Below are 113782 nucleotides of genomic sequence, written 5' to 3' on the forward strand. Positions count from 1 at the left end.
CGCAGCCGCAGCGGATCGAAGTCCTCGGGCACCAGGCCGCGCGCCTGGAGGAGTTTGGCGATGACGGTGAGGATGCCCAGGGCGGTGGGCAGCAGCATCGCAACAGTGGCGGTGTTGGAGACGAACGCCGACAGCAGCGCGGTGATGACGCCGAAGGCGCACACCACCCGCGTGGTCGTCGCCCCGACGCCGGGAAGCGACAGGATGCGGAAGGCGAACCGCCTGGTCAACCCGTGTTTCATCATCGCCTGCGCGAGGATGAAGGCGCCGATGAAGGTGAACACGGTGGAGGAGCCGAAGGGGGCGAGGACGTCGTCGGCGGGGAGGACCCCGGCGATCACCACACAGGCCACGCCGATGAGCCCGCCGATGGGGATCGGCACCGGTTCGGTCACCCACAGCACGATGACGCCGAGCAGGACCGCTCCGAGGGTCTGTTGGGCGTCGGGCAGGTCCAGGGGCAGCAGCCAGAACCCGATGGCCAGGAGCGGGGCGAGAACGAGGCCGAGGGTGCGCCGGGCCTTCTCGAACCGCTCCTCGGCCGGGGTGAGGCGCTGCTCTCCCAGGCTGCGGTAGGTGGCGTGGCCGAGGAGGGCCGCCTCGACGTCGGTGCGTCCCCGGGGCGCGCTTTGCCCCACGGCGTCGTCTCCCATGGCGCGCCTCCTCCGGCTCGTCGGCATCCTCGGGCTCACCCTGCACTGCTGTCCGCGCCGCGGTCCAAGACCACTTTTCTACCGCGTTGATAGGTTCGCCCTATCGGTTCCGTCGCCCGGGAGGCGTGGCCATGGACGCCCGTCAGCTCGCCTACTTCCTCGCGATCGTCGACGAGGGCGGGTTCAACCGCGCGGCAAGGGCGCTGCACCTGGCCCAACCCTCGCTGTCGCAGGCCGTTCGGGCGCTGGAGCGCGACCTGGGCACCCCACTGTTCCACCGGGTGGGCCGCCGGGTGGTGTTGACCGAGGCCGGTCACGCCATGGTCGAACCGGCGCGCGAGGTGCTGCGCGGCCTCGCGGCGACCCGGGCGGTGGTCGAGTCGGTGCGCCGCCTGCGATCGGGGCGGGTGGAGGTGGTCTCGATGCCCTCGCCGGCGGTCGCGCCGCTCAGTTCGGCGGTCGCCGCGTTCGCGCGCCTCCACCCGGGGGTCGAGGTCGTGATTCGGGCCGCGGACCTGCCCGGGGAGGTGGTGGAGGCGGTCCGCACCGGCGCCGCCGAGCTGGGCCTGCTCGGTGATGACGGTCCGCCCGGGGACCCGGGGTTGGCCGTACACGAGCTGGGGGCCCAGGAGTTCGTCCTCGTCGTCCCGGCCACGCACCCGCTCGCCGGCCGCGGCCGGGTCCGCCCGGCCGATCTGGCGGGCCTGTCCGTGGTCGCCGGACCTCCGGGCAGCCGCATGCGCGCGCTCGTCGACGGTTACCGCGACGCGGGAGTGGAGGTGCGGATCTCCGTCGAGGCCCACCACCGCGAGGCGATCATCCCGTTGGTCGTGGAGGGCGCGGGCGTGGCGCTGCTGGCCGAGGCGTGGGCACGGCCGGCCCGCATGGCGGGGCTCGCCGTGGTCGGCCTGGATCCACCGGCTCACCTGGGCATCTGGCTGGTGACCCGACGGGGCCGGCTCTCGCCCGGGGCCGCGGCGTTTCGCGGGGTCCTGCTCGGTGCCGCCGAGGATCGATAGGCGGCGGCTATCCCCTGGATGGCGGCGGCGTGAGGGGCGCGCGTGGTGGCCGTCAGTGGTCTTCCACGCGCCTCCTGGGTCACCCCAGTCGCGAATCAGGTGATTTCACCCCGCGGGAAAGGGCCTCTCGCCTACGATCGGTGATGGAGGGGGAGGGGCCGGACGGGGGGTGAGGAGGAGTTGCGGTGTGTTCGGAAGAGACCAGGAGCGCTTTCCGTGTGGTGACGCGGTGGTGGTCGAGGTCCACGGCGAGATCGACCTCGCCACCGCAGGTGACCTGGGCGAGCGCCTTCTCGCCGCGGCCTCCCGCGAGGGATGCGCCTGCCTGGTCGTCGACCTGTCCCGGGTGCGTTTCTTCGACGCCAGCGGCGTGCGCACGCTGATGGCGGTCTATCGCATCCTGACCCGGGCCGGCCGTCACATGGTGCTGGCGGAACCCTCGGGACCGGCCCGGCGCACGCTGGACGCGCTGGCCATGGAGCAGGTGTTCGACATCTATCCCATCGTCGAGGCGGCGCTCACCCACGGCCACGACCGTCTGGGAGGTGGGTCCGGCCGGTTGGACCCGCGCCGCTGACCGGCCGGACCCGGCCGCGCTCCAGATCATGGGGGCTGCTCACCCGCGTTCCAGGAACGGGGTGAGCAGCCCCGGAACGGCGGCATCGGCGAATCCGAGCCCCTCGGTCAGGTCGACATCCGGCGCCCGGTACACCCCCTTGCCCGCGGCCGTGGTCGCGCCGATGGTGGCCAATCCCGCGGTCCGCTGCAACGGTGAGCGGGTGATCCGCCAGCCGATCACCCCGTCACGGCGCAGCGCCACCGCGCGGTGACGCAACCAGCCCGATCGCACCAGCAGGTAGGGGCCGTGCAGCGCGTGTCCGAGCCGGCGGTACAGGCCGGCCGCGTACAACAGGGCCGGTGGGAGGGCGAGCAGCACCACGGTCCAGGCGAGGTCGGGGAGCGCGGCCACAAGGGCACTGACGGCGGCGGCCACGACGGCCACCACGGCGCACGCCAGCAGCGCCCTGGACAGGCGGCGGCGCAGCGCCGCCCGGGGGTGGGCGGTCCACCGGGCCGCGGCGAGCGGTGAGCGCTCCTCCCGCAACACCGCGGCGGCCACGCGCTGGGCCTCGGCCAGGGGCAGGTCGGGGGTGAGCTGGCTCGGATCGCCCTTGTCCTGGGAACCGCTGCGGGCCAGACCGGTCGCCACCGCACGGACCCGCGCCGCGCCGGTCCAGCGCGCGGGCACGGTCGCGACCAGCTCGACGCCGCGCAGCCGCTCCTCCTCCAACGAGATCGACGTGGTGGTGAGCAGCCCGCGCCGCATCCGCAGGGTCCGGCCCCCCTCCCGGTCCAGCCGGTAACCCCACCAGCGCTCCACCGAGACGGCCAGGCCGGTGAGAACGCCGGTGGCCAGCACCGAGCCCAGGGCCACGACGGCCCCGAGCGCGGGGGCGCCGCGCAGCTCCGCCCACACCCACAGGGCGACCCCGTTCGCCACGTCGTCGCCGAACCAGCCCAGCACCGAGTACAGGCCGCCGAACACGCCCAGGCCCAACGCGGGCGTCCACGCGGCGAACGGGACGTAGCCGAACCAGCGCGGGTCCAACCGGGTGATCGCGTCGTTCGGCTCCTCGCGTCCCTCCGCGGGGTCCACACCGCGTGCCAGCAGCTCCCTGCGCAGCACCGCGGCCTCGGCCGTGGTGACCGACGCCAGACACAGCGTCTCGCCGTCCCCCTGCCCGGTGCCCACGGTCACCCGGGCCAGGCCGAGCAGCCGCGCCACCACGTCGGCGCTGACGTCGACGCTGCGGATCCGGTCGCGGGGGATCGAGCGGTGTGTCTCGCCGAACAGGCGCACCCGCCGTTCCACCCGTTCGTCGGTGACCCGGTAGCGGGTGGCGGCCACCCTCAGCCATTCGACGGTGGCGACGCCGGCGACGGTCAGGACTCCGCAGCCCGCCACGATCGCGGCGGCCACGAGCGTCCCGGTCACGGCGAGGACGGCACCGGTCACCAGGCAGGGCAGTCCGGCGAAGACCGCCAGGGCGACGGTGGTGACGGCGGCGCTGCGTGGACTGAGCCGTCGCCAGCCGGAGGCGGCGACGGCGGTGGGGACGGCGGACCGGGGGATTTCGGGGATTGGGGTGTTCACGTGGCGTCTCCGGGAGTGGTGAGGGCGGACTCGGTGAGCCGGGTGACCAGCGCGCGCGCCCGCTCGTGGTCCAGCCCGGTGATGACGAGAGGGCCCGCCGCCGAGGCCGTCGTCACGGTCACACCGGCCAGGCCGAAGAGGCGCTGCAACGGGCCCCGCGTGGTGTCCACGGTCTGGACGCGTGACATCGGCGCGACCCGCGATTCCTGCCACAGCCAGCCCGCGCGGGTGTAGACGGCGTCGTCGGTGGTCTCCCAGCGGTGCACCCGGTACCGCCACAGGGGGACGACGAGCAGGTGGGCCAGGGCGAGCGCGGCGATCAATCCCACGGCCGGCCACAGCCAGGGCCGTACCGGTCCGGTGAGGGGGCCGGCCAGCAGCACCGTGGCGACCGCGAGGGCGGTGACGGATCCGCCCCCCAGCAGGGAGCGCAGCGCCCACCAGCCGATCGCGCGGTGCTCGACCCGGTGGCGGGGCGGGCGCAGACGCAGGGGCGCGGTGGGCGGGGGAAGCGGGGAAGTCAGGGGCGTCATGGTGCCTCCGGGTGGTCGTCGCGGCCGTTGCCGCGGGGCGACGAAGGGGCGGGTCACCTCCGTCCGTTTTAAAAAGTGATATCACAATGCTAGTCTGAAGACATCCGATACGGACGATGAGGGAGACGACGATGAACACCGACCCCACCGCGATGGCGGTGCAGATGCCCACCCCCCAAGTACGCGAACGGGCCGCGCTCAACCTGCCCGGCATCCCGATGGTGCTGGTCGCCCTGGTGCTGGTGGTGGGAGGCGCGGCAGTGGGGGTGTGGGGGCTGACGGGCCCGGCGGTGGCCGTCGTCGTCGGCGTGGTCCTGATCCTGGCCGGCCTGCTCCTCGCCTGCGGGTTGACGATCGTCAGCCCCAACGAGGCCCGCGTGATCCAGTTCCTCGGCCGCTACACCGGGACCGTGCGCACCGACGGACTGCGCTGGGTCAACCCCGTGACCACGCGCCAGCGGGTCTCCACCCGCATCCGCAACCACGAGACCAGCGTCATGAAGGTCAACGACCTCGACGGCAGCCCGATCGAGATCGCCGCGGTCGTGGTCTGGCAGGTCGACGACACCGCCCGCGCCGTGTTCGAGGTGGACGACTTCGTCGAGTTCGTCAGCATCCAGGCCGAGACGGCCGTGCGGCACATCGCCAACAACTATCCCTACGACGCCCACGAGCCCGGCAAGCTCTCGCTGCGCGACAACGCCGACGAGATCACCGAACGGCTGTCCCGCGAGATCTCCGAGCGGGTGGAGTCGGCCGGCGTCCGCATCATCGAGTCGCGTTTCACCCACCTGGCCTACGCGTCGGAGATCGCCCAGGCCATGCTCCAGCGTCAGCAGGCCAACGCGGTCGTCGCCGCCCGCCAGCGCATCGTCGAGGGCGCGGTGGGCATGGTGGACCTGGCCTTGCAGCGGCTGGCGGAGGAGTCCGTGGTGGAATTGGACGAGGAGCGCAAGGCCGCCATGGTCAGCAACCTGCTCGTCGTCCTGTGCTCGGACCGGCCCACCAACCCGGTCGTCAACACAGGGTCGCTGTACCAGTAAACAGGCGGTTCGATCACCTTGGCCGAGCGGAAGAAGATCCTGTTACGGCTCGATCCCGCGGTCCACGACGCACTGGCGCGCTGGGCCGGCGACGAGCTGCGCAGCACCAACGCCCAGATCGAGTTCCTGCTCCGCCGCGCCCTGTCCGACGCGGGCCGGCTGCCCCGGGACGCGGGGGCGATCCCGCGCCGGGGCCGCCCGCGCACGAGGAAGGACGACGGGACAGCGCAGGACCACGGTGAAGAGGAGAAGTGACGCCGCGGCCCCTTCCCATCGAGGGGGAAGGGGCCGCGGCGTCGAGCGTGCGGCCGTCTCAGCCGCGCGCGGGCAGGATACGGCCGGTGACCTCGCCGAACCCGATCACGCTCCCCTGGGGGCCGGGCGCCGTCGCGGTGATGCTCACCCTGTCGCCGTCGGCCAGGAACGAGCGCTCGCCCCCATCGGGGAGCCGCAACGGCTCCTCGCCGTTCCAGGCCAGCTCCAGCAGGGAGCCGCGCTGGTCGCGCTCGGGTCCGCTCACCGTCCCCGAGGCGTAGATATCGCCGGTGCGCAGCCGCGCTCCGTTGACGGTCAGGTGGGCGAGCTGCTGGGCGGGGGTCCAATACATCTGCGCGAACGGGGGGCGCGCCACGAGGTGCCCGTTGAGGCGCACCTCCAGGCGCAGGTCCAGCCCCCAGGGGTCGTCCTCGACGTCACGCAGGTAGGGCAGGGGCTCGGGGTCGCGGGCCGGCGGGGCCACGCGGGCCTCCGCCAGGGCCGCCAGCGGGACCACCCACGGCGAGACCGAGGTGGCGAACGACTTGCCCAGGAACGGGCCGAGCGGCACGTACTCCCACGCCTGTAGATCACGCGCCGACCAGTCGTTGAGCAGGAACGCCCCGAAGACGTGGTCGGCGAAGTCCGCCACCCGCACCCGCGTTCCCGGCTCGGTGGGGACCCCCACGACGAAACCCACCTCGGCCTCGATGTCCAGACGCGTCGACGGCCCGAACACCGGCGACTGGTCGTGTGGCCCCTTACGCTGCCCCGAGGGGCGCACCACGTCGGTCCCGGAGACGACCACGGTGCCGGCCCGGCCGTGGTAGCCGATCGGCAGGTGCCTCCAGTTCGGTGTCAGCGGCGGCTGGCCCGGCCGGAAGATCCGGCCGACGTTGGCGGCGTGGTGTTCGCACGAGTAGAAGTCGACGTAGTCGGCGACCTCGAAGGGCAGGTACAGCCGCGCCGACGCCCGGTCGTGCAGGTGCGGCCGGACCCGGTCGGCCAGCGTGGCGTCGGTCAACCACGTGGTGACGGCGTCGCGCACGTCACGCCAGGCCGCGGGCCCGGCCGCGAGGAGCGGGTTGAGCGTGGGACCCGTCAGCAGACCCTCCAGGGAGGACCCGAGGGCCCGGGCGGTCGCGGCGACGTCGAGCACGTGGTCGCCGATCGCCACGCCGACACGTGGCGCGGGCGTGCTCTCGGTGCCGAAGACCCCGTAGGGCAGGGTGGCGATGCCGAACGGGGAATCGGGGGCGATGTCGAGCCAACTGGCGGGCAAGGAATCCTCTCTTCCAATCCGTGGAACACGGCCCGGGACGGCCCCGGGCTCAGACGCGGGAGAAACGGGGGAGAAGGCCCAGGTCGGCCAGGTCCGACAGGGGCTCGGTGACGCTGCACGTGCCGTAGGAGACGAATCCGGCGCGTATCGCGCGCGCCGCGGACGTCCCCAGCGCGCCGGCCTCGGCGGCCAGGCGCCGCCCGTCGCGCACGGCCAGCACGCCGGCGATCCGCTCGGGCGAGGCGCCGTTGAGGGCGGCGTGGACGGCCAGCAGCACGTTGAGGAATCCGTGGTGCTGGAACCCCGTGTCGGCCGCGGTGTGGCGCACCGCGTGGTGCAGGCCGGCCGTGCACTTGAACGGGACGGCGAGGTCCACGGCGGCGCGCACGAACACCGCCAGCTCCTCTTCGGCGGGAAAGGCGTCGGCGCGTACGCCGCCGGTGCGGTACTTGGCCCGCAGCCCGGCCTCGGCGACGACGGCCAGTGACGCACGGGCATCACCCGCGCGTGGAACCTCGACGTAACCGGTGACACCGTCGGGCAGGTGACGCGCCAGCGCCTCGACCGTGCGCCGTGTCCCGGCCACCGGGGGGTCGCCGGGCGCCACGGCCGCCTCCACGGCCACCAGCCTGACGCCGGCCAGCGCGACGGCGGAGGAGACCGCGGGCCCGACCGCGTCGGCACCGCCGGGCACGGTCACCCCGATGCGCAACGGCTCGGCGTCGTCCTCGCCGGCCAGGACGGGCGCCAGCCGGGGCAGCGCGGTGTCGGCCACCAGGAACGGTCCCACGAACGGGGCCAGCGGTCCGTGGCGGTACCCGCGGTGGGCGGGTACCGCCACCTCCATGGGCGCCAGGCCGGGCGGGAACAGCGCGGCGTCGTCGAACAGCGCGCCCACCAGCTCCGCGACGGCGCTCACGGCCGCGGTCCCCGCCCCGACCAGGTCCAGGCGTAGCCCGGGTCCTCGGCGGTCAGCCCGCCCTCGCCCAGGTCCAGTGGGCGGAAGGTGTCCACCATGACGGCCAGTTCGTCGAAGGCCTCCACGCCGACGCTGCGCTCATAGGCGCCGGGCTGGGGCCCGTGGGAGTGCCCGCCCGGATGCAGCGAGACCGAGCCCTGGCCGATCCCCGAGCCCTTGCGCGCCTCGTAGTCGCCGCCGCAGTAGAACATGACCTCGTCGGAGTCGACGTTGGAGTGGTAGTAGGGCACCGGAATCGACAGCGGGTGGTAATCCACCTTGCGCGGCACGAAGTTGCAGATGACGAAGTTGGGGCCTTCGAACACCTGGTGGACCGGCGGCGGCTGGTGCACCCGTCCGGTGATGGGCTGGTAGTCGGCGATGTTGAAGGCGTAGGGGTACAGGCACCCGTCCCAGCCGACCACGTCGAAGGGGTGACGGGGGTAGGTGTAGCGGGTGCCGGCGATCCCGCCGGGACCGGGGCCGCGGTGCTTGACGAGCACGTCGACGTCCTCGCCCTCGGCCACCAAGGGACCGGCGGGACCCCGGAGGTCGCGCTCGCAGTAGGGGGCGTGTTCCAGGAACTGGCCGTAGCGCGATAGGTAGCGCCGGGGCGGGGCGATGTGCCCGGACGCCTCGATCGCGTAGGCGCGCAGCGGCTCGTCGCCGGAGGGGATCCAGCGGTGGGTGGTGGCGCGGGGGATGACGGCGTAGTCGCCCCGGCCCACCTCCAGCGCGCCGAACACGGTCTCCAGGGTCGCCGCCCCCGACTCGATGTAGACGCACTCGTCGCCGATCGCGTTGCGGTACAGCTCCGAGGCCGTCCCCGCGGCGACATAGGAGATGCGCACGTCGTCGTTGCCCAGCACCAGTCGGCGGCCGGTGACGGGGTCGGTGTCCTTCCAGTCGTCACCGAACAGGGTGTGCAGGCGCAGGTGGCGCGGGATCAGCGGCGAGTTGGGGGTGCGGGACTGGTCCGGGGGCTCCCAGACCCGGGCGTCGACGATCGCGGAGGGGATGTGGCGGTGGTAGAGCAGGGAGGAGTCGGAGGAGAACCCCTCCTCGCCCATCAGCTCCTCGTAGTACAGGCCCCCCTCGGGGGTGCGGTGCTGGGTGTGCCGGGTCCGCGGCACCTCGCCCACGCTGCGGTAGTAGGCCATGACGTTCTCCTCGGGTCGGCGTGTTCGTCGCTGTGCGGGCCCGGCCGGAGCCGGTTCTCATCCGGCGGTGGGGGCGGCCTCCTCCCCGCCGGCGATCCGGTGTCCGAAGGGCTCGGGGGAACGCGGCGGGACGACTCCGGGCCCGCCGCGTCCCAGCGCGGTGCGCACGGCGGTGGCGACCGCGGCCGGATCGGTGGCCTCGACCACGGCGGCGACGTGGGCGTCGGGACGCAACAGCCAGGCCTCGCCCGGCCGGGCCTCCAGCGCCCTGGTCAGCGCGCCGGTGTGGTCGATCTCGGGCAGCACCAGCGCCGACACGGGAGCCCTGGTGACCGCCCGCGCCGCGGTCAGGGCCGCGGTGGCGCCGGCGGCGTCGGTGGTCAGCAGGGTCAGTCCGAAGCGGGCCAGCGGGCGCAGCCGGGCGGGACGGTCCTGGCCGGCCAGGCGCACGGGAGCGTCGGGTACCAGGACCCCGGGGCAGGGGAGGGGGGCCTGCCCGCGCGGGGGGCGGCCGGGGAAGGGGCGTTCCGGATGCGCGGTGGTCAAGGGGGAGGCGGTGTACCAGAAGGGCTCGGACAACCGTCCCGAGTCGACCTGCTCCCGGGCCGAGGGCTCGGTCAGCGCGCGTTCCAGGACGCTCTCGCGCCATCTGCGCTCCCGTTCGCCATGGGGCACCAGGAAGCGCATCGTCGCGCTGGTGATCTCGACGTTCTCGCGCGCGGCGGCGTGACGTTCCAGGTGGTAGCTTTCCAGCAGCTCCGCACCGCCCCAGCCGTTGACGGCGAAGGCCAGTTTCCAGGCGGCGTTCTCGGCGTCGTGGACGCCGGAGTTGAGGCCGCGCGCCCCGAACGGGGCGACCAGGTGGGCGCAGTCGCCGGCCAGCAGCACCCGGCCCACCCGCATCCGGTCGGCCAGGCGCGTGTGGAAGCGGTACAACGAGCGCCACACGACCTCGTAGGGCCGCTCGCCGATGATCTGGCGGATGCGGCGGTCCAATCCTCCCGACCTCTCCTCCGCGTCCAGGTCGAAGTCGGGAGGGACCTGCCAGTCGATCCGGTAGACCGAGTCGGGGCAGGGATGGATGAGCACCTGCCGGCCGGGGTTCCAGTCGGGGTCGAAGTGGAAGCGCCGTTCCCGCTCCCAGCCGGGCAGGTCGGCGCGGATGTCGCAGATGAGGAAGCGGTCGGCGAAGCTGTGCCCGGCGAAGTCCACCCCCAGCGCCTCGCGCGCGACCCGCCCCCGGGCGCCCAGGCAGGCGATCGCGTGGGAGCCGCGCAGCCGTACCGGCCCCGCGTCGGTGTCGCACTCCACCACGACGCCGTGCTCGTCCTGGTCGATGCCGGTGACCTCGTGACCCCAGCGCACGGCGATCCCGGCGGCCGACAGCCGCTCGTCGAGGATCTCCTCGGTGCGGGCCTGGGAGATGTTGACGAATGGGGGCAAGGGGCTGGCGCCCCGGTCGCGCAGCCGGATGCCGAACAGCTCGACGTCGCGGTAGAAGGTGCGTGCCGTGTCCCAGGTCAGCCCCTCCTCGACGATGGCGCCCGCGCCCAGGGTGTCCCAGACGTCCAGGACGTCACGTTGCTGGCAGATGGCCTTGGAGCCGACGGGATCGCGGGCGGGACGGCCGTCCACGATCACCACGGGCAGGCCCCAGCGGGCCAGGAGCAGCGCGGCGGTCTGCCCCACGGGGCCGGCGCCCAGCACCAGGACCGGTTCGCGATCGTCGGGGACGTGGCTTCTACGGTCGGCCATGGCCGGCATCCCTCTCAGTCCTGGAGCAGGTCCCAGATCTCGCGGTCGCGTTCGGCCGTCCAGATGACGGGCCGTTCGATCCCCGAGAGTTCGTCCCACAGGCGTGAGACGTCGAAGGGCAGGCAGTGTTCGAAGATCGGCCAGTGGCCGTAGCGGTCGGCGAGCGCGGCGTGGGCGGCCTCGAACGCCTCCTTCAGCGTTCCCCCGCGCGCGTGCACCGCGCCGACCTCCTGGAGCATGACCCGCAGGAAGTGGCGGGTCTGCTCGATGGCGGCGTCCACCGCGGCGCGTCCGCGGGTCACCGGGCCGCGCCCGCCCACGAGCATGTCGGCGCCCAGCGCGGCGACCCGGTCCAGGGTGGGACCGGCCCAGTCGCGGTGGAAGGCGTCGCCGGTGTAGAGCGCGGCCTCGGCTTCGACGAGGTCGCCGGCGAAGAGGATCCGCTGCCGGGGCAGCCAGGCCACGATGTCGCCTTCGGTGTGGCCGCGGCCGAGGTGTTCCAGGACGAGTTCGCCACGGTCGCCGCCGAGGTCGATGGTGACCCGGTCGGCGAAGGTCTGGGTGGGCCAGGTCAGTCCCGGGACGGAGGAGGCGTCCTTGGCCAGGCGCGGCATGCGCTCGAACTCGCTCTTCCAGTCCTGTTCGCCGCGTTCGGCGATGAGGGCGCGGGTCTTCTCGTGGGCGATGACGATGTCGGCGTCGAAGGCGCTGGCGCCCAGGACGCGCACGGCGTGGTAGTGGGAGAGCACCAGGTAGCGGATGGGCTTGTCGGTGTGCTCGCGCAGCCGGGCGAGCCAGGCGCGGGCGGCGGTGGGGGTGGCCAGCGCCTCGAAGCAGATGAGGAAGTCCTCCGCCTCGATGGCGCCGATGTTGGGGTCCCCCTCGGCGGTCAGCGCGTAGACGCCGTCGGCGAGGACCTCCAGGGTCTGTTTCTTCTCGTCGAGGTCGGCGGACGAGGCGAAGGGCTTCTTGGCCATGGTCGGGCCTCCGGAGCAATGATCAAACCTTTGATTAATCGGACGCTACGTGCTCCAGGTCACGCGACCAAGGGTATCGCGCCACTTGCTTATGTGAAGTGAGTCACATGATTTGTCCGGCCTGAAAGGGCGGGCGCAACGGCCGCGTGGCAGGGCCGCCGCCAAAGAGGCGCGGTGGACTAGGGTGGGGCGGCGTGAGCCACGGAACCGACATCCCCGACGGGCTGACCTTCTGGTCCTTCGTGGACTACGCCGTGGAGCGGGTCGGGCGCGCGATGCCCTCGGTGGACCTCGACGCCATGCGACTGGTCCTCACCCTGCACCGGGTGACCAGCATGGTCGTCTACGACCTGGAGTCATCGGTGCACCGCCCCAGCGGATGGACGTGGCCGGGGTTTCGGGTCCTGTTCGTCCTCTGGCTGGCCGGCCCGATGGAGGCCAAGACCGCGGCCGAACTGTCGGGTATGAGCCGGGCGGCGGTCTCCTCCCTGGTCAACACGTTACACCGGGACGGGCTGGTGACCCGTGAGCGCGCCGACTACGACCGTCGCGCGGTGCGCATCGGCCTGACCGGGGCCGGGCGCGACGCCATCGAACGGGGGTTCGTCGCGCACAACAGGCGCGAGAGCGCCTGGGCCATGGCGCTCACGGGCGAGGAGCGCGCCACCCTGGTCGCGCTGCTGGGCAAGCTCATGGAAGGGTCGTCCGCCGCCGAGGCCAAACGGCGGAGCTGAGGGCCGGGCCGCCCGGCCCCTCCGGCTCAGGGGCGGGCGAAGGGGGACAGGGCGGCCGCGCCGGTGGCCTCCAGGATGCCCCGCGTCTCCATCAGCGCCTCCAGCACGCGCTCGCGCAGATCGGGGGTGCAGCGCGCGGTCGGGATGGAGCAGCTCAGCGCGTCCATGGCGGGGGTGTCGTAGCGCAGCGCCACGCCCAGGCAGGTCAGCCCGACGACGTTCTCACCGTTGTCGACCGCGTACCCACGCCCGCGTATCGCGGCCAGCTCGGCGAACAGGCCCGCCCTGTCGGTCACGGTGGTCTCGGTCAGGGCCGCCAGTTCGGCGGGCAGGAGCGCGTCGACCTCCTCGTCGGAGCGCTCGGCCAGCAGGGCCTTGCCCAGGGAGGTGCTGTGCGCGGGGAGACGGCGTCCCACGCGGCTGAAGGGGCGCAGGTAGTGACGGGACTCGCGGGTGGCCAGGTAGACGACGTCGGGGCCGTCGAGCCGGGCGAAGTGCAGGGTCTCGCCCAACCGCTCGGACAGCGCGTCCAGGTGGGGACGCACGAGCGCGAGCCGGGGATCGGCGTCGATGTAGGCCGTGCCGGCGAGGAGCGCCCGGATGCCGATGGAGTAGAGCGACCCGGTGGGGTCGGTGCGCACCCATCCGCGGTGCACCAGGGTCTGGAGCAGCGCGTACAGGCTGCTGCGCGGCACCGACATGCGTTCGGACAGCTCTCGCAGGGTCGCGGGCTCCCGCAGGCCGCCGAGAAGTTCGAGGAGTTCGACGGTGCGGGCCGCGGACTTGACCTCGCGCACGCCCGATGACTCGGTCACGGGACTCCTTCCGGGATGGCCGGCGCATGGACGCGGTCGCGGACGCGAAGTCCGGCGACCGGAGTCGTGTCGATGTCTGTCTAGATCCGGAGATTGTATCCAAGGGGGTGGACAGCGCCGGTCGGCGTCGGCGGAAACGCGGGACGGGGCGCCTCTGGGGGCGGGGTGACCTGCCCGGACGTGCCGGTGGCCATGCTCTCCCGCGTCATCGGGGCCGCCGGGGTGGCGCCGGCCGGGCCGAAGGCAGCGTGTCGTGGGCGCGGCGTGGCCGCGGGATCCGCTGGGGACGCGGGAGCGGCGCGCCTCGCCTGAGGTGCGGAGCGGGCGTCCGATGCCCGGTTTCCACCCTCCTGGCAGCGTTGCTCACATGTTGACGTGATGTGTCTCGCAGATTAATGTTCGTTTCCATACGAAAAAGCTGTCTACATATGGAGACAAATTGAGTGATGTGACCACGCCCCGGGATCCGGTCGATCGTCCCGCGGGCGTCCGCGAGACCGCCGAGCGGCTCGCCGAGGGCATGCGCCGTTCCGTCCTCGCCTTCCCGCTGACCGCATTCGGCCCCGACGGGGAGTTCGCCCCCGCCGAGTTCGACGCCTACCTCGACCACCAGCTCGCCGCCGACCCCGGGGCGCTCTTCGTCGCCTGCGGGACGGGGGAGTTCTTCAACCTGGGCGTCGAGGAGTACGAGCGGATCGTCACCGCCGCGGTCCGCCGCGCAGCGGGCCGCCTGCCCGTTGTCGCCGGCACCGGCTACGGCACGCCACTGGCGGTGGAGTTCGCCCGCGCCGCCCAGCGCGCCGGCGCCGACGCGCTGCTGCTCCTGCCCCCCTACCTGATCCGCTCCCCCCAAGAGGGACTGCGCGCCCACGTCGAGGCGGTCGCCGCGGCCACCGGGCTGCCGCTCATCGTCTACCAGCGCGACAACGTCACCTTCGCCCCCGAGACGCTGGCCGAGCTGGCGCGCGTGCCCACCGTCATCGGTCTCAAGGACGGGCACAGCGACCTCGACCGGGTCCAGCGCCTCGTCCGCGCCGCGCCCGAGGGGTTCCTGTTCTTCAACGGCGCGCCGACCGCCGAACTCCAGGCCCGCGCCTACGCCGCCACCGGTGTGCCCGCCTACTCCTCGGCCGTGCACGCCTTCGCCCCCGAGATCGCCGGCGCCTTCTTCCGCGCGCTCGGTGAGGGGGACGACGCGACGGTCGACGGCCTCCTCGACGGCTTCTACATCCCCTGGGTGCGGCTGCGCGACAAGGGGACGGGATACCCGGTGTCGCTGGTCAAGGCCGCGGCGCGGATCCGCGCGAAGGAGATCGGGGCCGACGTCGGCCCGGTCCGTTCCCCGCTGGCCGAACCCGCCCCCGAGCACCTCGAGGAGGCGCGCGAGCTCATCCGCACCGGTCTGAGCCTCGTCGCCCGCTGACCCCCCAGGAGACCCCATGACCACACCGACGACCGGCGCGCGCGTTTCCGAGGTGCGCGTCACCCCGATCCTCATCACCGACCCGCCGTTGCTCAACCTCCAGGGGGTTCACCAGCCCCTCACCCCCCGCACCATCATCGAGGTGCACACCGCCTCCGGCCACGTCGGCCTGGGGGAGACCTACGGCGACACCGAATACCTCGACGCGATCCGCAAGGTCGCCCCCCATCTCGACGGGGTGGAGGTCGCGCGCCCGACCGCGCTGAAGGCCCTCATCGACCAGATCCTCGGGGAGGAGACCGGGGAGGCCGCCACCGCGGACGTCCCCGCCTCGGGCCTGCGCGGCAAGCGCGACCTGGCCAAGCTCAAGGCCAGCGTGTTCGCGGCCTTCGAGGTCGCGTTCCTCGACGCCTGGGGGAAGGTCCTCGGTGTCCCCGTCCACGCGCTGCTCGGCGGCAAGGTGCGCGACCGCGTGGACTACAGCGCCTACCTGTTCTACAAGTGGGCCGCCCATCCCGGGCAGGACCCCGACGCCTGGGGCGCCGCGCTGGATCCCGCCGGCGTGGTCGAGCAGGCCCGGATCTTCGTCGAACGCTACGGCTTCACCTCGATCAAGCTCAAGGGCGGGGTCTTCGAGCCCGACGCCGAGATCGCCGCGGTGCGCGCGCTGCGCGAGGCGTTCCCGGACATGCCGCTGCGCCTGGACCCCAACAGCGCCTGGTCGGTGGAGACGAGCCTGTACGTGGCCCGCGAGCTCACCGGGGTCCTGGAGTACCTGGAGGACCCCACCGCGGGCGTCGAGGGTATGGCGCGGGTCCACGCCGAGACCGGCATGCCCCTGGCCACCAACATGTGCGTCACCGGCTTCGACGAGGTGCCCGAGGCGTTCGCCCGCCGCGCCGTCCAGGTGGTGCTCAGCGACCACCACTACTGGGGCGGGCTGCGCGCCACCCTCGACCTCGCGGCGATGTGCCGCTGCTACGGGGTGGGGGTCTCCATGCACTCCAACACCCATCTGGGTATCAGCCTCGCCGCGATGACCCAGGTCGCCGCGGCCGTCCCCAACCTCCACCACGCCTGCGACACCCATCGCCCCTGGCAGGAGGAGGACGTCATCACCCGCCCGCACACCTTCACCGGGGGCGCGGTCGAGGTCGGCGACGAACCCGGCCTGGGCGTCGAGCTGGACCGGGAGGCGCTGGCCGACCTGCACCGTCGCTGGGCCGACAGCGAGGTACGCGACCGCGACGACGTCGCCGCGATGCGGGTCGTCGAACCGGAGTGGAACGCTCCGCGGCTGCCCCGCTGGTAGCGGATCTCCCTGCCGGCCCCACGGACCGTGCCGCGCGGGCGCGGTCACGGCTTCCGGGTGGTGGCCGCCACCCGGAAGCCCCTCCTCGGCGTCGCCCCGCCCTCGCGGGACGGCGCCGCAACGGGCGCAGCCGGATCGAGCCGGATGCGCCCCGGATCCTGCGGAAGGCATCCACATGACCCCTCTCAACCACCCTATCCAGCCGCGGCCACTGGCCGCCGAGACGGTCGAGCTGGCCTGGTCGCTGCCGGAATGGGCGCTCATCGCGACCGTCGTCGGCGGCGTGGCGCTGCTGCTCGTGCTCGTCATGGCGGCGAAGATGCACGCCTTCATCGCGCTGCTCATCGTCAGCATCGCCGTGGGGGCCGTCTCGGGCCTGCGTTTCGTCGACATCCCCGGTGTGCTCCAGGAAGGCATGGGGGCGACACTCGGCGACATCGCCATCATCGTGGCCCTCGGCGCGATGCTCGGCCGGATGATGGAGGAGTCGGGCGCGGCCCGCGTCCTCTCCGAGTACCTGCTCAAACGCTTCGGGGAACGGCGTTCCCCGCTGGCCGTCGGTGTGACCGCGCTGATCTTCGGCATCCCGGTCTTCTTCGATGTCGGCTTCATCATCATGCTGCCGCTCATCTACGCCGTCGCCAAACGGTCGGGACGTTCGCTGATCAGCATCGCCCTGCCGGCCGCGGGCGGACTGGCGATCATGCACGCGGTGCTGCCGCCGCATCCCGGCCCGGTGGCCGCGGCGGGACTGCTCGGCGCGAGCCTGGGGTGGGTCACGATCATGGGTCTCATCTGCGGCCTGCCCGCCTGGTATCTCGGCGCCTACCTGTTCGGCTCGCGCCTGGGCGACCGCGTCTTCGTCCCGGTTCCCGCCGGCCTCTCCGCCGAGGCCGAACGCCAGGCCAAGGGGGAGGACGGCGACGAGGAGGCGCGCGCCCCGGGGTTGGGCCTCACCCTGGCCATCATCACGCTGCCGGTCCTGCTCATCCTGCTCAACACCTTCTCCTCGGTGTTCCTGCCCGAGAGCGGCCTGCGCGACGCGCTGATGTTCATCGGCGACCCGATCACGGCGCTGATCATCGCGACGCTGCTGTCGTTCTGGCTGCTGGGGCTGCGCGGCGGGTTCAGCCTGGAGCGCGTCGAGAAGGCGGCGACCGCCGCGCTCGGCCCGGTCGCGCTGGTCCTGCTCGTCACCGGGGCCGGCGGGGTCTTCGGCGAGGTGCTGGAACGCACGGGAGCCGGGGAGGCGCTGGCCGACGTGCTGGGTGAGACCTCCCTGCCCGTGATCGTGCTGGCCTTCATCATCGCCACGGCGCTGCGCGTGGCCCTGGGCTCCAAGACGGTCGCCATCGTCACGACCGCCCCGATCGTGGCACCGCTCATCGCCCAGGCCGGGATGGGCCAACCGGAGATCGCGCTCGTCGTCATCGCGATCGCGGCGGGCGGGACCGTGCTGTCCCACGTCAACGACTCCGGGTTCTGGCTGATGAACCGCTACCTCGACATCGACATCAAGACCACGTTGAAGAGCTGGACGATGATGGAGACGCTCATGGGGGGCATCGCGTTCCTCATCGCCGCCGCCATCAGCGCCGGCCTCGCGTTCACCACCTGACCCGTGGGGCGGGCCGCCCCGCGCTCCGTCCCACCCACGACAAGGAGAGGAAGGTTCACCATGGCCGATCAGGCCGAGGTCCTCAGCATCGATCCGCGCACGGGGAAGGTGGCGGAGGTGGTCGCCACCGAGAGCTCGCCGGAGGAGGTGGCCGCGCTGTGCGCCGCCGCCGCCCAGGCGGCACCCGAGCTGGAACGACTCGGGCGCGCCGCGCGGGTCCGCATGCTGCGGGCGATGGCGGCCGCCCTGGAGGCCGACCGCGAGACGATCGTGGGGGTGGCCGACCGGGAGACCGCGTTGGGCGCCCAGCGGCTCAACGGCGAGCTGACGCGCACCCGTTACCAGTTCGAGCTGTTCGCCGACGCGGTGGAGGAGGGCTCCTACCTCGAAGCCGTGATCGACCACCCGATGGACACGCCGATGGGTCCCCGGCCGGACCTGCGGCGGATGCTGATGCCGTTGGGGCCGGTGGCGGTCTTCGGGGCGGGCAACTTCCCGCTGGCCTTCTCGGTGCCCGGGGGCGACACGGTGGCGGCGTTGGCTGCGGGCTGTCCGGTGGTGGTCAAGGCCCATCCGGGCCACCCGGCCACGTCGCAGCGCTGCTTCGAGGTGATGGCCGCCGCCGCGCTGGAGGCCGGGGCGCCGCGTGGCGTGCTGGGGCTCGTCCACGGACAGGAGGCGGGGGCCCTGCTGGTCACCGACCCCCGGATCAAGGCGGTGGGGTTCACGGGGTCGCTGCGCGGCGGCCGGGCCCTGTTCGATCTGGCGGCCGGGCGACCGGACCCGATCCCCTTCTACGGCGAGCTGGGCAGTGTCAACCCCCTGGTCGTGACCCCGCGGGCCGCCGACCAGCGCGCGGGCGAGATCGCCGAGGGGATCGTCGGCTCCTTCACCATGGGCCAGGGGCAGTTCTGCACCAAGCCCGGCCTGGTGTTCCTGCCCGAGGGCGAGTCGGGGGAGGCGGTCGCCACGGCGATGGCCGAGGCGGTCTCCGGCCGTGCGGCCGGAACGCTGCTGAGTCAGGGCATCCGCGAGGGCTACCTGTCGCGTTCGGCGGTGCTGTCCGAGGCGACCCGCGTGTTGGCGGAGGGCGCGGCCCCCGGCGAGGACGGCTGGCAGGCGCCGGTGCTGCTCTTGGCGACCGAAGCGCGACGCCTGGACGCCGAGGTCGCCGAGGAGTGCTTCGGTCCTTTGACCCTGGTGGTCACCTACCGGGACGAGGAGGAGCTGATGCGGGCGCTGTCCGCCCTGCCGGGTTCGCTCACCGGCACCGTTCTCTCGGCGCGGGAGACGCAGGACGCGACGGCGCAGCGCGCGGCCGCGCGGTTGCGCGACTTCTGCGGCCGGGTCGTGTTCAACGGTTTCCCGACCGGGGTCGCGGTGAGCGCGGCGATGACGCACGGTGGGCCGTGGCCGGCGACCACCGATCCGCTGCACACCTCGGTCGGCCTCACCTCGATCCGCCGTTTCCTGCGCCCGATCACCTGGCAGAACGCGCCGCAGGAGGTGTTGCCGGAGGAGCTGCGGGACGGTTTCACCGGGGTTCCGCGGCGTGTGGACGGTCGGCTCCAGTCGTGACGACCCGCGGTCGAGGACCAGGTGAGGTGAAAATCTGCGCCTGAGCGGGAAAACCTGAAGGAAAGAAACGGGGCGGGCGGGCACGCCCTTCCCGGCGCGGCGCAGGCCGGGGGAGGAGGGGCGAGCGGGCCGAGGACGGCGGCCCGCTCGCCCTTCGCCTTGCTCTCCCCGCACCAGCGGTGGTTCGTCGGGCGGTCCGACGGGAGCAGTCCACCCCTGAAGGGTCAAAGCATCGCCAGACGCTTTGAAAAGGACATTCGATACGTCCCTGGGGCGTAGTGCTAATTTCTCCCTATGACCGAACTGTCAGCAGGTGACCGGCTGTGCCGCTGGTCTCCCGGGGATTCCCGGCCACCCCTCGCGGACGTTCCGTCCGGCGTGGCCCGAAGTCCCGGCTGACGGCAGGGCGCGAGTCGCGCCCGATCCGGGATCCCCGACCCCGAAACCCCCACGTCGTCTTGTCCTCGTCCCCGCCCCGGCCCGGGGCGGGGTTCACGCCCGGTAACCGGAGGATGCGGATGGACAGTGGCAGGGAGTACCCGAACCCGTTCAGTCGGTGCCCCGAATGCGGACTGGTGACCGAACCGCGCAGGCTCGACTACGTGGCCGCGGCGCACGGTCGCATCGACTGGGGGCACCCGGTCGTCGTGACGTGCCTGGCCTGCGACCGCCCTCATGAACTGACGCCCCTGGACGTCCTCGAACTGGACGGATTCCACGAGTGCGACCAGTGCGGCCAGATGACGCCGTGCCCCGAGGAGGCCGCGCGGCTGCACTGTCTGCGCTGCGGTGCGCTGGCCTGCCGCCCGGTCCTGCACGACCCGGTGGCCCGGCCGGAAACGGTGGTCTGAAGCAGGGCAGCCTCCCCGCGCGTGCCCTCGTCCGTCGGAACCGGGCGAGGGCACGGTCGCGTCCGGGGCCGGCCGGCGACGGGAAGGGCGCCACCATGCCTGCGCGGAAACGGGGCGCCCTGCCCGCGGGGCGTTCACGAGTCGGCCAGGGCCGCGCGGGACTCCTCGGTGTGGGGATGGTCGGGGCCCAGCACCCGCTCGCGGCCGGCCAGCGCGAGCTCGAACTCGCTTCGCGCCTCCTCGCGCCGCCCCTGGCCCCGCAGGCACAGGGCCAGTCCGTGCCGCCTCGGGGGGATGACCGTCCACCGGATCCCTTCCCTGCCGGGCCGTCGTGGGGAGGAGCGGCCCGTGGGGTCCAGCGCACCGGATCGTCCGCGAGGCGGTCAAGGGGATGGCCGCAGGCGGCCGGACCGTCCGCGCCCCGCCCTCAGTCGCGCGGGCGGCGCCGGGCGAAGTCCGCGGCGATCTCCTCGAAGGTGGCCCAACGCACCCCTTCGTGCCCGTTGACGTGCTCGATCAGCCGTTCGTGCATCGACAGCACGTGGGGACGGCCCGACACGTCGGGGTGAATCGTCATCGCGAAGACCGCGTAGTCGTATTCGCGGTACACCCAGTCGAACTGATCCCGCCACATCTGCTCGATGTCGCGCGGGTTGACGAAGCCGTGGCTGTTCGGACTGGACTTGATGAACATCATCGGTGGCAGGTCGTCGAGGTGCCACGACGCGGGGATCTCGATCAGGTCGGTCTCCTCGCCGCGCTCCAACGGGCGCATCCACTCCTGGGCGGGCCTGTCGTAGTCGATCGGGGTCCACGAGTCGCCCACCCGCACGTAATAGGGCTGGAAGTCGTGGTGCATCAGGGAGTGGTCGTAGCGGAACCCCCGTTCCAGCAGGAGCTCGTTGGTGATGGGGGAGAACTCCCACCACGGGGCGACGTAGCCGACGGGACGCCGCCCGGCACGCTCCTCGATGAGTTCGATGCACCGGTCCAGGACCGCGATCTCCTGGTCGCGCGACATCGCGATCGGGTTCTCGTGGCTGTAGCCGTGCACGCCGATCTCATGACCGGCCTGGGAGCAGGCCGTGAACTGTTCGGGGAACGTCTCGATGGAGTGGCCGGGCCAGAACCACGTCGTGGGGATGGCGGCGCGCCGGAACAGCTCCAGCAGGCGGGGCACCCCCACCTCGCCCGCGAACATGCCACGGGAGATGTCGCAGGGCGAGCCCGCGCCCCCGTAGGAGCCGAGCCAGCCTCCCACCGCGTCCACGTCGACGCCGTAGGCCACCAGGATCTCCTTCGCCATGACAGTCGGCTCCCTTCGTCGTGCCACTCGCAAGATCTCCCGCGGGACGTCGCAGCCCGTGGGCGGTCAGTCCTCCGCCGCGATCGCGCCCGCCGCGCGCAGCCAGGTGCGGCACCGCCAGGCGACCGCCTCGACGTCGGGGGTCTCGGGCTCGGGGGCCAGGGCCACGGCCAGCAACAGTCGGGCCTGCCAGGGGGAGAGATCACCCGCGAAGATCGCGCCGGCCTCGGCGAGGTCGGCGCCCCCGCCGGCGTACAGGCCGGTGACCGCTCCGGCCCCGGTCCGGCCGGCCACGATCACGGGCGTGCCCGTCTCCAGCGCCTGCAGGCAGGCGCGCACCGTTCCCGGGGTGGCGTTGCCCGCCCCGAACGCCGCGACGACGAGACCGCGGGCGCCGGCCTGCACCGCCCGTCCGACCTGCGAGCCGTCACAGCCCAGATACTGCGCGACCACCTCGACCCGGGGAAGGTCGACGAGGTCGGAGGTGAGCAGAGGGCCGGGCGGGGAGGCGAAATGGTGGTGGCGCACCCCCGCCTCGTCGACGTGCCCCGAGGGTCCTCGATCCGGTGCCGAGAAGGCGTCGAGCGCCAGCGCGTGGGTCTTGCGTACGCCGATCGCGGGCAGGATCGCGTCGGCGAAGGCGATCATCACCCCCGAACCAGCGGACGCGGGGGAGGCCGCCCAGCGCAGCGCGGCGGAGAGGTTGCGGGGACCGTCCGGCGCGGGGTCGTCGAAAGGGCGCTGGGCGCCGGTCACGACGACGGGGGCACGTCCCGCGTGCGCCAACGCGAGCAGGAACGCCACCTCCTCCAACGTGTCCGTGCCGTGGGTGACCACCACGCCGTCCGCCTCGTTGACGGCCGCGCGCACGGTGCGCACCAGGGCCAGCGCCCCGGGCACGTCCACGGCGAAGCCCGCGGTGGCGGAGACGTCACGGGTCTCCACCACGGTGGCGCCGAGCCCGTCCACCTCCAGGGCGCTCCGCAGCAGTTCCGCCGCCCCGGCGCTGACCCGCCGGCCCTGCGCCGATGCGCGGGACGCGATGGTCCCACCGGTGGCCAGGAGAACGATGCGGCCCACGTGACCTCCGGAAACGTTCGATCGATCGGTCCCGGAGCATTCTGCGGTCCGGCAGTGGGCGAGGCAAGCGGGAAACGCGGGGAGCCCGGGAGGAATCGCCCGAGGCCGCAAGAGGGAGGCGGGACGGGCGCCGTGCGCGTCGAGCCGATCCGGTCCCACAGGAAGGCGGGTACCGGGTGTGTGCTTTGGAGCGCGATGGGTAGCTGGGCACTCCGACGCGAACCGTTTCGTCCGAGTCGAAAAGGGGTGAAGGCGTGTACCAACTCCATCCCGATGACGCGCTGGCCGCCGCCAGAGAGGAGTTTCCGGCCTATCTGATCTGCGAATTCCACGACGGTCGAGGCGCTCCCGACTACACCGCCATCCTCCGCGAGGGCTACCGCAGTGGAATGCAGGCCCAGATGCTGCACGCGCCGAGCTTGGACGACCTGCTCGCCGAGTTACGCGCCCAGCCCCGTCCCCAGCCGGCCCGGCACGACCGTGCCGGGCACCTCGGCCCGTCCGGCGGCGACTGACCGGCGGACGACCCCGAGAGCGCGGAAAGGAGACGTCCGGGTGTCCGGGCACCGGCTCATCCGCGCAGAGGCCGAGGACACGGTGTGCGCCCGTCCGAGGAAGGGCGGGCGCACACCGTACAACAGCTCCCCGCCCTCCGCCCGGCCGGGTGACACGGGATCCGAACGGGCGGAGGACACCTTCTCCCCGGATGACAATGGGCCGCCCCGATTCGACGCCGCCCTCCCACCGGCGCCCCGGCCCACCCCCGCCGTCCGAGGTCGAACGGTCGTCACCGCTCCGTGGAGCGGGCCCCGAGGACGCGTCAGGCGGGAACGAGCGGAGGCTCGGGCTCGCCGGCCTCGGGGTCGTCGCTTCGGGCGCGCCCCGCCGCGGCGCGGGAGGCGGCCTCGGCCACGGCGGCCTTGGCGTCGACGCGGCCGTACCCGTAGCGTTTGCTGTGGCCCCGCTCGTCGTACTCGCCGGGAGTGTCGTCGATGCGCCGGGCCGAGACGCGGATGACGTCCTTGACCTCGCTCCAGGTGAGTTCGGGCGCGGTCGCCAGAATCAGCGCGGCGACGCCGGCGGCGCCCGGGCAGGCGCTCGACGTGCCACCGAAGGAGTTGGTGTAGTCCCCTCGTTCGTCCCCCAGCGAGCTGTCCCCCGGGTTGTAGCCGTCCCGCCCCCGGCGATCGGTGGTCCAGATGCCGGGGGTGAGGGATTCGTGGCCGTCGCTGCTGGGGAAGCAGCACCAGATCGCCTCGCCGTGGTCGCTGTAGGCGCTCTGCTCCCCGCGATCGTTGCAGGCCGCCACCGCGATGACCTGTTCGTTGCTGGCGTAGCCGTCGTTGTCGACGCTCTCGGCGCCGTTGCCCGCGGCCCAGACGACGACGCAGCCGCGCCCGCCACGGCCGTTGCGCACCGCGTGGTCGATGGCCAGCCGGGTGCTGTCGGGCAGGGGCACCACCTGGTCGTGCAGCGGGTCGGAGGGATCCCACCAGCGGCCGTCCCGGGGACCCCAACTGCACGAGATGATGTCGGCACCGTGGTCGGCGGCCCACACGAAGGCGTCGGCCTCGTCCTGGGAGCCCAGGCCGGAGACGAGCCGGATGGGCATCAGCCGCGCGGCGGGCGCCACCCCGGACGCCTCGCCGACGCCGTCGGCGCAGGCGACGCCGGCGCAGGCCGTCCCGTGGTGGTTGCCGTGCCCGGGACGGGGGTCACCGGAACGGGGAGGGCTGGCGGAACGGGGGGCGACGATCTTGCCGTCCGAGGAGAACTCCCGGTGGTCGATGTCGAAGCCGTCGTCGATGACGCAGATGGTCGTTCCCTCACCGCGGGTGGTCTGCCAGGCGGCCACCACGTTGGCGTGGGCGTCGACGCTCCGGCCGTCGACGGTGACCGGTCCCAGGTGCCATTGGTGGGGGAAGGCGGCCCGGTGGCTCGGCTCGCGGATCAGCTCGGGGTGGCACAGGTCGACGTCGTCGCGGTCCAGCAGCTCCTCGGCCAGATCGAACACGGCGGGGCCGGTGCCCTCCGGAGCGGCGACGAAGTAGGCCCCGCGGGCGTAGCCGAGCGTCCGTTTGACGGTGAGCCCGGCCCCCGTCAGGACGCGTTCGCAGTGATCGGCCGACGCGTCGTCGGCGAATTTGACGAAGACGTTCTCGGTGTAGACGACGGGCGCGCCCGAGGGGTCGCGCAGTCCACGACCGGCGAAGCGCACCTCGGGATCGGTGTGGATGATGTCGGCCAGTTCGCGCGCCGCACCGGTCGGGGCCGCGTACACGTCCACGCCGACGTCGGGCAGGCCGAACAGCGCGGACAGCCGCCCACCCGCCTCGCGACTGCGGCGTCCCAAAGGCGCGGTCTCGTGGCGGGTGCCGCGCCGTCGGGTGCGCACGACGACCAGGTCGTCGTGGTCGAGCAGCTCCAGCCGGAAGCCGTCGGTCCCCCCGAACCTGCAGGTGACCATGGTGTTCCCCCCTCGTCGTACCATGCTGTTCGCTTTGAGTATGTGATCACTCACGCATGGTGATCAAGGGGGGGTGACGTGCGAAACTGGGGATGTGGAAGCACCGGAACCGCCCGTTGGGGCTCCCGAGGAGGTCCCCTCCTCCACCGCCGTGGCCGGCCCCCGCTACCGGCTGGACCGTGAATCCGTCGCCGTGCACTCCGCGGGGGAGACGGTGTCCGTCGTCCAGGGCCCTCCCCTCCGGCTGCCCCCGGGCAGCCGTGTGGGACCGGTGTACCGCCGGACGCCCGGGGGAGAGGTCGTCGTGCCGACCGGGCGCCTGCACGTCCGCTTCGCCGAGGGGGAACGGGCCGAGGAGCAGCGCGCCGAGTTGGCCGGCATCGGAGTGGTCATCGACCGGGTACCCGCATACGCCCCGCACACCGCCTGGGTGCGCGGGGCGCGCGGGGAGATCGCCGAGTCGCTGCGGCTGGTCGAACGTCTCGCCGCCCTCGACGGCGTCCGCAACGTCGAGCCGGAGATGCTGGGCGAACGGGCGTGGCGCTAGCCGCCCGCCTTTTCGGCCTCCGGGACGGCGCCTCAGCGCTTCGGGAGTGTCCGTGCCGCCCGCTGTTCCGCGGTGGAGGGTGCCGAACGCCGCTGCGCGGGGACGGGGGTCTCGGTGAGCGCCCGGAGCGCCTCCTCGCGGGTCCGGTACACCGTCAGCGACCGGGTGAGTCCGGCCCGGGCGAGCACGCGTTCGGCCGGAGAGTCCGGCGTGGTGATGAGCGAGACCCGGATACCGCGGGCCGTGGCCCGGGTGCGTACCCGCTCCACGATCCCCGCGAGCGCCTCGTCGCACATGAGCGCCGCGCCGACGTCGATGACGAGTTCCCCGATCCGCTGGTTGGCCAGCCAGAGCAACTGCTCGCGTAGTCCGTGGCGGTGCCGGGCCTCGATGCTGTGCGGGAAGGCCGCGATGGCCCCGCGGCCCGCGTAGGAGACGTCGGCCGTCATCTGTGTCATCTGGTGCATGATCCGCCTGTCCAAGGTGTGAAGGAAACGTGTGTTCAACGACTGTGGGAGGTGGCGTCCGGCCGGTCGGAGGAGGAGACCTGGGACGCATCGGTGCCGGAGCCGGTGACCGAGTCGCTCATGAGCTCCTCGCGCAGCGTCCGCAACGTCCGCGCCAGCAGACGTGACACCTGCATCTGGGAGACGCCGATCATCGCGGCGATCTCGGTCTGGGTGTGGTCGGCGAAGAAACGGAGGTAGAGCACCCGCCGCTCCCGGGGAGGAACCCGTCGAAGGGCGACCTTGAGCGCCTCGCGGTCCACCACGTTCTCCAGCGCCCGGTCGAGGCCGCCGAGCGTCTCCCCCAGGGAGGTGTCCTCGTCCTCCTCGGCGCTCTTGCACGGGGCGTCCAGGGAGAGGGCGCTGTAGGCGGAGGAGGCGTTGATGAGTTCGACGGCGCCGTCCAGGTCGAGGTCCATCGCGGCGGCGATCTCGGAGATCGTGGGACTGCGCCCCAGGGCCTGGGTGCGTTCCAGGACCACCCGGTTGAGCTCGTTGCGCCGCTCCTGGTGACGGCGGGGGACGCGCACGGCCCAGGTGTTGTCCCGGAAGTGCCGTTTCAGCTCGCCGCTGACGACCGGGACCAGGTAGGACGGGAACGGTCTGCCGTAGTCGGGGTCGAAGCCGTCGATGGCCTTCATCAGGCCGACCATCGCGACCTGGCGCAGGTCCTCGGTGGGTTCGCCCCGGTTGCGGTAGCGGTCGGCGAGCCGCTGGACCCGTCCCGCGTACATCCGCGCGATCCTGCGGCGCACCTCGTCGCGGACGGGGGACGAGGGAGGAAGCCCGGGCAGGAGCCGGAGGAGGTGTTCGGCGTCGGCGTCGCGGGGGAGGGGCGGGCAGGACGCGCCGTCGCCACCCCCGAGCGGTTTCGAAGCTGATCGGGAGGGTGGGGCGAGTGCGCCGGTCATGACCATGTGACCCCCTGGGCGGTGATGGGTGGTGGGAGATGGGCGGGTCCGTTCTCGTCCTGGCGCGATCGGGACCGGAAGCCTCTCCGGAGCGGGGGGTCGGGTCGACATCGTCGACTATCTGCTATCCGCCGGCGGGGCGGCCGGACCGCTGAATCACGTTTTCAGACCCTTTAAAGGACTTTCCGGGCTGATTGTCATTGAAACGAGATCAAAGATGTTTTTTGTAGCTGTTTGCCCTTTTTGGGGGTGGGTTTGCCCTGGTGAGCGACATGTTCCGTCAACGGGCGGCGAGCGGCGCGCATGGCCTTCCACGGGCCGCTCCAAGGCACCTCGGAACGGAATACGGACAGCTATATGCCCAGGTCAGATGTTTATGGCCACCCGATGGCGGCTAGCGGTCGCCCCGCGGGGGACGCTCGCGCGGGTGCGCGCCGGAGCTCCGTGGTCGGCTTTGAAGGAAAGGCCGCCCCGCAGGGGACCGTCCGGCGCACGGCCGGAGGGGATCCTGCCCGCATCACACGCCGGCGCGGGCGGGGACCGGAGGTGATATCCGGCCGTCACCCGGCCGGGTCGCCCCGGCACGGACGGCCCACCGCGCCGGCGTCTCCCCGACACGCCGGCCCCAGGGGCACCACACCGGAGGGCGCAACCGTACGGGAAGCCGGGAAGCCCGCCACCGTGCCCCCGCAGCCTCCACCGGACGGGGCGGACGACGGGGTACGGTCGCGCCATGACCATGGAGGACGGCAGGACCGCGAGGCCCGAACCCGCGGTCGACAAGCACCTCGCGGGCAGCTTCGCCTGGGACGTGCGTGCCGACATGCTGTGGTGGTCGCCCGGACTCGTGCGGATCTTCGGCTACCCGCCCGGCCGGATGCGCCCCAGCATCGACGCGATCCTGGAACACGTCCACGCCGACGACCTCGGTGACGTCCACGGCCTGCTCGCCCGGATCAAGCGCGACGGCGGTCTCTTCTCCATCCAATACCGCATCATCGACGCGCAGGGGCGCGAGCGCAGTGTCTTGACGATGGGCGCGGCCGAACAGGACGAGACGGCGACCACCGTGTGGGTGGGCGGCCACGCCAGTCTCGCCCCACCGCCCTCCACGCACCCGAGCGCGGGACCGCGCGTGCGCGAACTGGAGGCGGAGAACGCCCAGCTGCGCACCGAGCTGGCCAACGCCTGGGCGGCGCACGCCTCCCTGGCCGACATCGAACAGGCCAAGGGCATGCTCATGCTCGCCTGCGACTGCGACGCGGCCCAGGCCACCGCCGCGCTCAAGCGGATCTCCCAGCACACCAACGTCAAGGTGCGCCACCTCGCCGCGGGCGTCATCGCCGCGATCACCGGTCGGCGCGACGAACTGCCCGCCTCGGTCCGTGACGCGATCCTGCGCGAACTGGGCCGGCTGCGCGCGGGGAACCACCACCCGGAGTGAACGGCGGAGCGGGGTCAGCCCCGGTCCGGTGGGGCGGCCGGCCGGGACGCCCCACCGGCCTCCTCCACGGGACCGCCGCGCTCGGAAGGGGCCCGGACCTTCCCGCCCCCTCCGGCGCCGACCTTCGGCGCGGCGGACTCCTCCTCGGCCGGCGAGCGCCGCAACAGCGCCGCGACCACGGCCGCGATCGGGGTCGACAGGAACGCTCCGGCGATCCCGCCCAGCAGCGAACCGATCGTGATGACGAGCAGGACCACGGGGGAGGGCAGGTCCAACGACCGCCCATAGACCCGGGGCGCGAAGAGGTTGCTCTCCAACTGCTGGACCAGGATGGTCACGCCCACCACGACCAGGGCGATCACCCACCCCTCGGTGACCAGCGCGGCCAGGGCCGACAGGAGACCGGCCAAAAACGCCCCGATCACCGGCAGGAACGCCCCGATGAAGGTGAGGACGATCAGCGGGATCGCGAGCTGGATGTCGATCAGGAAGATCAGGAAGATCCCGATCCCGACCGCGTCGATGAGGCCGACGATCGCGACCCCTCGCACATAGCGTCCCAGCACCTCATAGGCGGTCGTGCCGCCGGAGTAGAGGGAGGAACGGCTCGCGGCGGGGAACAGGCTGAGCAGCCACTGGACCAGCCGGTCGCCGGAGTGCAGGAAGTAGACCGTGAGGACGGCGACCAGGACGATACCGATGACCACCTGACCGGCCGCGACGGCGCTGGACCAGGCGCCGCTGACCAGCCGGCCGGAACTCTGCTGGAGCTCCTGCTGGGCACGCGACCACAGTTGTTCGAACATCGCCTGGTCGACCCCCACCCGGGCGAGCGCCGAGGGCACGCGGGCCAGCCCCTGTTGGACGCTGGCGATCAGGTCGCCCGAGCCGGCGAGGGCGGGTTGGATCATCAACGTGATCGCGCCCCCCAGCACGACCAGCGATCCGAGGACGACGATGGTGGTCGCGGGACCGCGCCCCAGCCCCTTACGGCGCAGCCACGCCGTCGGCGGGCCGAGCAGGGCGGTCAGCGCGACCGCGAGGATGATCGGGATGACGACCGTGCGCAGGCGGATCGCGATCCACACCAGGATCGCGATCGCCGCACCGACGACGAGCAGCCGCCAGGCGACTCCGGCGGCCGCCCGCAACCGTTCGTCGGCGCCGTCCCGTTGCCCTGCCCTGTCCGGGGTCATCCTGCCTCCAACTCTCCGGCCTTCGGTGGGATCGGCCGGAACCACCGGCCAGGCGGATCCGCCCGCCACGCCGCCTCCGCACCACACCTACCCTCTGAGCGAGGGTCGAACGTCCCTTTCGGCCACGACGTGGGGTGACCCGGCATACAATCCCCCTTCCAGGGCCGACAGGCTGACAAGAGCGGAAAGGCCGCATGGGCGAGAAAGACACGCGACCGGGACGGGAGACGGAGTCCGGCACGTCGCCGGAGGAGGCCGACAGCGCCCTCTTCCTGCGGGAGATCGAGCGGCACCTGCTCGTCTGCAAGTTCGCCGTGGACGAGCTGATGACGAAGCTGCGCATCCTGAGCGAGGAGTTCGACTTCGTCCGGGAACACGACCCCATCGAACACATCAGCCACCGCATCAAGCAGCCGGAGTCGATCCTGCGCAAACTCCGCCGCCGAGGGCTGTCCCCCGACGTCGTCTCGGTCCGCGAGCACCTCGACGACGTGGCCGGGGTGCGTGTGGTCTGCCCCTTCGTCTCCGACGTCTACACGGTGGCCCGGCTGCTCGGCCGGCAGAACGACGTGACGGTGATCCAGACGAAGGACTACATCGCCCAGCCCAAACCCAACGGTTACCGCAGCCTGCACCTGATCGTCGAGATTCCGGTCTTCCTCTCCGACGGGGTGGAACAGGTCAGGGCCGAGGTCCAGCTGCGCACGATCGGGATGGACTTCTGGGCCGCGCTCGAACACCAGATCTTCTACAAGTACGACCACAGCGCGCCCGAAGGGCTCCTGGAGGAGCTGACCGCCGTCGCGGAGGAGTCGGCCCGGCTCGACCTGCGGATGGAGGCGCTGCACCAGCGCATGCGCGAGGGCAGCGCGCCCGCCTGAGAGATACAGGGACGGTGCCCGGCACGGACTCCCTGACCGGTCTCAGGGCCGGGGCCCGGCCGAGGCCAGGAGGGCCGCCGTGGCCGAGTAGGCCCGCCGGGCCGCGATCCGGGCGCCAAGTCCGTCCAGGTCGTCGGAGGCCACCTCGACCCCCACCGGCGCCGTCACCCCGTGCCCGCGCAACAGCCGCAGGAAGCCGCGCACATCGGCCACGCCGTCACCGGGGAGGAGCCGGTGGTGCCGCGCCTCCTCGGCCAGATCCCCGCAGGGACGGGCGCGGCAGTCGCAGACCTGTACCGCCACGATCCGCTCGGGAGGGATGGGAGCCAGGTCCGCGGCGGTGCCGGCGGCGCGGTGCCAGTGCCAGGCGTCGACCAGCAGACCCGAATGTCGCGGGTCGCCGCCGCGGGCGAGCTCCCAGGCGCGCGGCAGCGACGGGACCGCCCCGTAGGGCATGAACTCCAGGGCCAGCCGCACCCCACGGGCCGCGGCGCGCTCGCACAGCCGGGCGTAGGCGGCCACGAGGTCGACCCCGGGGGAGAGCGGATCGGGCAGGCCCGTGTGCACTCGTTCGGCGCCGAACGTCAGGGCCATGGCGAACAGAGCGGCTTCGCGTTCGCCGGGCTCCCCGCCCGCCCAGTCCGACAGCAGCTCGACCTCGGTGACCCGCAACCCCAGTTCGTCCAGTAACGCCAGAACGTCGCGGTCGTCGTGCCCGCTGCGGCGGGCCCGGCGCAGGTCGTCGAGGCTCAGGCCCACCCCGGTGAAACCGGCCTCGGCCGCAGCCTCCAGCCGTTCCCGCAGGTCCCTCGCCCCGCGCAGGGTCAAGGAGCTGACCGTGAGGTCGTCGCCGGGTGCCGTCACGCGCATGTCCGTCCCCTCGGATACGGAAGGGGCGGGTGTCCGCCCATCGCCGCGTGGCCCCCTACCCGACGCGGTCCGTCCCACCCCGCGCGTCCTCCTCCCCGAACACGGTGTCCCACCGGCGATAACCTCGGCGGGATCACTATCGGCGCCGCCGCGCGACCGGGCCGCCTCGGCCCGGGGGTCCCGCGGCGGCCTGTCCCGACAGGAGAGGACCCGACCGTGTCCGGTTCCCCAGCCGCTCCCGCCCGCCCCAGCGTGCTGCTGCTCAACGGCCCCAACCTCAACCTGCTGGGGGAGCGCGACCCCGCCCAGTACGGGACCACCACCCTCGCCGACGTCGAGCGCAGGGTCACCGCGCTCGGTGAGGAGCTGGGGGTGACGGTGACCTGCGCCCAGAGCAACTCCGAGGGCGCCCTGGTCGACCACGTGCACGCGGCCCGCGCCCACCAGGCCATCGTCTTCAACCCGGGCGCCTACGCCCACTACAGCATCGCGCTGCGCGACGCGATCGACGCGATCCCCACGCCCTGCTTCGAGGTGCACATCTCCAACGTCCACGCCCGTGAGGAGTTCCGCCACACCTCCGTCATCGCGCCGGTCGCGGCCGGCTGCATCATCGGCTGCGGGGTCCTCGGCTACGAACTGGCGCTGCGCGCCGCCGTCGGGCACATCGGCGGCCGGGCCACCGCGTGACCACGGCGCACGCCGGCCGGCCGCGCGCCGGCCGCCGTGCGCTCTTTCCCCGTGGCGAGGGGCGTTTCCGGTGTTGGCGGGATCGCCCCGTCATGACTGACCGTATGCGGCTCTTGACGTGATACGTCCGCGCGCCCAATGATCAGCCTTCAAACGACGGAGCGCGCTCCGTCCCCGACTCGCGGTGCCCACGAAGCTCCGGAGCCTCACTGGAGGTCACGCGTTGAACCCACGACGACGTCTTGCGACGTCATCCCGCACCACCACGGTCTCCCTGCTCGCCGCCGCGGCGTTGCTGCTCCCGGCCCTCCCCGCCGCCGCGCAGGAGCCCGACGGTGACATCCTCGACCGGCTGGAGGACATCCCCGGCCTCACCGTGGTCGAGGAACAGCCCACCGAGGAGGGGTTCCGCTACTTCGTCCTCGGCTACGAGCAGCCGGTGGACCACACCAATCCGGCCAAGGGCACCTTCCAGCAGAGGCTCACCCTCCTGCACCGCGGTTTCGACCGGCCCACGGTGCTGCACACCAGCGGCTACAACGTCTCCACGCGGCCCTCGCGTTCGGAGCCCACCCGGCTGATCGACGGCAACCAGATCTCCACCGAGCAGCGGTTCTTCTCGCCCTCGCGCCCGGAACCGGCCGACTGGGACGACCTCAACATCCGCCAGGCCGCGGCCGACCACCACCGCATCGTCACCGCGCTCGACGACATCTACGCCGAGGAGTGGATCTCGACGGGAGCCTCCAAGGGCGGTATGACCTCGGTCTACCATCGTCGGTTCTACCCCGGCGACGTGGACGGCACCGTCGCCTATGTCGCCCCCAACGACGTCCGCGACCGCGAGGACAGCGCCTACCTGGAGTTCTTCGAGACGGTCGGCGACGACCCCTCCTGCCAGCGCTCGCTGGAGGGGGTGCAGCGCGAGGCGCTGGAGCGCCGCGACGAGCTGGTCGCCCACTACGAGGAGCTGGCCGCGGCCAACGGCTGGACCTTCCACCGCGCGATCGGCAGCGCCGACGCGGCCTTCGAGATGCTGGTGCTGGACACGCCCTGGGCGTTCTGGCAGTACCAGACGACGTCACGGTGCGCCGACGTGCCCGGCACCGACGCCACCACCGATGAGATCGCGGCCTTCCTCGACGAGATCGCCGGGTTCGAGTTCTACAGCGACCAGGGCACCGAGCCCTACATCCCCTACTACTACCAGGCCGCCACCCAGCTCGGCACCCCGAGCGTGCCCACCGACCACATCGACGACCTGCTGGAATACCCGGGACAGTTCACCGCGTCGACCTACCTGCCCGACGAGATGGACCTGCCCCGCTATGACCACCGCGCGATGCCCGACATCGACCGCTGGGTCCGCAACCACGGCAGCCAACTGCTGTTCGTCAACGGCGAGTACGACCCGTGGAGCGCCGAACCGTTCGAGGTCCGGCGCGGACACCGGCGGGAGGCCTTCTCCTTCACCGCGCCCGGCGCCAACCACGGCGCCAACATCGCGGCACTGACCGAGGCCGACCGCGCCGCCGCCACCTCGGCGCTGCGCCGTTGGGCGGGCGTGGCCGACGAGGTCGCTACCCTGCGCGGCGGTGACCGCATCCCCGGGCTGGACGACGTCGGCGACACCGAGCGCCGTCCGATCTGACCGGTCGATCAGGTGCCGTGGCCCCGGTGGGCGTCCCGCCCGCCGGGGCCACGGTGCTCCAGCCCCGTCTCCCCAGGGGCGCGCCCCGGCGGGAAAAGCTCATTCCCGTGGTTCGGCGTACCAGCGCCAGGAGCTCCGGCGAGGACGTCCGGGCAGCTCACCGCGTCCCGTGGCCCAGAGCAGGGTGGGCCAGGGCTCCGCCTCCGCCGGCACGTCGGGAAAGAGACGGGCCAGCACCCGCGCGCACAGGCCCGCGGGCGGTCGCCAGGCCAGGCCGAGCCCCAACGCCATGTCGTGCGTGTGCACCAGGGTCTCGACGATCCCCATCGCGGCGAACCCCGCCGGATCCGACACCCCGTGGCAGTGGTAGGCGCGCGTTTCGGCCGGGCGGACGCGCACCATCGCCGTCAGCAACGCGCCGCTCGCCTCCACCACCTGCAACAGGCCCGCCGGACCCGCGCCCCGATCGGCGTGGACGCTGTTGGCCGGACCACCGGGGCGACGGCTCTCCCACACGAAGGGCACCTCGCGCTCCAGCGGCGGGGTGCGCGGACCCAGCTGCGCCGCGTAGGCGAACAGGTCGTCGGCGAGGTGCTCGGCGGTCTCCCAGCAGCTCCAGTCCAGGCGACCGGCCGGGCCGTCCCAGGCCGCCTCGGGGGCCTGGCGGAGGGTGTCCACGGCGAGGCGCACGGCGAGGTCGACATCGTCGGCGGTGACGGGGGAGCACGCTGTCTCCACGGGTTCGGACATGGGGCGACCGTAGCGCACGCGGAAAGCGCCCGGCGCGGCCCGGCCGCCCCCAGGCAGCGGGCTCACACGCGCTCGGGCACCTCGTTGCCCGCGGCGCGGATGGCCGCGGGGATGTTCACGGCCAGCAGCGCGGCGAAACCGATGACGAAGAACAACGCCAGCGAGAGGATGGCCGTGCGGTAGTCCCCGCCTGTCACGTCCAGGGCGATCCCCAGGGTGAGCGAGCCGAGGAAGGCCGAGCCCTTGTCGCTGATCTCGTACAGGCCGAAGTACTCGGCCTCCTTGCCGCGCGGGATGAGGTGGGAGAACAGGGAACGCGACAGCGCCTGGGTGCCGCCCAGCACGATCGCGATGAAGAAGGCCAACACCACGAACTGCGGCACCGAACCCGCCTGAAGGAGCGGCGCCGCCGACACCACCACCAGCCAGACCACCAGGCTGGCCAGGATGGTGCGCTTGGTCCCCAGCCGGCGCGCGATCGCGCCGAGCAGCAGGGCTCCCCCGAACGCGACGAACTGCACCATCAGGATGGTCCCGATCTGGACCTCCTGGCCCAGCCCCAGGGCCTGATCGGCGAAGACCGCTGCGAAACCGATGACGGTCTGGATCCCGTCGTTGAAGGCGATGTAGGCCAGCAGGAAAAGGAGCGTCCGGGGGTAGGCGCGCAGGCCCTTCAGGGTCTGCCACAACTGGGCGAAACCGCCTGCCAGCACCCCGGCGCCCCGCGGGCGCGCGGCGCCGCTTTCCTCGGTCGCGGGGGGCCGGGCCGGGTTGCGCAGCCGGGCCAGCGGGATCAGGGCGAACAGCGCCCACCAGACACCGGCCGACACCATGCAGATCCGCACCGCGTGCTCGGCCGTCACCCCGAACGCGCCGTGGAACAGGTACAGCACCAGGTTCAGCGTCAGCAGCAGCGCACCGCCCAGATAGCCCATGGCCCAGCCGCGCGAGGACACCGCATCGCGCTCGGCCGGCCCGGCGATGTCGGGCAGGAAGGAGTTGTAGACGACGAAGGAGCCGCCGAAGGCGGTGTTGGCCAGCACGAACAGCGCGGCGCACACCAGGGGGCCGTCGGCGAAGTACAGGCCCATCGTCGCGAACGCGCCCAGGTAGGCGAAGACGCCCATCAGCTCGCGCTTGCGCCCGGTGTAGTCGGCCAGCGCGCCCACGACGGGCAGCAGCACGAGCTGGAGCAGGACCGACAGCGACGTCGCGTAGGGATACACCGACGTCGGGTCCACCGACCAACCGGCGAACAGCTCGATCCGTCCCTCGGGCCCCGCGGCGGCCTCGGCCATGGTGGTGAGGTAGGGGCCGAGGAAGACGGTGATGACGGTGGTGGAGAAGACCGAACCGGCCCAGTCGTACATGTACCAGGCCCGCCACTCCCGGCGTCGGGAGGGGGAGCGGGCTGGGTCACCGGAGGGGGAGGGGGGTGCCGACGCACCGGGGGGAAGGGACACGGGGCTCTCCAACGGACGGACCGGTCGGTCGGGACAGGGGGTCAGGCGGACGCGCGCGCCTCGGTGGTGGTCGGCCAGGCGCCGCGTTCGGCCAGCACACGGCGCAGGCCCACCACGTCGTCGCTGACGATGCCGTCGACGCCGGCGTCGAGGAGGCGGCCCATCACGACGGGATCGTTGATCGTCCACACGTGCACCTGCATACCGAGCCGGTGTGCCGCGGCGATGAAGTCGCGGCTGACCACGGGGAAATTTCCGGCGCGCAGCGGCACCTGGGCGCAGGAGACGCCGCGTCGGGCCAGGCCGCGCAGCAGGGGGGAGAGGCAGGACAGGCGCAGCCGCGCGACATCCCAGGGCGCCGCGGACATCGCGACCGGACGGTCCAGCGTCCGGCGGACCCGCTCCAGCCGCCGTTGGTCGAAGGAGCCCACGCACACCCGGTCCCAGGCGCGGGTCCGGCGCAACACCCGGGCCAGCGGCTCCACGGCGGAGTCGGCCTTGACGTCGATGTTGAACCGGGCCTCGGGCCAGGTCCCCAGCAGGTCTTCCAGCAGGGGGACCGATTCGACGCCGCCGACCCGGGCGCGCGCCACCCGCGCGTGGGGGAGGTCCGCGATGGCCCCCGAACCGTCGGTGGCGCGGTCCAGGGTCGCGTCGTGGAAGGCCACGAGCACGCCGTCGCGGGTGGCGTGCACGTCGGTCTCCAGGTAGCGATACCCCAGGTCGATCGCGTTCTGGAACGCGGGGACGGTGTTCTCCAGTTCGGTGCGCACCCGCCCGGAGGCGTCGGTCAGCCACCCGCCACGGTGGGCCAGCCCGATCGGCGTGGGCGTGTCGAGGTAGGTGAGGGTCACCCGAGCAGTATGGCCGCTCCTGCGTCCCGCAGGGGAGGGCAAGCGCTTTCAAAAGTGTGGCGGGAAGGCGGTCCTGGTCGGCGGTCGGAAACGGACACTGGCGTTCCCGATGGGTTTGAAGTAGCTTGGAAAGCGCTTTCTCACGAAGGTCGAGAGGTAGGGCACATGGGCATTCAGCTGCTCGGCGTCGCCATGAACGGCGTCACCGGCCGCATGGGATACCGCCAGCACCTGACACGGTCGGTTCTCGCCATCCGGGAGGCCGGTGGCGTGCCACTGCCGGACGGCGACCGGATCATCCCCGAACCGATCCTGGTGGGCCGCTCCGAAACGAAGCTGCGCGACATCGCGCGGCAGCACGGCATCGAACGCTGGAGCACCGATCTCGATACCGTTCTCTCCGACGACACCGTCCAGATCTACTTCGACGCCCAGATCACCAGCGCCCGCGAGGACGCGGTGCGCGCGGCCATCAGCGCGGGCAAGCACGTCTACACCGAAAAGCCCGTCGCCGCGACCCTGGACGCGGCCCTGGAACTGGCCAAGCTCGCCCGCGACGCGGGCGTGCGCAACGGGGTCGTGCAGGACAAGGTTTTCCTGCCGGGTCTGCTCAAGCTACGCCGGCTCGTCGACAGCGGCTTCTTCGGGCGGATCCTGTCCATCCGCGGCGAGTTCGGTTACTGGGTCTTCGAAGGGGACTGGCAGCAGGCGCAGCGCCCCAGCTGGAACTACCGGGCCGAGGACGGGGGCGGCATCGTCCTCGACATGTTCCCGCACTGGCACTACGTCCTGGAACACCTCTTCGGCCCGGTGCGGGCCGTCACCGCGCGCGCCGTCACCCACGTGCCGCGCCGCTGGGACGAGCGGGGCCGCCCCTACGCCGCCACCGCCGACGACGCGGCCTACGCGATCTTCGAACTCGACGGCGGGGTCATCGCCCAGATCAACTCCTCCTGGTCGGTCCGCGTCGACCGGGAGGAACTCGTGGAGTTTCAGGTGGACGGTACCGAGGGCAGCGCCGTCGCCGGCCTGACCGGCTGCCGCATCCAGCACCGGGCGCTCACCCCCAGGGCGGTGTGGGACCCCGACACCGCCACGTCCGACGACCACCGGGGGCGCTGGCAGCAGGTCCCCGACAACGGCGAGTTCATCAACGGTTTCCGGGCCCAGTGGGAACGGTTCCTGCGCCATGTCCACACCGGGGAGCCCTTCCCGCACGACCTCCTCTCCGGAGCGCGGGGCCTGCAACTGGCCGAGGCCGCGTTGCAGTCCTCACGCTCGGGGCGGCGGGTGGAGCTGGAGGAGGTCGAACTGGCGTGAGCTCTCCCACCGTGACGCTGCCCCGCCCCGACGGCACCCTGGCCGTCCACACCCTGCGCGACCCGATCGCCCTCCCCCCGGCCACCGGGCCGATCCGGTCCCGGACCGCCTACGCCGCGGCCCACGTGGTCGCAGACCCCCTCGCCGACAACACCCCCGGAGCGCCCGCGCGGCTCGACTGGGACGCCACCCTGGCCTTCCGCCACCACCTGTGGGATCTGGGGCTGGGCGTCGCCGACGCGATGGACACCGCCCAGCGCGGCATGGGCCTGGACTGGCCGGCCACCGCCGAGCTGATCCGCCGTTCGGGGGCCGAGGCGGCCTCCCGCGGCGCGATGTCGGCCTGCGGCGTCGGCACCGACCAGCTCCACAGCGTCCCCGCGCGTTCGGCGGAGATCGTCGCGGCCTACACCGAGCAGCTCGCCGTCGCCGAGGAGGCCGGGGTCACGCCCGTGCTCATGGCCAGCCGGCACCTGGCCGCCCTGGCCCGCAGCCCCGAGGACTACGCCGAGGTCTACGGGGAGCTGCTGCGGCAGGTCCGCCGCCCGGTGATCCTACACTGGCTCGGCACGGCCTTCGATCCGGCGCTCGCCGGATACTGGGGGAAGGACGACCCGGCCGACGCGGTACCCGTGGTCGCCGAGCTGATCGCGACCCACGCCCCGGCCGTCGAGGGGATCAAGGTATCCCTGCTCGACGCCGAACTGGAGACACGGCTGCGGGCGTTGCTGCCCGAGGGCGTACGCCTGTACACCGGGGACGACTTCAACTACCCGTCGCTGATCCGGGGGGACGGCAGCCGCCACTCCCACGCGCTGCTCGGCGCGTTCGCCGCGATCGCGCCCGTCGCAGCCGCCGCCCTGCGCGCCCTCGACGACGGCGACGACGCGCGCTATGACGCCCTGTTCGCCCCCACCCTGCCCCTGGCCCGCCACCTGTTCGCCCCGCCCACCTACTACTACAAGACCGGCGTGGCCTTCCTGGCCTGGCTCAACGGCCACCAGCCGGGGTTCACCATGGTGGCCGGATTGCAGGCCGCGCGCTCCCCGCTGCACCTGGCCGAGGCGTTGCGACTCGCCGACGCCGCGGGGGCGCTCACCGACCCGGACCTGGCCGCCCGGCGCATGCGATGGTTCCTCGACGTGGCGGGGGTGGCCCGATGACCATGGCCCCCACCGCTGTCGACGTCCCTTCCGGCCTGCCCGCCGCCATCTCCACGCCCGCCCCCGGCGACCCGCGGCTGTCCCGGCTCTCGCTCAACCAGAAGACCGTCGACCGCTGGGGGGTGCGCGAGGTCGTCCACGGATGCCTGCGGGCCGGCATCCCCGCGGTGGGACTGTGGCGCGAGCCCGTCGCCGCGTTCGGGACGGCGCGCACCGCCCGGCTGGTGCGTGACGCCGGCCTGCGCGTCTCCTCCTACTGCCGCGCGGGTTTCCTGACGGGCCACGACTCGACCGCCGCCCTCGACGACAACCGCCGGGCCATCGACGAGGCAGCCGAGATCGGTGCCGCCTGCCTGGTGATGGTCCTGGGCGGGCTCCCCGAGGGCAGCCGGGACCTGGCCGGCGCGCGCGCACGCGCCGCCGAGGCACTGGCGCTGCTGGTGCCCCACGCGCAGGAGCGCGGTGTCCGCCTCGCCCTGGAACCCCTCCACCCCATGTTCTGCGCCGATCGCGCCGTGCTGTCCACGCTCGGTCAGGCTCTCGACCTCGCCGAACGGTTCCCGGTCGAGACCGTCGGGGTGGTCCTCGACGCCTACCACATCTGGTGGGACCCGCAGGTCGACGCGCAGATCCGCCGGGCGGGGCCACGCATCGCGCTGTTCCAGGCCTGCGACTGGGTCCTGCCCCTGCCCGCCGACGCCCTGCTGGGCCGCGGCATGGTCGGCGACGGCCACATCAACGTGCGCGCGCTGCGGGAACAGGCCGACGCCGCCGGCTACGCCGGCGACATCGAGGTGGAGGTCTTCAACGCCGACGTCTGGGCGGCCGACGGCGACGCGACCGTCGCGACCCTCCTGCGCCGCCACGTCCAGCACGTCGTCTAGCCGCCGCGTTCCCATCTCAAGGAGGCATCCATGGAGTTCGACGGCATCCTCTTCTTCCCCGTCACCCCCTTCGACGCGCGAGGCCGGCTCGACGAGGCGGCCCTGGAACGCCACCTGCGGTCCGGCCTGGAACACCGGCCCGGCGGCGTGTTCGCCGCCTGTGGCACCGGTGAGATCCACGCCCTGTCCACGGCCGAGCACGCGCGCGTGGTGCGCGCGGCCGTCACCGCCGCGGGAGGCGGGGTCCCGGTGGTCGCCGGCGCCGCGGGCGGCCTGCGCACCGCGATCGACCAGGCCGTGGCAGCGCGCGACCTCGGCGCTGACGCGGTCCTGCTCTTTCCGCCCTACCTGGTCGGCGCGCCCCAGCGCGGCCTGGTCGACTACGTCCACGCGGTCGCCGCCGAGGCGAAGACGCCCGTCATCGTCTACCAGCGCGGCACGATGGCGCTCACCCCCGAGTGCGCCGCCGAGATCGCCGGGATCCCCGGCGTCATCGGCATCAAGGACGGACTGGGCGACCTGGACCGGATGGCCCGCATCGTCATGGCGGTGCGGGAACGGCGCGGCAGCGACTTCACCTTCTTCAACGGCCTGCCGACCGCAGAACTGACCGTGCGCGCCTACACCGGTATCGGCGTCCCCCTGTACTCGTCGGCGGCCTTCGCCTTCGTGCCGGAGGTCGCCACGGCGTTCCAGTGGGCGGTGCGTGTCGGCGACCCGCTCGCCGACACCCTGCTCGAGGTGTTCTACCGTCCGCTCGGCCGGTTGCGCGACCGCACCCCCGGCTACGCCGTCGCACTGGTCAAGGCCGGCCTGGAGCTGCGCGGCGGGGCGGCCGGAGGGGTGCGTCCGCCCTTCACCGACCCCACACCCGCCGAGCTCGTTGAGCTCGGCGCGATCATCGACGCCGGGCTCGCCGCGGTCAAGGAGTCCGCCGCCCCGGGGGCCTCGGAGTGCTGATCGAGGGGATCTCGGCCACGGCCCGTCGGCTGCCCCTCGCCCGTGCCTGGGACGGCGGGGTGGACGCCAACCACATCGTCGTCGTGCGCGTCGACGCCCAGGGCGGGGCACGGGGTACCGGCTTCGCCTGGACCCCCAGCGTCGGGGCCGGGGCCGTGCTGGCCCTGGTGCGCGAGGACTGCCCGGCCGCGCTTTTGGGCCGGCCCGCCGACCCGGGGCCTCGCTGGGCCGACCTGATCCGCCATCTGCGCGACGCGGGCACCGGCGGGCTGACCGCCATGGCCGTCGCGGCGATCGACATCGCCCTGTGGGACCTCCAGGCCCGCGCCGCGGGGGTCGCGCTGACCGACCTGATCGGCCGCCGCCGTGACCACGTGGCGGCCTACGGCAGCGGCGTCAACCTCGACCTCCCCCTCCCGGAGCTGGCCGAACAGGTGCGTGGCTGGCTGGACCGCGGCCACACGGCGATCAAGATCAAGGTCGGCTCACCCGATCCCGGCCGCGACGACGAGCGCGTCGCCGAGGTCCGCCACATCATCGGCCCCGACCGGCGGCTCATGCTCGACGCCAACCAACGCTGGGACCTGCCCGGCGCGGTCCGCGCGATGCGCCGTCTGCAACGGCACGACCCCTACTGGATCGAGGAGCCGCTGCCCGCCGACGACCTCGCCGCGCACGTCCGGCTGCGCTCGGCCACCGACGTGCCGTTCGCGCTCGGCGAGAACCTGCGTACCGTGCGGGAGTTCCGCGCCGCGCTGGAGGCCGGGATCTGCGACGTGGCCCAGCCCAACGTCGTGCGCGTCGGCGGCATCACCCCCTTCCTGCGTGTCGCCGAGCTCGCCGCCGACCACAGCGTGCCGGTCGCTCCCCACCTGCTGCCGGAACTGTCCGCCCAGCTCGCGCTGTGCGTGCCGATGGTCTCCATGGTGGAGGACATCGACCAGGCCTCCTTCGCCGCGCTCGGGGCGCTCACCCGGCCCAGCGGGGTGGAGGTACGCGAAGGCCGGGCCTACGTCGAGGGCGGCGCGGGGCACGGCCTGGAGTTCGCCGTCGACACGCCCGCGCCCCAGGTCCCCTGACACCACCGGTGCCGCCCGGGGCGCGCGGCACCGCGACCCACACCCCACCGGTCCGCGCAGCGACGGACCGGGCGAAGGAGGAACGGATGCGCATAGCCACCCCCGTGGCGCTCGTCACCGCCGCGGCCCTGTTGCCGTTGACCGCTCCGGCCGCGCACGCCGCCGGCCCCCTCTCCCCGCGCGTCGAGCGCGTGGCCCGCCAGACGCTCGCCCCGGACGACGGTTGGGCCGCCCACGAGGGCGGGACCACCGGAGGGTCCGCCGCGAAACCCGCCGACGTCCACGTGGTGCGCGACTGGGCGCAGCTGCGCGCCGCCCTGTCCGACCCCGATTCCACCCCCAGGATCGTCGCGGTCGACGGCACGATCCACGCCGCGGAGGGCCCCGACGGACAGGCCCCCACCTGCGCCGACTACGCCGACCCCGCCTACGACAAGGAGGCCTACCTGGCCACCTACGATCCCGCCCACTACACGGAGGCCGAGATCACCGGCCCCCTGGAGGAGGCGCGCCAGCGCTCGGCGCGCAACCAGGCCGAGAGCATCTCGGTCGACATCGGCTCCAACACCACCCTCATCGGGCTGGGCGACGACGCGCGTATCGTCGGCGCCTCCATCACCATCCGCGACGCCGACAACGTCATCGTGCGCAACCTCGCCTTCGAGAGCCCCCGCGACTGCTTCCCGCACTGGGAGCCGGGGGAGTGGAACGCCGAATACGACGGGCTGACCGTACGCAACTCCACCCACGTGTGGGTGGACCACAACGAGTTCTCCGACGGTGCCCACCCCGACAGCGCCAACGAGGAGCACTGGGGGTATGAGTACCAGGTCCACGACGGCCTCCTCGACGTCGTGGACGGCTCCGACCTGGTCACCCTCTCCTACAACGTCTTCGCCGACCACGACAAGACCATGCTCATCGGCAACACCGACCGGCCCGATCGCGACCGCGGCCGGCTTCGGGTGACACTGCACCACAACCGGTTCGACAACATCCTGCAACGGGCCCCGCGGGTCCGTTACGGCCAGGTCCACGTCTACAACAACCACTACGTCGTCCCGGCCGCCCCCGAGGGGGAGAAGGAGTACGTCTACTCCTGGGGGGTCGGAGTCGAGTCGATGATCTACGCCCGCAACAACCGCTTCGACCTGGGAGAAGGCATCGAGCCCGCACAGGTCGTCCGGGCCTGGGGCGGCACCGCGATCGACGAGTCCAACACCCTGGTCAACGGCGTCTCGCGATGGCACCGGGTCGACCTGCTCGCGGCCCACAACGCCGCCCACGACCCCGACCTGGGCTCCGACGTCGGCTGGCGGCCCGAGCGGAGCGGGCGCGTCGACCCGGCCTCCAGCGTCGCCGCCAAGGTCGGCGCGCGCGCCGGGACCGGACGCATCCTGTGAGCGACGTCCGCCGCGGCACCGGGCCGTGCCGCGGCGGACGCCGGGGTCAGGCGGTCGCCGGCGGGGCGGTGCTCTCGCGCAGGACCACCTCGCCGCTGACCGCGACGGTGCGCGGGTGCGCGGGGGCTTCGTCCTCCAGCGCCAGGCGCGCGGCCTCCCGGCCCATCCACTCCAGCGGCAGGCGCACCGTCGTCAGGGCCGGCGTCAGGTCGCGCAGGGTGGGGATGTCGTCGAACCCGGCGACGGACAGGTCCTCGGGCACCCGTATCCCCGCCTCGCGCAGCGCGGCCATGGCGCCGGTGGCCATGACGTCGTTGACGACGAACAGGCAGGTCGCGTCGGTCCCCCCGGCCAGCAGCCGGCGCGTCGACTCATATCCCCCATCGCGCGTGAACGCCCCGTGGACCACGTTGTGGGGGGCCAGTTCGGCACCGGCCTGCGACAGCGCCGCGTGGAAGCCGTCCAGGCGGTCGCGCGCGGTACGCAGGTCGGTGGGGCCGGCCAGGATCGCGAACCTCCGGTGTCCCTGTTGGGTGAGCCGGCGGGCCAGCTCCGCCGCGCCGGCCCGGTTGTCCGGGACGATCGTGTCGGCGGGCAGCCCCTCCTGGGACACGCAGGCCACCCGGCCGCCCTGCGCGGTGAACCTGTCCACCTCCTCGGCCAGCTGACGGGTGCTGGCCTCGTCGATCGTGCGGCTGCCGACCAGCACGACGGCGCGCGCCCGGTGCGAGCGCAGGGTGGCCAGGAGCTGGGCCTCGCGGCGTGCCGCCCGTCCGGTGGTGCCCAAGACGACGACGAGTCCCTGCTCCTCGGCGACCTCCGTCATGCCCGCCGCGATACTGGAGAAGTAGGGGTCGGCGATGTCGTGGACCACCAGGCCGACGAGCGTGCTGGTGTTGCGGGCCAGCGTCTGGGCGGAGGCGTTGGCGAGGTAGCCCAGTTCGTGGGCGCTCGCGGTGACGCGCTCCCGTAGTTTCTCCCCGACCTGTCGGGTACTGCCGTTGAGGACCCGGGAGGCCGTCGCCAGGGAGACTCCGGCGTGCCGGGCCACCTGCTCCAACGTCACATAACCGTTGCTCACGGACACCTCTCACGGGCGGGGGACGCACGGGCGGGCGCGCCTTCGGGAAAGCTCTTTCCTACCTGATCATAGGAGGCCGCGCGCCACCGGGCGAGCCGGGACGACGCTTATCTTCACGACGGCCCCCGACAGCGGCGTCGGCCATGGCACCGGTCCGGCCGTCGGCGGCCACGGGCGACCGTCCTGGGCCCGAACCGCCCGAGGTCGCCCGTGGCCGCCCGCCTGCTCCGCCGTCCCGCGCACGGGCACGGCGCAGCGATGGCACCGGGCCGCGCCCTCGCGCGTCGCGGCCGGCTCACCGTCCCCGGTCCGCGGCGCCCAGCTCCGCGCGCCAAAGCCGCCGGGGCCGCCACCCCAGCGCCCGCGCCCGCGCGCTGGAGAAGGCCGGGGCCGTTCCGGTCAGTCGGGCGGCCAGGCCGGCCGTCCCCGGATGGAACCGCGGCAACAGCTCGGCCAGCGGCTCGGTGGCCAGCGCGTCGTCGGCCACGGCGTGCAGGACCTGCCCGGGCGCGACGGCCCCGGGCCGCTCCAGGACCAGGGCGAACAGCTCGGCCGCGTCGCGCGCGTCGACGTAGTTGAACAACGACGCGGCGGCCAGCTCGGGGCGCTCCAGCCGTTCGGCGACGGTGTGCCCCTGCTGGGTCGGGGCCCCCGCCCACTCCTCGGGCGCGATGACGTATCCGGGCCGGATCGAGGCGAACGCGCAGGCGCCCGGGTGGGCGCGCGCCAGCGTGCGCACCGCCTCCTCCACGATCACCTTGGACAGGCCGTAGGCGTGCCACGGCAGTACGGGGTGCTCCTCGGTCAGCGGCAGGTGGGCCGGCCGCCAGCCGTCGGCCCCGTATCCCAGGACGGTCGGGCTGGAGGCCGCCACGGCCGAGCGGGCGCCGTGGTCCACCGCGGCCTTCAGCACGGCCCAGGCCAGCCGGGTGTTGACGTCGAGGATGACGGTGTCCGGCCTGCTGAAGGGCACCGCGATCCCCGCGAGGTGGACCACGCCCTCGGGACGGGTCCGGGCGAACGCCTCCGCGCGGGCGTCCTCGTCGAGCAGGTCGGCGCGCAGATGCCGTACGCCGGGGACCGGCGGGCCCTCGGGGGAGAGGTCCACCGAGGTGACGTCGTGGCCGCGCTCGGCCAGGACGGCCACGACACTGCGGCCGAGCCGTCCCGCGCCGCCGGTGACAAGGACACGCATGGTCGGGTTTCCCTTCTCGTCGAGACCGCGCCGGTGGGGCGGGCGGGGTCAGGCGCCGTGGCGCTCGCGGTACTCGGCCTCGGCCTCGTCGAGCTGCCGCGCGGCGGTGTCCAGGAACTCCTGCGCGCTCATCTCGCCGAGGAGGACCTGCTGGTACAGCGGCTCCAGGTCGGTCTTGACGATGGAGTTGAACTGCGGCAGGTAGTAGGGGAGCTGGACGAGGACCGTGGCGTCGTCGTTCATGATCTCCGAGGCCCGGGCGAGCGCCTGGTTGGCGTTGACCCACTCCTCGTTCTGGACGTCGAGGTTGGCGGGGATCTGGCCGACCTGTTCGTTCCAGTAGGAGTTCATCTCGCTGGAGGCGACGAACTCGACGAACCTCCACGCCTCCTCCTGGTGCTCGCTGCTGCGAAAGACGCCCACCCCGTCGGTCGGGTTCGACACGATCGTGTGCCGCCCGGTCTCCTCGCTGGGCCACAGGGGGGTGCCGACGACCCCCTCCTCGCCCAGCGCCTCGACGTGGTTGGCGTAGGAGCCCAGGTTGTGGTGGAGCATGGCCACGTCACCGCCGGTGAACTGGGCGACCATCTTGGGGTAGTCGTTGTTGATGTCGGCGCTGGGCGTCTGCTCGTCGTACATCGCGGCGATCCGCTCCAGCGCCTCGACGTTGGCCGGGTCGTTCACGGTGGTCGTGCCGTCCTCGCGGAAGAAGGACGTGATCCCGGAGATGGCGTAGATCTCCTCCAGGACCTGGGGGATGGAGCCGGCGCCCCCGCGGATGGTGAAGCCGTAGCGGTTCTCCGCGGGGTCGGTGAGCTCCTCGGCCGCGGTGAAGAACTCCTCCCACGTCTCGGGCTCCTCGACGCCGGCCTCGGCGAACCAGTCCGGCCGGTACCAGATGATGCCGATGTTGGCGCTGGTGGGCAGGGCGTAGAGGTTGCCGTCGGCCGCCGCCGCGCGCACGTTCTCGACGAACCCGCTGTTGAGCCGGTCGGCGAGGTCGCTTTCGGCGAGCCGGTCGTCCAGTGCGACCAGGGCCTCGCGGCCGCTGAGGTTGGACAGGTAGGCGGTGGAGACGCCGCCCACGTCCGGCAGTGCCTCGCCGGCGATCGCGGTGTCGTACTTCTGCTGGACCTGGGCCGAGGGGATGCCCACGTACTCGACCTCGATACCGGGGTTGGCCTGCTCGAACTCGGCGATGATGTGCTCCCACAGCGGGGTGCGGTCGGGACCGGCGTTGTTGTCCCAGAAGGTGAGCCGGACCGTGCCGTCATCGGATCCCGAACCACAGGCGGACAACAGGAGTGCTGCCGCGGTGGCGAGCGCGGCGGCCTGGAGGGGGCGCCGGGAGCGGCGGAGGCGGTGCGAACGGGGCATGGTGGTTTCCCTTCGTGAGCCTGGTGCTGCGTGACCCCCGTGGCCGGTCGCGTGGGGCGGGCCCACGCGCTGGGTTGGAAAGCGCTTACATGGAAGAGTGGCACGGGGAGAGGGGGGAGTCAACGGTTCGGTCGGCGGCCTTGGGATGTCACGGGTAGGGGGCGGCCGATGCCGCCTCCACCCGGAAGAAGCGGAAGACGGCGTGTCCGGTGGCCCGCTCCGCGCCCGCCGGACCGAGGGCGAACAACCCCAACGTCGCCCCCACCCAACGCCCGGGGGAGGCGGTGAAGGCCGGGCCCAGCCCGGACCAGCCCGTCCCGTCGTCGACGAGGAAGCGGCACCGGGCGTCGGCGTCGATGTCGACGCGCAGCCCGACCTCGCTTTCCCCGGGCAGCGGACGCGCGACCTCCGCCGGCCCTCCAGCGGAGCCCGGTCCTTCGCCCCGCACCACCTCCGGGCCCGACGGCCCACGGCGCAGGCCCACCCACCCGAAGGTGTCGCCGAGCACGGTCAGCCCGGCCACGGCCCCCAAGGCGTCCGACTCCAGGCGGAGCCGGGTGGTGACGGTGCACGGGAAGGCGGGCAGCCGCTGACCCAGCACGTGCGGGACCGCGGTGAGATCCCCGCCGCCGACGTCGGGAACACAGCCCAGCCCCAGCCCGTCGCACTCCACCAGCCACCCCGCCCGGGGGTTGGCCTGCCAGGTCCACCGCGGCCCCGGGCCGCCGCGGAAGTCGTCGTGGACGGTGAGGAGCGGCGCGGCCGGGGCGGGGGAGAGGGGACGAGGGTGGACCTCCACGGGTGTCCCGCACCCCGACCCGTCGTCGAAGCCGATGACCGGCCACCCGTCGGCGCGCCATGCCATCGGCTGTAGGTGGACGACCCTGCCGAACGGGCCCCGGTCCTGGAAGTGCACGAACCAGTCGTCACCGGCCGGGGTGCTCACCCACGCGCCCTGGTGGGGGCCGTTGATCGGCCCGCCGTTGCGCGCCATGACCACACGGTGCTCGTAGGGGCCGTCGATGGAGCGGGAGCGGAAGGCCGACTGCCAGCCGTCCGTCACACCGCCCGCCGGCGCGAGGATCCAGTACCAGCCGTCGCGCCGGTAGAGCTTGGGGCCTTCCAGGGTGTGACAGCCGGGGATGAGGTCACCGTCGACGACCACGCGCCCCCGGTCCAACAACCGGGTGCCGTCCGGGCTCATCCGGTGCAGGGTCAGCCGGTTGGCCACCCCGCTGCGGCTGCGCGCCCAGGCGTGGACCAGGTAGGCGTCCTCGCCGTCCCACAGCGGGCACGGGTCGATGTAGCCGGCGCCCTCCTTGAGCGGGATCGGGCGGCTCCACGGCCCCCGTGGATCGGGGGCGGTGACGACGAACAGGCCGTGGTCGGGGTCGGGATAGAAGATCCGGAACAGCCCCGCGTGGTAGCGGATCGCCGGGGCCCACACCCCACCGCCCCAACGGGGCAGCGCGTAGTGCTCCTCCGGTTCCAGGCGCGCCAGCGCGTGGCCGAGGAAGGACCAGTCGACGAGGTCGCGCGAGTGCAGGACGGGCAGCCCGGGAACGCGGTGGAAGCTGGAGGCGACGAGGTAGTAGTCGGCGCCCACCCGGACCACGTCGGGGTCGGAGAAGTCCGCGGCCAGCACCGGGTTGCGGTAGCTCGCGGCGGTCGCGGGCGCCGCCCTCACCCCGCCTCCCCGGGGTCGGCCGCGCGCTCGCGCGCGGTCGCCGCGAGCCGTTCCAGCTCGGCCGGGGAGGGATGGCCGTCGGCCACGACCGTGACGACGCGCCTGCGCAGGACCTCCCCCGCCCCTATCGAGCGTGGCCGATCCCAGGCCAGCGCGGTCCCCACGCCGGGATACTCGCCGGCCCGCAGGAACCAGGGGTCGCGCTCCTCTCCCGGCATGGTGAACACCAGGGTCCACCGGGCGCCGTCGTCCCGGGCCCCCAGCAGCGCCAGCCACGCGGCGGTCGAGCCGTGCAGCGCCGACTCGCCCTCGACCCCGGGGCCCAGGCAGCGCGGGGGCAGGGCGGCGCGCGGCGCGCGCCAGAAGAAACCGCCGTAGCCGGCTCCGGGGCGTCCCTTCACGGCCGGGCTGGCGAGGCGCAGCTCCCCTCCGCAGACGTTGCGCAGGCCGACGTCCAGGACCAGCGTCCAGGCGCGCTCGTCCAGCGCCAGCGCCCGCGTCCGGCGCTCCTCGGCGATCACCTCCTCGCCGTCGCGGCTTTGCCAGGAGATCAGCTCGGTGTGCTCCTCCGCGTGGCGCCGTGACCAGGCGCGGTGGAGTTGCGCGCCGTGGTCGTCCAGCCAGGTGGGTCCCTGGTCGCGGACGAAGGTCCGCCCGCCCCAGAAGTTGGTCCCGCCCGCGTCGGGAACGGCGACGCCCACGCCCAGGTGGTGGGGGTGGTCGGCGGGCCGCGTCTCGGTGACGACCGTTCCCGCGAGGGTGGACACCGGGTGCAGGTGCGGTCGCGGCGCCAGCCGCGGCTCCAGTCCCGTTCCGTCGTGGTGTTCGGCCACCACCCGGCCGGCCACGCGCAGCAGCGTCGGGGTCTGCCGGCCCGTGGAGGTGGGGGAGGTCGGAATCGGTCGGGTCATCGTCGCGCTCCCGTCGTCGAGGCGGCCCAGGGGACTCCCAGCTCGGAGAACAGTCGGCCGGTGTAGGCGCTGCGCGCGACCAGCCCCTCCACCCCGGTCACCACGCGCCCCACCCCGTCGGGTCCGGTGGCGACCTCCTGGGCCGTGGCCGGGATGGGGCGCGGGTCGGGGGCGGTGCGCACGGCCTCCAGCACCGTCATGAACCCCTCGGTGCGTTCGAGCGGCACCAGGAGCGGTGTTCCGTCCGCGAGATGGTCGAGGAGGTTCTCCAGCAGGTCGGTGCGGGGGTGGGTGCTCACCCGTGGTCCGGCGCCGGGGATCTCCAGGTGGACCTCGTCGAGCGTGTAGTAGAGCCGGACGCGTCCTCGGGTGCCGTTGATGCTGACGTAGGGGTCGTGGCGGGACCGCGCGCACAGGGTCACCGCGACCGTCACCGGATATCCACCGGGAGCGCGCAGGCGCAGACAGGAGGTGTCGTCGGCGTCGATCTCGTGGGCGTGGAACAGTTCCAGTTCCACCCCGCCGGCCACCGACCGCTCGGCGCCGGCCAGGGCCAGCGCGGTCGCCACGGCGTGCGCGAACGGGTTGGTCAGCGCGCCGTCCACGACGTCCACCCCGTCCATGCGCCGTCGGCCGGCCCAGGGGGCCCGCGCGTAGTAGGCCGAGGTGCGCACCCACGCGCCGGCGGCACCCACCCCGAGTATGTCGCCGACCGCGCCGGAGGCGGCGAGCGCGCGGGCCGCCTCCGGCGCGTCGGAGCCCAGGCTCTGGAAGCCCACCTGACAGGCCAGCCCGCTTCGGGCGACCTCCGCGCGCAACAGCCGGTACTCCGCCAGGGTCGCGGTGGGGGGCTTCTCCAACAGGACGTGGGAGCCCGCGGCGAGGGCGGTGCGGGCCAGGTCCAGGTGGGTGTGGATCGGGGTGACCAGGACGGTGACGGCCGCGCCGGTACGCCGTACCAGTTCGCCCAGGTCCGTCGACTGCTCCGGCTCGCCCAGCCCGGCCAGGTCCGCCCGGGTCACCGGCACCGGGTCGCACACCCCCACGAGCCGGATCCGTCCGGCGGCGGCGAGCCTGCGGAGGTTGTCCAGGTGCCAGCGGCCGTGCCCGTGCGCGCCGGCCAGCACGACCGGGACCGGCCCGCTCATCCCTTCACCGCCCCGGCGCTCATGCCCTGCACCAGGAAGCGCTGGATGAAGGCGAACACGATCACCACCGGTACCGCGGCGACCACGCCCCCGGCGGCCAGCGCCCCGAAGTCGACGCTGAACTCGCCGATGGTGTAGCTCAGCCCGACCGGGATCGTGTACTTGTCCTGGGAGCTGATGAACATCAAGGCGAACAGGAAGTTGTTCCACGAGTCGATGAAGGCGAAGGAGCCGACGGCGATCAGGCCGGGACGCAGCATCGGCAGCACGACGGCGAAGAAGGCGCGGATCCGCGAGCAGCCGTCGACCCAGGCCGCCTCCTCCAGTTCCACCGGGATGTTGCGGACGAAGCCGCTGAGCAGGATCAGCGACAAGGGGAGCTGGAAGACGGTGTTGGCGATCACCAGGGACCACAGGCTGTCGGTCAGGTTGAGCATGCTGAACAGCTCGAACAGCGGGATCAGCATCATCGCGCCGGGGATGAACTGGGTGCCCAGCATCGCGACCATGAACAACCGCTTTCCCCGGAAGGAGAACCGCGCCAGCGCGTACCCGCCCGACAGGGCCACCACGCACGTCGCGACCAGCGCGGCGACGCCGACCTTCATGCTGTTGGCGAAGTAGGCCCCGAAGCCGATGCCGTTCCACACCGTGTCGAAGTGCTCCAGGGTGAGCGGCCAGGGCACGATGCCCGTGGTGCCGGCGGGGCGGATGGCGTAGAGCACCATCCAGTAGAACGGGATCAGGGTGAACAGCAGGTAGAGCGTGAGCGGGACGGCGATCTCCCAGCGCGGCAGCCGGGGGCGTCGCCGCGGCGGGGCGGGGGCGGGGGGACGGGTCCCGCTGGGAGCGCTCCCCTGGCCGGGGGGCTGGACGGGGGCGTGGACGGCGCGGTCGACGGTCACGCGCGGTCACCTCCGAACCTGCTCAGACGCAGGTAGACGAGGGAACAGATGAGGAGCAGCCCGAAGGACGCGGTGGTCAGCGCCGCCCCGTAGCCGAATTCGTAGGAGTCCACGGCCTGCTGGGCGACGTAGAGCGGCAGGGTGGTCGTCGCGTTCGCGGGGCCGCCGCCGGTCAGGGTGTACAGCAGGTCGACGTTGTTGAACTCCCAGATCGCGCGGAGCAGGGTGGACAGGATGATCGCGTTCTTCAGGTGCGGCAGCGTGATGTGCAGGAAGCGGCGCCGCCGGCCGGCGCCGTCCACCGACGCCGCCTCGTAGAGGTCCTTGGAGATGGTCTGGAGGTCGGCCAGCAACAGGATGGCGAAGAAGGGGACGCCCCGCCACAGTTCGGCGAGCACCGCGGCGCCGAAGACGGTGTCGGGATCGGCCAGGACCGCGGTCCCCGGCGAGCCGATGCCGAGGTCGGAGAGGAACCGCAGGAAACCGGTGGTGGGGCTGTAGAGCAGCGTCCACAGCACGGTGGTGAGGACGCCGGAGACCACCCAGGGGGCGAAGACGGTGGCCCGGGCCAGGCCGCGCCACCGGAAGGTCTCGTTGACGATCAGCGCCAGGAGCAGCCCGAACAGCAGCTGGAGGATGACCTCCCAACCGACCCATTGCGCGGTGAACCCCAGACTGCGCCAGAACAGGGGGTCCTCGAACAGCATGGTCCGGTAGTTCTCCAGCCCGGCGAAACCGTTGTTCCACGGCTCGGTCACGTTGTAGTGCTGGAGGCTGTAGTAGAACACGCTGAGGATCGGGTACAGCAGGAAGACGATCATCAGCAGCACCGAGGGTGCGATGAGCAGGTACGGAGTCCATCTGTGACGGAGGCCGCGGCGCGGAGCGGCTTGCGCGCGACGCCCTTCGGTGACGGTTGCCACGCCACCAGCTCCTTTGCTTGGTCCATTGCGGAAAGCGCTTGCCGAGAAATGTAGACAGCGCGGAAATCAATGTCAACGGCCCTGGAAACGCTCCCGTCATCGGATCGAAAAGCGACGGCGGGCCGTCCGCGGGAAAACGCGCACGTCCTTTCCGGGGATCGCCGATCCCCCGGTTCCGCGGTAAAGCCGGTATTCCACCTGGCACGGGAAGCACCGTCGTCCCTCTGAAACCATGGCGGCCCGTCCGGACCGCCGTCCCCGGCGGAGCGTTCCGGTGTCCCAGGGCCGGAACGCCGCCGCCCCTCCATGAAGAGGAGACGACGGATGTTCACCCCCGTCCCCCACGCGCACCGTCAGCCCCAGTCCCGTCCCGCCGTCCGCGCCGCCGCGTGCCCGGGTGGCGGCGCCGAACCCGGACGGGAGCGCCGGGCCAGGGAACTGTCCCAGTTCGCGTTGTGCGTCGCCGAGGTCCTCGCCGGCCACCGTGATCCGGTCCATCTGCGCGACCGCATGACCGGCCGGGCCTACCAGGCGCTGCGGCGCAGGGCGGGAGGGTATGCGACCCCGGTCCGGCCCCGGCTGGGACGGGCCCACCTCCGCTGTCCGGCGCCCGGGATCACCGAGGTGAGCGCGGTCGTGGTGTGCGGCGGCCGGCATCGCGCACTCGCGCTTCGCGTGGACTGGATGTCACGGGCGTGGTTGTGCACCCGTCTGGAGACCGACCTCGGCCGCTGACCCCGGAGACGTCGTGGTGCCGAAGCCTTCCCATGTCGCTCCCCGTGCCCGGCCTCGCCGGACGCGGGGGTCCGAGCGGGGGCGTGGGCACGCGGTGGCCTCCGCCCCGCCCGGCCTCGTCCCGCCCGGTCCACGTGGGGCGGGCGCCGCCCTTTCCGGCGACTCCGATCCTCGACCGGCCTCAGCGGGGAGTCCGCGCCGCCGGCGAGAAGCGCGGTCGGCCACGCGCGGGCGCGCCGTTCCCGTGCCGAGGCGGTCCATGGAGCACGCCGGCACCGGCCGGACGGGCCGGCGGCGAGCGCCGCCGCAGGCCGGGACCGCGGAGACGGCCGGGGACGCGGTGAACCGGTGGGACGGCGCCTGGGGGCGAGGACCGAGCGGGCACGGTGGCGGGACCGGCCCCGCCACGGACCCTCCGAGCGGAACCACGTGGGCGCCCCGGGCCGTCTCCGGGACGCCTCCCGTCCCTCCGTCGCGCCATCGCCCACCGTCGACCCTGATGGCCTCCGCCGTTCGCCCACCCCGCACCACCCCCGGGCGGCGTCCGCAGGTCGAGGGCGTGCCGCTCCGCCCACGCGCGTCGCCGGTCCGACGACGGACCTCCCTCGTCGAGCACCGGTGGGGCGGGGTCGCCTCCCCGCCCCACCGCGTTCACAACCCGCAGTCGCAGCACTCGCAGCAGCGGCAGACCTCGCAGCACTGGCAGCACTCGCAGGCGTTGCACCAGCTGTCCCGCGCTTTGCCCGACCACGGTCCCGGATGGGGGTCGCGGCAGCAGAACTGGCAGGTGCAGCACATCCACGTGAAGATCGCGCACCCGGTGATCGGTCCCCGCTGCTTGGGCGGCGAGTGCAGCTTCGGGGTTTCGCAGGTGCACCCCTCGCAGCAGCGGTCGCACCACGACCCGCGCCCCTGCGCGGGCCGCCATCCGCCGCGGCCGGCGTCCGTGGGGCCGTGCGACCCGCCGTGTCCGTGGTATCCGTCGCCGTGCGGGCGGCCGGGAGGGGGCGTGGGGTGTCCGGGATGCCCGTGGGGGTGGTGCGGGCCCCCGTAGGAGTGGCCGGCGTGCCCGAAGGTGCGCCGCACCGCCTTGGCCAGCTCGTCCTCCAGCAGCGCCCGGACGAGGCGGTCGTCGTCGAACGCCGTCTCGGCCAGCGCCAGGCGCACCCCCAGCACCGCGTCGTCGCACAGCCGGCGGATCTCGTCGATCGGCGTCTGCGTCGCGGAGATGGGGTTCCAGGCTCCGGTCGCGTCGTCGCGTTCGCGGTCCTCGACCGCGTCGAGCAGGTGGGCGATGCGTCCGAACAGCCGGCCGGCCTCGCGCAGGGGGTCGGCGTTGTGCGGCCGGCCGGCCAGCACGGCCGTGTGGGCGAAGGCCTGGCCGGTGGCCTCCTCGGTGGGGGCGGTCACCGACAGCACGTCACCACCGGGGCCGGCCGCCTCCTCGGCCTCGCGCTGGCGCTCCACGACGGTCAGGAGGGCGCCCCCGTCGAACCCGAGTTCGCCGCCGCTGCGCCGGGCGGCGCGCGCCCAGTGGCCGGCCAGCCGCCGCGCTGCGCCGCGCACCGCGCGCCGCCCGTAGAGCCCGTCGGCGTCGAGCACGTGGTCGTCGACCTTGGCCGAGGCCAGGACGAGCGACACCGCCGCCGCGAGCCTGGCCCCCTCGCCGCGGGCGACCTCGGCCCGTCGCATCCCGCGCAGCGGGCAGGGTCCCGCGGTGCGTGTCGGGGTGCCGCCCGGCGTTTGAGCCGCCACCAGCACCGAGATCACCAGGCCGTCGTAGTTGGTGGCCACCCGCGCGGCCTGGCCGTGGTCGTCGCGTAGGGCGAGGCACATGCCGCACAGGTGTCCCGTCCATTCGTCGGCCAGTCCGTCCGGCAGGGCATGCCGACATGGGCGCAAAATCCCGAACATCCCTTGAGACCTACTTATCTGTTCTGTTGTCCCGTGGACGTGATCTTCGACGTTCTGGGACGCGGCCGGGATCCCGGGAGGACAGTCGGTTTTCGGGCTTTTCCGGCGGATTTCAGTTCAGCCGCACACCGATCAGGCACGTGTCGTCGTCGGTGTCGGCGTTGCCGTGGGTGAGCAGGTGGTCGAGCTGCTCCTCCAGCCCTCCCTCCACCGGTCTGCGGGCCAGCGTGAGCAACCGGTCCAGGGAGTGCTGCAGGGAGCGGTCCCGCCGCTCGATCAGGCCGTCGGTGTACATCAACAGGGTGTCGCCGGGGCGCAGTTCCAGCTCCTCCTCGTCGTAGGAGGCGTCCGGGACCGCGCCCAGCAGGATGCCGCCGGGCAGCGGCAGGGGTTCGGCCGACTCCTCCCGGAGCAGCACCGGCGGCAGGTGCCCGGCACGTGACCAGCGCAGTACACCGGTCGGGGGATCGTAGACCCCGCACACCGCGGTCGCGGTCACCTGCTCGGTCAGGTGGAAGGCGACGGTGTTGAGCCAGCCCAGCAGCTGGGCCGGCCCGGCCCCGGTCGCGGCGAGACCGCGCAGGGCGTTGCGCAGCACGACCATGCCGGTGGCCGCCTCGATGCCGTGTCCGGCCACGTCCCCCACGGCCAGCAGCACCTGCCCGGTGGGCAGGGCGACGGCGTCGTACCAGTCGCCGCCGACCAGGTGCTCCTTCTCGGCGGGGCGGTAGCGGACCGCGACCCGCAGGCCCGACACGTCCATCGGCGGCGGCGCGGGCGGCATGATGGCCTGCTGGAGCTGCAACGCCAGCCGGTTGCGCTCGGCCGCGCGCTGTTCGGTGTCGGCCAGCCGGTCGCGGGTGGCGGCCAACGCCACCTCGGTCCAGTGCTGGGCCGAGACGTCCTGGTAGGCGCCGCGCACGGCGACCAGGTGGCCTCCCGCGTCGGTGACCGGCTCGGCGACGACGCGGATGTGGCGCACCACCCCGTCGGGACGTTGGAGCCGGAACGCGGTGGAGGCCGGGCGCCGATGGTGCAGGACGGTGCGCAGGAAGCGTCCGATGGCCACCGCGTCGTCGGGGTGGGAGTGGGACCGCAACTGCTCCAACGGGATCGGCGCCGCGGTGGGCGGCAGCCCGTACAGGGCGAACAGCTGGCTGTTCCAGGTGATCTCGCCGGTCGCGGTGTTCTCCTCGAAACCGCCGATGCGGCCCAGCCGCTGCGCGTGTTGCAACAGCGCCGCCAGCCGGGCGGCCTCGTCCTGGACCCGCCACGTCAGGAGGACGGCGTCGCCGTAGCGGCCGATGCCGACCGCGGCCACCGAGGAGATGGGGACCTGGTCGACGAGCGAGGACAAGATCATGCGCTCGCTGTGGAAGGGCTCTCCGGTGGCGTGGACGTGCTCGACCTTGTCGAACAGGCCCCCCTCCAGCGCGGCCAGGGGGTAGACCTCCAGGAGCAGGCGGCCGGTGACGTCGGCTCGGGGACGGCCGGCCAGGTCCGCGAAGTGCTCGTTGGTGTAGGCGATGAGGAAGTCGGTCACCCGCCCCTCCCCGTCCCGCCACGGGTGCAGGACGAGCGCGGGGTCCAGCAGGCTGTCGGCCAGGTCGGTGAGCGGGGAGACGGGTTCGATCTCGCCGGTCCCGACGGTCTCGCCGGCGTTGTCGTCCAGGGTGCGCGCGCACAGCTCGGCCAGCGCCTCCAGCTGGCGTTGCACCGCGGGGGGCAACGGCTCCAAGGGGCCGGGCCAGCAGATCTCCAGCACCCCCAGCAGCCGCCCGTTGGTCTCGGCGGGCAGCACGACGCGATCGCCGGTCAGGTCGCGCCCCCCGATGGAGGGTGCCGAGGACTCCACCGAGGAGGGGTCCCACAAGGGGCGGCGCAGCCGCAGCACCCGTTGGGCGAGGGTGCCCACCCCCGGCGGGACGTAGCGCCAGCGGACGGCCTCGGCCGAGGTGAACCCGGCGTGCCCGGCCAGGGTCAGCGACCCGTCGGGGGCGCACGCCCAGACGGCCAGCGCGCTCGCGCCGAGCGGCGCCAGCGCGTGGTCGAGCAGGGACGCGGCCGCGGCCTGGGTCTCACCGGCGGCGAGGATGCCCGATTCCGCGGTGCGCAGCCGGACGGCCGGCGACGGGGAGGAGGATCCCCGGGGAGGCGGAGGAGCATCACCGGAGATGGCGAAGGCGAGGGGGTCGCCCGCCGTCTGGTTGACGATGTCGGCGGCCAGCTCCAACAGCGGCAGCTGCGCCGTCGTGGCCAGCTCCCTGAGCTGCCGGGCCGCCTGGGCCGGACCGCACTGGAGGCGTTCCATCACGATGCCCTTGGCGAGCTCGATCAGGGACCTGGCGTCGGCCGCGGTCTCGGCGTCGCGGAGCTGGCGGCGCAGCCGTTCGACGGTGGCGGCCAGCCGGCCGGCCAGGGTCTCATCGTCCCGTAGGACGTCCGGCGTGTCGTCCACGCCGGGGGAGGTGGTCCTGGCCAGTTCACCGGCGTCGTTGCTCGTGGGCAGATGGGGGGACTCCACGGTCCGCCACTCCTCGATACTCTGCGGGGCCGGGCGGGCGGGACACGCCCGGATTCACGGGGTCAGCGGTTCACAGACCGAGTCGTCGTCGGATGCTCGAGATCAGCTCCTGGGCGTCGACGGGCTTGGTGATGTAGTCGTCGGCTCCGGAGGCCAGGCTCTTCTCCCGATCCCCCTGCATGGCCTTGGCGGTCACCGCGATGATCGGCAGGTGCGCGTGTTCGGGCATGGCCCGGATCGCCGCGGTCGCGGCATAACCGTCCATCTCGGGCATCATCACGTCCATCAGGATCAGGTCGATGCCCGGCGTGGCGGTCAGGGTCTCGATGCCCTTCCGCCCGTTCTCGGCGTGCAGCACCCGCATGCCGTGCAGTTCGAGGATCCCGGTGAGCGCGAAGACGTTGCGGGCGTCGTCGTCGACCACGAGCACCGTGCGCCCGGCCAGCGGCGCGTCCGCCTCCTCGGCCGGGGCGGGGGCGTCGGCCTCACCACCGTGGCGCACCAGGGGGAGCACGGCGTCGGGGCGCTCGGCGGTCAGGTGCAGGGCGATGCGTTCCCGCAGCTCGTCGAGGCTGGGAAGCAGCTCCAGCGGACGGACCTGCGCGTGCTCCTGCAACAGCTCCTCCAGGCCGGAGTCCAGGCGCCGGTTGTGGTGGGCCAGCACCGGCACCCCGCGCAGCGCGGGGTCGCCGTCCAGCGCCTTGAGGAAGCGCGGCGCGGCGCCGTCGGCCATGTCGAGTTCCAGCACGACGCAGTGGAAGGCGCCCGTGGCCAACGCGGTCGCCGCCTCCTCGGCGCCCACGGCGGTGGTGACCTGCACGGGGCCGCGCGGATCGGCCGGGCCGCGGTCGTCGGCGAGGTCGGCGACCGCGCTCTCGGCGACCAGGGACAGCAGTCCACGGGGGCGGTCCTCGATGACCAGCAGACGTCGCTGCTGCGGGGGGTCGGCCGCAGCCGTGAGGGCGGGAGCCGTCCGGGCCTCCTCGACGTCGAGGGTCCCGGCCAGGACCTCGACCTGCTCCTCGGAGTCGGGGCGGGCGATGGGCAGGTACAGGGTGAAGGTGCTGCCCTCGCCGACCCGGCTCGTCGCGTGGACGGCACCGCCGAGCAGGTAGGCGATCTCGCGGCTGATGGACAGACCCAGCCCGGTGCCGCCGTACTTGCGGCTGGTCGTGCCGTCGGCCTGCTGGAACGCGCCGAAGATCACCTCCAGCTGGTCCTCGGCGATGCCGATACCGGTGTCGGTGACGCGGAAGGCCAGCGCCGGTCCGTGGGCGCGGACCGCCGCGGGGAGCTCGGCCTCCTCGGCCGGCGAGATCCGCAGTTCGACCAGGCCGGTCTCGGTGAACTTGACCGCGTTGGACAGCAGGTTGCGCAGGACCTGGCGCAACCGGGAGTCGTCGGTGAACAGCTCGGCGGGCACCCCGGGGTCGGTGCTGATCCGAAACTCCAGTCCCTTCTGCCCGGTGAGGGGGCGGAAGGTCGCGTCGACGTAGTCGAGCAGTCGGCGCAGCGAGACCCGCTCGGGGTTGAGGTCCATCTTGCCGGCCTCGACCTTGGACAGGTCGAGGATGTCGTTGATCAGCTGGAGCAGGTCCGATCCGGCGGAGTGGATGACCCCCGCGTACTCCACCTGCTTGGGGGTGAGGTTGCGGGTGGGGTTCTGGGCCAGCAGCTGCGCCAGGATCAGCAGGCTGTTGAGGGGCGTGCGCAGCTCGTGGCTCATGTTGGCCAGGAACTCCGACTTGTACTTCGAGGCCAGCGCGAGCTCCTGCGCCCGGATCTCCAGCTCCTGGCGGGCCTGCTCGATCTCCAGGTTCTTGGTCTCGATGTCGCGGTTCTGGCTGGCCAGCAGCGCGGCCTTCTCCTCCAGCTCCGCGTTGGAGCGCTGCAACTCCTCCTGGCGGATCTGAAGCTCCTCGGAACGGGCCTGGAGTTCGGCGGCCAGCCGCTGCGACTCGTCCAGCAGCTCGTCGGTGCGGGCGTTGGCGAGGATGCTGTTGACGTTGACCCCCACCATCTCCATGAGCTGTTCGAGGAAATCACGGTGGATCTGGGTGAAGGGACGCACCGAGGCCAGCTCCAGGGCTCCCAGCACCTGTTCCTCGACCACGATCGGCAGCACGATCAGCGTGTTGGGTGGGGCCTCGCCCAGGCCGGAGGAGACCGCGACGTAGCCGGGCGGCAGGTCCTCGACCACGATGGTGCGGCGGCTGCGCGCGGCCTGGCCGACCAGGGACTCGCCGAGGCGGAAGCGCACCGGGGCCTCGCCGCGGGGACGGCCGTAGGAGCCGACCAGCCGCAGTTCGACGCCGCGCGGGGTCTCCTCGGCCAGGTAGAACGCTCCGTACTGGGCGGAGACCAACGGGGTCAGCTCGTCCATGACGAGGTCGGCGACGACGGCGAGGTCGCGGTGGCCCTGCATCAGCCCGGTGACGCGCGCCAGGTTGGACTTGAGCCAGTCCTGCTCCTGGTTGGCGCGGGTGGTCTCGCGCAGCGACCGGACCATCCAGTTGATGTTGTCCTTGAGGTCGGCGACCTCGCCCGAGGCCTCGACCGTGATGGAACGTGTCAGGTCCCCCTCGGCCACCGCGCTGGTGACCTCGGCGATCGCGCGGACCTGGCGGGTGAGGTTGCCGGCGAGCTCGTTGACGTTCTCGGTCAGCCGCTTCCAGGTGCCCGACACCCCCTCGACCTCGGCCTGGCCGCCGAGGCGGCCCTCGGTGCCGACTTCGCGGGCGACGCGGGTGACCTCGCCGGCGAAGGAGGAGAGCTGGTCGACCATCGTGTTGATGGTGGTCTTGAGTTCGAGGATCTCGCCCCGGGCGTCGACGTCGATCTTGCGGGTGAGGTCGCCGTTGGCGACGGCGGTGGCGACCTGGGCGATGGAGCGGACCTGGCCGGTCAGGTTGGACGCCATGACGTTGACGTTGTCGGTGAGGTCCTTCCAGGTGCCCGACACCCCGGGGACCCGCGCCTGGCCGCCGAGGCGGCCCTCGGTGCCGACCTCGCGCGCCACCCGGGTGACCTCGTCGGCGAACGCCGACAGCCGGTCGACCATCGTGTTGATGGTCTCCTTGAGCTCCAGGATCTCGCCGCGCGCCTCGACCCGGATCTTCTGCGACAGGTCGCCGTTGGCCACGGCCGTGGTCACCTGGGCGATGGAGCGGACCTGGCGGGTGAGGTTGCCCGCCATGATGTTGACGTTCTCGGTGAGGTCCTTCCAGGTGCCCGAGACGCCCTTGACGTCGGCCTGGCCGCCGAGGCGGCCTTCGGTGCCGACTTCGCGGGCGACGCGGGTGACCTCGCCGGCGAAGGAGGAGAGCTGGTCGACCATCGTGTTGATGGTGGTCTTGAGTTCGAGGATCTCGCCCCGGGCGTCGACGTCGATCTTCTGGGACAGGTCGCCGTTGGCGACGGCGGTGGCGACCTGGGCGATGGAGCGGACCTGGCCGGTGAGGTTTCCGGCCATGAAGTTGACGGAGTTGGTGAGGTCGCGCCACACCCCGTCCACGCCGGGGACCTGAGCCTGGCCGCCGAGGCGGCCTTCGGTGCCGACTTCGCGGGCGACGCGGGTGACCTCGCCGGCGAAGGAGGAGAGCTGGTCGACCATCGTGTTGATGGTGGTCTTGAGTTCGAGGATCTCGCCCCGGGCGTCGACGTCGATCTTCTGGGACAGGTCGCCGTTGGCGACGGCGGTGGCGACCTGGGCGATGGAGCGGACCTGGCCGGTGAGGTTTCCGGCCATCGCGTTCACCGAGTCGGTGAGGTCCTCCCAGGTGCCCGACACCCCGGGGACCCGCGCCTGACCGCCCAGTTGCCCCTCGGTGCCGACCTCGCGCGCCACCCGGGTGACCTCCGAGGTGAACAGCGAGAGCTGGTCGACCATGCCGTTGAAGACGACCGCGATCTCGCCGAGCAGACCCTCGCCGTCGTCGGGCAGCCGCGTGCCGAAATCGCCGTCGCGCACCGCGGTGAGTCCCGCCAGCAGCCGGCGGAGCTCGGCCTCCCCGACCACGTCGACAGGGTCGGGGCCGCCCTCACGAAGGGGTCCCTGAACGCCGGTGTCCGCCACTTCGCCCATCTCGCGTCCTCATCCCGGTGGATGCCTCGACGGCCGGACCAGTGTCACGGTCCGGCCCCAGGGTCGCCTGCACTCGGTTCGAACGGGCGTCCGCAGACATGCTCCCACGAACCCGGATGGAGAGTACCCGGTGGTCCGCGGGGAGCGCTTTCCGGGCGGACCGCAAGCAGGGGAAAAGGACGTTTTCGGCCGGCCGCCCAAGGATGCCCCCACGCGGCCGGTCGGCGGGGGACGTCAGAGCGCGCCGGCCAGGGCCCGCGCCACGGAGGAGTCGGTGACCAATGTGGAGACCAGTCCCGAACGCAGCGCCGCGTCGATCGCCCCGGCCTTGCCGTCTCCACCGGCCAGCGCGATCACCTCGGGGATATGGCGCAGTTCCCGCGTGCTCACGGTGAGCACGCGGTCGGCGAGCTCGGTGCACACCTCACGCCCCTCGGCGTCGAACAGGTGGGTGGACATCTCGGCCCGCACGCCCTGCTCGGCGATCGCGTCGCGGACCGCGGGGTCCAGGGCGTCATAGACGGTGGACAGGCCCTCGCTCCAGGCGCCGATCGACACCACCGCCGTGGTGACCTGCCCGAAGCGGTCGAAGGCCGCGGCCACCCCCGGATCCGCGCGCAGGGCACGGGCCGTGGCCGCGTCGGGCAGGATGAGCGGGGCGTAGATGGGGTAGGCGGGGCCGCCCGACAGCGCCGCCGCCCGCTGCACGGTCTCGACCGTCCCGGGGCCGGGGTCGCGACGGGAGTACACCCCGTTGAGCTGCACGGTCGTGCAACGTGGCAGCCGGGTCAGCGACGTGAGGATGACGTTGACCGTCCGCCCCCAGGTCAGGCCCAAGACGTCGCCCTCGGAGAGGGTGTCGGCCAGCAGGTCGGCCGCGACCACGCCGATCCGTTCGCGCACCCGCGCCTGGTCGCCGTCCCCGGCGTCGACGACGATCACCCGGCGCAGTCCATAGGCCGCGCGAAGGGTCTCCGACAGGCCGGCGTCGATGCCGTCGGGAAGCCGGATGTCGATCCGGACGATCCCGCTCTCCCGAGCGAAGTCGAGCACGCGCGCCACCTTGAACCGGCTCATCCCGAACTCCTCGGCGATCTCCACTTTGGAGCGCCCGTCGAGGTAGAAACGGCGCGCGACACCGGCCGCCAGCAGCAGGTCGGAGATCCCCTTGGCCTGCGCTTCCGCGGGGGCCGGCGCCTCTGTGACGACGTCCTCGTCTCTGTCCATGTTCCTCGTGCTCATGTGAGTGCCAGTGTGCTCATCGGTGAAATCATACGTTGACACGGGGTTTCCGGGACGTTTCAATGGCCGCACCAAAAGAGCGATACATCGCTCTTTTGAGCGGACTTACGAGTGAAGCGAACCGAGGAGCCACCGTGCGCGCAGCGATCATCCCCCGTCCGGGCGAGGTGGAGGTGGGGACGAGACCCGATCCGACCCCCGCCCCGCACCAAGTCGTCGTCAAAGTGGGGGCGTGCGGCATTTGCGGCACCGACCTGCACATCGCCGACGGGGAATTCCCGCCCAGCCCCTACCCCCTCGTCCCCGGCCACGAGTTCAGCGGTGAGGTCGTCGAGGTCGGCTCCGCCGCCCCCGGCGGGCTGCGCCCCGGCGACCGGGTCGCCGTGGACCCCTCGCTGTTCTGCGGCCACTGCGAGTTCTGTCGCGCGGGCCGCGGCAACCTGTGCGCCAACTGGGCGGCCACCGGCGACACCGTCGACGGCGCGTTCGCCGAGTACGTCGCCGTCCCGGCCGCCAACTGCTACCGGATGCCCGACACGATGAGCTACCGCGAGGGAGCCCTGGTCGAGCCGCTGTCCTGCGCCGTGCACGGCCTGCGCCGCCTCGGCGCCGAACCGGGCGAGAACATCCTCGTGGTCGGCGCCGGGACCATGGGCCTGATGCTCCAGCAGCTCCTCCAGCGCGCCGGGGCCCGCGTCACCGTCGTCGACCGCAACCCCGAGCGCGTCAAGATCGCCGACGGGCTGGGCGCCCAGGCCATCGCCACCGACGTCGCCGAACTCGACGGCGTCCGCTTCGACGCCGCCGTCGACGTCACCGGCGTGCCCGCCGCGATCGAGGCGGGACTGGGCGCGTTGCGGCGGGGAGGCCGCTTCCTGGTGTTCGGCGTCGCCCCCGACAACGCGCGCGTCAGCCTGTCGCCGTTCCGCGTCTACAACGACGAGATCACGATCGTCGGCTCCATGGCGGTGCTGCACAGCTACGGGGCGGCCCTGGACCTGATCGCCTCCGGCGCGATCGAGACCGCGCCGCTGCTCACCCACGCGCTGCCCCTCGAACGTTTCCCCGAGGCGCTCGGCCTGATGCGCGCCGGCGCCGGCGTGAAGATCCAGGTCCTGCCCGGCGGAACGGAGGAGTGAGGATGCGCGCCGTCCCCCCGGCGACCGGCGACCCCGTCCGCCGTCCCCTTCCCGCCGCGCTGGCCGTCGCCACCGCGGGCGCGCTGACCCTCTCCGGTTGCGCCGGAGCCGGCGCGATCAACGCCGGCGGCGAGGACCCGCTCGTCGTCGCCATCGTCGCCAACCCGCAGATGCAGGACGCCATCGCCCTGCAGTCCCACTTCGAGGCCGAACACCCCGGCATCGAGGTGAACTTCGTGACCCTGCCCGAGAACGAGGCGCGCGCCAAGATCACCACCTCCGTCGCCACCGAGGGCGGCGAGTTCGACGTGGTGATGATCAGCAACTACGAGACCGCGCAGTGGGCGGAGAACGGCTGGCTGACCAACCTCCAGCCGCACATCGACGCCACCGAGGGCTACGACGCCGACGACTTCATCCCCACCGTCCGCGAGTCGCTGTCCTACGAGGGCGACATGTACTCCGTCCCCTTCTACGGCGAGTCCTCCTTCCTCGCCTACCGGGAGGACCTGTTCCGCGAGGCCGGTCTGGAGATGCCCGAGAACCCCACCTGGCACCAGATCGCCGAGTTCGCCGCCGAACTCGACGACGACGAGGCCGGAGTCGCCGGGATCTGCCTGCGCGGCCTGCCCGGCTGGGGCGAGGTGATGAGCCCGCTCACCACCGTGGTGAACACCTTCGGCGGGAGCTGGTTCGACGCGGAGTGGAACTCCGGGCTCACCAGCCCCGAGTACCGCGAGGCCGTGAACTTCTACGTCGACCTCGTCCGCGAGCACGGCCAGCCCGGTGCCGCCAACAGCGGGTACGGTGACTGCCTGACCCACTACAGCCAGGGCCGCGCGGCCATGTGGTACGACGCCACCGCCATGGTCAGCACCATCGAGGACCCCGCCTCCAGCACGGTGGCCGGACTCAGCGGCTACGCCCCGGCGCCGGTCGTGCAGACCGACCGCAGCGGCTGGCTGTACGTGTGGTCCCTCGCGATCCCCGCCACCACCGAGGACCCCGAGCGCGCCTGGGAGTTCGTCGAGTGGGTGACCGACCGGGACTACATCGAGACCGTCGGCGAGGAGTTCGGCTGGGAACGGGTGCCCCCGGGCAGCCGGATCAGCACCTTCGAGAACCCCCGGTACCAGGAGGTGGCGCAGGCCTACGCCCAGCCCATGCGTGAGGCCATCGAGACCGCCGACAGCGACAACGCCACCCTCCACCCCGTCCCCTACGAGGGGATCGGATTCGTGGCCATCCCCGAGTTCCAGGACCTCGGCACCCGGGTCAGCCAGCAGATCAGCGCGGCCATCGCCGGACGCATCGACGTCGACGAAGCCCTGGAACAGAGCGACGACTACGCCCGCTCCGTCGGCGAGACCTACCAGCGGGAGGAACAATGAGCACCACAGCCGTGCCCCGGGAGGGCACGCGCCGCACCGGGGACTGGGCACGCCGCGCCCCGCTGCTGCCCGCGCTGATCTTCACGATCGTGGTGACCCAGCTCCCGTTCCTCGTCACCATCTGGTACTCGCTGCGCTCCTGGAACCTGCTGCGCCCCGGATCGGGACAGTTCAGCGGCCTGGACAACTACGTCGCGGTGCTCACCGACACCCAGTTCCTGGGAGCGGCGGGCAACACGATCCTGATCACCGCCTCCTGCGTGCTGGTGTCGATGCTGCTGGGGATCGGCCTGGCCCTGCTGCTGGACCGGAAGTTCTTCGGGCGCGGGCTGGCCCGCACCCTGCTGATCACCCCGTTCCTCATCGTCCCGGTCGCCACCGCCCTGCTGTGGAAGACCACGATGTTCGACCCGGTCTTCGGCCTGGTCGGGTTCGCGCTGTCGCCGTTCGGGCTGGGCGACGTCGACTGGGTGTCGAGCTACCCGGTGGCCTCGGTGGTCACCGCGCTGGTGTGGCAGTGGACGCCGTTCATGATGCTGCTGGTCCTGGCCGGTCTCCAAAGCCAGGGACGCGACGTCGTGGAGGCGGGGCAGGTCGACGGGGCCGGACCCCGGCAGATGTTCCTCTTCGTCACCCTGCCGCACCTGCGGCGCTACATCGAGCTGGGGGTGCTGCTCGGCTCCATCTACGTCGTCGGCACCTTCGACACCATCTACATGATGACCCAGGGCGGTCCCGGCACGGCCAGCGCCAACCTGCCGTTCACCATCTACCAGCGGGCGTTCCTGGGATTTGACATCGGTCAGTCCGCGGCGATGGGGGTGATCGTGGTGATCGGCACCATGATCGTCGCGACGCTCGCCCTGCGGCTGATCTTCCGCACCTTCATGGCGACCGAGGAGAAGCTCTCATGACGGCCACCCACCTGCCGTCCCCCAAGGCGGCGCGCGCGGGATCCGGGGCTCCGCCCGCCCCCGCGCCCCGGCCCCGCCGGCGCCGTGGCGGGGCCGGGGGCCTCGCCCTGACCCTGCTCACCTGGGCCGTGACGCTGGTGTTCGTCGCACCGGCCCTGTGGATGGTGCTCACCTCCTTCAAGCAGGAGGCCGACGCCTACACCGATCCGCCCCGGATCTTCTTCGAACCGACCCTGGACCGGTTCCGTGAGGTCTTCGCCGCCGACTTCGCCCCCTACCTCGGCAACTCCCTCATGGCGACGTTGTTCTCCACCACGCTCGTCCTGGTGCTGGGGGTGCCCGCGGCCTACGCGCTGTCGGTCGCGCCGGTGCGCAAGACCAAGGACGTGCTGTTCTTCTTCATCTCCACCAAGATGCTGCCGGTCGTCGCGGTCATCGTCCCGCTCTACGTCATCGCCGGTCGCATCAAGATGCTGGACAACATCTGGACCCTGGTGATCCTCTACACCGCGATGAACCTGCCCATCGCGGTGTGGATGCTGCGCTCGTTCTTCCTGGAGGTGCCGCGCGGCATCGTCGAGGCCGCCCGGATGGAGGGCGCGTCGCTGCCGCGCGTGCTGTGGTCGGTCATGCTGCCGGTCATGGCCCCCGGTATCGCCGCGACCGCGCTGATCTGCATGATCTTCTCCTGGAACGAGTTCTTCTTCGCCGTCAACCTGACCGCGTCGCAGGCCGCCACGGTGCCGGTGTTCATGACCGGGTTCATCACCAGCGAAGGCCTGTACTGGGCCCAACTGTCGGCGGCGGCCACCATGGTGTCCCTGCCGATCGTCATCGTCGGCTGGATCGCCCAGCGCCAGCTCGTCCGCGGCCTGTCCATGGGCGCGGTCAAATAATCCGATCGGGTGTGCGCGCGGCGCGGGTCGCGCGCACACCCCTCAGCGCAACTCGGCTCCCCGCGTCTCGGGCAGGGTGAGGACGACGACGAAGGTCACCACGGCCGCGGCGGCCACGTAGGAGAAGAAGACGGGCGCGTACCCCGCCGCGGCCAGCGTGCTGATCACCAACGGCGCGGTGCCCCCGAACAGCGCCACGGTCAGGTTGTACCAGGCGCCGATCCCCAGCCCGCGCAGTTCCGTCGGGAACAGTTCGCTCATGACGGCCGGCGCGATCGACGTCATGGCGCTGTAGAGCCCCAGCCCCACGCAGAACACCACGAGCAGTCCGGCCAGACTGGTGCCCACCAGGCTCGACAGGGGCACGATCAGCAGCGCCGTCGCCGCCGACCAGACCAGGAGCTGGGGTCTGCGGCCGAGACGGTCCGACAGGGCGCCCATCGGATACTGCAGCGCGACGAACAGCGCGGTCGCCACGGACAGGGCGAGGAACACGTCCGCGTCGTCGGCGCCGCGCACGTCGACGGCGAAGGGGCCGAGCGCGCTGAAGAAGGTATAGTAGCACAGCGTCGACAGCATCGTGAAGCCCACGACCTGGCCGACCGCCCGGGGGTGGCGCCGCAGGGTGGTCAGCAGCGGGCGGGAGGCGCGGCGCCCCTCGCCGACGCTGCGTTCGAACAGCTCGGTCTCGCCCAGGCTGCGACGCAGCCACAGACCCACCAGCCCCAGCAGACCGCCGAGCGCGAACGGGATGCGCCACCCGTAGGCCTCCAGCGCCTCCGTGTCCAGGAGGCGGGCCAGCGCGAAGCCGATCAGGGAGGCCGCGAGCACCGCCGAACCGGTGGACAGGTAGAAGAACGAGGAGTAACGGCCCCTGCGGTCGGCCGGCGCGATCTCGCCCAGATAGGCCGAGGCGTTGGACACCTCCCCGCCGATCGACACCCCCTGGGCGATCCGGGCGAGCAGGAGCAGCACCGGCGCCACCCAGCCCACCTGCTCGTAGGTCGGCAGCACCGCCAGCACCACCGAGCCGCCGGCCATCAGCACGATGGTGAGCAGCATCGCCGGCCTGCGGCCCTTGACGTCGGCCAGGCGGCCGATGAGCAGACCGCCGAGCGGGCGGAAGAAGAACGCGAGCGCGAAGGCCGCGAAGGTGTTGATGCGGGCGAGGTCCTCGTTGTCGCCGGGGAAGAACTGGGTGGCGAAGTAGATGCTGAACGTCGCGTAGATCGTCCAGTCGTACCATTCGATCGCGTTGCCGACGCTCGCCGCCACCAGCCGTCTGACCGGTAGGCGATGTTCGGGTGCGCTGGCCGCAACGGCCCCGCCGGTGGTTGGGTTCATATCGCCCATCCTCTAGCGGCCGTCCGGCGGGCACCGGCGTTTTCGTGATCTTCGCCCGCCGGCCGGCGCGTTCCCCCAGCACCGGGAGGAGAGGGACGGGAGACGTCCGATTCCGGACACGGCCGGCGATCCAGGCCGGCGCGGGGGAGCGGCCGCCACCTCGCCGGCAGAGGGAACGTTGACGCATCGTGGGGCGACGCCCCGACGGGCTCGGGCACCCCTCCTCCCGACGTCCACCGCGCGGCGGGCCGGGACCCGGCCGCCTGGGCCGGGAACGGGGCACGCCGGTCCCCGGGACGGTCCGGCGGCCCCGGTTCAGTCGCCGCGCCGCCAGGGGAGAGGGGGAAGGCGCACAGCGCGGGGAAGACGGGGCAGCCGCAGTCGTGGGCGGGAGCGCTCGGCGGCGGGCCGGGTCCGCCCGGCCAGGGCCTCGTCGGGGATGTCCACCGCGATCTCCCCGCCGAGCCGGTGCCCCCCGACCAGGTCCAGGTCGTCGCCGCTCCAGAAACGTCCCGGGTCATACCAGTTGGGCCTGCGCCCGCCGGGCAGCAACCCCATGGCCTCGTAGGTGAGCGCGACGACCTCGGCGCAGTAGGCGGTCTCCAGCCTCCGCTCGCCCGCGCCGCCCCGGCCCCGCCGCGGAGGCAGGGGCACCCGGCCGCGCAGCCACCGCCCGGCGAGGCGGGCCGTCGAGGGGAAGGGGGTGCCGTCCAACCGGGCGATCGTGCGCAGGACCGCGTCCTCGGCCTCACGGGTGACGGACGGGTCGAGCTGGCGCAGCCACGCCCGTTGGCCGTACCTCGCCCCCCAGGTGACCACGGCGTCGCGCAGGTCGTGGAGCTGGACGCCGCGCTGGTGGGTGCCCGACCACATGTCGGGCAGGGAGCGGCCCAGCTCGGCGTGCCACATCAGTGGCGGAAGGTCCTCGATCACCACGGACATGCCCACGTGGTTGACGGGGCTGTTGGTGGTGACCTGGATGGCCCGGTCGGGGACGGTGCGTCCGCGGAAGACCCAGACGTCACCGGTGCGGGTGAGGTCGACGGCCTCGTCCAGGCTGATGTGGGTCTCGGTCACGGCGAAGCCGTCCTCTCTGGCCGCGGGCCGGGGCGTTCTCGACGGGACACCGGTAGCTTAGGCGCATGCGCTGGTGGAAGATACTGGGCCTGGCGGGCTTCGCGGGCGTCGCGGCGACCGGGGTGGTCATCGCGCGTGCGGAACGCCGCCGTCGCGCCTACACCCCCGAGGAGATCCGGACGCGGCTGCGGCAACGTCTGGCCGAGGCGACACGCGAGGAGATCGAACCGCCACAGGACTCCGGCCGGAGCTGATCCGTCCCGGCCGCGCGGCCGGGACGGGTCACTCCGCCGGGAACCGGTAGGCGTCGACCTCGGCGATCAGCTCCGCGCGCCGCTCCTCGTCCAGGAAGGCGGCCCGGAAGGAGTTGCGGGCCAGCTCACGAACGGTCTCCGGGTCGAGGCCGAGCGCCCTGCGCACGCCGTCGAGGTTGTCCTCGACGTAGCCGCCGAAGTAGGCGGGGTCGTCGGAGTTTACGGTCACCACGAGCCCCGCGCCGATCAGCTTGGGGAGCGGGTGCTCCTCCAGCCGCTCCACCACGCGCAGCCGGACGTTGGAGAAGGGACACACGGTCAGCGGTACGGCCTCTCGGCGCAGCCGCTCCACCAGCTCGGGGTCCTCCAGGCAGCGCACCCCGTGGTCGATCCGCTCGGCGCCCAGGACGTCCAGGGCCTGGCGCACGTAGTCGGCGGGCCCCTCCTCGCCGGCGTGGGCCACCCGGCGCAGCCCTGCGGCGCGGGCCGCGGCGAAGACCTCACGGAACTTCTCCGGGGGGTTGCCGATCTCGGCGGAGTCGAGTCCGACACCGGTGATCGCGTGCAGATGGGGGCGGGCGCTCTCCAGGGTCTCCATGGCCTCCTCGGCGGGGCGGTCGCGCAGGAAGCACAGGATGAGCCGGGAGGAGATCCCCAGGCTCCGCTCGGCGTCCTCCAAGGCGCGGGCCAGCCCGGTGACCACGGTCCCGATCGCCACGCCACGGGAGGTGTGGGCCTGGGGGTCGAAGAAGATCTCGGCGTGCCGCACGCCCTGCGCGGCGGCCCGCTCCAGGTAGGCGGCGGCGAGGTCGGCGAAGTCCTGCTCGGTGCGCAGGACCGACATCAGCGCGTAGTACAGGTCGAGGAACGACTGGAGGTCGGTGAAGGAGTAGGCGCGGCGCAGCTCCTCGACGGAGTCGAACGGCAGCTCGATCCCGTTGCGCTTGGCGAGTTCGAAGGCGAGTTCGGGTTCCAGGGTGCCCTCGATGTGCAGGTGCAGTTCCGCCTTGGGGATGGCCATCGTCGTGGGGATCTCTTTCGTGCTGCTGCGTCGCCGAAGCGTCGGGGTCGGCGCAGGCGGCCCCGTCACGACGGAGGGGCGTGGACCTGCGGCGGTGCGGGCTCCCCCATGTGTACCAGCGGAACGGGGGGAGGACGAAACGGAGACGACGTGACGGGGGTGACACGGCGGCGCCCACTCGGGATACCCTAGGCTTGCCTGAGTGTTTTAGGTATGCCTAACCAAATGTGGAAGGTGGTGGACGGCCGATGACGGACCGTCGAACGCGCGAGAAGCCCCGGGTTCACCACGGCCGGGTCCGGCACGTCGAGCGCCTGACCCCGCACATGATCCGGGTGGTTCTCGGCGGTGACGGGCTCGCGGGGTTCTCCGCCGGTGACTACACCGACCACTACGTCAAGCTGCTCTTCCCGCGGCCCGGCGTCGCCTATCCCGAGCCGTTCGACATCGAGGCGATCCGCCGTGACTTCCCGCGTGAGCAGTGGCCCCTCACCCGCACCTACACCGTGCGCTCCTGGGACGCCGCCACCCGGGAGCTCGTCATCGACTTCGTCCACCACGGTGACGAGGGGCTGGCCGGCCCCTGGGCCGCCGCCGCGCGGCCGGGCGACGTCATCCGCTTTCTCGGCCCCGGGGGCGCCTACGCGCCCGCGCCCGAGTCCGGCTGGCACCTGCTCGTCGGTGACGAGAGCGCCCTTCCCGCCATCGCGGCCTCGGTCGAGCGCCTGCCCGCCGGTGCGGTCGCCCGCGTCCTGGTCGAGGTCGCCGACGAGGCGGAGGAGCAGCGGCTCGCCGTGCCCGACGGCGACGTCCAGGTCACCTGGGTGCACCGTGGGGAGCGCCGGGTCGGGGCCGCCCTGGCCGAGGCGGTGCGCGGACTGGAGTTCCCCGAGGGCGAGGTCCAGGCGTTCGTCCACGGCGAGGCGAACTTCGTCAAGGAGCTGCGCCACTTCCTGCGACTGGAGCACCAGGTGCCCCGTGAGCGCCTGTCGATCTCCGGCTACTGGCGCCTGGGCAGCGACGAGGACGGCTGGCAGTCCTCCAAGGGCGAGTGGAACCGCCGTGTCGAAGAGGAGGAGGCCGCCCGCCTCGCCGGGGTGTCCTGAGCCGGATCCTCGCCTCGCGCCCCTTCGGTGGGGCGCGATGACCACTGGACGTCCCGGGAAGGGCGGTGGTGTCCCCGGAGTCGGGGCGGCGCCGTCCACGCCACCCTCCCGGGCGCCGGTCCGGCCCCGCCGTGAGGCGCGTGACGAGGGCGGGCAGATGGCCGGGCGGCGACCGGACGTCGCGATCCAGCGCGCCCTCGGTGACAGGCGCGCCCGCCCGCCGCGAGACGGCGCGGAGCGCGGTTGGAGCGCCACGTGTCCGACGGCCGGGGCCGTCGTCGCCGCGCTCCCGTGGGAGAACGCCGTCCGGCATGGGCGCGCGCCGCGCGCGGTGATCCGGCCGAGCGCGACCTCGGATCCCCACGTCCCCGGTTCGACCGCGCACGTCGACGGGCAAAGCCGTGTCCCCGCACCGCCTGGTGGCTGTCGACCCACGGGCAACGGCAGGTGAGGAGCAGGACACCACCCGGGCACGTGAAGGTGGCACCCCGCGCGGCGGGGTGATCGTGGCGGGGTCTGTCGGGCGCCACGTGAGACGAGGCCGGGCCGGCGTGGTGCGCGCGGCGTCTCACGCGGGGACACCGGAAACGGGGGCCGGGTGTCTCGGGCGCCGGTCGCTGCTCCGTCCCCGATGGTGGGCACCCGGGGCCGCGCGTGCCCCACGGGCGCGACAGAACCATCCGACGTGTCGGCGCTGCGCGCCGTGGCGCTGGCACGGCCTGCACCGCGTCGAGGCGCCGGGACGCGCCGTCGGCGGCCACGGCGCTGTCCCACCGCGGGGAGGGGCGCGGTCCGGTCCCGGGGCGCCGGACCGGCGCGGGCCGTGGCGGCGCGGACGAGCGTGTTGCGCCGTGTCCGGGCGGGGTCCGGCGGGCGGCCGCGGGGATGCGCCGGCGGCGCGGGAAGGGCGCCGTCCGTCCTCGGACCTCGCGCTCGGCGTGGGGAGAGGAGGCCCTCGGAGTCGGGGCCGGCCGGAGGTCCATCCCGTAGGCCGCAGAGGGGCGGGGCGGGCACCCCTGTCGCGTGATCTCGTGTGAGGGGTGTCGGAGATGTCACACGAGGGAACATGAGGGGCCTTCGAGTCGTCGAAACAGCTTCTGAGCAGTGAAAACGTGAAGAGGGGAGGGGGAGGTAGAGGGGTCGCGCGCGGAAAGTAAACGTTTACACGGCTCGTGTAATCGATTACTTTCCTCTCATGGCCACCATCAAAGACGTGGCCCGGGCCGCCGGGGTCTCCACCGCGACGGTGTCCCGGGTGCTCAACGACCACCCCTCCGTCACCGCGGAGTCCAGGGAGCGGGTCCTCGCCGCGGTGGAACGACTCGCCTACCACCCCAACGCCGCCGCGCGCACGCTGCGCTCGGCCGACGTCACGACATTGGGCCTGGTCATCGGGGACGTCCTCAACCCCTTCTTCACCGAGCTGGCCCGAGCCGTCGAGGACGAGGCGCGCGCCCACGGCTACTACGTGATCACCGGCAACGCCGACGAGGATCCGCGCCGCCAGGACGAGTACCTGGACATCCTGCTGGAGCAGCGCGTCGCCGGGCTGCTGCTGTGCCCGACCGACCGCGTCTCGCCTCTGGTCGAGGAGGTCGTCCGGCGCGGACGGCCGATCGTGCTGATCGACCGCTCGATCGACGGGCTGGACCTCCCGGTCGTGCGCAGCGACAACGCCACGGCGACCCGCGAGCTGGTCGACCACCTCGTGGCCCTCGGCCACCGCCGCATCGCGATCATCTCCGGCCCGACCTCCCTGGTCACCGGCCGGGAGCGGCTCGCGGCCTTCCGGGCGGCGCTCGCCGCCCACGGGCTGGAGGTCGCCGATCGCGACGTGCGCATCGGCGACTTCCAGACGGCCAGCGGCGTCGCCGCCATGGGGGAGTTGATGGAGCGGCCCGATCCCCCCACCGCGGTGTTCGCCGCCGACAACCTGATGGCGCTGGGCGCGCTGCGCTGGGTCCGCGACCGGGGCCTGCGGCCGGGCAGCGACATCGGTCTGGCCAGCTTCGACGACCTGCCCTGGTTCGAGTTCGTCGATCCACCCATCACCGCGGTCCGGCAGCAGACCGAGGAGATGGGGCGCGCGGCGGTGCGCGAGCTCATCGCCCTGCTGAACGGCCGTCCGGCCCGCTCGCGGACACTGCCCTGCCAGCTCGTCATCCGCGGATCCTGCGGAGAGAGACAAGGAGCGCAATGAACACCCGCCGATTGGAACTGATCGGGGTGACCAAGGCCTTCCCCGGCGTGCGCGCCCTGGAAGGGGTCGACTTCGACCTGCGTGGGGGAGAGGTCCACGTCCTGCTCGGAGAGAACGGGGCGGGCAAGAGCACCCTGATCAAGGTGATGGCCGGGGTACACCGCCCCGACAGCGGCGTGGTCAAGGTGGACGGGCAGGAGGTCCGCCTCACCGGCCCCGGCCACGCCGAGCAACTGGGGATCTCCACCATCCACCAGGAGATGGCGCTGGTCCCCGGGCTCAGCGTCGCCGAGAACATCCACCTGGGCCGGCCGCCGCGCAGGTTCGGGCTCGTCGACCGGCGGCGGATGCGCCGGCAGGCCGCCGAGCTCGTCGAACGGATGGGGCTGGACCTCGACGTCGACGCGACGGTCGCCGACCTCGGCGTCGCCCAGCGCCAGATGGTGGAGATCGCCAAGGCGCTGAGCCTGGAGACGCGGTTCCTCATCATGGACGAGCCGACCGCCGTGCTGAGCCGTACCGAGGCCGCCCGGCTGTTCGACATCGTCCGCGACCTCACCCGTTCGGGGGTCGGGGTCGTGTTCATCTCCCACCTGCTCGACGAGATCGCCGAGATCGGCGACCGCGTCACGGTACTGCGCGACGGCGCCAAGGTCGCCGAGGTGCCCGCCTCCACCGACGCCGACGAACTCGTGCGCCTCATGGTGGGACGCTCGATCGAGCAGCAGTACCCCCACCGGCGAGGTGAGGTCGGCGAGACCCTGTTGGAGGTACGCGGCCTGGGCCGTGCCGGGGTCTTCTCGGACGTGTCCCTCACCGCCCGCGCCGGTGAGGTCGTCGGCATCGGCGGGCTGGTCGGCGCCGGCCGTACCGAACTGGTCCGGGCGATCTTCGGCGCCGACCGCCACGACACCGGCGAGGTGGTGGTGGCCGGACGGACCGTGCCCCCGGGGGACATCACCGCGGCCCGCCGGGCCGGGCTGGCCCTCGTACCGGAGGACCGGGCCGGTCAGGGCCTGGTCCTGGGCGCCTCCATCGAGGAGAACATGGGCCTGGCCACGCTGGGCGAACGCACCCGCGCCGGCCTGGTGGACCTGCGCTCCCAGCGTGCCGCGGCGGCGCGGCAGGCCGAGCTGCTCAAGGTCCGCGCCGCGGGGCTGGACCAGGCCGCCGGCACCCTGTCCGGAGGCAACCAGCAGAAGATCGTCATCGGCAAGTGGCTGCTCGCCCGGCCACGGGTGCTGATCCTCGACGAGCCCACCCGTGGGATCGACGTCGGGGCCAAGGTCGAGATCTACGAACTCATCAACACGCTCACCGAGCAGGGCACCGCCGTGCTCATCGTCTCCAGCGACCTGACCGAACTGCTCGGCATGAGCGACCGGGTGCTGGTCATGGCGGACGGGAGGCTGCGGGGCGAGCTCGGTCGCGCCGAGGCGACCCAGGAGAAGGTCATGGCGCTTGCTGTCACAGAGGGGAACGACGGTGTCGGATAGAAAGACGCAACGGGAGCCGGGTCGAGACCGGGCACGGCGGTCGACGCGGCTGCGCGCCCTGGCGGACAACAGCGGTGCCCTGGGCGGTCTGATCGTCCTGGTCGTGCTGCTGGCGATCCTGTCGCCCGACTTCCTCACCGCGAACAACCTGCTCAACGTCGGCGTCCAGGCGTCCGTCGTGGCGATCCTGGCGTTCGGTATGACGTTCGTGATCGTCAGCGGCGGTATCGACCTGTCGGTGGGCAGTGTCGCCGGACTGGCCGGCATCGTCACCGGGTGGACCGTCGCCAGCGGCGGGCTGCCCATGTGGCTGGCGGTGCTGATCGGTCTGGCCGCCGGAGCGCTGGCGGGTCTGGCCAGTGGCCTGCTGATCACGATCGGACGGGTGCCACCGTTCATCGCGACGCTGGCGATGCTCAGCGTGGCCCGTGGACTGGCCCTGGTGATCTCCGGCGGCAAGCCGATCACGCTCGACGGCTGGCTCGGGGAGTTCGGGGCCGGCACGCTGTTCGGTTTCCTGCCCTACCCGGTCCTGGTCATGCTGCTCATCGGCCTGGTCACCGCGTTCGTGCTGCGCCGCACCTACTCCGGGCGCGCCATGTACGCCATCGGCGGCAACGCCGAGGCCGCCCGCCTGTCCGGCATCAAGGTCGGCCGTCAGCAGCTCGTCATCTACGCGCTCTCGGGTCTGTTCGCGGCGGTCGCCGGCATCCTGCTGGCCTCCCGGCTCTCCTCGGCCCAGCCCGAGGCGGGCACCGGCTACGAACTGGACGCGATCGCCGCTGTTGTCATCGGAGGCGCGAGTCTGTCGGGCGGGGTCGGCAGCGCGATGGGCACGTTCGTCGGCGCGCTCATCCTCGGCGTGCTGCGCAACGGTCTGAACCTGTTGAACGTGTCCGCTTTCTGGCAGCAGGTCATCATCGGCGTCGTCATCGCGATCGCGGTGCTCTCGGACACGCTGCGCCGGCGCCGCCGTGGCGGCGGTCCCCGTCCCACGCGCTCGCCCGCGATGCGCCGCGGAGTGGCGGCGGTCCTCGTCGTCATCCTGATCGGGGCCGGCTGGGCCGTCTACCAGCGGCAGAGCGGTGACGGGGCGGAGCGTCCCACGGTCGCCCTGTCGCTTTCGACCCTCAACAACCCCTTCTTCGTCGACGTCCGCGCCGGAGCGTTGGAGGAGGCCGAACGGTCGGGCGTGGACCTCATCGTCAGCGACGCCGGCGATGACTCCTCACGGCAGGCCAACGCGGTCCAGGACGCGATCGCCCGGGGGGTCGACGCGATCGTCGTCAACCCGGTGGACTCCGACGCGATCGTGCCCTCGGTGGAGGCCGCGAACCGGGCCGGGATCCCGGTGATCGCGGTGGACCGGGCGCCCAACGGCGGCGACGTCGTCACCACGATCGCCTCCGACAACGTCGAGGGCGGCCGGATGGCGGCGCGTGAACTCGCCGACCTGGTCGGTTCCGGCCCGATCGCGGTGTTGGAGGGGCAGCCCGGCACCTCGGCCGCCCGCGACCGGGGGCAGGGGTTCACCGAGGAGATCGCCGAGCACTCGGGGATCGACGTGGTGGCCTCCCAGCCCGCGGATTTCGACCGCACCAAGGCGTTGGACGTCATGCAGAACATGCTCCAGGCCAACCCCGATATCGAGGGCGTGTTCGCCGCCAACGACGAGATGGCGCTCGGCGCGGCCAAGGCGCTGGGGGGCCGTGCCGGTGAGGAGGTGGTGATCGTCGGTTTCGACGGCACCCCCGAGGGGCTGGCCGCGGTCGAGGCCGGGACGCTGAACGCCACGGTCGCCCAGCAGCCGAGGATGCTGGGGGAGGCGGCGGTCGGCGCGGCGCTGGACGCCGTGGAGTCGGGGGACCTGGGTCCCGGCGATCCGACCGACATCCCGGTCAAGGTCATGGGGCAGGAGGAGGCGTCCTCCCGATCCGGGAACTGACCCCACTCCCCCTGGGGGAGAAGCGAACCCGTGGGGGCGGGCGGCCGTGGCCGCCCGCCCCCACGGGTGTCGGGGGCCGGCGCATCGGTGTCGGGCCGTTCCGGGGCCGGCCGATACCGGACATCGGTTCCGGTCGGCCGGCCCTTCCCATCCGGGTGCCCGCTGTGGTGGCCCACTGCCTGGGACGGATGGTGCGGGAGACGTCTCCCCCATCTCCCAGAAGCTCTCCAATGGTTTTCCGGAACAGGACTGTGGTGTTTTCCCCGGGTTTATATATAGTGTGAAGCCCCGGTTAATTCAGGGTGCTTCGAAGCACACCTTCAACCGTCGTCTTGCCGCTACTTCGACGCTGTTATACGTTCACCGCATGATCGACAAGATGACGGTCGGAGTGGAAGAAGAATTTCATATCGTAGACCTCTCCAGTCGCCGCCTGACGCCCCGGGCCGGAGAGGTGCTCGCTCTTCTTCCTGGTGAGGGATACAGTCCTGAACTGCAAAAATCGGCAGTGGAGAGTAAGACGCGACCGTCACGGGAATTGGCTGATCTGCGCGAGGACATCTCCGGCCTGCGTCGAACTCTGATCACCGCGGCACGAAAATTAGATCTCGGTGTCGCCGCAGCTGGAACGGTCCCTCTCGTCGATTTCCACGGAGCCCAGGACGGGACCGATCCCAGGTACGGCTTTCTCTACGACCAGTTCCAGTTCCTCGCCCGTGAGCAGCTTCTGTGCAGCACCCAGGTCCACGTCAACGTCGAGGACCGGGATCTCGCCGTGATCCTGGCCCACCGCGTGGAACGCTGGATGCCGATCCTGCTCGCCATCAGCGTCAGTTCTCCCTACTGGATGGGGCAGGACCGTGGGTACGCCAGCGGACGCGCGATGAGCTGGGCGCGCTGGCCCACCTCCGGGCCGATCGGCCGGCTCTCCGGCGCCGCCGAGTACGACCGCATGGTCGCCGATCTGCGCGCCTCCGGCGTCGTCAAGGACGCCGGGATGATCTATTTCAACGTCCGCCCCTCCTCCCATGTGCCGACACTGGAACTGCGGGTGTGCGACTCCTGCCCCGACGTGCGCGACATCCTGCTGATCGCCGGCCTGTTCCGCGCCCTGGTGGTACACGAATGGGAGGCCGAGCTGGCCGGTCGGGCCGCGCCCGAGATCGACCCGGTCCGGGCTCGCGGAGCGCTCTGGCGGGCCGCCCGGTTCGGCGTCGAAGGCGACCTCGTCACCGCGGTGACGCCCACGCCCGCGCCCGGCCGCGAGCTGGTGGCGCGCCTGGTCGACGAACTGGGACCCGTGCTCGACCGGTTGGGGGACCGCTCCCTGGTCGAGGAGGCCGCCCGGGACTTCCTGCGCAGGGGGAGCTCGGCCGCCCGGCAGCGCCGCGCCTTCGCGCGACGCGGCGACTTCGCCGACGTCGTCGACCTCCTCGTCGCGGAGACCGCCGACAGCGCCGACCGGCACTGAGAGGCGGGAGGCGGGAACCCCCGGCGGCCCACGGACCGTTGAACGGGCGACGGCCCGTTCGCGCGGCGGACGTCCGAGGCGACGGGCCGTGACGGTCTCCCGTGAGGGATGTCCGGGCCCCGCGGCGATGCTTCCCCGGCCGCGGGACCCGGACACCGTACCCCGCCCCGCCTCTGTGACCTGGAGAGCCGTCGCCGGTGGAGTGGGTGGGAAGCCAGCGGGTAGCGAGAGGCGGACGTTCTCGTCCGAGCCCCCGACCCGTGATGAGGTGACCCATGGACGACTGGCCGATATGGGTGAGCGCGGTGGCCCTGGCGGTCGCCATGGTGCTGCTGGTGGTCGCCGGCGGCCCGTTCACCCGTCTGGTCGACCGTCTCGCCGACCGCACCGGCATCGGCGAGACGATGGCGGGGGTCCTGCTCATCGGCGCGGTGACGGCCCTGCCCGGACTCATCACCAGTATCCTCGGCGCGGCCCGGGGTGACGCGGTCTTCGCCATGAACAACGCGCTGGGCGGGATCGTGCTGCAGACGACCTTCATCGCGCTGGCCGACGTGTTCTACCGCCGGGCCAACCTCGAACACGCCGCCGCCTCGCTGCCCAACCTGCTGGCCCCGGTCGGCCTGTCCACCATGCTGGCCGTCGTGCTGGCCGCGGGGGCGGGACCCCAGGTCACCGTGTTCGGCGTCCACCCGGTCTCCCTCCTGCTCGTCCTCGTCTACTGGTACTGGCTGCGGCTGTCCCGCGAAGTGGGGGAGAGGCCCATGTGGCGGGTGGAGCCGACCCGCCTCACCCACGCCGACGAGCCCGACCCCGAACAGATGGCGAACGGCGAGCGGCTGTCGTCGATGTGGCTGCGTTTCGCCGGGCTGGCCGCGGTCGTGTCCTTGGCCGGCTATCTCATCGGCGAGGCGGGGTTGTCGCTGACCGAGCGGACCGGCATGTCCAGTGGTTTCGTGGGGGCGGTCATCACCGGGTTCGTCACCTCCGTCCCCGAACTCGTTACCGTGCTGTACGCGGTGCGCATCCGCGCGCTGCACCTGGCCATCGGCGACATCATCGGCGGTAACGGGTTCGACGTGCTGTTCCTGTCGGCCTCCGACATCGTCTACCGGGAGGGCTCGCTCTACGCCGCGGTCAACCGCGAGGTGGTCCTGCTCGTCGGGTTGGGCATCGTCCTCAACCTGCTCGTCGCCGCGGGCCTGATCCGCCGCCAGCGCGACGGTATCGGTTTCGAGGGGATCGCGATGTTCGTCGTGTGCGGGGTGGGCCTGGCGGCGCTGGCCGCCGTGGGCTAGGGGCCCTCCTCAGGCCGCGCCCGGGCACCTCACCGCCCCGGCGGCCACGACCTCCGTGGCGGCGCGCAGGCCGCTGGAGAGCGCGCCGCTGAGGTTGCCGTTCTCGGGGAAGGGGGCGGTCTCGGTCGAGGCCCAGTGGATCCGGCCCACGGGCCTGCGCAGCAGCGGACCGTACTCGGTGAGGAAGCCGGGAGGCGCCGGACAGCGGTAGGCCCGGCTGTAGCGGCCGCCGCCGGCCTTGGAGCAGGAGTAGGACAGCGGCTGGGCCGCGAGCGGGCCCAAGGCCAGGACAAGGTTGTCCAGCAGGAGGCCGCGGTGGCGCGCGGGCTCGTCGATGACCTCCTGGTCGGCCCCCAGGGGGTCGGCCTCGCCGAAGGTGTAGGTGTGGGCCAGCAGACGGCCCTGGAAGGAGTCGCCGGGGCTGTTGTCCATGGTCCAGGCGGGGATGCCGTCGTCGAAGTGGACCTGGCCCGACAGTCCGAAGTTGCGCCAGAAGGGCCGCCAGTAGACGACCTCGGTCTGGATGATCTCGGCCTGCGGCCACTGTTGCTGCATGCGCCACCGGCTCGACGGCAGGCTCGGGGTGAACTCGATGTGCCGGGCGTCGGCCGGTGAGATCGCCATGATGAGGTGGTCGGCGGCGATGGAGCCCCACGGGCCGTGGACGCGCACCCCGGTGTGGTCCTGGTCGACGCGGCCGACGTGGTGGCCGGTCCGCACGGCCGCGCCCGCTCCGGCGCTCAACCGGTCGGTGAGCAGCACGGGATCCAGGCGCAGCAGGTCCTTGCCGTCGCCGGGGCGCGGGCCGAGGTGGGCCAGCAGCCACAGCATGCTGATGCGGTCGGCCGGCAGCCCCGCCTCGGTGGTCAGATGCTCCTCGATCAGGTCCAGCAGCGCGCAGTCCGAGGAGTGGGCGCGCAACCACGAGCGCGCCGTCTGGGAGTCCAGCTCCTCCGCCCGCGGGGACAGCCAGGGGGCCGTCGGGTCGATGCCGGCGGCGAGCCGGGTCAGCCGGTCCAGCAACCGGCCACCGCGTATCCGGGACCACCACGACAGGTCCAGGGGGAGGTTGTCGTCGCTGAGTTCGATCCCGCCCTCCTCGTCGACGCGCAGGTCGTTGAGCGTGGGGTCGTGGGCGAGGGGGTCGACCGGCACGCCGAGTTCGTCGGCCAGCTCCAGCAGCCCCCGCTCGTGCTCTCGGACGAACGCGCTGCCCGGGAGGAGCCCTTCGGTCGCGCGCCCACCGGGACGGTCGGCGCCTTCCAGGACCACGACTCCGTGGACACCGTGGGCGTGCAGGGCCCGTGCGGCCACCAGCCCCGACACCCCGCCTCCCACGACCACGACCCGCGCGTGTTCCACCTGGACTTCCCTTCCCTGCGGCCTGTTCCTGCCATGATCATGACCGGTAACGGGCGCGCTCGCGGCCTGGTTCCGCTCAGAGGGCTACAAACTCCTGGCCGGCGAACGGGCGGGGGAACACCCGGACTGCCAGGTGCAGGGCCAGCCGGGTGTCGGGGTCGGACAGGTCGACGTGGAGGAGGTCCTCGATGCGGCGCAGCCGGTGCATGACGGTGTTGCGGTGCACCCCCAGCGCCCGGGCGGCAGCGGTCACCGAGGCGGCGGCGTCGAAGTAGGCCGCCAGGGTGGGCACGAGCGCGTCGTCGGTCTCGGCGAGCGGGCGCAGCAGCCGCGCGGCCTCGCCGCGGAAGTCGGCGGAGGAGTACCAGTCCACGAGCAGGCGGCCGGGGCCGCCACCGCTGTCGGCGGCCACCGTCCCCGTCCCGCCCCGGGTGAGCGCCCGCAGCGCCGCGGCGCGCGCCGACTCCAGCGTCGCGGCGATCCCCTCGGGGCCCGAGGAGGGCCGGCCCACACCGGCCACGACCGGCCGGCCGGCAGGTGAGGCGGAGAAGGCGGCGAGCGCGCCGGCCAGCCGGTCTCTCAGGTCGGCGTGCGGTGCCGGCCCGCTCGGCCCGGCACCGCTGAACCAGGCCGCGGCCCCTCCCCGCCACCCGATGGGACCGGTCAGGTCCAGCCCCGCGGCGCGCAACCGGTCCTCCAGCGCGGCCAGGGCCGGTGCCTCCAAGGGCCCCTCGTCGACGGGTTGGATCTGGACGCCCACGTGCCGGCCGTCGACCAGCCAACCGAGCGCGGCGGCGCGCTCGCGCCAGCGTTCGCCGATCCGCCCGCCGCCCTCCACCAGTTCGGTGAGCAGCCAGCCGTGGGTCCGGTCCTCCTCGGCCAGGCGCAACCGCCGTGCGGTGGCCCAGGCCGAGACCTCCCCCTGCGCCAGTGCCAGGGCGCGCGACGCCATGTCGCGCCACTGGGGTCCGGCGTCGTCCCGTTCGGCCACCAGCCAGGTCTGGGGGGTGCCGACCGGGACGGAGACGGGCTGGACCACCACGTTGCGTCCCTCCACCAGTTCGGCGGCCGGGGAGCGGAACCGGGCGACCACCCCCGCTGGGACCCGGGGCAGGGGGCTGGTCCCGGTGATCGTGCCGTCGAGGGCGTGTACGGCGAAGGAGGCGTCCAGCGCGCGGGCGACGACGGCGCTGATCCGTTCGAGATCACCGGAGCAGCGGGTGAGTTCCCGGGCCAGGTCGACGAGCAGGCGGGCGGTGGCCACCTGGGGGTGGTGGACGGCCACCGTGACCTCCCCGATCACCGTCGCCGCGGCGGCGCCGGTCACCGCGAGCAGCGCTATCCGGTAGCGGTCGGCCAACCTGCGGGTGACCAGCGCCGGCGCGGTCTCGCCGACGACGATCAGCGCGTGGGCGCCTCGGTGGTGACACATCCGCAGGAGCAGGTCGACGACATGGCCGTGGCGCAGGTCCGGCCGCGCCGACAGGTCGGCCATGACCGCCGCCCGCGACCAGGCCGGATCGCTGTCGGCGCGGCTGCCGGGGTCGGCGCCCAGGGGGACGACGCGGTCGAGGACGCGATCGAGCCCACCGGCGCCGCCCAGCGTTTGGACCCGCCCCGGCAGGGGGAGCGCGAGCAGGTCGCGCGCCGTCACCGGGGTGCCCGTCCCACCCGGCGCGCCGTTCACGACGGCCCCGCCACGGTGTCGAGGGAGCCCAGCCCGTGGGCACCGGGGCCCACCAGGTCGCCGGCGGCCAACCGATCCCAAATGGGCGGGCGCGGGATCCGCAGCACCGACACCGGCTGACGTGGCCGCAGGGCGTCGACGCCGAGCACGCTCCACTCCCGGGCGCTGAGCACCGCGATCACATCGGGGACCCGCGCCACCTGGCGTCCGTCGAGCGCGGCCAGCAGGAATTCGTCGCCGGCGTCCAGCCGCAGGGTCTCCTGGCGGGGGAGCGCGGACTCCAGCGTGACCACCAGATGGGGGGCGGCCCGGTCCGGGCGGAGCACCTCGGCGACGACGCCGTCGAACAGCCATTCGGCGCCGATGGACGCCGCGAACCTCGGACGGTCGTGGGGGTCGGCGCCCGCCTCGCGCAGGCTGCGGCCCAGTGCCAGCGCCCGGGAGACGCTGCCGGGGATCGCGGCCGTGCGCGCCACGTCGGCTCGGCAGGGGTACAGCGCCGTCGCGGCCCAGCCGCCCAGGGCGGGCAGGTTGGCGCCGATGAGCCCGGCGACGCGGAGGTTGTCCTCGCCCCGCACGGTGAGGGTCGTCCCATCCGGTACGGCGAGCACGGCCGGCGCGACGGCGACGCCCGAGGCGGTCAGCGAGGTCTGCTCGACGCGGGGGAAGGCGCGGCCCATGGCGTCGGCGTCCAGCAGGGGCGCGTCCAGCATCGACGCCGCCGCGACGGCCAGGAGCGCGTTGACGCCACCGATCTCCAGCGGCAGCAGCGCGAACGGGGGACGGTCGAGCAGATCCAGGAGGGTGCGCACGGCCGTGGCCAACTCGGTCGAGGGCAGGCGTTCCTCGATGAAGGCGGACGAGCCCGCCACCCCCACGGCGACGACGGTGTGGTCGTCGGGAAGATCCCGCGTCCCCAGCAGCCGTACGGGCCCGCGGTCGCGCAGCGCGGCACGGGCGAACGCGGCGCCGGTCGAGGTGCGCCCGCCCCCGCCGGATCCCAGCAGCCGGGCGCCCAGCGCCAGGTCGGCCAGGTCGGCGACGTCGATCCGCCGCTGCGTCTCCCCCATGGCAGGGAACTGTAGCGCGGGGAAGAACCCCCAGGCCGTCACGGCACGAGGAGGAGGCAGCACAGTGCTGCGCGGACGTCGGGAAAATGTGCGAAACGCACATTGAGCCGCTTCGAAGCGGGCCCTAGCGTGGCACTGTCGCCGGGCACCGCCCTCCGGCGCGGGGGCGGGCCCCCGGTCCTGTCGCCCGGTGGGCACAGGACGTCCCGGGCCGTGGCGTGACGGCCGATCCGCCCGTCCCGTTCGCGGGAGACAGCCCACCCCGACCGAAGGAGAACACGCCCACATGCACATCGGCATCGACGTCGGGGGGACCAACACCGACGCCGTCCTCATGGAGGGGACCTCGGTGGTGGCGTCGGTCAAGCGCTCCACGACCGCCGACGTCACCTCCGGCATCGTCGACGCGCTCGCCGGCCTCGCCGCCGAGCAGCGCTTCGATCCGAAGGCCGTCCAGGCGGTCATGGTCGGGACCACCCACTTCACCAACGCCGTGGTCTCGGGCGACGGACTGGCGCGCACCGGTGTCCTGCGACTGGGGCTGCCCGCCGGTGCCGGCATCCCGCCGATGTCGGACTGGCCGGACCACCTCGCCGACGCGATCGGGCGCCACGTCCACCAGGCCCACGGCGGACACGAGTTCGACGGTCGGGCGATCAGCGACCTGCGCCCCGCCGAACTACGTCGTATCGCGGCGGAACTGGGCGAGGCCGGTGTGCGCACCGTGGCCATCACCTCGGTCTTCTCCCCGGTGACGGCCGAGGCCGAGATCGCGGCGGCCGAGATCATCGCGGCCGAGCTGCCCCACGTGAAGGTCTCGCTCTCCCACGAGCTCGGGCGCATCGGGCTGCTGGAACGGGAGAACGCCACCATCGTCAACGCGGCGTTGCTCGACGTGGCCGAGCACGCCACCGAGGCGTTCCGCCGCGCGCTGGCGGGCAGCGGCATCGACGCTCCGCTGTACCTGTCCCAAAACGACGGCACGTTGATGGACATCGACTACGCCCGCGACTACCCGGTGGCCACCTTCGCCTCCGGGCCCACCAACTCCATGCGCGGTGCCGCGCTGCTGTCGGGGCTGAGCGACTGCCTGGTGGTCGACGTCGGCGGCACCACCGCCGACATCGGCGTCCTGGTCGGCGGCTTCCCGCGCCCGGCCGGCGCCGAGGTCGAGATCGGCGGGGTGCGCACCAACTTCCGGATGCCCGACGTGGTGGCGATCGGCATCGGCGGCGGCAGTCTCGTCCACACCGGCAACGGCCCGCTGCGCGTCGGCCCGGGCAGTGTGGGGCACCGCCTGACCAGCGAGGCCAGGGTGTTCGGCGGCGGCACCCTCACCGCGACCGACCTCGCCGTGGCCGCGGGCATCGCCCGGATCGGCGACCCGGCGCTGGTGGCGGACCTGGATCCCGCGCTCGTACGTGACGGATTGGAGCACATCGCCCGGCGTATCGCCGAGACCGCCGACACCATGCGCACCTCGGCGGAACCGCTGCCGATGGTGCTGGTCGGCGGCGGAAGCGTCCTGGTCCCCGGTGCGCTGCCCGGATTCGAGACGGTCCTGCGCCCTGAACACGCCTCCGTCGCCAACGCGATCGGCGCGGCCATCGCCCAGGTGGGCGGGGAGGTGGACCGCATCTACTCCCTGGGCGGACGTGACCGCGGCGCGGTCCTGGACGAGGCCAGGCAGGAGGCGGCTCAGCGGGCCGTGGTCGCCGGGGCCCGGCCCGCCAGCGTCCGTGTCGTCGAGGTCGACGAGGTTCCCATCGCCTACCTGCCGGGCGACTCGGTGCGCGTGCGCGTCAAGGCGGTCGGGGACCTGGAACTGAACACCGTGGAACAGGAAGTCGGTGCGTCATGAGTGATTTCGACCTGATCGGCCACGACGACGTCGCCGACCTCGCCCGTGGGGCCGCGGTGCTGGGCACCGGAGGGGGCGGCGACCCCTACATCGGCCGGGTCATGGCCGAACAGGCCATCCGCAGGCACGGTCCGGTGCGCGTGGTCCAGCTCGCCGACGTGCCCGATGACGCCCTCGTCGTTCCGGTGGGCATGATGGGCGCGCCGGCGGTGATGGTGGAGAAGCTGCCGGCCGGCCACGAACCGGCCCGCGCCGTCGCCGCGCTCGCCGAGGTCCTCGGCCGCACCCCCACCCACGTGGCCTGTGTCGAGGCCGGCGGCGTCAACTCGATGATCCCGATCACCGCGGCGGCCGAGCTAGGGCTGCCGCTCATCGACGGTGACGGGATGGGACGCGCCTTCCCCGAACTCCAGATGATGCTGCCCACGCTGGAGGGGGTCGCCGCCACGCCGATGGCGCTCACCGATGAGAAGGGCAACTCCCTGGTCCTGCGCACCGTCGACAACCGGTGGGGCGAACGGCTCGCCCGACCCGCCACGGTGGAGATGGGGGCGAGCGCGGCCACGGCCATCTACCCCATGGACGGCGCCCAGGCCAAGCGCGGCCTGGTGCCCGGGACCCTGGGGGTGGCCAGGGACCTGGGCGCGCGGCTGGCGCGGGCCCGGCGCGAGCACGCGGACCCGGTGGCCGAAGCCGTCGCGGCCCTGGGCGGGTTCGAGCTGCTGCGCGGCAAGGTGGTCGACGTCTCGCGCCGGACCACCGGCGGGTTCGTGCGGGGCCGGGCCGGACTGGAGGGGACGGGTGAGTGGGCCGGGCACACACTCGCGCTCGGCTTCCAAAACGAGCACCTCGTCGCCGAACGTGACGGCGCCGTCGTCGCGAGCACGCCCGACCTGATCTGTGTCCTGGACGCCGAGACCGGCGAGCCGGTCACCACCGAGGCGATGCGCTACGGCTTCCGCGTGGCGGTGCTGGGCATCCCCTGCCATCCGCGCTGGCGCACGGACGAGGGGCTCGACCTGGTGGGACCGCGCTACTTCGGCTACGACCATGACTTCGTCCCGGTGGAGCGGCTCGTCTGAGCCGGGCCGCCCCCGGGGGCGGCCGTGCGGCGTGGTTCAGGGCAGGTGCCGGGCGTAGGCGTCGTGGTGGGCGATCCGCCCGCCGTCCACGGCGCTGGCGATGAGGTGGTAGAGGGCGCGGCTGCGCGAGCGGTCGGCGGCGCAGCCGCCCGCGTCCTCGATCGCGATGGTCAGCTCCTCGACGTCGCGGGCCAGTTCGATCAGCCTGCGCCGGTCCAGGATGTCGCGCCCTCCGCAGGCGGAGACGGCGTAGGCGAGGGCGGCCAGCACCCCGTCCAGCGACTGTCTGAGCCGGTCGGCGGTCGCCAGGGGCAGCCGGATCTGCGAGTCGGGGGCGAGCGGTCCGGGAAGGGAGCCCGCTACCTGTTCGGTCATGGTCGTCCTCCACGCGTCGAGGGACGGAGAGGCCGGCCCGTGCCGGGGAGCCCGGGCCGTTCCCATCAGCGATGATCGCTCCGGCACGCGGGGAAGGGGAAGAGGGCGGGGCCGGACACGCCGGGTTGCGGCCGGGCGCAAAAGGTCTGCGCGGCCCCGCGCGGGCGACGAGGCAGGCCGTTCGCGTCCGGTCTTCCCGGGGAGAGCGAGGCGAGCGGCGGGAGGCCGCCGCGCGGGCCGGCGCGAGCGGAGGGGTAGGACGCGGGAGCGGTCGGGGTAGCGGTCCGCCCCAACGTGGACGCGGGCGTCTGCCGGGGCAGGCGCGCGGTCCGGCGAACGGGAGGGCGGGGAGGGGCCTGGGACGGCCGGCGGGAGACCCGCGCGGCGTCGGGCGCCCGTGCCGGATACGCGCCCACCACCGTCTCGGCGGGGAACCGGCACGGGGCCGGCGGCAGGCGCCGGCAACGGGGGCTCAGCCCTGGGCGCCGTAGGCGTCGCGCGTGATCTCGTAGACCACGACGGGGTGGTGCGTCCCGGGCAGCACGGTCGTGCGTTCCCGGCGCATGCCCAGGCGCCGCATGACCCGTATCGACGCGGTGTTCTCGGTCCGGGCGATGCTGACCACCCGTTCCAGCCGGTGTTCGAGGAAGGCGGAGCGCAGGGTGGCCTGGGCGGCCTCGCCGGCCAGCCCGCGACCCCAGAAGGGCCGTCCCAGCCGCCAGCCGATCTCCACGGCGGGCAGGACCTCGGGGAGGAAGCGCGGTACCGCAAGACCCGTGAAGCCGACCAGCTCCCCGCTCTCGCGGAGCTCCAGGGCGAACAGCCCGAAGCCCCGTTCCTCCCAGCCGCGTTCGATCGCCGCGACCTGGGCGCGGGTCTGGTCCAGGTCATGGACCGTTCCGTCGCCGATCCAGCGCATGACCCGGGGATCGCTGTTGATCGCGGCGAAGGGGGGCGACGTCCTCCTCCCGCCAGCGGCGTAGCAGGAGCCGGGGGGGTCTCGATGGCGTCCACGCCCTGATTCTCCCCGACGCGCCCCTCCCGGCGACGAGGTGGCGGAGTATATGAACTAGTGCAATAGTTTATATGTATTAGGTAATCTTTCGGGCGTTCGTCGTGCGGGCGCGTCGAGAGGAGCGGACATGTACATCCCCCGGCACTTCGCGGCACCCGACCAGGCCGCGGTCCACGACCTGCTGGCGCGCGCGGGCACGCTGGACCTCGTCACCGCGGGACCGGACGGCCTTACGGCCACCACCCTTCCCTTCGTCTTCGACCCGCGGCGTGGCGGCCACGGCGCGCTGGTGGCCCACGTGGCCCGCAACAACGACCAGTGGCGTGCCGAGGGGGCCGAGGCGCTGGCCATCGTGCGCGGTCCCGACGCCTACGTGAGCCCGTCGTGGTACGCGACCAAGCGCGAGCACGGTCGCGTGGTCCCGACCTGGAACTACGTCACGGTCCACGTGCACGGCCGGCTCCACGCCCACCACGATCCGGCCTGGATCCAAGACGCGGTCCGCCGCCTCACCGACAAGCACGAGGCGGACCGGCCCGAGCCGTGGCGGGTCGACGACGCGCCCGACACGTTCCTCGCCGGACAGGTGCGCGCGATCGTGGGCGTCGAGGTCGTCGTGTCCCGGATCGAGGCGAAGTGGAAGCTCAGCCAGAACCGTCCCTCCCGCGACGTCGCCGGGGTCGTCGAGGGCCTGCGCGCCGAGGGGGCGCGCGAGAGCGAGGTCGCCGAGGCGATGGAGGCGGTACGGGACCGGGAGGAGGAGGCGCGGCCTCACTGACAGGCCGACGCGTCCTCATCGGTCCGCCCGGTGTCGCCCGCGCCGGTCGGGGCGTACCCGACCGGCGGCCCCGTCTTGCCCCGTGCTCGCGGGCGGACGTCCGTTTCCGCCGTCATGGCAGATCGGTTCACGAAGTGACGGCGGAAGCCCGGTCCCCGGAGATCGGACCCGTCAACGGCCCACGAGAGGAGCCGACGACGATGACCGTGTACGACGCGGACTTCTGGGAGCGTCACCACGGGACGCTCGCCCCAACGTGGGGGACCGCCCCGTCCCCGCCGTCCCGGCGACGGCTCCCCGACTGCGGCTTCCACGGGGGCGGGCCCTGGAGCTCGGCGCGGGCCATGGGGGCGACGCGCTCTGGCTCTCCGGGCGGGGACGGTCCGTGACAGCGCTCGATGTCGCCCAGACCGCGGTGGACCGCGTCGAGCACCGCGCCGCAGCGCCCGGGCTCGCGGACCGGATGCGGGCGGCCCGGCGCGATCTGACGGTGGACCCCGTGCCCCCGGCCCGTTCGACCTCGTGCTGGGGAGCCTCTTCTTCTACGTCCCCGCGCGGGAGACCGGCGGCGCGCGGCCGGCACGTCGGGAGGGGTGCTCCTCATCGTGGACCACGGCTCCGTGGCGCCCTGGGCGTGGGACCCCTCGGCGCATCGCCCCCCGACGCCCGAAGAGCTGGCCGAATCGCTTGAGCTCGGGCCGCAACGGCTTCCCGGGATCCTCGAATCGCCGAAGCGCGACGCGACGGGTCCCGGGGGCAGCGCGCCGAGGTCGTCGACACGATCGTGGCCATGCGCCGACGGCGCCCGGATCGAACGTGGCCGGCGGCGAAGACCACGCGCGGCCGGCGAGTGACCGGGCGAGGTCTCAGACGCGGGCCGTGGGCTGGTGCGGACCGAGGTAGCCCACGGTGACCTGCTCGGTGTGCGGCTCGAGCAGGCCCCGGAGCTCCTCCGCGGCGGCCGTGAGGAGATGGCCGTCGCGCGCGGCCTGGAGGGTTTCCAGGACGAAGACGACGCGTACGGAATCTTCGGTGACACGGGTGCGGTGGGCGTCGCGGTGGTTCCAGTGGCGGGTCAGGATCCCGCCGCCGTCCGCGTAGACGACCTCGCCGGGCTTGGGGGTTTCGACCGTGTCGGGTTCGCCGAGCGGGGTGAAGGACTCATCGCCGTTCGCGTGGCCGATGACGACGTCTCCGGTGACGTGGTCCAGGTCGAAGGCGCCGGCGGGCAGACCGTGACGGACGGAGACGGAGTTATAGGAGTCGACGGCCGGATTGATGCGCGGCAGGGTCCCCTTCTTGGCGAGGCGCCGGCCGAGGGCGTCGACGCTGGGACGGACGCGGCGGGGGTTGGTGCCGAAGGAACGGTAGGCGTGGTGCCAGGCCGCGATGCGGGGGTCGGTCTCGTCGGCGGGACGCCAGGAGCCGTCGGCGAGCCGTTGCTCCAGTTCCTCCAGGGCGGCGACGGTCCGGGGCCAGGGTTCGCGGCCGCGCAGGCCCGTGGCGGCGACCAGGGCGATGAGGGTGTCGGGGAAGGCGTCTGCGACGTCGGCGGCCAGGTTGGAAGACGGTCATGGGTCGGTTTCCGTTCTCTGTGTGGACGTGGGTCGGATCAGGACAGGGCGAGGAGGCTGACGGCGACGGCGGCGGCGCCCAGGCCGACGAACTGGCCGCGCTGGACACGTTCGGCGAGCACGCCGCGGGCGAGCAGCACCGTGCCGGCCGGATAGAGGGCGGTGATCACGGCGACGACGGCGAGGTTCCCGCTGCGGGCGGCGAGCAGGAACAGCAGGTTCGCCACCGAGTCCAGCGCTCCCGCGGTCGCCGACATCGCGTAGGCGGGCCGTTCGGGGCCCAGCCTGCGGTGCAGCAACCCGGCCGCGGTCAGGGTGACGGCCGAGGAGACCGCTCGGCCGATGATCAGCGGGGCCACCCCGCTGTCGGACGGCGCCTGGTGCAGGAAGACCAGTTGGAGGGCGATGGCGGTGCCCGCACCGAAGGCCAGGAGCAGCGCGGTGGGGGAGGGGCGCGCCGAGCGCACGCCGGGTCCGGCGCTGACCAGTGCCACCGCCACCAGCGCGAGCGGCAGGCCCACCAGGTCGGCGGTGGCCAGGCGCTCGCCCTGGACCAGTCCCACGGTCACGGGCAGCACGGCGGACACCAGCGCGGTCACGGGCGACAGCACGTTCATCGGACCGATCGCCAGGGTGCGGTAGAGCAGGGCGAACGCGGCGGCCGAGGCGACCCCCGACGCGGCGCCCCAGCCCAGGGCGGCGGCGTCGAACGAGGCGCCGAGCAGCGGCCACAGCAGCAGCTCGACCACCAGACTCGCCGGGGCCGCGATCATCACGGTGCGCAGCACGTGGGCCTTGCGGGCGCCGAGGCCGCCGAGGAAATCGGCGCATCCGTAGGCGAGTGAGCTGCCGAGCGCCAGCAGCAGAGCGAGCACGGCACATCCCTTGACGTTCAATAAAACGACTACACTGTACATCAGAACGACCGAATTGTGTCAACGGAATGACCATGTGGTGCATTCCAATGCTCCAAGCGTGAGGATGGAGAGTCAGATGGCCGAGACGGCCGCGGCCCTGCGGGCGGTCGCGCGCAACGTCCGGGCGGCCCGCGTCCGAGCGGGCCTGACTCTGGAGGAGCTCAGCAGGCGCGCCCAGGTCAGCAAGGGGGCCCTGGTCGGTTTGGAGAAGGCCCAGGGCAACCCCAACCTGGCCACCCTGGTCCGGCTGGCCGACACCCTCGGAATCTCGGTGTCCGCCCTGATGCAGGGGCCGCCCGAAGGTCGTGTCCGCGTCGTGGCCGCCGACGCCGTGGCGCCACTGTGGACCGGTGAGCGGGGGAGCCAGGCGCGGCTCGTGCTGACGACCTCGGGGTCGGCCCCTGTTGAGGTCTGGCGCTGGCGGCTGGAACCGGATGAGGAGTACTCCAGCCATCCCCACCAGGCCGGAGTCGTGGAGACCGTCAGCGTCACCTCCGGCCGGATGGTCCTGGTCGTCGACGGCGAGGAGCATCCCCTCGAGGCCGGGCAGACCGCCACCTTCGACGGTGACGTCCCCCACGCCTACCGGGGTTCGGGTAGCGGGACCTGTGACCTGATCATGACGGTCCACCTGCCACCCGGTCCGACCTCTCCCTCCTGACCCTCGGGTGCCCGGAGGGCGGTGGTCCGCCGACCGGGGGAGGTCGCGGAGTCCGGTGGCGCGATCGGTGTCCCCGTCCTCGCTGCGGACGACCGGCGTCGGGGTACCGGCTGCCAGGGGGACACCGTGCCGTTGTCCCGTGCCGCCTCCCGATTCTGGGGCGCGGGCTCCCCGGGGAGCTCCCGTGGCGCCACGCCGGTGCGGGTGTTTTCCGGGCGCGAACCCCGGGGACTCGGGGATGATCGTCGAGGGGGGGAGGGTCGTCCAGGCGGGTCGATCGCGGGGGCTCGCGGCCCCGAGGGGGCATCTCCCTTGGTGACGGCGCGGCAACCTTGTACAGTTGTACAAGGGTCTGGTGAGCGGACCCGCGGACGAGGGAGCCGTACCCGCACCACGACAAGACGGCCTGGGAAGAGGTCACCTATGGCGTGGTTCGTATTGGTCGTCTCGGGTGTCTTGGAGGCGGTGTGGGCGATAGCCCTGTCGGCCTCCCGGGGCTTCAGACGCCGGCGCCCCACCGTCGTGTTCTTCGTCGCCCTGACCCTGAGCATGGCGGGACTGGCGTGGGCCATGGCCTCCCTGCCCACCGGCACCGCCTACGCGGTGTGGGTCGGTGTCGGCGCCACCCTGACCGTGCTGTGGGGGTTCGTCACCGGACAGGACCGTGCCACCTGGGGAAAGGTCACGCTCCTGGTCCTGCTCATCGGCTCGATCATCGGACTCAAGGCGGTGAGCTGACCATGCCATGGATCGTCCTGCTCGTCAGCGCCGTGTTCGAAGCCGTGTGGGCCACCGCCCTGGGCATGTCCGACGGATTCACCGAGCCGATCCCCACCGTCGTGTTCCTCGTCGCCCTGGCCGTGAGCATGTTCGGCCTGGGATGGGCGGTCAAGCACATCCCCATCGGAACCGGGTACGCGGTGTGGGTCGGTGTCGGCGCCGCGCTGACGGTGATCTACGCGATGGCCACCGGGGCCGAGAGCGTCTCGGTGGGCAAGATCGTCTTCATCACCGGGATCATCGTGGCGGTCGTGGGGCTGAAGCTGGTACCGGGCAGGCCGCCGGAAGACGCGCCCGAACCCGGGTAGCCCTAGCGCGGCGTGGGGTCTCCACCACGCCGCATGTCGGTGTCGCCGCCGAAGGCGGCCCCGCCCGGGCCGGACGGCGAGGTCGGGCGCCGCCCTAGCGGTCCGCTGACCGCGTGGAATCGCCGTCGGTGGCGCTGTGCGGCTCTCGGGCGGCGTCGTGGGTGGCGGTGAGGGAGCCGAGGAGGATGAAGGCGTCCGCCGAGGGGGTGCCGGGTTCGGCGGTGTAGGTGACGATCCACAGCCGATCGTCCCCGGTCGGCTCGAACACGTCGAAGGCGACCTCGATGAGGCCGACGTCGGGGTGTCGGAACGACTTGGTGCCGGTGCGGTGACTGTGGACGTTGTGGCGCGCCCAGTCCTGGGCGAAGACGGCGCTGCGCGCCGACAGTTCCCCGATCAGCGAGGTGAGCCCCTCGTCAAGAGGCGCGCGCCCGGCCTCCAGGCGCATCATCGCCGCGACGGTGCGCCGGGCCAGGGGCCAGTCGACGTAGTAGTCGCGGGCCCGGGGGTCCAAGAAGACGAATCTCGCTATGTTGGGCGGCTGGTCGGTGTCGAAATGCGGCGCGTACAGCGCCCTGCCCAGCCGGTTGGCGGCCACCAGGTCCTGCCGGGCGTTGTGGACGACCGCGGGGACGGCCATCGCGTCGAGCACCCGCTGCACCGAGGAACGCACCCCGCCGGCCGGGCGCGCCGAACGACGCCGGCGGGTGCCGGCCGCGGCGCGGGCGAGGTCGAACAGGTGGGCGCGTTCGACCTCGTCCAGCATCAGCGCGGTGGCGATCGCCTCCAGGACACTCTCGGAGGCACCGCCGATGTTGCCGCGTTCCAACCGGGTGTAGTAGTCGACGCTCACCCCCGCGAGCATCGCCACCTCCTCGCGGCGCAGCCCGGGCACACGGCGATCGTCCCCGTAGACGGGCAGGCCCACCTGCTCCGGCGTCACGCGAGCCCGCCTGCTGACCAGGAACTCGCGAACGGTCTTCTTGTCCATGTCCTCAGGTTATGGACGGCGGTCGGGGACGTGGGAGGCTCTGTGACACCCCCTCGGGGCACAGCGCCTGCTGCCGTCACAGGGCCGGCAGTCAAACACCCCCGGCCGGCCGCCTGGGAGGCCCTGTCAGGACCAGGCGGCGGGCACGGGGCGCCACTGGGTGCTCACCGTCCCCGCCTGCGGCGAGTCGTCGAGGCCGCGCCGGCGGCCACGGCCGTGGGGCAGTGCCCGGGCTCCCGCCTCCCCGTGGTCCCCTCAGACCGCCTTCCGAGGGACGGCGTAGCGGAGCGGCCGGTCGCGCATCGGCTCCCCGTGGGCGACGTCGTCGCCGTCGCCCACGGGGCCGAGCGGTCCCCGCTCCGGGTTTGCGGCTCTCGCGCGAGGGCAGCGGCGTCCCTCGCAAAAGACCGCGAGGACGGTGAGGAGGAGGCGACATGCGCGCCTTGACAGTCATTCCGTCACAGAAGGGCTCGCTCCAGGTCACCGACGTCCCCGAGCCCGAACCGGGACCGGGCGACCTGCTCGTCGATGGGATGGCCGTGGGGGTGTGCGGTACCGACCGCGAGATCGCCGAGGGGTTGTACGGGAGCGCGCCCCCGGGGCAGCGGCGCCTGGTCATCGGGCACGAGTCGCTGGGCCGCGTCCGCGCGGCCCCCGACGGGTCCGGGTTCCAGGCCGGTGACCTGGTCGTGGGGGTGGTGCGGCGGCCCGACCCCGAACCGTGCCTCGCCTGCGCCCACGGCGAGTTCGACATGTGCCGCAACGACGGCTACACCGAGCGCGGGATCAAGGGGATCGACGGGTATGCGTCCCAGCGCTGGGTCGTCGACCCCGACTACGCGGTCCGCCTCGCCCCGGAACTGGCCGAGGTGGGGATGCTCATGGAACCGACCACGATCGTGGCCAAGGCCTGGGACCAGATCGAGAAGGTCGGCGCCCGCTCGGCCTTTGAGCCCAGGTCGGTCCTGGTCACCGGAGCCGGATCGATCGGCCTGCTCGCCGCGTTGCTCGGGGTGCAACGCGGCTTGGACGTGCACGTCCTCGGCCGTGCCGGCGGCGGCCCCAAGCCGGCCCTGTTGGCCGACCTCGGCGCCACCTACCATTGCGACGGATTGGAGGAGGTCGCCCGCAGGGTCCGGCCCGACATCGTGATCGAGGCGACCGCGGCGGAGGAGATCATTGTGGGGGTCATGACCATCACCAGCCCCTACGGCATCGTCTGCCTGCTCGGGGTCTCCACGCCGGGGTCCACGATCCCGGCCGACATGGGCGCGGTCAACCGCAAGATCGTGCTGGAGAACGACGTGGTGATCGGCTCGGTCAACGCCAACCTGCGCCACTACCGCCTGGCGGCCGACGCGCTCGCCCGCGCCGACGTGGCCTGGCTGTCCCGGCTGGTCAGCCGGCGCGTCCCCCTGGAGGACTTCGCCGAGGCATTCGCCTACCGGCCCGGCGACGTCAAAGTCGTCATCGAACTGGACGGGACGGGCTGAGCTCCCGCCCCCTCCGTCACGTTCGGGTGGGGGCGGGAGCGGCGCTCATGCCCGCTCTCCGCGCCGCAGCGGGGCTCCGACGCGGTGCAGGTGGCCCAGCGCGACGCGGTAGGAGGCGATCAGCCCCGTCTGCTCGTAGGGCACGCCGATCTCCGCGCAGTAGGCCTCCACGATCGGCTGGGCCCGGCGCAGGTTGGGCGAGGGCATGCTGGGGAACAGGTGGTGCTCGATCTGGTAGTTGAGCCCGCCCAGGACGATGTCCACGACGTGGCCACCGCGCACGTTGCGCGAGGTCAACACCTGCTTGCGGAGGAAGTCGAGTTTCGGCTCGCCGGTCAGGGTCGGCATGCCCTTGTGGTTGGGGGCGAAGGCCGATCCCAGGTAGATCCCGAACAGTCCTTGGTGCACGGCGAGGAAGACCAGGGCCTTGCCGGGCGACAGCACCAGGAAGAGCGCGGCGAGGTAGGCCGCGAAGTGGCCGAACAGCAGCGTGCCCTCCAGCCACCGCCGCTTCAGCGTGCTACGGAACAGCCCGCGCACGCTGGCCACGTGCAGGTTCATCCCCTCCAGGGTGAGCAGGGGGAAGAACAGGAACGCCTGCCAAGGGCCCAGCAGCCGGGCCAGCCCCCGGCTGGAGCGGGCCTGCTCGGGGGACCACACCAGGATCTCCGGAGCGACGTCGGGGTCCAGCTCCTCGTGGTTGGGGTTGGCGTGATGGCGGGTGTGCTTGTCCATCCACCAGCCGTAGCCCATGCCGATGCACAGGTTGCCGGCGATGCGGCCGGCGATTTCGCTGGCGCGGCGGCCACGGAACACCTGGCGGTGGGCGAGGTCGTGGGCGACCAGCGCCACCTGGCCGAACACCACGGCAAGGTAGACCGCGACGAGGACCTGCCACCAGGAGTCGCCGATCAGGGCGAAAGCCACCCAGCCGGCGACGAAGAGCGTCCCGACCAGGCCGAGCCGTATCACGTAGTACCCGGGGCGCCGATCCATCAGTCCGGCCGCCGTGATCCTGCGGGACAGGCGGGCGAAGTCGCTACCACCGCGGGAGCGCGTCGACGCGCTCCCACCATCGATATCCGCGGTCATCTCATCTCCTCGTCACGGCCCCGAGAGGCCAGGCGCCGGGGAAGTCCGGCGGGCATGATGACCAACCTAGGCAACGGAGCCGCTCACCTCCAGGGTGCGCGCACCACGGTTGGGGGTGGAATCGGTCCCACCCCGTCCGGGCGCTTCACCACGCCGGAGTGGAGGGGTTGGTCGCGCCCCTTCGGGTAGCAGGTCCCGGAGTCCGGCCGGACACCGGCGGCGAGCGGAACGGAAGCGGGGGAGGACGATGCGGCGAGGCGCGCTCGTGCTGATGGCGACCGTAACGGTGTGCGCGAACGGCTGTGGGGGAGGTGAGACGCCACTACCGGTCGACGGTCCGTCCGAGGCGCTCGTCCCCACCGACGCCGACCGCGTGGTCCGCGAGACCGTCGCCCCGGCCGGCGACGAGGGGGCGGGGGCCTACAGCTACGACGAGTCGGTCCCCGTGGGGGCCGAGATCACGGTCTCGTTCAAGGAGATCGCCGCGCAGCGCAGCGAGGTCGGCGTCTATGCCTCCGGGCTGGACCCGGGGCACGACTACGCGGCCGACCTGCACGTGCGGCCCTGCACCCCGGAGGCGCCGACCCCGGTGCCGGCGGAGGACGACGACCCCGACTCCCCGGGATCGGGCTCCCCCAACCCGGCCTACCGGCACAACGGCGAGAAGGTCTGGTTCTCGCTCTCCGCGGACGACGAGGGCGATGCGCACGCGACCAACACGCTGGGCTGGCGGATCGACCCGCAGGATGTGGCCTCCCTGGTCGTCCACAGCGGTGCGGGGGGACGGGACCAGGCCGGCACGGGTGCCTTCCTGGCGTGTGTCGACATCCCCCGTTAGCACCCGCGTGTCCCCTCCCGGCCGTTCCGCGCTCCGGCGCCACCGGCGGGATGCGGCGATGCGAGGCCGTGGGCGTGGCCGACCGCGTCCACGACCGGACCGCGCCGGCCGCCCATGCGCGGTCCGCTCCGTGGGCGGGGACGGTGCGGACCCGTCCGGACCAGGGGTGGTGGGACCGCCCTCGTCGATGTGGACAGGACCGGGACGGGCGGCGAGGGCGCCGTCTCCTCCACCGGCGCGTTCCGTCGCGTCCATCTCGACGTCTCCTCCCCCACCGTGGCGGCCCTCCCGAACCGCCCCCGCGCCCGGTGTTTGTTCACCGGGTGCGGGGGCGGCGGCGTGTCCGTCCGGGGCGCCGGTCGGGGGCGGCGGGCCAGGGCGGTCCTTCCCTCCGGGCCTCCGGGCCGACCTGCGCGGCTCCCGCTTCGAGGACGTCCGCGTGCCCGAGGCCGGCCGCGCCGGCGCCGACCCGCGAGGGCGCGGCACCGCGCGGAGACCTGCCGGGGTCTTGGGGCTGCGCCCTGCGCGGCAGCCGCCTTTTGCCGCGTGGACCCCTACGGCGCCCAGGCGCGGGGCGCGGTCATCGCCCCACGGTCGCGCTCGCGGCCGGCCGGGGCCGGGCGGTCCGCGCGAGGCGAGATGCCGCCCGGACCGCTCCGGATGGCGGTGTGGGTCAGGCCGGCCTCATCCGCATGGGCACGCCCACCCTGTTCAGCGCGTTGATCAGGGCGACCTGCGTGACCAGGTGGCCCAGTTCGGCCTCGTCGGGGAAGTGGCGGCGCAGCGTCTCCCACAGGTCGTCGCCCACGGGTTCCAGACGGGTCACCGCGTCGGTGTAGGCGAGGGCGGCCCGCTCGCGGGCGTCGAACAGCTCCGACTCCTGCCACACGGCGAGCTGGTACAGCCGCCTCTCGGACTCCCCGTTGCCACGCGCCTCGCCCGCGTGCAGGTCGACGCAGAAGACGCATCCGTTGAGTTGTGAGGCGCGCAGCTTGACGAGTTCACGCACCGTCGCGTCCAAGGGACCGGTGCGCAGGGCGGCGTCGGCCTGGAGAAGGGCGCGGTAGGGGGCTGGCGCCGTCTCGGCGACGTTCATGCGGGTCATCGTCTGTTCTCTCCTGGATCGTCATGGCACGGTCGTCAGGAGGACGGAACGGACCGTTCGGATGTGACAGGAGGGAGGTGCGCGATCTTGTGGGGGTTGACCACCCTGCGGTAGGCGATGATCCTGCCGTCCCTGATCTCCAGCGTGTCGACCGCGCGAACACGCCCGTCCCACATGACCACGAGCGCCGGTTCGCCACCGACCTCGACGAGACCCACGTGTTCGGGGTGGTACCTGCGCAACACCCGGAGCAGCACCTCGGCGATGCGGGCGCCGCCGTGGATGAGCTTGCGGGCCGCAGGGACCTCGCCGCCACCGTCGGTGACGTACACGGCGTCGGGGTGGAGCAGGCGGACCAGAGCGGCCAGGTCGCCGGCCTCGTAGGCGTCCCGGAAGGCCGCCACCAGCCGGTCCCGTTCCGCCCGTGGAGCCTGCGGCGCCTGCCCCCGGGCCCTCGCCACCCGCCGCCGTGCCCGCGAGGCGTGCTGGCGGGCCGCCGCCGTGGAGCTTCCCAGTACCTCGGCGATCCGGGCGAACTCGATCTGGAAGACGTCGTGGAGGACGAGGGCCACCCGTTCGGCCGGGGTGAGCTCCTCCATGACCACCAGCATCGCCGTTGCGACGGATTCGTCCACGAGCACCGGCTCCGCGGCGTCGGGGCCCGTCAACAGCGGTTCCGGCAGCCACGGCCCGACGTAGTTCTCGCGCCGTACCCGCGCGGATCCGAGGATGTCGTAGGAGCGCCGCGCCGCGACCGTGATCAGCCAGGCGCGCAGGTTCGCGATGTCGCGCAGGTCGGTCCCTGCCGCCCGCAGCCACACGTCCTGTGTCACGTCCTCGGCCTCGGCGACGCTTCCGAGCAGCCGGTAGGCCACGCCGAAGACCGCGGGGCGGTGGATCTCCCACTCTGTCTTGAGGACATCGTCCGTTTCGGGCGACCCGGTCATGCGCTCGGCTCCCCTCGCCTGTCCCGTTCTCTCCGGTCAGCCTAGGGGGCGGGGGAAGCGGGCCTCCGCGAGGTCGGTGGGAGGGAGCGGAACAGGGGTTGTGCCGGGTGGGGCGTCTAGAGCACACTTATTACTGACCGAATGTTCGGTAAGGAAAGGGGGGACGATGGCCACGGCGACCGGACGCGCCACCGCGCCGCCGGACGAGGCCGGGCTCCAAGCCCACTTCGAGGCGCGTATCAGCGGCGAACAGCGCATCGAACCGCGCGACTGGATGCCCGAGGGATACCGCAAGACGCTGATCCGCCAGATAGCCCAGCACGCGCACTCCGAGATCATCGGGATGCAACCCGAGGGCGACTGGCTGACCCGCGCGCCGAGCCTGCGCCGCAAGGCGATCCTGCTGGCCAAGGTGCAAGACGAGGCCGGACACGGGCTCTACCTGTACGCGGCGGCCGAGACGCTGGGCGTGGAGCGCGCCGACCTCACCCAACGGCTGATCAACGGACGGCAGAAGTACTCCTCGATCTTCAACTACCCCACCCTGAGCTTCGCCGACGTGGGGGTGATCGGCTGGCTGGTGGACGGCGCGGCCATCTGCAACCAGGTGCCGCTGTGCCGGAGCTCCTACGGCCCCTACGCGCGTGCGATGGTGCGCATCTGCAAGGAGGAGTCGTTCCACCAGCGCCAGGGCTATGAACTGCTCATGCGGATGATGGAGGGCACCCCCGCGCAACGGGAGATGGTCCAAGACGCGGTGGACCGCTGGTGGTGGCCGGCGTTGATGATGTTCGGCCCGCCCGACGCCGAGTCCCCCAACACCCGGCAGTCGATGGCCTGGCGCATCAAGCGCGACACCAACGACGAACTGCGCCAACGGTTCGTGGACATGACCGTCCCCCAGGCCCGCCGGCTCGGCGTCACCCTGCCCGACCCCGAACTGAGGTGGAACGCCGAGCGCGGCCACCACGACTTCGGGCAGCCCGACTGGGAGGAGTTCAAGCGCGTCATCGCCGGCGACGGCCCCTGCAACGCCGAGCGGATCGCCCGGCGCCGGGCCGCCCACGACAACGGCGCATGGGTGCGCGAGGCCGCGGTCGCCCACGCCGCCAAGCGGCGCGCGCGGACCACCGAGGAGGTCCCGGCATGAGCGCGGAAGGGGAGCCGCGGGGCGACTGGCCGCTGTTCGAGGTGTTCGTGCGGGGCAAGCGCGGGCTCAACCACGTCCACGTGGGATCGCTGCACGCCGCCGACGCCGAGATGGCGTTGCGTAACGCGCGCGACCTCTACACCCGCCGCAACGAGGGGGTGAGTATCTGGGTGGTGCCCGCCGAGGCCATCAGCGCCTCCAGTCCCGATGAGAAGGACCCCTTCTTCGCCCCCAGCGCCGACAAGGTCTACCGCCACCCCACCTTCTATCCGATCCCCGAGGACGTCCCCCACATGTGAGGGACACGGCGAAGCCGCAGAACAGCGAGGAAGACCCGATGAGTGGCGACAACCCCTATGCGGCACTGAGCGAGGACCACGGCGGCACCGAGCCGGGGTGGGCGTTTGGCACCGGGTTCGTGGCGGCCCCCCTCGACGCCGACGCGCCGGTGCCCCCCGGCGTCGACGCCGACGACCTCTCCCGGTACTGCTGCATGCTCGCCGACGACGCCCTGGTGATGTCCCAGCGACTGATCCAGTGGTGCACCTCGGCACCGGAACTGGAGGAGGAGGTGGCGCTCGCCAACATCGCGCTCGACCTGCTCGGTCAGGCCCGGCCGCTCCTGGCGCGCGCCGGACGGGTGGACGGCAGCGGACGCGACGAGGACGCCCTCGCCTTCTTCCGCGACGCCCCGGAGTTTCGCAACGTCCGTCTCGTCGAGGCGCCCAACGGCGACTTCGCCCGTTCCACCGCCCGCCTGTTCGTGTTCTCCACCTGGCGCCTCGCCCTGTTCGACCGGTTGCGCTCCTCGGCCGACCCGGTGCTCGCGGCGGTCGCCGCCAAGGGCGTCAACGAGCTCGCCTACCATCGCGAGTACGCCGCGGGGTGGGTGATACGCCTGGGGGACGGCACCCCGCTGTCCCGGGAGCGCATGGCCGCCGGCCTCGCCGAGGTCTGGCCCGACCTCGGCGAACTGTTCGCCGTCCACCCGGTCGAGGCGCGCCTGGTCGACGGCGCGGTCGCGGCCGACCCGGCCGGCCTGCGCGTGGAGGTCCTCGGCGTCGTCGAACAGGTGGTGCGGGAGGCGACACTGCGGTCGCCAGGACCGGTCCCGCCGGCCGTCGTGGCCGGCCGCGACGGCCAGCACAGCGGGGAACTCGCCTCGCTGCTGGCCGAGATGCAGGCCGTCGCCCGAGCCCATCCGGGAGCGTCGTGGTGAGCGGCGAAACAGCGAACCCCGCCGTGCGGCAGGCCTGGCGGGTCGCCGCCACGGTGGCCGATCCCGAACTGCCGATGCTGACGCTGGCCGACCTCGGCATCCTGCGCGAGGTGGAGATCGACGGCGACGGGACCGTCGTCGTGACCATCACCCCCACCTACTCGGGCTGCCCGGCGCTGGAGGTCATGCGGGTCGACCTGCACCGCGCCCTGGCCCGGGCCGGCTACGGCCGCGTCGAGGTGCGCACCCGGCTGTCGCCGCCGTGGAGCAGCGACGACATCACCGAGGCCGGCCGTCGCAAGCTGGGCGAGCACGGGATCTCCCCGCCCGGTCCGGCGCCCCGCCGCCACGGCGGTCCCGTCCCGCTGACCCTCTCGGCCACCAGGAGACTGCCGCGCTGCCCGTTGTGCGGTGCCGACCGGACCGAGAAGCTGTCCCGCTTCGGCTCGACCTCGTGCAAGGCGCTGATGCGCTGCCGCGCCTGCGGCGAGCCCTTCGAACACGTCAAGGAGATCTGAACCGGTGTCCACCAGCACCTTCACGGCCCCGGACCGCCCTGTGACGGGCAGGCCGCCACGGCGCGCGGTGTTCCACCCGCTCCGCGTCGCCGGGATCGAGCGGTTGTGCGACGACGCCGTCGCGGTCACCTTCGACGTGCCCGACCGTCTCGCCTCCACCTACGCCTTCGCGCCGGGGCAGTCGCTCACCCTGCGCCGCGTCGTTCGAGGGCGCGAGGAACGGCGCACCTACTCCATCTGCGCCCCGGTCGGGGCGGCCCCCCGCATCGGGGTGCGCCTGGTCCCCGAAGGACTGTTCTCCACCTGGCTGGTGGAGGAGGTCCGGCCCGGGGACGAGATCGAGGTCGCGCCACCGAGCGGGCGTTTCGTCCCCGACCTCGGCGTCACCGCCCGCCACGTCCTCATCGGGGCGGGATCGGGCATCACCCCCCTGTTGTCCATCGCCGCCTCGCTGCTGGCCGCCACGGACTCGTCGGTCACGCTGCTCTACGGCAACCGGAGGGCCGACACGGTGATGTTCGCCGACGAGCTCGCCGACCTCAAGGACGCGCACGGTCCCCGCCTGGAGATCGTGCACGTCCTCTCGCGTGAGGCGCGCTCCTGCGACCTGCTCACCGGCCGGCTCGACGCGGCCCGTCTGGAGGCGCTGCTGGATTCGCCCATCCTGCCCGGGCGGGTCGACCACTGGTGGCTGTGCGGGCCCTACGGCATGGTCACCGACGCCCGCCGGGTCCTGGCCGGACGCGGGGTGCCCGCGGGCCGGGTCCACGCCGAGCTGTTCCACGTCGGCGACCTTCCGCCCGAGCCCGTGCGCCGCGACGATCCGGCCCTGTCGGGACCCGCGAGCCGGGTCACCGTCGTGCTCGACGGGCGTTCGACGACGCTCGACCTCCCGCGCGCGGTGCCCATCCTCGACTCGGCGCAGCGGATCCGCTCGGACCTGCCGTTCGCCTGCAAGGGGGGAGTCTGCGGCACCTGCCGGGTCCGGGTGACCCGGGGCGAGGTCCGCATGCGCCGCAACTTCGCGCTGGACGACGCCGAGGTGAGCGCCGGGTTCGCCCTGTCCTGCCAGGCGCTTCCCGCATCCGACGAGATCACCGTCGACTTCGACGCCTGACCCCGGATGGCGCGCCGGTCCGTCCGGTGGGCCCCGCCCCACCGGACGGACCGGTCCGGGTGCCGAGACGGCGCGGCACTCACGGCCGGGGGATGTTGCGCAGGTTGGCGCGGGCCATCCGGATCATCCGGCCGACCCCGCCGTTGAGGACGATCTTGCTCGTCGCCAGCGCGAAGCCGCTGAGCTGTTCCCCGGTGATGCGGGGCGGCATGGAAAGCGCGTTGGGATCGGTGACCACGTCCACCAGCGCCGGCCCGTTGTGCCGCAGCGCCTCGCGCAGCGCGCCGCGCACCTCGGCCGGGTCCTCCACCCGGATGCCGTGCGCGCCCATCGCGCGGGCGATCGCCGCGTAGTCGGTCGGCGGATAGGCGGTGCCGTGCGGGGGCAGACCCGCGACGATCATCTCCAGGTCCACCATGCCCAGCGAGGAGTTGTTGAACAGTACGACCTTCACCGGCAGGTCGTGCTGGACCAGGGACAGGAAGTCCCCCATCAACATGGAGAAACCACCGTCACCCGACATGGAGACGACCTGACGGCCACGGTCGGCGAACTGCGCGCCGACCGCCTGCGGCAGCGCGTTGGCCATGGACCCGTGGCTGAAGGAGCCGATCACCCGGCGGCGGCCGTTGGGGGTGAGGTAGCGGGCCGCCCACACGTTGCACATGCCGGTGTCCACGGTGAACACGGTGTCCTCGCCGGCCTCCTCGTCCAACACCGAGGCGACGTACTCCGGGTGGATGGGGGTGTGCCGCTCCACCCCTTGGGTGTAGGCGGCCACCACCCCCTCCAGCGCCTCCGCGTGCTTGCGCAGCATCCGGTCGAGGAAGCGGCGGTCCGTCTTCTCCCGGACCCTGGGGGTCAGGGCGCGCAGCGTCTCCCCGACGTCACCCCACACCGCGAGGTCCAGGTCGCACCGCCGGCCCAGGTGCTCGGAGCGCACGTCGATCTGGGCGATGCGCACGTCGCGGGGCAGGAACGCCTCATAGGGGAAGTCCGTTCCGGCCAGGATGAGCAGGTCGGCCTCGTGCATGGCCTCGTAGGCCGCGCCGTAGCCCAGAAGGCCGGACATTCCAACGTCGAAGGGGTTGTCGTATTGGATCCACTCCTTTCCGCGCAGCGCGTGCCCCACCGGGGCCTTGACCCGTTCGGCGAAGGCCATGACGTCGGCGTGGGCGCCGGCCGTTCCGCTGCCGCAGAACAGCGTCACCCGGTGGGACTCGTCGACCAGCCGGACCAGGGCGGCGATCTCCTCGTCGGCCGGCCGGACGCAGGGCCGCCGGGTGTCGGGGGTGGAGCGTGCGGAACGGCGGGGCGCGTCACGGCCGGCGACGTCCCCCGGCAGGGCGACCACCGAGACGCCCGACAGCCCGATCGCGTGCCGGATGGCGGTCAGCAGCACCCGCGGCATCTGCTCGGGCGAGGAGACCAGTTCCGAGTAGTGGCTGCATTCGGCGAACAACCGGTCGGGGTGGGTCTCCTGGAAGTAGGCGGTCCCGATCTCGCTGCTGGGGATCTGCGCGGCGATCGCCAGCACCGGGACCATGCTGCGGTGCGCGTCGTACAGGCCGTTGATCAGGTGCAGGTTGCCCGGTCCGCAACTACCGGCGCACGCCGTCAACCGTCCGGTGACCTGCGCCTCGGCGCCGGCCGCGAACGCGGCCGCCTCCTCGTGACGGACCTGGACCCAGTCGATGCCGGCGGTGCGCCGGATGGCGTCGGTGATCGGATTGAGGCTGTCGCCCACGACCCCGTAGACCCGCTGGACCCCGGCCCGGCCGAGGATGTCGATGAACTGGTCGGCGACGGTCTGCTTGGCCACGTTCCTGCCCCCTTGACGTCGGTTCCGGCCCGCCACGGGCGGCGGGCGCGTCGCTGATGACGGGCGGACAGGGGGGAGCGCCGCGTCGGCCCTCCTCTACCCACATCCGCGCCGTCGCTCCTGGCCAACCGCGGTCCGGCCCGGTTTAACTGGGAGGTGTGGATGCCGCGCGGCCCGGTGGATGTGGGCGCGGCGTGGTCCTAGCGGGAGGGGGAACGCGATGCCCGCCATCGGGAACGCCTGGCCGCGGGGGAGCGATCCGGGGGAGCTGCGCCGCGCGGTGGCGGCGGCCCACGAGCGCTTCCTCGCCTCGGGCCGCCCGCCCGCCCGGCTACGCGACGTCGTGCGCGACTCCTGGCAGCGATGCAGGGTCCTCGGGGTGGATCCCGAGACCGCCCGGCCGCCGTTGGAGCTCAGCGGCGACCGGCTGGAGGAGTATCGAGGGGCCCATCCGTTCTCCTCGGTGCTGCCGCTGATCCGGCGGCTCCTCGTGGACGCCGCCGACCACGGTTCCCACATCGTCGCGGTCGGTGACGCCGCGGGCCGCCTCCTGTGGGTGGAGGGCGAGCGGGGGCTGCGCGCGCGGGCCGAACGCATGCTCTTCGTCGAAGGCGCCAACTGGGCCGAGGCCGGGGCCGGCACCAACGCGCCCGCGCTGGCGCTCGCCCTGGGACACGAGGCGCAGGTCTTCGCCAGCGAGCACTTCAGCCGCAACGTGCAGTCGTGGAGCTGCTCGGCGGCCCCCGTCCGCGACCCCGACACCGGCGCCGTGATCGGGGTCTTGGACCTGACCGGCGCGGACACCGCCGCCTCCCCGTACGCGCTGGCCCTGGTGCGTGCCGCGGCCGCCGCGGTCGAAGGGGAGCTGCGCCTGCTGCGGCTGGCCGGCGCGCTCGCCCCGGCGTCGCCGGCCGCAGGGACCGATCCCGCCCCCCTGCGGGTGCTGGGGCGGGACGGCGCGCTGTTCGGCGGGGACGGACACGCCGTGGAGCTGGGCGTCCGCCACGCCGAGATCCTGCTGCTGCTCGCCCATCACCCCGGCGGTCTGACGGCCGAGGGGCTGGGCGCGCGGTTGCACGAGCGCGACGTGGCGGCGGTCACCGTCCGCGCGGAGGTGGCGCGGCTACGTCGCCTGCTCGGCCCCGGCGTCCTCGCCTCGCGGCCCTACCGGTTGTCGGTGCCGGTGCGCACCGACATCGAGGAGGTCCGCCGTCTCCTGGCGTTGGGACGCCACCGCCAGGCGCTAGGCGTCTACCAGGGTCCGGTCCTGCCCGCCTCCACGGCGCCGGGCGTGGTCGACATCCGAGAGGAGCTCGCCTGGGAGATCCGTACCGCGCTTGGCCGCGACGCCGACGCCGAGAGCCTGCTGGAGTGGGCCCGCCGCCCGGACGGCCGTGACGATCCCAGGGTCCTCGACGCAGCGCTGCGGGCGCTGCCCGAAGGGTCCCCCCACGTTCCGCTGCTGCGTGCGTGGCTGAGACGCGGCGCCTGCTGAGAGACGATGCCGCGCGTGCGTGCAACGTGCGCGCAACGGGCAGGTGACTAGCGTCACATCAACGTGGCAGTCCCGGCGGCGCCCGCAGGTCGGCGTGCCGCCCAGGCCGACGAGGAGGCAACCGTCATGGTGATCTACGCTCCGCCCGGACAGCCCGGGAGCCCGGTGGAGTACGCGCCCCGCTACGACAACTGGATCGGCGGGGAATGGGTCGCGCCGGTGCGCGGACGCTACTTCGAGAACCCCACGCCGGTGACCGGAAAGGCCTTCACGGAGGTGGCCCGGAGCGACGCCGAGGATATCGAGCTCGCCCTGGACGCGGCCGAGGCCGCCGCCCCCGCCTGGGGGCGCACCCCTCCGGCCGAGCGCGCGGTCGTCCTCAACCGCGTCGCCGACCGCATCGAGCAGCACCTGGAACGGCTGGCCGTCGCCGAGAGCTGGGACAACGGCAAACCGGTACGCGAGTGCCTGGCCGCCGACCTGCCTCTCGCGGTGGACCACTTCCGCTACTTCGCCGGCGCGATCCGCGCCCAGGAGGGCGGGATCTCCCAGATCGACGAGGCCACCGTCGCCTACCACTTCCACGAACCGCTGGGGGTGGTGGCCCAGATCATCCCGTGGAACTTCCCGCTGCTCATGGCGACGTGGAAGCTCGCCCCGGCGCTGGCGGCGGGCAACACGGTGGTGCTCAAACCGGCCGAGCAGACGCCGGCGTCGATCATGCTGCTGATGGAGTTGATCGCCGACCTCCTCCCGCCCGGAGTGGTCAACGTCGTCAACGGTTTCGGCGCCGAGGCGGGCCAGCCCCTCGCGACGAGCCCCCGGGTGCGCAAGGTCGCCTTCACCGGCGAGACCACCACGGGCCGGCTCATCATGCAATACGCCAGCGAGAACCTGGTCCCGGTCACCTTGGAGCTCGGCGGCAAGAGCCCCAACGTGTTCTTCGCCGACGTCGCCGCGGCCCGCGACGCCTTCTACGACAAGGCGCTGGAGGGGTTCGCGATGTTCGCCCTGAACCAGGGCGAGGTGTGCACCTGCCCCTCGCGGGCGCTGCTCCAGGACGAGATCTACGACGCCTTCCTCGCCGACGGCCTTGAGCGCACGCGCCGCATCCGCCAGGGCGACCCCCTCGACACCGAGACGATGATCGGCGCGCAGGCGAGCAACGACCAGCTGGAGAAGATCCTGTCCTACATCGACCTGGGCCGTAAGGAGGGGGCCCGGGTCCTGACCGGCGGTGAGCGCGCGGAGCTGGAGGGGGAGCTGGCCGGCGGCTACTACGTCACCCCGACCGTGTTCGAGGGCGACAACTCGATGCGGATCTTCCAGGAGGAGATCTTCGGCCCGGTCCTCGCCGTCACCCGTTTCTCCGACTACGCCGACGCCGTGCGGATCGCCAACGACACCCTCTACGGCCTGGGGGCCGGGGTGTGGGCGCGCGACGGTTCCATCGCCCACCGCGCCGGCCGCGACATCCAGGCGGGCCGCGTCTGGGTGAACAACTACCACGCCTATCCGGCGCACGCCGCGTTCGGCGGATACAAGCAGTCGGGGATCGGCCGCGAGAACCACCGGATGATGCTCGCCCACTACCAGCAGACGAAGAACCTGCTGGTGAGCTACTCCGATGAGGCGCTGGGGCTGTTTTGACGCCGGAGCGGGAAGGGGGCCGCGCGCGGGTGGCGTTGACGGCGCGGGCCGCACGGTTGCTGAGGGCGCTGCGCGAGGAGCACGGGCCGTTGATGTTCCACCAGTCGGGCGGCTGCTGTGACGGCAGTTCCCCCATGTGCTATCGGGCGGGGGAGTTTCGGATCGGTTCTGCCGACGTGCTGCTGGGGGAGTTGGAGCCGGGCACCCCCGAACCGGTGCCGGTGTGGATGTCGCGGTCGCAGTACGCGCTGTGGAGGCACACGCATCTGACCATCGACGTGGTGGCGGGCCGGGGCGCCGGGTTCTCCCTGGAGGCGCCGACCGGGCAGCGCTTCATCATCCGCTCCCGGCTGCTCGACGAAGGGGAGGTTTCCGACTGAACGCGACGGGCCGGCCCTCGGGCCGGCCCCGGCCTTGCGCCCAGCGGCGGGCGTGTCCGCCGGTCGATCCGACCGCCTCCGATGTGATATCGCGCACCCGTGGCGACGGTTTTCCGTTCCTGCCGGCAAGGGCGGGGGATCGGCGCGGAAAAGGAGACGACACGACCGGTCATGGGATGTTAACTTCGCTCCTCGTGTCACCACTCACCGAAGACGAGATACGTCGTTCCTTTGTCAACTGTTCGAAGGGGGAGGCGCGCCGCATCTCCCTGCCGCGGGGATTCGCCGACCTTCCCTGGTCCGACCTCGACTTCCTCGGCTGGCGCGATCCCGGCGCGCCGGAACGGGGCTACATCGTGGCCGAGCACGCCGGACGGCTCCTGGGGGTCGTCCTGCGGGTCCCGCCGCGCGTGGCCAGGGCGACGACGAAGACCCTGGTCTGCTCGGTCTGTCTGACCGCCCACGCGGGGTCGGGGGTCTCCCTGCTCACCGCGCGCAGGGTCGGCGAGGCCGGCCGCCGCGGCGACAGCGTCGGCGCCTACATATGCGACGACCTGGCCTGCTCCCTGTACCTGAGGGGACGCAAGAAGACCGAGGCGTCCAAGCACCAGCGCGAGTCCCTCACCCTGGAGGAGCGGATCGCGCGCGCCACCACCAACCTCGGGGGCTTTTTGGACCGGGTCCTGCACGACACCGCGGCCTCCGCCTAGCCGAGGCGAGCGGCCCGTCGTCGTGCCTCAGCGCCAGCCGTAGCGCGCCCTGAGCACCGCGCCGACGTGCCAGAACCGGTCGGCCTCCAGGACCGCGCCCTCCCGCCGGATGGCGTCCTCGTCCAGCTCGAAGAGTCGGTCCAGCCGCACGTAGGAGCGCCGTCCGTCGCGGTCCCAGGTACCGGAGCCCAGCTCCAGCCAGTCGTGTTCCTCCCAGCCGTCGGGGGTCCGGCTGGACAGCATCAGCGCGTGCACGAGGGGGCCGCGCCGGCCCACCACGAGCAGCGGCCGGTCCTTGCCCTGCGTGGGATCCTCCTCGTAGGGGACCCAGGTCCACACGATCTCGCCGGCGTCGGCCCGCCCGTCCAGGTCGGGGGCGTAGGTCAGCACGGTCGCGTTGCGCCCGGTCGCCACTTCGCGGACGGCGCCGCGATGGGGGTGGCCGGCGGGGACGCGCGAGGGGTCACGAGGCTCCAGCACGGGTGCATCCTAACCCGCCCCGGCCCGGGCGCACGGCGCGGCCGGGGCGGCTCAGTCGGCCAGCAGTTCCTTGACCAGCGCCGCCACCTGCTCGACCTCCACGAGGAAGCCGTCATGGCCGTGCGGGGAGGAGATGACCCGGACCGGTCCCGCCTCCCTGATCCCCGCGGCCAGCTCCGCCTGCTGGGCGAGGGGGTAGAGGTCGTCGCTGCTCACCCCCGCCACCATGGTCCGCGCCGTGACCCGGGCCAGCGCGGCGGCGGTGCCGCCCCGCCCCCGCCCCACGTCGTGGGAGTTCATCGCCCGGGTGAGCACGACATAGCTGTTGGCGTCGAAGCGTCGGACGAGCTTGTCGGCGTGGTGGTCGAGGTAGGACTCGATCGCGAACCGGCCTCCGGCGCCGGGATCCTCGCCCTCCTGGGCCCGGCGGCCGAAACGCGCGGTGAGCTCGCCGTCACCGCGGTAGGTGGCGTGCGCGATCCTGCGCGCGATCCCCAGACCGTCGCGTGGGCCACCACAACCGAGGGCGAGGTAGTCGCCGCCGTGCCAGTGGGGATCGGCCGCGATGGCGTGGAGCTGGGGGGAGGTCCACGCGATCTGGCGGGCCGAGGTCGCGGCCGGGCAGGCCAGCAGCAGCGCCCGGACCACCCGGTGCGGGTGGCCCACCGCCCATTCCAGGGCGCGCATGCCGCCCATGGACCCCCCGATGACAGCCGCCCACCTGGCGATCCCCAGCTCATCGGCGAGCCTGGCCTCGGCCGCCACCAGGTCGCGGATGCTCAGCCGGGGAAAAGCCGAGCCCCAGGGGCGCCCATCGGGACGGGACGTCGAGGGCCCGGTACTGCCCTGGCAGCCGCCGAGCGCGTTGGGGACGACCACGAAGAAGCGGTCGGTGTCCAGCGCCCGGCCGCGCCCCACCAGGCCGTCCCACCAGCCGGGGCTGGGATGCCCGGGCCCGGCCGGGCCACTGAGGTGACTGTCCCCGGTCAGCCCGTGCAGGACCAGGACCGCGTTGGAGCGGGCGGCGTCGAGGGTCCCCCACGTCTGGTAGGCCAGCCGGACACCGGGAAGCTCCTGCCCCGACTCCAGCCGGAACGGTGCCCCAGGCGTCGACCAGCGTCGCCCACCGGCCGGATCGCCCTCCCGCCACCCACCGGTGGCGGGAGGGCACGGCCCGACGGGCAGCCCGCTCACCGCCGTGCCTTCGCGGCCCGGAAGCCCGCCTCCAGGTCCGCCCGTAGGTCGTCGATGTGCTCCAGGCCCACCGCCAGACGCACCAGTCCGGGGGTGACGCCCGAGGCGAGCTGCTCCTCGGGGCCAAGCTGGCTGTGGGTGGTGCTGGCCGGGTGGGCGATGAGGCTGCGCACGTCACCGATGTTGACCAGGTGGCTGAACAGCTCCGTGCCGTCGACGAAGGCGCGCCCGGCCTCGACCCCGCCGTGCAGTTCGAAGGAGACCACCGCACCCGCGCCGCGCGGCAGGTAGCCGCGGGCCCTGGCGTTGAACGGGCTGGAGGGCAGACCGGCGTAGTGGACCCGTTCGACCTCCTCGCGTCCTTCCAGCCATTCGGCCAGGGCCTGGGCGTTGGCGACGTGCCGCTCCATCCGCAGGGACAGCGTCTCGACCCCTTGCAGGATCAGGAAGGCGTTCAACGGGGCGATCGCCGCGCCGGTGTCGCGCAGCAGCTGCAACCGCAGCTTCGCCGCGTAGGCGCCGGGCCCCATCGTCTCCCAGTAGCGCAGGCCGTGGTAGCTGGGGTCGGGCTCGACGAACCCGGGGAACCGCTCGGGGAACATGCCGAAGTCGAAGGTGCCGCCGTCCACGACGACGCCGGCGATCGTGGTGCCGTGCCCGCCGAGGTACTTGGTCGCCGAGTGGACGACGACATCGGCGCCGTGCTCGATCGGCCGCAGCAGGTAAGGGGTGGGCACGGTGTTGTCGACGACCAGGGGGACGCCCGTCTCGTGCGCGACATCGGCGACGCCGCGCACGTCCAAGACGTTGCCGCCGGGGTTGGCCAGCGTCTCGGCGAAGAACAGCTTCGTCTCGGGGCGGACCGCGTCCCGCCAGGCCCCCAGGTCGTCCTGGTCCGCCACGAACGTCACCCGCACCCCCAGCTTGGGCAGCGTGGAGTTGAACAGGTTGTAGGTGCCCCCGTACAGCGACGGGCTGGCGACCACGTGGTCGCCGGCGCCCGCCAGGTTGAGGATCGCCGCGGTCGTCGCGGCCGACCCCGAGGCGAACGCCACCGCGGCCACCCCGCCCTCCAGGGCGGCCAGGCGCTGTTCCAGCACGTCCTGGGTGGGATTGGTGATCCGGCTGTAGATGTTGCCCGGCTCGACGAGATTGAACAGGTCGGCCCCGTGCTGGGTGTCGCGGAAGACGAAGGAGGTCGTCTGGTAGATCGGGGTGGCGCGCGCGTGCGTCGCCGGATCGGGCTGCGCGCCCGCGTGGATCTGCTTGGTCTCAAACGACCACTCC

At 72.7% G+C, this 113782-nt stretch carries 100 protein-coding genes, 1 pseudogene and 1 riboswitch (2 of these 102 only partly in view); of the genes and pseudogenes, 51 read left to right on the forward strand and 50 right to left on the reverse strand.

The genetic code is table 11. The annotated features are described in order from the left end of the window. On the reverse strand, positions 1 to 653 hold the beginning of the coding sequence (locus ACYVHU_RS19885) for an SLC13 family permease (RefSeq protein WP_432941137.1). 967 nt of this gene lie to the left of the window's left edge; the window shows 653 of its 1620 coding nt (coding positions 1-653); it begins with the start codon at positions 651 to 653; the stop codon falls past the left edge of the window. Positions 654 to 784: 131 nt separating this feature from the next. On the opposite strand from ACYVHU_RS19885, the gene ACYVHU_RS19890 reads away from it, so the two are divergent. Together ACYVHU_RS19890 and ACYVHU_RS19895 are read left to right on the forward strand one after the other, a co-directional pair. Further along, positions 785 to 1672, forward strand: a complete 888-nt coding sequence (locus ACYVHU_RS19890) for a LysR family transcriptional regulator (RefSeq protein ID WP_498949215.1) — start codon at positions 785 to 787, stop codon at positions 1670 to 1672. A 187-nt stretch (positions 1673 to 1859) separates the two neighbouring features. Continuing rightward, on the forward strand, positions 1860 to 2249 hold the full coding sequence (locus ACYVHU_RS19895; protein ID WP_078759556.1) for an STAS domain-containing protein: 390 nt from the start codon (positions 1860 to 1862) through the stop codon (positions 2247 to 2249). Between the two features lie 39 nt (positions 2250 to 2288). Here the strand turns inward: ACYVHU_RS19895 and ACYVHU_RS19900 are convergent, their stop codons facing one another. Then, on the reverse strand, positions 2289 to 3827 hold the full coding sequence (locus tag ACYVHU_RS19900; protein ID WP_498949216.1) for a PH domain-containing protein: 1539 nt from the start codon (positions 3825 to 3827) through the stop codon (positions 2289 to 2291). Further along, on the reverse strand, positions 3824 to 4360 hold the full coding sequence (locus tag ACYVHU_RS19905; protein WP_498949217.1) for a PH domain-containing protein: 537 nt from the start codon (positions 4358 to 4360) through the stop codon (positions 3824 to 3826). Before ACYVHU_RS19905 ends, ACYVHU_RS19900 begins: the two co-directional genes overlap by 4 nt. Before the next feature lie 131 nt (positions 4361 to 4491). On the opposite strand from ACYVHU_RS19905, the gene ACYVHU_RS19910 reads away from it, so the two are divergent. Beyond that, positions 4492 to 5403: an SPFH domain-containing protein gene (locus ACYVHU_RS19910; protein WP_498949219.1), complete on the forward strand. Its 912-nt coding sequence runs from the start codon at positions 4492 to 4494 to the stop codon at positions 5401 to 5403. Between the two features lie 18 nt (positions 5404 to 5421). Further along, a complete protein-coding gene (locus ACYVHU_RS19915; protein WP_078759552.1) occupies positions 5422 to 5658 on the forward strand; it encodes a type II toxin-antitoxin system antitoxin in 237 nt (78 codons plus the stop codon). A gap of 58 nt (positions 5659 to 5716) precedes the next feature. On the opposite strand, the gene fahA is transcribed toward ACYVHU_RS19915, so the two are convergent. Genes fahA through ACYVHU_RS19940 form a run of 5 tightly spaced genes read right to left on the reverse strand, consistent with a single transcriptional unit; the run spans position 5717 to position 11790 of the window. Further along, positions 5717 to 6940 carry a fumarylacetoacetase gene (gene fahA / locus ACYVHU_RS19920; protein WP_432941122.1) on the reverse strand — a complete coding sequence of 408 codons (1224 nt, stop codon included), beginning with the start codon at positions 6938 to 6940 and terminating at the stop codon, positions 5717 to 5719. 49 nt (positions 6941 to 6989) lie between these two features. Then, complete coding sequence (locus tag ACYVHU_RS19925) at positions 6990 to 7859, reverse strand: hypothetical protein (RefSeq protein ID WP_498949221.1); 870 nt, start codon at positions 7857 to 7859, stop codon at positions 6990 to 6992. Then, positions 7856 to 9058 (reverse strand): homogentisate 1,2-dioxygenase, encoded by a 1203-nt coding sequence (locus tag ACYVHU_RS19930; RefSeq protein ID WP_078759549.1) that lies wholly within the window; start codon positions 9056 to 9058, stop codon positions 7856 to 7858. The genes ACYVHU_RS19925 and ACYVHU_RS19930 overlap by 4 nt, the downstream gene beginning before the upstream one ends. 57 nt (positions 9059 to 9115) lie before the next feature. Next, the gene (locus ACYVHU_RS19935) at positions 9116 to 10813 is read right to left on the reverse strand and encodes an FAD-dependent monooxygenase (protein WP_498949223.1); all 1698 of its coding nucleotides are present in this window, start codon (positions 10811 to 10813) and stop codon (positions 9116 to 9118) included. A gap of 14 nt (positions 10814 to 10827) precedes the next feature. Beyond that, the gene (locus ACYVHU_RS19940) at positions 10828 to 11790 is read right to left on the reverse strand and encodes an MBL fold metallo-hydrolase (RefSeq protein ID WP_078759548.1); all 963 of its coding nucleotides are present in this window, start codon (positions 11788 to 11790) and stop codon (positions 10828 to 10830) included. A 194-nt stretch (positions 11791 to 11984) separates the two neighbouring features. Here ACYVHU_RS19940 and ACYVHU_RS19945 point away from each other — a divergent pair, with 194 nt between their 5' ends. Beyond that, positions 11985 to 12524 (forward strand): MarR family winged helix-turn-helix transcriptional regulator, encoded by a 540-nt coding sequence (locus tag ACYVHU_RS19945; protein ID WP_498949226.1) that lies wholly within the window; start codon positions 11985 to 11987, stop codon positions 12522 to 12524. Positions 12525 to 12550: 26 nt separating this feature from the next. On the opposite strand, the gene ACYVHU_RS19950 is transcribed toward ACYVHU_RS19945, so the two are convergent. Continuing rightward, positions 12551 to 13339 carry an IclR family transcriptional regulator gene (locus tag ACYVHU_RS19950; protein WP_078759546.1) on the reverse strand — a complete coding sequence of 263 codons (789 nt, stop codon included), beginning with the start codon at positions 13337 to 13339 and terminating at the stop codon, positions 12551 to 12553. A gap of 439 nt (positions 13340 to 13778) precedes the next feature. On the opposite strand from ACYVHU_RS19950, the gene ACYVHU_RS19955 reads away from it, so the two are divergent. The 5 genes from ACYVHU_RS19955 to ACYVHU_RS19975 all read left to right on the forward strand — a co-directional run bounded on the left by ACYVHU_RS19955 (position 13779) and on the right by ACYVHU_RS19975 (position 20121). Then, entirely contained in the window at positions 13779 to 14762 is a 984-nt protein-coding gene (locus ACYVHU_RS19955) for a 5-dehydro-4-deoxyglucarate dehydratase (RefSeq protein WP_078759545.1), read from the forward strand. A gap of 16 nt (positions 14763 to 14778) precedes the next feature. After that, a complete protein-coding gene (locus tag ACYVHU_RS19960; RefSeq protein WP_432941110.1) occupies positions 14779 to 16074 on the forward strand; it encodes a glucarate dehydratase family protein in 1296 nt (431 codons plus the stop codon). Positions 16075 to 16249: 175 nt separating this feature from the next. Next, positions 16250 to 17692 carry a GntP family permease gene (locus tag ACYVHU_RS19965; protein ID WP_078759543.1) on the forward strand — a complete coding sequence of 481 codons (1443 nt, stop codon included), beginning with the start codon at positions 16250 to 16252 and terminating at the stop codon, positions 17690 to 17692. Between the two features lie 60 nt (positions 17693 to 17752). Continuing rightward, entirely contained in the window at positions 17753 to 19270 is a 1518-nt protein-coding gene (locus ACYVHU_RS19970) for an aldehyde dehydrogenase (NADP(+)) (RefSeq protein ID WP_498949229.1), read from the forward strand. Positions 19271 to 19788: 518 nt separating this feature from the next. Beyond that, positions 19789 to 20121, forward strand: a complete 333-nt coding sequence (locus ACYVHU_RS19975; RefSeq protein WP_078759541.1) for a hypothetical protein — start codon at positions 19789 to 19791, stop codon at positions 20119 to 20121. Positions 20122 to 20255: 134 nt separating this feature from the next. Here the strand turns inward: ACYVHU_RS19975 and ACYVHU_RS19980 are convergent, their stop codons facing one another. From ACYVHU_RS19980 to ACYVHU_RS19990, 3 genes are all read right to left on the reverse strand, one after another. Beyond that, entirely contained in the window at positions 20256 to 20480 is a 225-nt protein-coding gene (locus ACYVHU_RS19980) for a tetratricopeptide repeat protein (RefSeq protein WP_498949283.1), read from the reverse strand. Between the two features lie 68 nt (positions 20481 to 20548). After that, the gene (locus ACYVHU_RS19985) at positions 20549 to 21427 is read right to left on the reverse strand and encodes a polysaccharide deacetylase family protein (RefSeq protein ID WP_078759540.1); all 879 of its coding nucleotides are present in this window, start codon (positions 21425 to 21427) and stop codon (positions 20549 to 20551) included. Between the two features lie 66 nt (positions 21428 to 21493). Further along, positions 21494 to 22507 carry an asparaginase gene (locus ACYVHU_RS19990; RefSeq protein ID WP_498949231.1) on the reverse strand — a complete coding sequence of 338 codons (1014 nt, stop codon included), beginning with the start codon at positions 22505 to 22507 and terminating at the stop codon, positions 21494 to 21496. Positions 22508 to 22761: 254 nt separating this feature from the next. On the opposite strand from ACYVHU_RS19990, the gene ACYVHU_RS19995 reads away from it, so the two are divergent. Continuing rightward, on the forward strand, positions 22762 to 23022 hold the full coding sequence (locus tag ACYVHU_RS19995; protein WP_498949233.1) for a hypothetical protein: 261 nt from the start codon (positions 22762 to 22764) through the stop codon (positions 23020 to 23022). Between the two features lie 305 nt (positions 23023 to 23327). Here the strand turns inward: ACYVHU_RS19995 and ACYVHU_RS20000 are convergent, their stop codons facing one another. Further along, a complete protein-coding gene (locus ACYVHU_RS20000) occupies positions 23328 to 24974 on the reverse strand; it encodes a S8 family peptidase (protein ID WP_498949235.1) in 1647 nt (548 codons plus the stop codon). Between the two features lie 94 nt (positions 24975 to 25068). On the opposite strand from ACYVHU_RS20000, the gene ACYVHU_RS20005 reads away from it, so the two are divergent. Then, positions 25069 to 25521: a hypothetical protein gene (locus ACYVHU_RS20005; protein WP_144290638.1), complete on the forward strand. Its 453-nt coding sequence runs from the start codon at positions 25069 to 25071 to the stop codon at positions 25519 to 25521. 32 nt (positions 25522 to 25553) lie between these two features. On the opposite strand, the gene ACYVHU_RS20010 is transcribed toward ACYVHU_RS20005, so the two are convergent. Then, positions 25554 to 25979, reverse strand: a complete 426-nt coding sequence (locus ACYVHU_RS20010; protein WP_144290637.1) for an STAS domain-containing protein — start codon at positions 25977 to 25979, stop codon at positions 25554 to 25556. Between the two features lie 44 nt (positions 25980 to 26023). After that, positions 26024 to 26938 carry a SigB/SigF/SigG family RNA polymerase sigma factor gene (locus ACYVHU_RS20015; RefSeq protein ID WP_078759994.1) on the reverse strand — a complete coding sequence of 305 codons (915 nt, stop codon included), beginning with the start codon at positions 26936 to 26938 and terminating at the stop codon, positions 26024 to 26026. 733 nt (positions 26939 to 27671) lie between these two features. Here ACYVHU_RS20015 and ACYVHU_RS20020 point away from each other — a divergent pair. Then, a complete protein-coding gene (locus tag ACYVHU_RS20020; protein WP_078759534.1) occupies positions 27672 to 28382 on the forward strand; it encodes a PAS and ANTAR domain-containing protein in 711 nt (236 codons plus the stop codon). Positions 28383 to 28396: 14 nt separating this feature from the next. On the opposite strand, the gene ACYVHU_RS20025 is transcribed toward ACYVHU_RS20020, so the two are convergent. Continuing rightward, entirely contained in the window at positions 28397 to 29578 is a 1182-nt protein-coding gene (locus tag ACYVHU_RS20025; protein WP_078759533.1) for an AI-2E family transporter, read from the reverse strand. 194 nt (positions 29579 to 29772) lie between these two features. Here ACYVHU_RS20025 and ACYVHU_RS20030 point away from each other — a divergent pair, with 194 nt between their 5' ends. After that, positions 29773 to 30459, forward strand: coding sequence for a GTP pyrophosphokinase (locus ACYVHU_RS20030; RefSeq protein WP_078759532.1), 687 nt, complete (start codon positions 29773 to 29775; stop codon positions 30457 to 30459). A gap of 42 nt (positions 30460 to 30501) precedes the next feature. Here ACYVHU_RS20030 and ACYVHU_RS20035 read toward each other — a convergent pair whose 3' ends face one another. Continuing rightward, positions 30502 to 31329 carry a sugar phosphate isomerase/epimerase family protein gene (locus ACYVHU_RS20035; RefSeq protein WP_078759531.1) on the reverse strand — a complete coding sequence of 276 codons (828 nt, stop codon included), beginning with the start codon at positions 31327 to 31329 and terminating at the stop codon, positions 30502 to 30504. 216 nt (positions 31330 to 31545) lie between these two features. On the opposite strand from ACYVHU_RS20035, the gene aroQ reads away from it, so the two are divergent. Both aroQ and ACYVHU_RS20045 read left to right on the forward strand, forming a co-directional pair. Further along, positions 31546 to 32019 carry a type II 3-dehydroquinate dehydratase gene (gene aroQ, locus ACYVHU_RS20040; RefSeq protein WP_078759530.1) on the forward strand — a complete coding sequence of 158 codons (474 nt, stop codon included), beginning with the start codon at positions 31546 to 31548 and terminating at the stop codon, positions 32017 to 32019. Between the two features lie 223 nt (positions 32020 to 32242). Continuing rightward, positions 32243 to 33670, forward strand: a complete 1428-nt coding sequence (locus ACYVHU_RS20045) for a S28 family serine protease (protein ID WP_498949239.1) — start codon at positions 32243 to 32245, stop codon at positions 33668 to 33670. Positions 33671 to 33769: 99 nt separating this feature from the next. On the opposite strand, the gene ACYVHU_RS20050 is transcribed toward ACYVHU_RS20045, so the two are convergent. From ACYVHU_RS20050 to ACYVHU_RS20060, 3 genes are all read right to left on the reverse strand, one after another. Beyond that, the gene (locus tag ACYVHU_RS20050; protein WP_078759528.1) at positions 33770 to 34420 is read right to left on the reverse strand and encodes a hypothetical protein; all 651 of its coding nucleotides are present in this window, start codon (positions 34418 to 34420) and stop codon (positions 33770 to 33772) included. A gap of 62 nt (positions 34421 to 34482) precedes the next feature. After that, positions 34483 to 35883 (reverse strand): MFS transporter, encoded by a 1401-nt coding sequence (locus ACYVHU_RS20055; RefSeq protein ID WP_235000591.1) that lies wholly within the window; start codon positions 35881 to 35883, stop codon positions 34483 to 34485. 41 nt (positions 35884 to 35924) lie between these two features. Then, positions 35925 to 36737, reverse strand: a complete 813-nt coding sequence (locus ACYVHU_RS20060) for a glycerophosphodiester phosphodiesterase family protein (RefSeq protein WP_078759526.1) — start codon at positions 36735 to 36737, stop codon at positions 35925 to 35927. A 165-nt stretch (positions 36738 to 36902) separates the two neighbouring features. Between ACYVHU_RS20060 and ACYVHU_RS20065 the strand changes: the two genes are divergently transcribed. From ACYVHU_RS20065 to ACYVHU_RS20090, 6 genes are all read left to right on the forward strand, one after another. Further along, positions 36903 to 38057 carry a Gfo/Idh/MocA family protein gene (locus ACYVHU_RS20065; RefSeq protein ID WP_078759525.1) on the forward strand — a complete coding sequence of 385 codons (1155 nt, stop codon included), beginning with the start codon at positions 36903 to 36905 and terminating at the stop codon, positions 38055 to 38057. Continuing rightward, positions 38054 to 39220 (forward strand): dihydrodipicolinate synthase family protein, encoded by a 1167-nt coding sequence (locus ACYVHU_RS20070; RefSeq protein ID WP_078759524.1) that lies wholly within the window; start codon positions 38054 to 38056, stop codon positions 39218 to 39220. Before ACYVHU_RS20065 ends, ACYVHU_RS20070 begins: the two co-directional genes overlap by 4 nt. 2 nt (positions 39221 to 39222) lie before the next feature. Continuing rightward, positions 39223 to 40104 carry a sugar phosphate isomerase/epimerase family protein gene (locus ACYVHU_RS20075; RefSeq protein ID WP_498949284.1) on the forward strand — a complete coding sequence of 294 codons (882 nt, stop codon included), beginning with the start codon at positions 39223 to 39225 and terminating at the stop codon, positions 40102 to 40104. A 30-nt stretch (positions 40105 to 40134) separates the two neighbouring features. Further along, entirely contained in the window at positions 40135 to 41064 is a 930-nt protein-coding gene (locus ACYVHU_RS20080; protein ID WP_498949241.1) for a 5-dehydro-4-deoxyglucarate dehydratase, read from the forward strand. Then, positions 41058 to 42143 carry a mandelate racemase/muconate lactonizing enzyme family protein gene (locus tag ACYVHU_RS20085; RefSeq protein ID WP_498949242.1) on the forward strand — a complete coding sequence of 362 codons (1086 nt, stop codon included), beginning with the start codon at positions 41058 to 41060 and terminating at the stop codon, positions 42141 to 42143. Before ACYVHU_RS20080 ends, ACYVHU_RS20085 begins: the two co-directional genes overlap by 7 nt. An 86-nt stretch (positions 42144 to 42229) precedes the next feature. Further along, on the forward strand, positions 42230 to 43546 hold the full coding sequence (locus ACYVHU_RS20090; RefSeq protein WP_498949243.1) for a pectate lyase family protein: 1317 nt from the start codon (positions 42230 to 42232) through the stop codon (positions 43544 to 43546). Positions 43547 to 43592: 46 nt separating this feature from the next. Here ACYVHU_RS20090 and ACYVHU_RS20095 read toward each other — a convergent pair whose 3' ends face one another. The 8 genes from ACYVHU_RS20095 to ACYVHU_RS20130 form a co-directional block, all read right to left on the reverse strand. Continuing rightward, a complete protein-coding gene (locus ACYVHU_RS20095) occupies positions 43593 to 44627 on the reverse strand; it encodes a LacI family DNA-binding transcriptional regulator (RefSeq protein WP_498949245.1) in 1035 nt (344 codons plus the stop codon). A gap of 295 nt (positions 44628 to 44922) precedes the next feature. Next, entirely contained in the window at positions 44923 to 45822 is a 900-nt protein-coding gene (locus tag ACYVHU_RS20100; protein ID WP_078759518.1) for an NAD-dependent epimerase/dehydratase family protein, read from the reverse strand. Positions 45823 to 45870: 48 nt separating this feature from the next. Next, positions 45871 to 47199 (reverse strand): ABC transporter substrate-binding protein, encoded by a 1329-nt coding sequence (locus ACYVHU_RS20105; protein ID WP_078759517.1) that lies wholly within the window; start codon positions 47197 to 47199, stop codon positions 45871 to 45873. Positions 47200 to 47347: 148 nt separating this feature from the next. After that, positions 47348 to 48886 (reverse strand): glycoside hydrolase family 43 protein, encoded by a 1539-nt coding sequence (locus ACYVHU_RS20110; protein WP_498949247.1) that lies wholly within the window; start codon positions 48884 to 48886, stop codon positions 47348 to 47350. Next, positions 48883 to 49797, reverse strand: coding sequence for a DUF6807 domain-containing protein (locus ACYVHU_RS20115; RefSeq protein WP_498949248.1), 915 nt, complete (start codon positions 49795 to 49797; stop codon positions 48883 to 48885). The genes ACYVHU_RS20110 and ACYVHU_RS20115 overlap by 4 nt, the downstream gene beginning before the upstream one ends. Then, a complete protein-coding gene (locus tag ACYVHU_RS20120) occupies positions 49794 to 50945 on the reverse strand; it encodes a Gfo/Idh/MocA family protein (RefSeq protein ID WP_078759514.1) in 1152 nt (383 codons plus the stop codon). The genes ACYVHU_RS20115 and ACYVHU_RS20120 overlap by 4 nt, the downstream gene beginning before the upstream one ends. Then, the gene (locus ACYVHU_RS20125) at positions 50942 to 51850 is read right to left on the reverse strand and encodes a carbohydrate ABC transporter permease (RefSeq protein WP_078759513.1); all 909 of its coding nucleotides are present in this window, start codon (positions 51848 to 51850) and stop codon (positions 50942 to 50944) included. Before ACYVHU_RS20125 ends, ACYVHU_RS20120 begins: the two co-directional genes overlap by 4 nt. Next, positions 51847 to 52773 carry a carbohydrate ABC transporter permease gene (locus tag ACYVHU_RS20130; protein WP_498949250.1) on the reverse strand — a complete coding sequence of 309 codons (927 nt, stop codon included), beginning with the start codon at positions 52771 to 52773 and terminating at the stop codon, positions 51847 to 51849. The genes ACYVHU_RS20125 and ACYVHU_RS20130 overlap by 4 nt, the downstream gene beginning before the upstream one ends. A gap of 324 nt (positions 52774 to 53097) precedes the next feature. On the opposite strand from ACYVHU_RS20130, the gene ACYVHU_RS20135 reads away from it, so the two are divergent. Next, positions 53098 to 53508 carry an Rv3235 family protein gene (locus ACYVHU_RS20135; RefSeq protein ID WP_078759512.1) on the forward strand — a complete coding sequence of 137 codons (411 nt, stop codon included), beginning with the start codon at positions 53098 to 53100 and terminating at the stop codon, positions 53506 to 53508. A 651-nt stretch (positions 53509 to 54159) separates the two neighbouring features. On the opposite strand, the gene ACYVHU_RS20140 is transcribed toward ACYVHU_RS20135, so the two are convergent. The 4 genes from ACYVHU_RS20140 to ACYVHU_RS20155 all read right to left on the reverse strand — a co-directional run bounded on the left by ACYVHU_RS20140 (position 54160) and on the right by ACYVHU_RS20155 (position 63185). Beyond that, positions 54160 to 55422, reverse strand: coding sequence for a DUF5685 family protein (locus ACYVHU_RS20140; protein WP_078759511.1), 1263 nt, complete (start codon positions 55420 to 55422; stop codon positions 54160 to 54162). Between the two features lie 112 nt (positions 55423 to 55534). After that, a complete protein-coding gene (locus ACYVHU_RS20145; RefSeq protein WP_498949253.1) occupies positions 55535 to 57946 on the reverse strand; it encodes a SpoIIE family protein phosphatase in 2412 nt (803 codons plus the stop codon). A 70-nt stretch (positions 57947 to 58016) separates the two neighbouring features. After that, a complete protein-coding gene (locus tag ACYVHU_RS20150) occupies positions 58017 to 62030 on the reverse strand; it encodes a HAMP domain-containing protein (protein WP_498949254.1) in 4014 nt (1337 codons plus the stop codon). A gap of 234 nt (positions 62031 to 62264) precedes the next feature. Beyond that, positions 62265 to 63185, reverse strand: coding sequence for a sugar-binding transcriptional regulator (locus ACYVHU_RS20155; protein ID WP_078759991.1), 921 nt, complete (start codon positions 63183 to 63185; stop codon positions 62265 to 62267). A 221-nt stretch (positions 63186 to 63406) separates the two neighbouring features. On the opposite strand from ACYVHU_RS20155, the gene ACYVHU_RS20160 reads away from it, so the two are divergent. The 4 genes from ACYVHU_RS20160 to ACYVHU_RS20175 are packed head-to-tail and all read left to right on the forward strand — an operon-like array spanning position 63407 to position 67612. Continuing rightward, positions 63407 to 64411, forward strand: a complete 1005-nt coding sequence (locus ACYVHU_RS20160) for a zinc-dependent alcohol dehydrogenase family protein (protein WP_078759510.1) — start codon at positions 63407 to 63409, stop codon at positions 64409 to 64411. Between the two features lie 2 nt (positions 64412 to 64413). Continuing rightward, positions 64414 to 65802: an ABC transporter substrate-binding protein gene (locus tag ACYVHU_RS20165; RefSeq protein WP_078759509.1), complete on the forward strand. Its 1389-nt coding sequence runs from the start codon at positions 64414 to 64416 to the stop codon at positions 65800 to 65802. Continuing rightward, positions 65799 to 66716 (forward strand): carbohydrate ABC transporter permease, encoded by a 918-nt coding sequence (locus ACYVHU_RS20170; protein WP_078759508.1) that lies wholly within the window; start codon positions 65799 to 65801, stop codon positions 66714 to 66716. The genes ACYVHU_RS20165 and ACYVHU_RS20170 overlap by 4 nt, the downstream gene beginning before the upstream one ends. Then, on the forward strand, positions 66713 to 67612 hold the full coding sequence (locus ACYVHU_RS20175; RefSeq protein ID WP_078759507.1) for a carbohydrate ABC transporter permease: 900 nt from the start codon (positions 66713 to 66715) through the stop codon (positions 67610 to 67612). The genes ACYVHU_RS20170 and ACYVHU_RS20175 overlap by 4 nt, the downstream gene beginning before the upstream one ends. 42 nt (positions 67613 to 67654) lie before the next feature. Here the strand turns inward: ACYVHU_RS20175 and ACYVHU_RS20180 are convergent, their stop codons facing one another. Both ACYVHU_RS20180 and ACYVHU_RS20185 read right to left on the reverse strand, forming a co-directional pair. Then, positions 67655 to 68956, reverse strand: a complete 1302-nt coding sequence (locus ACYVHU_RS20180; protein ID WP_078759506.1) for an MFS transporter — start codon at positions 68954 to 68956, stop codon at positions 67655 to 67657. Between the two features lie 432 nt (positions 68957 to 69388). Continuing rightward, positions 69389 to 70018, reverse strand: a pseudogene (locus tag ACYVHU_RS20185) (hypothetical protein); the annotation flags it as partial. Between the two features lie 80 nt (positions 70019 to 70098). On the opposite strand from ACYVHU_RS20185, the gene ACYVHU_RS20190 reads away from it, so the two are divergent. Beyond that, a complete protein-coding gene (locus ACYVHU_RS20190; protein WP_432941061.1) occupies positions 70099 to 70287 on the forward strand; it encodes a hypothetical protein in 189 nt (62 codons plus the stop codon). A gap of 28 nt (positions 70288 to 70315) precedes the next feature. Here the strand turns inward: ACYVHU_RS20190 and ACYVHU_RS20195 are convergent, their stop codons facing one another. Continuing rightward, a complete protein-coding gene (locus tag ACYVHU_RS20195) occupies positions 70316 to 71308 on the reverse strand; it encodes an adenosine deaminase family protein (protein WP_498949256.1) in 993 nt (330 codons plus the stop codon). 248 nt (positions 71309 to 71556) lie between these two features. Between ACYVHU_RS20195 and ACYVHU_RS20200 the strand changes: the two genes are divergently transcribed. The 6 genes from ACYVHU_RS20200 to ACYVHU_RS20225 all read left to right on the forward strand — a co-directional run bounded on the left by ACYVHU_RS20200 (position 71557) and on the right by ACYVHU_RS20225 (position 80824). Beyond that, positions 71557 to 72414 (forward strand): siderophore-interacting protein, encoded by an 858-nt coding sequence (locus ACYVHU_RS20200; protein ID WP_078759503.1) that lies wholly within the window; start codon positions 71557 to 71559, stop codon positions 72412 to 72414. Positions 72415 to 73609: 1195 nt separating this feature from the next. Beyond that, positions 73610 to 74614, forward strand: a complete 1005-nt coding sequence (locus ACYVHU_RS20205) for a LacI family DNA-binding transcriptional regulator (RefSeq protein WP_078759502.1) — start codon at positions 73610 to 73612, stop codon at positions 74612 to 74614. Continuing rightward, positions 74611 to 76110 (forward strand): sugar ABC transporter ATP-binding protein, encoded by a 1500-nt coding sequence (locus ACYVHU_RS20210; protein ID WP_498949258.1) that lies wholly within the window; start codon positions 74611 to 74613, stop codon positions 76108 to 76110. The genes ACYVHU_RS20205 and ACYVHU_RS20210 overlap by 4 nt, the downstream gene beginning before the upstream one ends. Continuing rightward, complete coding sequence (locus tag ACYVHU_RS20215) at positions 76100 to 78055, forward strand: ABC transporter permease/substrate-binding protein (protein WP_078759500.1); 1956 nt, start codon at positions 76100 to 76102, stop codon at positions 78053 to 78055. The genes ACYVHU_RS20210 and ACYVHU_RS20215 overlap by 11 nt, the downstream gene beginning before the upstream one ends. A gap of 379 nt (positions 78056 to 78434) precedes the next feature. After that, positions 78435 to 79526 (forward strand): carboxylate-amine ligase, encoded by a 1092-nt coding sequence (locus ACYVHU_RS20220; protein WP_498949285.1) that lies wholly within the window; start codon positions 78435 to 78437, stop codon positions 79524 to 79526. Between the two features lie 275 nt (positions 79527 to 79801). Beyond that, positions 79802 to 80824 (forward strand): sodium:calcium antiporter, encoded by a 1023-nt coding sequence (locus ACYVHU_RS20225; RefSeq protein ID WP_432941051.1) that lies wholly within the window; start codon positions 79802 to 79804, stop codon positions 80822 to 80824. A gap of 9 nt (positions 80825 to 80833) precedes the next feature. Here the strand turns inward: ACYVHU_RS20225 and ACYVHU_RS20230 are convergent, their stop codons facing one another. From ACYVHU_RS20230 to ACYVHU_RS20240, 3 genes are all read right to left on the reverse strand, one after another. Next, positions 80834 to 82186: a flavin monoamine oxidase family protein gene (locus ACYVHU_RS20230; protein WP_432941048.1), complete on the reverse strand. Its 1353-nt coding sequence runs from the start codon at positions 82184 to 82186 to the stop codon at positions 80834 to 80836. 76 nt (positions 82187 to 82262) lie between these two features. Continuing rightward, a complete protein-coding gene (locus tag ACYVHU_RS20235; protein WP_498949259.1) occupies positions 82263 to 83873 on the reverse strand; it encodes a PucR family transcriptional regulator in 1611 nt (536 codons plus the stop codon). Beyond that, positions 83870 to 84943, reverse strand: a complete 1074-nt coding sequence (locus ACYVHU_RS20240; protein WP_498949260.1) for a DUF917 domain-containing protein — start codon at positions 84941 to 84943, stop codon at positions 83870 to 83872. The genes ACYVHU_RS20235 and ACYVHU_RS20240 overlap by 4 nt, the downstream gene beginning before the upstream one ends. Before the next feature lie 286 nt (positions 84944 to 85229). Between ACYVHU_RS20240 and ACYVHU_RS20245 the strand changes: the two genes are divergently transcribed. Both ACYVHU_RS20245 and ACYVHU_RS20250 read left to right on the forward strand, forming a co-directional pair. Next, positions 85230 to 86804 (forward strand): hydantoinase/oxoprolinase family protein, encoded by a 1575-nt coding sequence (locus ACYVHU_RS20245; RefSeq protein ID WP_498949261.1) that lies wholly within the window; start codon positions 85230 to 85232, stop codon positions 86802 to 86804. Continuing rightward, the gene (locus tag ACYVHU_RS20250; protein WP_078759493.1) at positions 86801 to 87886 is read left to right on the forward strand and encodes an S-methyl thiohydantoin desulfurase family protein; all 1086 of its coding nucleotides are present in this window, start codon (positions 86801 to 86803) and stop codon (positions 87884 to 87886) included. The genes ACYVHU_RS20245 and ACYVHU_RS20250 overlap by 4 nt, the downstream gene beginning before the upstream one ends. A gap of 36 nt (positions 87887 to 87922) precedes the next feature. Here ACYVHU_RS20250 and ACYVHU_RS20255 read toward each other — a convergent pair whose 3' ends face one another. Beyond that, positions 87923 to 88261 (reverse strand): hypothetical protein, encoded by a 339-nt coding sequence (locus ACYVHU_RS20255; RefSeq protein WP_078759492.1) that lies wholly within the window; start codon positions 88259 to 88261, stop codon positions 87923 to 87925. A 472-nt stretch (positions 88262 to 88733) separates the two neighbouring features. Then, entirely contained in the window at positions 88734 to 89180 is a 447-nt protein-coding gene (locus ACYVHU_RS20260) for a GNAT family N-acetyltransferase (RefSeq protein WP_498949262.1), read from the reverse strand. A 223-nt stretch (positions 89181 to 89403) separates the two neighbouring features. Between ACYVHU_RS20260 and ACYVHU_RS20265 the strand changes: the two genes are divergently transcribed. Beyond that, entirely contained in the window at positions 89404 to 90054 is a 651-nt protein-coding gene (locus ACYVHU_RS20265; protein ID WP_498949264.1) for an FMN-binding negative transcriptional regulator, read from the forward strand. An 866-nt stretch (positions 90055 to 90920) separates the two neighbouring features. Here ACYVHU_RS20265 and ACYVHU_RS20270 read toward each other — a convergent pair. Continuing rightward, on the reverse strand, positions 90921 to 91613 hold the full coding sequence (locus ACYVHU_RS20270) for a B3/B4 domain-containing protein (RefSeq protein WP_498949286.1): 693 nt from the start codon (positions 91611 to 91613) through the stop codon (positions 90921 to 90923). A 53-nt stretch (positions 91614 to 91666) separates the two neighbouring features. After that, the gene (locus ACYVHU_RS20275) at positions 91667 to 92503 is read right to left on the reverse strand and encodes a DMT family transporter (protein ID WP_498949265.1); all 837 of its coding nucleotides are present in this window, start codon (positions 92501 to 92503) and stop codon (positions 91667 to 91669) included. A gap of 118 nt (positions 92504 to 92621) precedes the next feature. Here ACYVHU_RS20275 and ACYVHU_RS20280 point away from each other — a divergent pair, with 118 nt between their 5' ends. From ACYVHU_RS20280 to ACYVHU_RS20290, 3 genes are all read left to right on the forward strand, one after another. Next, positions 92622 to 93206 (forward strand): helix-turn-helix domain-containing protein, encoded by a 585-nt coding sequence (locus ACYVHU_RS20280; RefSeq protein WP_498949267.1) that lies wholly within the window; start codon positions 92622 to 92624, stop codon positions 93204 to 93206. Between the two features lie 345 nt (positions 93207 to 93551). Continuing rightward, a riboswitch (guanidine-III (ykkC-III) riboswitch) is annotated at positions 93552 to 93617 on the forward strand. Between the two features lie 12 nt (positions 93618 to 93629). Then, complete coding sequence (locus ACYVHU_RS20285) at positions 93630 to 93944, forward strand: DMT family transporter (RefSeq protein ID WP_498949269.1); 315 nt, start codon at positions 93630 to 93632, stop codon at positions 93942 to 93944. Positions 93945 to 93946: 2 nt separating this feature from the next. Continuing rightward, a complete protein-coding gene (locus tag ACYVHU_RS20290) occupies positions 93947 to 94294 on the forward strand; it encodes a DMT family transporter (protein ID WP_498949270.1) in 348 nt (115 codons plus the stop codon). 94 nt (positions 94295 to 94388) lie between these two features. Here the strand turns inward: ACYVHU_RS20290 and ACYVHU_RS20295 are convergent, their stop codons facing one another. Next, positions 94389 to 95285: a helix-turn-helix transcriptional regulator gene (locus tag ACYVHU_RS20295; protein WP_498949271.1), complete on the reverse strand. Its 897-nt coding sequence runs from the start codon at positions 95283 to 95285 to the stop codon at positions 94389 to 94391. Positions 95286 to 95719: 434 nt separating this feature from the next. Here ACYVHU_RS20295 and ACYVHU_RS20300 point away from each other — a divergent pair, with 434 nt between their 5' ends. After that, positions 95720 to 96778: a glucose 1-dehydrogenase gene (locus tag ACYVHU_RS20300; RefSeq protein WP_498949273.1), complete on the forward strand. Its 1059-nt coding sequence runs from the start codon at positions 95720 to 95722 to the stop codon at positions 96776 to 96778. Between the two features lie 45 nt (positions 96779 to 96823). Here the strand turns inward: ACYVHU_RS20300 and ACYVHU_RS20305 are convergent, their stop codons facing one another. Continuing rightward, complete coding sequence (locus ACYVHU_RS20305; protein ID WP_498949275.1) at positions 96824 to 97870, reverse strand: fatty acid desaturase family protein; 1047 nt, start codon at positions 97868 to 97870, stop codon at positions 96824 to 96826. A gap of 247 nt (positions 97871 to 98117) precedes the next feature. Here ACYVHU_RS20305 and ACYVHU_RS20310 point away from each other — a divergent pair, with 247 nt between their 5' ends. Beyond that, positions 98118 to 98708: a hypothetical protein gene (locus ACYVHU_RS20310; RefSeq protein WP_498949276.1), complete on the forward strand. Its 591-nt coding sequence runs from the start codon at positions 98118 to 98120 to the stop codon at positions 98706 to 98708. Positions 98709 to 99381: 673 nt separating this feature from the next. Here ACYVHU_RS20310 and ACYVHU_RS20315 read toward each other — a convergent pair. Together ACYVHU_RS20315 and sigJ are read right to left on the reverse strand one after the other, a co-directional pair. Further along, positions 99382 to 99813 (reverse strand): carboxymuconolactone decarboxylase family protein, encoded by a 432-nt coding sequence (locus ACYVHU_RS20315; protein ID WP_078759481.1) that lies wholly within the window; start codon positions 99811 to 99813, stop codon positions 99382 to 99384. Between the two features lie 35 nt (positions 99814 to 99848). Further along, on the reverse strand, positions 99849 to 100760 hold the full coding sequence (sigJ, locus tag ACYVHU_RS20320) for an RNA polymerase sigma factor SigJ (protein ID WP_078759480.1): 912 nt from the start codon (positions 100758 to 100760) through the stop codon (positions 99849 to 99851). A gap of 166 nt (positions 100761 to 100926) precedes the next feature. On the opposite strand from sigJ, the gene paaA reads away from it, so the two are divergent. The 5 genes from paaA to paaE are packed head-to-tail and all read left to right on the forward strand — an operon-like array spanning position 100927 to position 104764. Further along, complete coding sequence (gene paaA, locus ACYVHU_RS20325) at positions 100927 to 101910, forward strand: 1,2-phenylacetyl-CoA epoxidase subunit PaaA (protein ID WP_078759479.1); 984 nt, start codon at positions 100927 to 100929, stop codon at positions 101908 to 101910. Beyond that, complete coding sequence (gene paaB, locus ACYVHU_RS20330) at positions 101907 to 102209, forward strand: 1,2-phenylacetyl-CoA epoxidase subunit PaaB (RefSeq protein ID WP_078759478.1); 303 nt, start codon at positions 101907 to 101909, stop codon at positions 102207 to 102209. Before paaA ends, paaB begins: the two co-directional genes overlap by 4 nt. Before the next feature lie 38 nt (positions 102210 to 102247). Next, positions 102248 to 103129, forward strand: coding sequence for a 1,2-phenylacetyl-CoA epoxidase subunit PaaC (paaC, locus tag ACYVHU_RS20335; RefSeq protein WP_144290635.1), 882 nt, complete (start codon positions 102248 to 102250; stop codon positions 103127 to 103129). Beyond that, positions 103126 to 103647 (forward strand): 1,2-phenylacetyl-CoA epoxidase subunit PaaD, encoded by a 522-nt coding sequence (gene paaD, locus ACYVHU_RS20340; RefSeq protein ID WP_498949278.1) that lies wholly within the window; start codon positions 103126 to 103128, stop codon positions 103645 to 103647. Before paaC ends, paaD begins: the two co-directional genes overlap by 4 nt. 4 nt (positions 103648 to 103651) lie before the next feature. Continuing rightward, positions 103652 to 104764 carry a 1,2-phenylacetyl-CoA epoxidase subunit PaaE gene (paaE, locus tag ACYVHU_RS20345; RefSeq protein WP_394330013.1) on the forward strand — a complete coding sequence of 371 codons (1113 nt, stop codon included), beginning with the start codon at positions 103652 to 103654 and terminating at the stop codon, positions 104762 to 104764. A 79-nt stretch (positions 104765 to 104843) separates the two neighbouring features. Here paaE and ACYVHU_RS20350 read toward each other — a convergent pair whose 3' ends face one another. Further along, complete coding sequence (locus ACYVHU_RS20350) at positions 104844 to 106586, reverse strand: pyruvate dehydrogenase (protein ID WP_078759477.1); 1743 nt, start codon at positions 106584 to 106586, stop codon at positions 104844 to 104846. A 220-nt stretch (positions 106587 to 106806) separates the two neighbouring features. Between ACYVHU_RS20350 and ACYVHU_RS20355 the strand changes: the two genes are divergently transcribed. The 4 genes from ACYVHU_RS20355 (at position 106807) to ACYVHU_RS20370 (ending at position 110821) form a co-directional block, all read left to right on the forward strand. Continuing rightward, positions 106807 to 108081: a GAF domain-containing protein gene (locus ACYVHU_RS20355; protein WP_432941020.1), complete on the forward strand. Its 1275-nt coding sequence runs from the start codon at positions 106807 to 106809 to the stop codon at positions 108079 to 108081. A 126-nt stretch (positions 108082 to 108207) separates the two neighbouring features. Beyond that, a complete protein-coding gene (exaC, locus tag ACYVHU_RS20360) occupies positions 108208 to 109731 on the forward strand; it encodes an aldehyde dehydrogenase family protein (protein WP_498949279.1) in 1524 nt (507 codons plus the stop codon). Positions 109732 to 109760: 29 nt separating this feature from the next. Next, a complete protein-coding gene (locus ACYVHU_RS20365) occupies positions 109761 to 110111 on the forward strand; it encodes a DUF779 domain-containing protein (protein ID WP_200813464.1) in 351 nt (116 codons plus the stop codon). Between the two features lie 194 nt (positions 110112 to 110305). After that, positions 110306 to 110821 carry an FBP domain-containing protein gene (locus tag ACYVHU_RS20370; RefSeq protein WP_078759474.1) on the forward strand — a complete coding sequence of 172 codons (516 nt, stop codon included), beginning with the start codon at positions 110306 to 110308 and terminating at the stop codon, positions 110819 to 110821. 27 nt (positions 110822 to 110848) lie between these two features. Here the strand turns inward: ACYVHU_RS20370 and ACYVHU_RS20375 are convergent, their stop codons facing one another. The 3 genes in view from ACYVHU_RS20375 to ACYVHU_RS20385 are tightly spaced (at most 51 nt apart) and all read right to left on the reverse strand, a layout consistent with a single transcriptional unit that may run on beyond the window. Beyond that, positions 110849 to 111301, reverse strand: a complete 453-nt coding sequence (locus ACYVHU_RS20375; RefSeq protein ID WP_235000588.1) for a type II toxin-antitoxin system PemK/MazF family toxin — start codon at positions 111299 to 111301, stop codon at positions 110849 to 110851. Between the two features lie 51 nt (positions 111302 to 111352). Next, a complete protein-coding gene (gene metX / locus ACYVHU_RS20380; protein ID WP_432941778.1) occupies positions 111353 to 112486 on the reverse strand; it encodes a homoserine O-acetyltransferase MetX in 1134 nt (377 codons plus the stop codon). Positions 112487 to 112491: 5 nt separating this feature from the next. Continuing rightward, positions 112492 to 113782, reverse strand: partial view of a bifunctional o-acetylhomoserine/o-acetylserine sulfhydrylase gene (locus ACYVHU_RS20385; RefSeq protein WP_432941775.1) — the 3' portion only. It continues 2 nt past the right edge of the window; 1291 of the gene's 1293 nt are visible here — the last part of the coding sequence; the start codon is cut by the window's right edge — 1 of its three bases falls inside, at position 113782; the stop codon is at positions 112492 to 112494.

The organism is Marinactinospora endophytica (assembly GCF_054780875.1).

Bases quoted from the DNA above. Each gene is read 5' to 3' on its own strand.
- ACYVHU_RS20260 (WP_498949262.1), bottom strand. From the start codon at position 89,180: ATGCGCTGGATCGGCGACGGAACGGTCCATGACCTGGACCAGACCCGC.
- ACYVHU_RS20290 (WP_498949270.1), top strand. From the start codon at position 93,947: ATGCCATGGATCGTCCTGCTCGTCAGCGCCGTGTTCGAAGCCGTGTGG.
- ACYVHU_RS19960 (WP_432941110.1), top strand. From the start codon at position 14,779: ATGACCACACCGACGACCGGCGCGCGCGTTTCCGAGGTGCGCGTCACC.
- ACYVHU_RS19930 (WP_078759549.1), bottom strand. From the start codon at position 9,058: ATGGCCTACTACCGCAGCGTGGGCGAGGTGCCGCGGACCCGGCACACC.
- ACYVHU_RS20170 (WP_078759508.1), top strand. From the start codon at position 65,799: ATGAGCACCACAGCCGTGCCCCGGGAGGGCACGCGCCGCACCGGGGAC.
- exaC (WP_498949279.1), top strand. From the start codon at position 108,208: ATGGTGATCTACGCTCCGCCCGGACAGCCCGGGAGCCCGGTGGAGTAC.
- ACYVHU_RS20100 (WP_078759518.1), bottom strand. From the start codon at position 45,822: ATGCGTGTCCTTGTCACCGGCGGCGCGGGACGGCTCGGCCGCAGTGTC.
- ACYVHU_RS20310 (WP_498949276.1), top strand. From the start codon at position 98,118: ATGCGGCGAGGCGCGCTCGTGCTGATGGCGACCGTAACGGTGTGCGCG.
- ACYVHU_RS20080 (WP_498949241.1), top strand. From the start codon at position 40,135: ATGGAGTTCGACGGCATCCTCTTCTTCCCCGTCACCCCCTTCGACGCG.
- ACYVHU_RS20025 (WP_078759533.1), bottom strand. From the start codon at position 29,578: ATGACCCCGGACAGGGCAGGGCAACGGGACGGCGCCGACGAACGGTTG.
- ACYVHU_RS19890 (WP_498949215.1), top strand. From the start codon at position 785: ATGGACGCCCGTCAGCTCGCCTACTTCCTCGCGATCGTCGACGAGGGC.
- ACYVHU_RS20035 (WP_078759531.1), bottom strand. From the start codon at position 31,329: ATGCGCGTGACGGCACCCGGCGACGACCTCACGGTCAGCTCCTTGACC.
- ACYVHU_RS20315 (WP_078759481.1), bottom strand. From the start codon at position 99,813: ATGACCCGCATGAACGTCGCCGAGACGGCGCCAGCCCCCTACCGCGCC.
- ACYVHU_RS20195 (WP_498949256.1), bottom strand. From the start codon at position 71,308: ATGGCCATCCCCAAGGCGGAACTGCACCTGCACATCGAGGGCACCCTG.
- ACYVHU_RS20245 (WP_498949261.1), top strand. From the start codon at position 85,230: ATGCACATCGGCATCGACGTCGGGGGGACCAACACCGACGCCGTCCTC.
- ACYVHU_RS20225 (WP_432941051.1), top strand. From the start codon at position 79,802: ATGGACGACTGGCCGATATGGGTGAGCGCGGTGGCCCTGGCGGTCGCC.
- ACYVHU_RS20065 (WP_078759525.1), top strand. From the start codon at position 36,903: ATGGGCATTCAGCTGCTCGGCGTCGCCATGAACGGCGTCACCGGCCGC.
- ACYVHU_RS20355 (WP_432941020.1), top strand. From the start codon at position 106,807: ATGCCCGCCATCGGGAACGCCTGGCCGCGGGGGAGCGATCCGGGGGAG.
- ACYVHU_RS19940 (WP_078759548.1), bottom strand. From the start codon at position 11,790: ATGGCCAAGAAGCCCTTCGCCTCGTCCGCCGACCTCGACGAGAAGAAA.
- ACYVHU_RS20220 (WP_498949285.1), top strand. From the start codon at position 78,435: ATGACGGTCGGAGTGGAAGAAGAATTTCATATCGTAGACCTCTCCAGT.
- ACYVHU_RS20300 (WP_498949273.1), top strand. From the start codon at position 95,720: ATGCGCGCCTTGACAGTCATTCCGTCACAGAAGGGCTCGCTCCAGGTC.
- ACYVHU_RS20305 (WP_498949275.1), bottom strand. From the start codon at position 97,870: ATGACCGCGGATATCGATGGTGGGAGCGCGTCGACGCGCTCCCGCGGT.
- ACYVHU_RS20140 (WP_078759511.1), bottom strand. From the start codon at position 55,422: ATGTTCGGGATTTTGCGCCCATGTCGGCATGCCCTGCCGGACGGACTG.
- ACYVHU_RS20205 (WP_078759502.1), top strand. From the start codon at position 73,610: ATGGCCACCATCAAAGACGTGGCCCGGGCCGCCGGGGTCTCCACCGCG.
- ACYVHU_RS20135 (WP_078759512.1), top strand. From the start codon at position 53,098: ATGTTCACCCCCGTCCCCCACGCGCACCGTCAGCCCCAGTCCCGTCCC.
- paaC (WP_144290635.1), top strand. From the start codon at position 102,248: ATGAGTGGCGACAACCCCTATGCGGCACTGAGCGAGGACCACGGCGGC.
- ACYVHU_RS20075 (WP_498949284.1), top strand. From the start codon at position 39,223: ATGGCCCCCACCGCTGTCGACGTCCCTTCCGGCCTGCCCGCCGCCATC.
- ACYVHU_RS20030 (WP_078759532.1), top strand. From the start codon at position 29,773: ATGGGCGAGAAAGACACGCGACCGGGACGGGAGACGGAGTCCGGCACG.
- ACYVHU_RS20265 (WP_498949264.1), top strand. From the start codon at position 89,404: ATGTACATCCCCCGGCACTTCGCGGCACCCGACCAGGCCGCGGTCCAC.
- ACYVHU_RS20240 (WP_498949260.1), bottom strand. From the start codon at position 84,943: ATGGGGGAGACGCAGCGGCGGATCGACGTCGCCGACCTGGCCGACCTG.
- ACYVHU_RS20120 (WP_078759514.1), bottom strand. From the start codon at position 50,945: ATGAGCGGGCCGGTCCCGGTCGTGCTGGCCGGCGCGCACGGGCACGGC.
- ACYVHU_RS20165 (WP_078759509.1), top strand. From the start codon at position 64,414: ATGCGCGCCGTCCCCCCGGCGACCGGCGACCCCGTCCGCCGTCCCCTT.
- ACYVHU_RS20280 (WP_498949267.1), top strand. From the start codon at position 92,622: ATGGCCGAGACGGCCGCGGCCCTGCGGGCGGTCGCGCGCAACGTCCGG.
- ACYVHU_RS20255 (WP_078759492.1), bottom strand. From the start codon at position 88,261: ATGACCGAACAGGTAGCGGGCTCCCTTCCCGGACCGCTCGCCCCCGAC.
- ACYVHU_RS20010 (WP_144290637.1), bottom strand. From the start codon at position 25,979: ATGACACAGATGACGGCCGACGTCTCCTACGCGGGCCGCGGGGCCATC.
- ACYVHU_RS20175 (WP_078759507.1), top strand. From the start codon at position 66,713: ATGACGGCCACCCACCTGCCGTCCCCCAAGGCGGCGCGCGCGGGATCC.
- ACYVHU_RS20000 (WP_498949235.1), bottom strand. From the start codon at position 24,974: ATGGTCACCTGCAGGTTCGGGGGGACCGACGGCTTCCGGCTGGAGCTG.
- paaB (WP_078759478.1), top strand. From the start codon at position 101,907: ATGAGCGCGGAAGGGGAGCCGCGGGGCGACTGGCCGCTGTTCGAGGTG.
- ACYVHU_RS20015 (WP_078759994.1), bottom strand. From the start codon at position 26,938: ATGACCGGCGCACTCGCCCCACCCTCCCGATCAGCTTCGAAACCGCTC.
- ACYVHU_RS20295 (WP_498949271.1), bottom strand. From the start codon at position 95,285: ATGGACAAGAAGACCGTTCGCGAGTTCCTGGTCAGCAGGCGGGCTCGC.
- ACYVHU_RS20250 (WP_078759493.1), top strand. From the start codon at position 86,801: ATGAGTGATTTCGACCTGATCGGCCACGACGACGTCGCCGACCTCGCC.
- ACYVHU_RS20190 (WP_432941061.1), top strand. From the start codon at position 70,099: ATGCGCTGGTGGAAGATACTGGGCCTGGCGGGCTTCGCGGGCGTCGCG.
- ACYVHU_RS20090 (WP_498949243.1), top strand. From the start codon at position 42,230: ATGCGCATAGCCACCCCCGTGGCGCTCGTCACCGCCGCGGCCCTGTTG.
- ACYVHU_RS19965 (WP_078759543.1), top strand. From the start codon at position 16,250: ATGACCCCTCTCAACCACCCTATCCAGCCGCGGCCACTGGCCGCCGAG.
- ACYVHU_RS20210 (WP_498949258.1), top strand. From the start codon at position 74,611: ATGAACACCCGCCGATTGGAACTGATCGGGGTGACCAAGGCCTTCCCC.
- ACYVHU_RS19910 (WP_498949219.1), top strand. From the start codon at position 4,492: ATGAACACCGACCCCACCGCGATGGCGGTGCAGATGCCCACCCCCCAA.
- ACYVHU_RS19985 (WP_078759540.1), bottom strand. From the start codon at position 21,427: ATGGCGAAGGAGATCCTGGTGGCCTACGGCGTCGACGTGGACGCGGTG.
- ACYVHU_RS19905 (WP_498949217.1), bottom strand. From the start codon at position 4,360: ATGACGCCCCTGACTTCCCCGCTTCCCCCGCCCACCGCGCCCCTGCGT.
- ACYVHU_RS19970 (WP_498949229.1), top strand. From the start codon at position 17,753: ATGGCCGATCAGGCCGAGGTCCTCAGCATCGATCCGCGCACGGGGAAG.
- sigJ (WP_078759480.1), bottom strand. From the start codon at position 100,760: ATGACCGGGTCGCCCGAAACGGACGATGTCCTCAAGACAGAGTGGGAG.
- ACYVHU_RS20200 (WP_078759503.1), top strand. From the start codon at position 71,557: ATGACGGACCGTCGAACGCGCGAGAAGCCCCGGGTTCACCACGGCCGG.
- ACYVHU_RS20180 (WP_078759506.1), bottom strand. From the start codon at position 68,956: ATGAACCCAACCACCGGCGGGGCCGTTGCGGCCAGCGCACCCGAACAT.
- ACYVHU_RS19935 (WP_498949223.1), bottom strand. From the start codon at position 10,813: ATGGCCGACCGTAGAAGCCACGTCCCCGACGATCGCGAACCGGTCCTG.
- paaA (WP_078759479.1), top strand. From the start codon at position 100,927: ATGGCCACGGCGACCGGACGCGCCACCGCGCCGCCGGACGAGGCCGGG.
- ACYVHU_RS20115 (WP_498949248.1), bottom strand. From the start codon at position 49,797: ATGACCCGACCGATTCCGACCTCCCCCACCTCCACGGGCCGGCAGACC.
- ACYVHU_RS19975 (WP_078759541.1), top strand. From the start codon at position 19,789: ATGGACAGTGGCAGGGAGTACCCGAACCCGTTCAGTCGGTGCCCCGAA.
- ACYVHU_RS20285 (WP_498949269.1), top strand. From the start codon at position 93,630: ATGGCGTGGTTCGTATTGGTCGTCTCGGGTGTCTTGGAGGCGGTGTGG.
- ACYVHU_RS20050 (WP_078759528.1), bottom strand. From the start codon at position 34,420: ATGTCCGAACCCGTGGAGACAGCGTGCTCCCCCGTCACCGCCGACGAT.
- ACYVHU_RS20020 (WP_078759534.1), top strand. From the start codon at position 27,672: ATGACCATGGAGGACGGCAGGACCGCGAGGCCCGAACCCGCGGTCGAC.
- ACYVHU_RS20150 (WP_498949254.1), bottom strand. From the start codon at position 62,030: ATGGGCGAAGTGGCGGACACCGGCGTTCAGGGACCCCTTCGTGAGGGC.
- ACYVHU_RS20105 (WP_078759517.1), bottom strand. From the start codon at position 47,199: ATGCCCCGTTCGCACCGCCTCCGCCGCTCCCGGCGCCCCCTCCAGGCC.